Annotated in this window: 74 protein-coding genes; 58 read left to right on the forward strand and 16 right to left on the reverse strand. The window is 64.1% G+C overall.

The window, feature by feature from the left end; all coding sequences use genetic code 11:
* The first annotated feature begins 18 nt into the window (after positions 1-18).
* The 14 genes from gyrA to BM154_RS14225 all read left to right on the forward strand — a co-directional run bounded on the left by gyrA (position 19) and on the right by BM154_RS14225 (position 19,148).
* A complete protein-coding gene (gene gyrA, locus BM154_RS14160; protein ID WP_074884988.1) occupies positions 19-2,826 on the forward strand; it encodes a DNA gyrase subunit A in 2,808 nt (935 codons plus the stop codon).
* A 94-nt stretch (positions 2,827-2,920) separates the two neighbouring features.
* On the forward strand, positions 2,921-4,006 hold the full coding sequence (gene serC / locus BM154_RS14165) for a 3-phosphoserine/phosphohydroxythreonine transaminase (RefSeq protein WP_074884991.1): 1,086 nt from the start codon (positions 2,921-2,923) through the stop codon (positions 4,004-4,006).
* The gene (gene pheA, locus BM154_RS14170; RefSeq protein WP_074884994.1) at positions 4,006-5,115 is read left to right on the forward strand and encodes a prephenate dehydratase; all 1,110 of its coding nucleotides are present in this window, start codon (positions 4,006-4,008) and stop codon (positions 5,113-5,115) included. The genes serC and pheA overlap by 1 nt, the downstream gene beginning before the upstream one ends.
* 85 nt (positions 5,116-5,200) lie before the next feature.
* Entirely contained in the window at positions 5,201-6,310 is a 1,110-nt protein-coding gene (hisC, locus tag BM154_RS14175; protein ID WP_074884997.1) for a histidinol-phosphate transaminase, read from the forward strand.
* Entirely contained in the window at positions 6,307-8,547 is a 2,241-nt protein-coding gene (locus BM154_RS14180; protein WP_074885000.1) for a bifunctional prephenate dehydrogenase/3-phosphoshikimate 1-carboxyvinyltransferase, read from the forward strand. Before hisC ends, BM154_RS14180 begins: the two co-directional genes overlap by 4 nt.
* On the forward strand, positions 8,544-9,233 hold the full coding sequence (gene cmk, locus BM154_RS14185; RefSeq protein WP_074885003.1) for a (d)CMP kinase: 690 nt from the start codon (positions 8,544-8,546) through the stop codon (positions 9,231-9,233). The genes BM154_RS14180 and cmk overlap by 4 nt, the downstream gene beginning before the upstream one ends.
* Before the next feature lie 139 nt (positions 9,234-9,372).
* Complete coding sequence (gene rpsA, locus BM154_RS14190) at positions 9,373-11,052, forward strand: 30S ribosomal protein S1 (protein ID WP_013791124.1); 1,680 nt, start codon at positions 9,373-9,375, stop codon at positions 11,050-11,052.
* 281 nt (positions 11,053-11,333) lie between these two features.
* Entirely contained in the window at positions 11,334-12,710 is a 1,377-nt protein-coding gene (locus BM154_RS14195) for a Rieske 2Fe-2S domain-containing protein (protein WP_074885006.1), read from the forward strand.
* Positions 12,707-13,195 (forward strand): benzoate 1,2-dioxygenase small subunit, encoded by a 489-nt coding sequence (benB, locus tag BM154_RS14200; RefSeq protein ID WP_074885009.1) that lies wholly within the window; start codon positions 12,707-12,709, stop codon positions 13,193-13,195. Before BM154_RS14195 ends, benB begins: the two co-directional genes overlap by 4 nt.
* 54 nt (positions 13,196-13,249) lie before the next feature.
* Positions 13,250-14,293: a benzoate 1,2-dioxygenase electron transfer component BenC gene (gene benC, locus BM154_RS14205; protein WP_074885012.1), complete on the forward strand. Its 1,044-nt coding sequence runs from the start codon at positions 13,250-13,252 to the stop codon at positions 14,291-14,293.
* Between the two features lie 10 nt (positions 14,294-14,303).
* Entirely contained in the window at positions 14,304-15,080 is a 777-nt protein-coding gene (locus BM154_RS14210) for a 1,6-dihydroxycyclohexa-2,4-diene-1-carboxylate dehydrogenase (RefSeq protein WP_074885015.1), read from the forward strand.
* A 75-nt stretch (positions 15,081-15,155) separates the two neighbouring features.
* Complete coding sequence (locus BM154_RS14215) at positions 15,156-16,490, forward strand: MFS transporter (protein ID WP_074885018.1); 1,335 nt, start codon at positions 15,156-15,158, stop codon at positions 16,488-16,490.
* A gap of 91 nt (positions 16,491-16,581) precedes the next feature.
* On the forward strand, positions 16,582-17,799 hold the full coding sequence (locus tag BM154_RS14220) for a benzoate/H(+) symporter BenE family transporter (RefSeq protein WP_074885021.1): 1,218 nt from the start codon (positions 16,582-16,584) through the stop codon (positions 17,797-17,799).
* 86 nt (positions 17,800-17,885) lie between these two features.
* Positions 17,886-19,148 (forward strand): OprD family porin, encoded by a 1,263-nt coding sequence (locus BM154_RS14225; RefSeq protein ID WP_074885023.1) that lies wholly within the window; start codon positions 17,886-17,888, stop codon positions 19,146-19,148.
* Positions 19,149-19,515: 367 nt separating this feature from the next.
* On the opposite strand, the gene BM154_RS14230 is transcribed toward BM154_RS14225, so the two are convergent.
* Positions 19,516-20,391 carry a LysR family transcriptional regulator gene (locus BM154_RS14230; protein ID WP_074885024.1) on the reverse strand — a complete coding sequence of 292 codons (876 nt, stop codon included), beginning with the start codon at positions 20,389-20,391 and terminating at the stop codon, positions 19,516-19,518.
* 224 nt (positions 20,392-20,615) lie between these two features.
* On the opposite strand from BM154_RS14230, the gene BM154_RS14235 reads away from it, so the two are divergent.
* The 12 genes from BM154_RS14235 to BM154_RS14290 all read left to right on the forward strand — a co-directional run bounded on the left by BM154_RS14235 (position 20,616) and on the right by BM154_RS14290 (position 33,401).
* Positions 20,616-21,737, forward strand: coding sequence for a muconate cycloisomerase family protein (locus tag BM154_RS14235; protein ID WP_074885028.1), 1,122 nt, complete (start codon positions 20,616-20,618; stop codon positions 21,735-21,737).
* 24 nt (positions 21,738-21,761) lie between these two features.
* Complete coding sequence (gene catC, locus BM154_RS14240) at positions 21,762-22,052, forward strand: muconolactone Delta-isomerase (RefSeq protein ID WP_074885032.1); 291 nt, start codon at positions 21,762-21,764, stop codon at positions 22,050-22,052.
* Positions 22,053-22,110: 58 nt separating this feature from the next.
* Positions 22,111-23,040: a catechol 1,2-dioxygenase gene (gene catA, locus BM154_RS14245; RefSeq protein WP_074885035.1), complete on the forward strand. Its 930-nt coding sequence runs from the start codon at positions 22,111-22,113 to the stop codon at positions 23,038-23,040.
* 234 nt (positions 23,041-23,274) lie between these two features.
* Positions 23,275-24,231 (forward strand): AraC family transcriptional regulator, encoded by a 957-nt coding sequence (locus BM154_RS14250; protein WP_083414584.1) that lies wholly within the window; start codon positions 23,275-23,277, stop codon positions 24,229-24,231.
* Between the two features lie 158 nt (positions 24,232-24,389).
* Complete coding sequence (locus BM154_RS14255) at positions 24,390-25,241, forward strand: CoA transferase subunit A (protein ID WP_074885041.1); 852 nt, start codon at positions 24,390-24,392, stop codon at positions 25,239-25,241.
* On the forward strand, positions 25,241-26,023 hold the full coding sequence (locus tag BM154_RS14260) for a CoA-transferase subunit beta (RefSeq protein WP_074885046.1): 783 nt from the start codon (positions 25,241-25,243) through the stop codon (positions 26,021-26,023). The genes BM154_RS14255 and BM154_RS14260 overlap by 1 nt, the downstream gene beginning before the upstream one ends.
* Positions 26,020-27,225: a 3-oxoadipyl-CoA thiolase gene (gene pcaF / locus BM154_RS14265; RefSeq protein WP_074885049.1), complete on the forward strand. Its 1,206-nt coding sequence runs from the start codon at positions 26,020-26,022 to the stop codon at positions 27,223-27,225. The genes BM154_RS14260 and pcaF overlap by 4 nt, the downstream gene beginning before the upstream one ends.
* Positions 27,226-27,538: 313 nt before the next feature.
* Positions 27,539-28,852 (forward strand): MFS family transporter, encoded by a 1,314-nt coding sequence (locus BM154_RS14270; protein ID WP_139225461.1) that lies wholly within the window; start codon positions 27,539-27,541, stop codon positions 28,850-28,852.
* Positions 28,853-28,870: 18 nt separating this feature from the next.
* Complete coding sequence (locus BM154_RS14275) at positions 28,871-30,235, forward strand: 3-carboxy-cis,cis-muconate cycloisomerase (RefSeq protein ID WP_074885054.1); 1,365 nt, start codon at positions 28,871-28,873, stop codon at positions 30,233-30,235.
* 18 nt (positions 30,236-30,253) lie between these two features.
* A complete protein-coding gene (gene pcaD / locus BM154_RS14280) occupies positions 30,254-31,045 on the forward strand; it encodes a 3-oxoadipate enol-lactonase (protein ID WP_074885057.1) in 792 nt (263 codons plus the stop codon).
* Positions 31,046-31,102: 57 nt separating this feature from the next.
* On the forward strand, positions 31,103-31,501 hold the full coding sequence (gene pcaC / locus BM154_RS14285; RefSeq protein ID WP_074885058.1) for a 4-carboxymuconolactone decarboxylase: 399 nt from the start codon (positions 31,103-31,105) through the stop codon (positions 31,499-31,501).
* Between the two features lie 133 nt (positions 31,502-31,634).
* On the forward strand, positions 31,635-33,401 hold the full coding sequence (locus BM154_RS14290) for an ABC transporter transmembrane domain-containing protein (protein WP_074885061.1): 1,767 nt from the start codon (positions 31,635-31,637) through the stop codon (positions 33,399-33,401).
* A gap of 136 nt (positions 33,402-33,537) precedes the next feature.
* On the opposite strand, the gene folE is transcribed toward BM154_RS14290, so the two are convergent.
* Both folE and gap read right to left on the reverse strand, forming a co-directional pair.
* A complete protein-coding gene (gene folE / locus BM154_RS14295) occupies positions 33,538-34,101 on the reverse strand; it encodes a GTP cyclohydrolase I FolE (protein ID WP_074885063.1) in 564 nt (187 codons plus the stop codon).
* A gap of 164 nt (positions 34,102-34,265) precedes the next feature.
* Positions 34,266-35,267 carry a type I glyceraldehyde-3-phosphate dehydrogenase gene (gene gap / locus BM154_RS14300; RefSeq protein WP_074885066.1) on the reverse strand — a complete coding sequence of 334 codons (1,002 nt, stop codon included), beginning with the start codon at positions 35,265-35,267 and terminating at the stop codon, positions 34,266-34,268.
* A gap of 131 nt (positions 35,268-35,398) precedes the next feature.
* On the opposite strand from gap, the gene edd reads away from it, so the two are divergent.
* The 10 genes from edd (at position 35,399) to BM154_RS14350 (ending at position 47,662) form a co-directional block, all read left to right on the forward strand.
* A complete protein-coding gene (gene edd / locus BM154_RS14305) occupies positions 35,399-37,228 on the forward strand; it encodes a phosphogluconate dehydratase (RefSeq protein ID WP_074885069.1) in 1,830 nt (609 codons plus the stop codon).
* Positions 37,225-38,190 carry a glucokinase gene (locus BM154_RS14310; RefSeq protein ID WP_074885072.1) on the forward strand — a complete coding sequence of 322 codons (966 nt, stop codon included), beginning with the start codon at positions 37,225-37,227 and terminating at the stop codon, positions 38,188-38,190. The genes edd and BM154_RS14310 overlap by 4 nt, the downstream gene beginning before the upstream one ends.
* Before the next feature lie 52 nt (positions 38,191-38,242).
* On the forward strand, positions 38,243-38,977 hold the full coding sequence (locus BM154_RS14315; RefSeq protein ID WP_074885075.1) for a response regulator: 735 nt from the start codon (positions 38,243-38,245) through the stop codon (positions 38,975-38,977).
* Positions 38,967-40,424, forward strand: a complete 1,458-nt coding sequence (locus BM154_RS14320) for an ATP-binding protein (protein ID WP_074885078.1) — start codon at positions 38,967-38,969, stop codon at positions 40,422-40,424. The genes BM154_RS14315 and BM154_RS14320 overlap by 11 nt, the downstream gene beginning before the upstream one ends.
* Positions 40,425-40,696: 272 nt before the next feature.
* Positions 40,697-41,929: a D-mannose isomerase gene (locus BM154_RS14325; RefSeq protein WP_074885082.1), complete on the forward strand. Its 1,233-nt coding sequence runs from the start codon at positions 40,697-40,699 to the stop codon at positions 41,927-41,929.
* Positions 41,930-42,042: 113 nt separating this feature from the next.
* Entirely contained in the window at positions 42,043-43,311 is a 1,269-nt protein-coding gene (locus BM154_RS14330) for an ABC transporter substrate-binding protein (protein WP_074885085.1), read from the forward strand.
* A gap of 116 nt (positions 43,312-43,427) precedes the next feature.
* Positions 43,428-44,336, forward strand: coding sequence for a carbohydrate ABC transporter permease (locus tag BM154_RS14335; RefSeq protein WP_074885088.1), 909 nt, complete (start codon positions 43,428-43,430; stop codon positions 44,334-44,336).
* Positions 44,329-45,159, forward strand: coding sequence for a carbohydrate ABC transporter permease (locus BM154_RS14340; RefSeq protein ID WP_074885091.1), 831 nt, complete (start codon positions 44,329-44,331; stop codon positions 45,157-45,159). The genes BM154_RS14335 and BM154_RS14340 overlap by 8 nt, the downstream gene beginning before the upstream one ends.
* A gap of 47 nt (positions 45,160-45,206) precedes the next feature.
* Positions 45,207-46,355 carry an ABC transporter ATP-binding protein gene (locus BM154_RS14345; RefSeq protein WP_074885093.1) on the forward strand — a complete coding sequence of 383 codons (1,149 nt, stop codon included), beginning with the start codon at positions 45,207-45,209 and terminating at the stop codon, positions 46,353-46,355.
* A gap of 74 nt (positions 46,356-46,429) precedes the next feature.
* Positions 46,430-47,662 carry a maltoporin gene (locus BM154_RS14350; protein ID WP_074885096.1) on the forward strand — a complete coding sequence of 411 codons (1,233 nt, stop codon included), beginning with the start codon at positions 46,430-46,432 and terminating at the stop codon, positions 47,660-47,662.
* 201 nt (positions 47,663-47,863) lie between these two features.
* On the opposite strand, the gene BM154_RS14355 is transcribed toward BM154_RS14350, so the two are convergent.
* Positions 47,864-48,733: a MurR/RpiR family transcriptional regulator gene (locus BM154_RS14355; protein WP_074885101.1), complete on the reverse strand. Its 870-nt coding sequence runs from the start codon at positions 48,731-48,733 to the stop codon at positions 47,864-47,866.
* Between the two features lie 168 nt (positions 48,734-48,901).
* On the opposite strand from BM154_RS14355, the gene zwf reads away from it, so the two are divergent.
* The 10 genes from zwf (at position 48,902) to BM154_RS14405 (ending at position 61,421) form a co-directional block, all read left to right on the forward strand.
* On the forward strand, positions 48,902-50,371 hold the full coding sequence (zwf, locus tag BM154_RS14360) for a glucose-6-phosphate dehydrogenase (RefSeq protein WP_074885103.1): 1,470 nt from the start codon (positions 48,902-48,904) through the stop codon (positions 50,369-50,371).
* Positions 50,358-51,071 (forward strand): 6-phosphogluconolactonase, encoded by a 714-nt coding sequence (gene pgl / locus BM154_RS14365; RefSeq protein WP_074885106.1) that lies wholly within the window; start codon positions 50,358-50,360, stop codon positions 51,069-51,071. The genes zwf and pgl overlap by 14 nt, the downstream gene beginning before the upstream one ends.
* A 17-nt stretch (positions 51,072-51,088) precedes the next feature.
* Complete coding sequence (locus BM154_RS14370; protein ID WP_074885109.1) at positions 51,089-51,748, forward strand: bifunctional 4-hydroxy-2-oxoglutarate aldolase/2-dehydro-3-deoxy-phosphogluconate aldolase; 660 nt, start codon at positions 51,089-51,091, stop codon at positions 51,746-51,748.
* 102 nt (positions 51,749-51,850) lie between these two features.
* The gene (locus BM154_RS14375; RefSeq protein ID WP_074885113.1) at positions 51,851-52,672 is read left to right on the forward strand and encodes a shikimate 5-dehydrogenase; all 822 of its coding nucleotides are present in this window, start codon (positions 51,851-51,853) and stop codon (positions 52,670-52,672) included.
* A 301-nt stretch (positions 52,673-52,973) separates the two neighbouring features.
* Positions 52,974-53,132, forward strand: coding sequence for a DUF3309 family protein (locus tag BM154_RS14380; RefSeq protein WP_004373322.1), 159 nt, complete (start codon positions 52,974-52,976; stop codon positions 53,130-53,132).
* Positions 53,133-53,249: 117 nt separating this feature from the next.
* Positions 53,250-54,263, forward strand: coding sequence for a ligase-associated DNA damage response exonuclease (locus BM154_RS14385; protein WP_074885116.1), 1,014 nt, complete (start codon positions 53,250-53,252; stop codon positions 54,261-54,263).
* On the forward strand, positions 54,260-55,999 hold the full coding sequence (locus BM154_RS14390; protein ID WP_074885119.1) for an ATP-dependent DNA ligase: 1,740 nt from the start codon (positions 54,260-54,262) through the stop codon (positions 55,997-55,999). Before BM154_RS14385 ends, BM154_RS14390 begins: the two co-directional genes overlap by 4 nt.
* Entirely contained in the window at positions 55,996-58,575 is a 2,580-nt protein-coding gene (locus tag BM154_RS14395; protein ID WP_074885122.1) for a ligase-associated DNA damage response DEXH box helicase, read from the forward strand. Before BM154_RS14390 ends, BM154_RS14395 begins: the two co-directional genes overlap by 4 nt.
* Complete coding sequence (gene pdeM / locus BM154_RS14400; protein ID WP_074885125.1) at positions 58,572-59,231, forward strand: ligase-associated DNA damage response endonuclease PdeM; 660 nt, start codon at positions 58,572-58,574, stop codon at positions 59,229-59,231. Before BM154_RS14395 ends, pdeM begins: the two co-directional genes overlap by 4 nt.
* A gap of 267 nt (positions 59,232-59,498) precedes the next feature.
* Positions 59,499-61,421: a methyl-accepting chemotaxis protein gene (locus tag BM154_RS14405; RefSeq protein ID WP_074885127.1), complete on the forward strand. Its 1,923-nt coding sequence runs from the start codon at positions 59,499-59,501 to the stop codon at positions 61,419-61,421.
* Between the two features lie 934 nt (positions 61,422-62,355).
* Here BM154_RS14405 and BM154_RS14410 read toward each other — a convergent pair.
* Both BM154_RS14410 and BM154_RS14415 read right to left on the reverse strand, forming a co-directional pair.
* Positions 62,356-63,138, reverse strand: a complete 783-nt coding sequence (locus tag BM154_RS14410; protein WP_074885130.1) for a hypothetical protein — start codon at positions 63,136-63,138, stop codon at positions 62,356-62,358.
* A gap of 100 nt (positions 63,139-63,238) precedes the next feature.
* Positions 63,239-64,219 (reverse strand): alpha/beta hydrolase family protein, encoded by a 981-nt coding sequence (locus BM154_RS14415; protein ID WP_074885133.1) that lies wholly within the window; start codon positions 64,217-64,219, stop codon positions 63,239-63,241.
* 164 nt (positions 64,220-64,383) lie between these two features.
* On the opposite strand from BM154_RS14415, the gene aroC reads away from it, so the two are divergent.
* Genes aroC through BM154_RS14435 form a run of 4 tightly spaced genes read left to right on the forward strand, consistent with a single transcriptional unit; the run spans position 64,384 to position 67,850 of the window.
* Complete coding sequence (gene aroC / locus BM154_RS14420; RefSeq protein ID WP_074885136.1) at positions 64,384-65,475, forward strand: chorismate synthase; 1,092 nt, start codon at positions 64,384-64,386, stop codon at positions 65,473-65,475.
* A 34-nt stretch (positions 65,476-65,509) separates the two neighbouring features.
* Positions 65,510-66,112, forward strand: coding sequence for a hypothetical protein (locus BM154_RS24310; RefSeq protein WP_208609439.1), 603 nt, complete (start codon positions 65,510-65,512; stop codon positions 66,110-66,112).
* Positions 66,109-67,257 carry an MFS transporter gene (locus tag BM154_RS14430; RefSeq protein ID WP_074885139.1) on the forward strand — a complete coding sequence of 383 codons (1,149 nt, stop codon included), beginning with the start codon at positions 66,109-66,111 and terminating at the stop codon, positions 67,255-67,257. Before BM154_RS24310 ends, BM154_RS14430 begins: the two co-directional genes overlap by 4 nt.
* A gap of 47 nt (positions 67,258-67,304) precedes the next feature.
* Complete coding sequence (locus BM154_RS14435) at positions 67,305-67,850, forward strand: hypothetical protein (protein WP_074885142.1); 546 nt, start codon at positions 67,305-67,307, stop codon at positions 67,848-67,850.
* Between the two features lie 6 nt (positions 67,851-67,856).
* Here BM154_RS14435 and BM154_RS14440 read toward each other — a convergent pair whose 3' ends face one another.
* Together BM154_RS14440 and BM154_RS14445 are read right to left on the reverse strand one after the other, a co-directional pair.
* A complete protein-coding gene (locus BM154_RS14440) occupies positions 67,857-68,354 on the reverse strand; it encodes a methylated-DNA--[protein]-cysteine S-methyltransferase (protein ID WP_074885145.1) in 498 nt (165 codons plus the stop codon).
* A 2-nt stretch (positions 68,355-68,356) separates the two neighbouring features.
* Entirely contained in the window at positions 68,357-69,235 is an 879-nt protein-coding gene (locus BM154_RS14445) for a DNA-3-methyladenine glycosylase family protein (RefSeq protein ID WP_074885148.1), read from the reverse strand.
* Between the two features lie 178 nt (positions 69,236-69,413).
* Here BM154_RS14445 and BM154_RS14450 point away from each other — a divergent pair, with 178 nt between their 5' ends.
* Positions 69,414-71,492 (forward strand): LTA synthase family protein, encoded by a 2,079-nt coding sequence (locus tag BM154_RS14450; RefSeq protein WP_074885151.1) that lies wholly within the window; start codon positions 69,414-69,416, stop codon positions 71,490-71,492.
* 49 nt (positions 71,493-71,541) lie between these two features.
* On the opposite strand, the gene BM154_RS14455 is transcribed toward BM154_RS14450, so the two are convergent.
* Entirely contained in the window at positions 71,542-72,129 is a 588-nt protein-coding gene (locus BM154_RS14455; protein ID WP_074885153.1) for a hypothetical protein, read from the reverse strand.
* Positions 72,130-72,274: 145 nt separating this feature from the next.
* A complete protein-coding gene (locus tag BM154_RS14460) occupies positions 72,275-72,553 on the reverse strand; it encodes a hypothetical protein (RefSeq protein ID WP_074885156.1) in 279 nt (92 codons plus the stop codon).
* 326 nt (positions 72,554-72,879) lie between these two features.
* On the opposite strand from BM154_RS14460, the gene BM154_RS14465 reads away from it, so the two are divergent.
* On the forward strand, positions 72,880-73,227 hold the full coding sequence (locus BM154_RS14465; RefSeq protein WP_074885159.1) for a ribonuclease E inhibitor RraB: 348 nt from the start codon (positions 72,880-72,882) through the stop codon (positions 73,225-73,227).
* A gap of 12 nt (positions 73,228-73,239) precedes the next feature.
* Here the strand turns inward: BM154_RS14465 and BM154_RS14470 are convergent, their stop codons facing one another.
* Together BM154_RS14470 and BM154_RS14475 are read right to left on the reverse strand one after the other, a co-directional pair.
* Entirely contained in the window at positions 73,240-73,560 is a 321-nt protein-coding gene (locus tag BM154_RS14470) for a protealysin inhibitor emfourin (RefSeq protein WP_074885162.1), read from the reverse strand.
* Positions 73,557-74,600 carry a M4 family metallopeptidase gene (locus BM154_RS14475; RefSeq protein ID WP_074885165.1) on the reverse strand — a complete coding sequence of 348 codons (1,044 nt, stop codon included), beginning with the start codon at positions 74,598-74,600 and terminating at the stop codon, positions 73,557-73,559. Before BM154_RS14475 ends, BM154_RS14470 begins: the two co-directional genes overlap by 4 nt.
* A gap of 366 nt (positions 74,601-74,966) precedes the next feature.
* On the opposite strand from BM154_RS14475, the gene BM154_RS14480 reads away from it, so the two are divergent.
* The 4 genes from BM154_RS14480 (at position 74,967) to BM154_RS14495 (ending at position 79,126) form a co-directional block, all read left to right on the forward strand.
* Positions 74,967-76,376: a circularly permuted type 2 ATP-grasp protein gene (locus tag BM154_RS14480; RefSeq protein ID WP_074885168.1), complete on the forward strand. Its 1,410-nt coding sequence runs from the start codon at positions 74,967-74,969 to the stop codon at positions 76,374-76,376.
* Positions 76,377-76,378: 2 nt separating this feature from the next.
* Entirely contained in the window at positions 76,379-77,329 is a 951-nt protein-coding gene (locus BM154_RS14485) for an alpha-E domain-containing protein (protein ID WP_074885171.1), read from the forward strand.
* A complete protein-coding gene (locus BM154_RS14490) occupies positions 77,326-78,123 on the forward strand; it encodes a transglutaminase family protein (RefSeq protein ID WP_074885174.1) in 798 nt (265 codons plus the stop codon). The genes BM154_RS14485 and BM154_RS14490 overlap by 4 nt, the downstream gene beginning before the upstream one ends.
* 115 nt (positions 78,124-78,238) lie before the next feature.
* Entirely contained in the window at positions 78,239-79,126 is an 888-nt protein-coding gene (locus tag BM154_RS14495; RefSeq protein WP_074885177.1) for an AEC family transporter, read from the forward strand.
* Between the two features lie 419 nt (positions 79,127-79,545).
* Here BM154_RS14495 and BM154_RS14500 read toward each other — a convergent pair whose 3' ends face one another.
* Both BM154_RS14500 and BM154_RS23925 read right to left on the reverse strand, forming a co-directional pair.
* Positions 79,546-79,812: a PepSY domain-containing protein gene (locus BM154_RS14500; RefSeq protein WP_074885180.1), complete on the reverse strand. Its 267-nt coding sequence runs from the start codon at positions 79,810-79,812 to the stop codon at positions 79,546-79,548.
* An 83-nt stretch (positions 79,813-79,895) separates the two neighbouring features.
* Positions 79,896-80,285, reverse strand: coding sequence for a hypothetical protein (locus BM154_RS23925; protein WP_139225451.1), 390 nt, complete (start codon positions 80,283-80,285; stop codon positions 79,896-79,898).
* On the opposite strand from BM154_RS23925, the gene BM154_RS14510 reads away from it, so the two are divergent.
* Positions 80,266-80,994 (forward strand): amidotransferase, encoded by a 729-nt coding sequence (locus tag BM154_RS14510; RefSeq protein ID WP_074885185.1) that lies wholly within the window; start codon positions 80,266-80,268, stop codon positions 80,992-80,994. The two genes, BM154_RS23925 and BM154_RS14510, sit on opposite strands and share 20 nt — an antisense overlap.
* A 93-nt stretch (positions 80,995-81,087) precedes the next feature.
* Here BM154_RS14510 and BM154_RS14515 read toward each other — a convergent pair whose 3' ends face one another.
* The gene (locus tag BM154_RS14515) at positions 81,088-82,707 is read right to left on the reverse strand and encodes a malate:quinone oxidoreductase (protein ID WP_074885187.1); all 1,620 of its coding nucleotides are present in this window, start codon (positions 82,705-82,707) and stop codon (positions 81,088-81,090) included.
* 330 nt (positions 82,708-83,037) lie between these two features.
* Positions 83,038-83,454: a hypothetical protein gene (locus tag BM154_RS23930; RefSeq protein ID WP_139225452.1), complete on the reverse strand. Its 417-nt coding sequence runs from the start codon at positions 83,452-83,454 to the stop codon at positions 83,038-83,040.
* Positions 83,455-83,728: 274 nt separating this feature from the next.
* Here BM154_RS23930 and BM154_RS14520 point away from each other — a divergent pair.
* Positions 83,729-84,066 (forward strand): aldehyde dehydrogenase family protein (locus tag BM154_RS14520; protein ID WP_139225453.1); only part of this gene is annotated, 338 nt, incomplete at its 3' end.

Genomic DNA, 84,066 nt, shown 5'->3' on the forward strand with positions numbered 1-84,066 from the left:
AAAGGAATCAGGCTACTCATGGGCGAACTGGCCAAAGAAATCCTCCCGGTCAACATCGAAGATGAACTGAAACAGTCGTACCTCGACTACGCGATGAGCGTGATCGTCGGGCGTGCTTTGCCGGATGCGCGCGACGGCCTGAAGCCCGTGCATCGCCGGGTGCTGTTCGCCATGAGCGAGCTGGGCAACGACTGGAACAAGCCCTACAAGAAATCCGCCCGTGTGGTCGGTGACGTCATTGGTAAATACCACCCCCACGGTGATACCGCCGTTTACGACACCATCGTGCGGATGGCGCAGCCGTTCTCGCTGCGCTACCTGCTGGTCGACGGCCAGGGCAACTTCGGTTCGGTGGACGGCGACAACGCCGCGGCCATGCGATACACCGAAGTGCGCATGACCAAACTGGCCCACGAACTGCTGGCCGACCTGCACAAGGAAACCGTCGACTGGGTGCCCAACTACGACGGCACCGAGCAGATCCCGGCGGTCATGCCGACCAAGATCCCCAACCTGCTGGTCAACGGTTCCAGCGGTATCGCCGTGGGCATGGCGACCAACATTCCGCCGCACAACCTGGGCGAAGTGATCGACGGCTGCCTGGCGCTGATCGACAGCCCGGAACTGACCGTCGATGAGCTGATGCAGTACATCCCCGGCCCGGATTTCCCCACCGCAGGGATCATCAACGGCCGCGCCGGTATCGTCGAAGCGTACCGCACCGGCCGCGGGCGCATTTACATCCGTGCCCGCGCCGAAGTCGAAGACATCGACAAGGTCGGCGGTCGCCAGCAGATCGTCGTCACCGAGCTGCCGTACCAGCTGAACAAGGCCCGTCTGATCGAGAAGATCGCCGAGCTGGTCAAGGAGAAGAAGCTCGAGGGCATCACCGAGCTGCGTGACGAGTCCGACAAGGACGGCATGCGCGTGGTCATCGAGCTGCGCCGCGGCGAAGTGCCCGAGGTGATCCTCAACAACCTCTACGCCCAGACCCAGATGCAGAGCGTGTTCGGCATCAACGTGGTGGCACTGATCGACGGCCAGCCGAAGATCCTCAACCTCAAGGACATGCTCGAGGCTTTCATCCTGCACCGCCGCGAGGTGGTCACCCGGCGTACCGTGTTCGAGCTGCGCAAGGCCCGTGAGCGTGGTCACATCCTCGAAGGCCAGGCGGTCGCGCTGTCCAACATCGACCCGGTGATCGCCCTGATCAAGGCCTCGCCGACACCATCGGAAGCCAAGGAGGCGCTGATTTCCACCGCCTGGGAATCCACCGCCGTGGAAGCCATGGTCGAGCGCGCCGGTGCCGACTCCTGCCGCCCGGAAGGTCTCGATCCGCAATACGGCCTGCGTGACGGCAAGTACTACCTGTCGCCGGAACAGGCCCAGGCGATCCTCGACCTGCGCCTGCACCGCCTGACCGGTCTGGAGCACGAGAAGCTGCTGGCCGAGTACCAGGAGATCCTCAACCAGATCGGCGAGCTGATCCGCATCCTGACCAGCGCCGAGCGCCTGATGGAAGTGATTCGCGAGGAGCTGGAAGCGGTCAAGGCCGAGTTCGGCGACAAGCGCCGTACCGAGATCCTCGATTCGCGTCTGGACCTGACCCTGGGTGACATGATCCCGCAAGAAGAGCGCGTGGTGACCATCTCCTACGGCGGTTATGCCAAGACTCAGCCACTGACCGCCTACCAGGCCCAGCGCCGTGGCGGCAAGGGCAAGTCGGCCACCGGCATCAAGGACGAGGACTACATCGCTCACCTGCTGGTCGCCAACAGCCACGCCACGCTGCTGCTGTTCTCCAGCAAGGGCAAGGTGTACTGGCTCAAGACCTACGAAATTCCCGAAGCATCCCGTGCCGCCCGCGGCCGTCCGCTGGTCAACCTGCTGCCGCTGGAAGAGGGTGAATACATCACCACCATGCTGCAGATCGACCTCGAGGCCCTGCAGCAGCAGGCCGGCGCCGATGACGTGGACGACAGCGACGACGCCGTGCTCGAAGGCGAGATCGTCGAAGCCGAAGAAGTGGCCGAAGTCGCCGAGGTCGAAGAAGTCGAAGGTGAGACCGCCGAGCTGGTGGCCGAGCCGACTGGCGCCTACATCTTCATGGCCACCGCCTCCGGCACCGTGAAGAAGACCCCGCTGGTGCAGTTCAGCCGTCCGCGCTCCAACGGCCTGATCGCCCTGAAACTGAAGGAAGGCGACACCCTGATTGCCGCTGCCATCACCGACGGTTCCAAGGAAGTGATGCTGTTCTCCAGCGCCGGCAAGGTGATTCGTTTCGCCGAGAGCGTGGTGCGTGTCATGGGCCGTGGTGCCCGTGGTATCCGCGGCATGCGTATCGGCAAGGATCAGCGCCTGATCTCCATGCTGATCCCGGAATCCGGTGCGCAGATCCTCACCGCCTCCGAGCGTGGCTTTGGCAAGCGCACCGCGCTGTCCAAGTTCCCGCGTCGCGGCCGTGGCGGCCAGGGCGTGATCGGCATGATCACCAAGGAGCGTAATGGCCCACTGATCGGCGCCATCCAGGTGCAGGACGGCGAGGAAATCATGCTGATTTCCGACCAGGGCACCCTGGTGCGTACTCGTGTCGATGAAGTTTCCAGTTCCGGCCGTAACACCCAGGGCGTAACCCTGATCAAGCTGGCCAAGGACGAGAAACTGGTCGGCCTGGAGCGCGTGCAGGAGCCTTCCGGGGAAGACCTCGAAGAGGTTCTGGACGAAGAGGGCAATCCGGTGGTCGTCGCCGAAACCGATGAAGCCATCCCAGGCGAAGAGCCGGCAGCAGAGGGCGACGAGCCAGCAGAAGAAGATCGCGACGCCTAAACGCGCCGCTCTGCCTGCAGTGTCACGGCATTGCAGGCAGCATTTCGCCAGGTAGTTGTAGTGCTGTAACCAGACAGTCAAGCGAGAGTGAATTGTGAGCAAGCGAGCCTTTAATTTCTGCGCCGGCCCTGCCGCGCTTCCCGAAGCCGTTCTGCAGCGTGCCCAGGCCGAGTTGCTCGACTGGCAGGGGAAGGGCCTTTCCGTCATGGAAATGAGCCACCGCAGCGACGAGTACGTGGCCATCGCCGAAAAGGCCGAGCAGGATCTGCGCGACCTGCTGACCATTCCCTCCGACTACAAGGTGCTGTTCCTGCAGGGTGGCGCCAGTCAGCAGTTCGCGGAAATCCCGCTCAATCTGCTGCCTGAAGACGGCACCGCGGATTACATCGATACCGGCATCTGGTCGAAGAAGAGCATCGACGAGGCGCGTCGCTACGGCAACGTCAACGTCGCCGCCAGCGCCAAGCCCTACGATTACTTCGCCATTCCTGGCCAGAACGAGTGGCAACTGTCCAAGAACGCCGCCTACCTGCACTACGCCAGCAACGAAACCATTGGCGGCCTGCAGTTCGACTGGATTCCCGAGGCGGGCGACGTTCCGCTGGTGGTCGACATGTCCTCGGACATCCTGTCCCGTGAAGTGGATATCTCCAAGTTCGGCCTGATCTACGCTGGCGCCCAGAAGAACATCGGCCCCAGCGGCCTGGTGGTGGCGATCATCCGCGAAGACCTGCTCGGTCGCGCGCGCAGCAGTTGCCCGACCATGCTCAATTACAAGATCGCCGCCGATAACGGCTCGATGTACAACACTCCGGCGACCTTCAGCTGGTACCTGTCCGGCCTGGTCTTCGAGTGGCTCAAGGAGCAGGGCGGGGTTGCCGCCATGGAGCAGCGCAACAAGGCCAAGAAGGACCTGCTGTACAAGGTCATCGATTCCAGCGAGTTCTACAGCAACCCGATCGCCAAGAATGCCCGCTCGTGGATGAACGTGCCGTTCCGCCTGGCTGACGAACGCCTCGACAAGCCGTTCCTGGCTGGCGCCGATGCCCGCGGCCTGCTCAATCTCAAGGGCCACCGTTCGGTTGGCGGCATGCGCGCCTCCATCTATAACGCCGTGGGCCTGGATGCGGTCGAGGCGCTGGTCGCCTATATGGCGGAGTTCGAGAAGGAGCACGGCTGATGAGCAACGACGCCAATACTGACCAGGCCCTGCAGGCCCTGCGCCTGCGCATCGACAGCCTGGACGAGAAGATCCTCGAGCTGATCAGTGACCGTGCGCGCTGCGCCGAGGAAGTGGCTCGGGTGAAAATGGCGACTTTGGCCGAAGGCGAGGTGCCGGTGTTCTACCGCCCCGAGCGTGAGGCGCAGGTGCTCAAGCGGGTGATGGAGCGCAACCGCGGCCCGCTCGGCAACGAAGACATGGCGCGGCTGTTCCGCGAGATCATGTCCTCCTGCCTTGCCCTGGAGAATCCGTTGAAGGTCGCCTACCTGGGGCCGGAAGGCACCTTCTCCCAGGCGGCGGCGATGAAGCATTTCGGCCACGCGGTGATCAGCCAGCCGATGGCGGCGATCGACGAAGTGTTCCGCGAAGTGGTGGCCGGCGCCGTCAACTTCGGCGTGGTGCCGGTGGAAAACTCCACCGAGGGCGCGGTCAACCACACCCTCGACAGCTTCCTCGAGCACGATCTGGTGATCTGCGGCGAGGTGGAGCTGCGCATCCACCATCACCTGCTGGTGGGCGATGCCACCAAGACCGACCGCATCACCCGCATCTACTCTCATGCCCAGTCTCTGGCCCAGTGCCGCAAGTGGCTGGATGCCCATTACCCGAACGTCGAGCGCGTGGCCGTTTCCAGCAACGCCGATGCGGCGCGCCGGGTGAAGAGCGAGTGGAATTCGGCGGCGATTGCCGGTGACATGGCGGCCAACCTGTACGGCCTGACCCGTCTGGCGGAAAAGATCGAGGATCGCCCGGACAACTCCACGCGCTTTCTGATCATCGGCAACCAGGAAGTGCCGCCCACCGGCGACGACAAGACCTCGGTGATCGTTTCGATGCGCAACAAGCCCGGTGCCCTGCACGAGCTGCTGGTGCCTTTCCATCAGAACGGCATCGACCTGACCCGCATCGAAACCCGCCCGTCGCGCAGCGGCAAGTGGACCTACGCCTTCTTCATCGATTTCGTCGGTCACCACCGCGACCCGCTGATCAAGGACGTACTGGAAAAAATCAATCAGGAAGCCGTGGCACTCAAGGTGCTGGGTTCCTATCCCAAGGCAGTACTTTAACTGCGGCTCCAGGCCGCGGGTTGCGGGCGACAGGCAAAATCAGGCTTGTGCTCGTCACCCGAGACCTGCGGCCTGAGGCCTGTTTATGAGTTGTGATTTCATTGCCCTGGCCCAGCCAGGCGTGCAGAAACTGTCCCCCTACGTGCCTGGCAAGCCGGTCGATGAGTTGGCCCGCGAGCTGAACATGGACCCGGCGAGCATCGTCAAGCTGGCCAGCAACGAAAACCCGCTCGGCCCGAGCCCCAAGGCGCTGGCGGCGATTCGCGCCGAACTCGATGAGCTGACCCGCTACCCGGACGGCAACGGCTTCAGCCTCAAGACCTTGCTGGCCGAGCGCTGCGGCGTGACCACCGCCCAGGTGACCCTGGGCAATGGCTCCAACGACATTCTCGAGCTGGTCGCCCGTGCCTACCTGGCGCCCGGCCTGAATGCGGTGTTCAGCGAGCACGCGTTCGCGGTCTACCCGATTGCCACCCAGGCGGTCGGTGCCCAGGCCAAGGTCGTTCCGGCGGTGAATTTCGGTCACGACCTGCCGGCCATGCTGGCGGCCATCGATGCCAACACCCGCGTGGTGTTCATCGCCAACCCCAACAACCCCACCGGCACCTGGTTCGGCAAGCAGGCCCTGCGCGACTTCCTCGCCGCTGTGCCGGAAAACGTGCTGGTGGTGCTGGACGAGGCCTATATCGAATACGCCGATGGCGACGAGTTGCCGAACGGCATCGATTACCTCGCCGACCACGCCAATCTGCTGGTGTCGCGCACCTTCTCCAAGGCCTACGGCCTGGCGTCGCTGCGTGTCGGCTACGGCTTGAGCCGGCCCGAAGTGGCGGACGTGCTGAACCGGGTTCGCCAACCGTTCAACGTCAACAGCTTCGCCCTGGCCGCCGCCTGTGCGGCGTTCGACGATGCCGAGTACCTGGCGCGCAGCCGTGAGGTGAATACCGCCGGCATGCTGCAACTGCAAGAAGGCTGCCGCGAGCTGGGCCTGGGCTGGATTCCGTCCAAGGCCAACTTCCTGGCCATCGACTTTGGCCGCGATACCTCAGCGATCAACCAGGGGCTGCTGCGTGAAGGCGTGATCGTGCGCCCGGTGGCCGGCTACGGCATGCCTAATCACCTGCGTGTTTCCATTGGTTTGCCGGCCGAGAACGCCCGCTTCCTGGAAGCGCTGCGCAAGGTGCTGAACGCGTGACTGAACGCACTGCACCCTTGAAACCGCTGGTCGAGCGCCTGGTCGTCGTTGGTCTGGGGCTGATCGGCGGCTCCTTTGCCAAGGGCCTGCGTGCCCGTGGCGTGTGCCGTGAGGTGGTGGGCGTCGATCTGGACGCCCAGTCGCGGCGCCTGGCCGTCGAACTCGGCGTGGTCGACCGCTGCGAAGAGCAGTTGGCTGCCGCGTGCGTAGGCGCCGATGTGATCATGCTGGCGGTGCCTATCCTGGCCATGGAGCGGGTACTTGCTGAGTTGGCGAAGCTGGATCTGGGCGATGCCATCCTTACCGATGCAGGCAGCGCCAAAGGCAATGTGGTGCGTGCTGCCGAGGCGATGTTTGGCGGCGTGCCGGCGCGTTTCGTGCCGGGCCACCCGATAGCCGGCTCCGAGCAGAGCGGGGTGGAGGCAGCCAATGGCGAGCTGTTCAAGCGCCACAAGGTGATCCTCACACCGCTGGCGCAGACCGATGCGGTTGCGCTGCAGCGCGTCGATCAGCTGTGGCGCGAGCTGGGCGCCGATGTCGAGCATATGCAGGTCGAACACCACGACCAGGTACTCGCTGCCACCAGCCACCTGCCGCACCTGCTGGCCTTCGGGCTGGTCGACTCGCTGGCCAAACGCAACGAAAATCTGGAAATCTTCCGCTACGCCGCCGGCGGCTTCCGCGATTTCACGAGAATCGCCGGCAGCGATCCGGTCATGTGGCACGACATCTTTCTCGCTAACCGCGAAGCTGTGCTGCGCACCTTGGATGTATTTCGCGACGACCTCGACGCCTTGCGCGACGCGGTCGACGCAGGGGACGGGCATCACCTGTTGGGCGTGTTCACCCGCGCCCGGGTGGCCCGCGAACATTTCAGCAAAATACTGGCCCGCCGGGCCTATGTGGACGCTATGCACTCGAACGATTTGGTTTTTCTGGCAAATCCTGGCGGCAAGGTCGTCGGCCGCATCCGCGTACCGGGCGACAAGTCCATTTCGCACCGCTCGATCATGCTCGGCTCGCTGGCCGAGGGCACGACCGAGGTTGAAGGTTTCCTAGAGGGCGAAGATGCTCTGGCGACCCTGCAGGCCTTTCGCGACATGGGCGTGGTCATCGAAGGGCCGCACCACGGCCGCGTGACCATCCACGGCGTTGGCTTGCATGGCTTGAAGCCGCCACCCGGCCCGATCTATGTCGGCAACTCCGGCACTTCGATGCGCCTGCTTTCCGGCCTGCTGGCTGGCCAGCCGTTCGACGTGACCATGACCGGCGACGCCTCGCTGTCCAAGCGCCCGATGAACCGCGTGGCCAATCCGCTGCGGGAAATGGGCGCAGTGGTCGAGACCGGCCCGGACGGTCGCCCGCCGCTGACCATCCGTGGCGGCAGCAAGCTCAAGGCGCTGACCTACACCTTGCCGATGGCCAGTGCCCAGGTTAAGTCCTGCCTGCTGCTGGCCGGCCTGTACGCCGAAGGCGTGACCACCGTGACCGAGCCGGCGCCGACCCGCGACCACACCGAGCGCATGCTGCGCGGCTTCGGTTATGCCGTCGAGTCCAACGGCCCGGTTGCCTCCCTGCAGGCTGGCGGTAAGCTGACTGCCACCCGTATCGAAGTGCCAGCGGACATTTCCTCGGCGGCGTTCTTTCTGGTGGCGGCGTCCATCGCCGAAGGTTCTGACCTGCTGCTCGAGCACGTCGGCATCAACCCGACCCGTATCGGCGTGATCGAGATCCTGCGCCTGATGGGCGGCGACATCGGCCTGGAAAACCAGCGTGAAGTCGGCGGCGAGCCAGTGGCCGACCTGCGCGTGCGCGGCGCCAAACTCAAGGGCATCGAGATTCCCGAGGATCTGGTGCCGCTGGCCATCGACGAATTCCCGGTGCTGTTCGTCGCCGCCGTCTGCGCCGAAGGGCGCACCGTGCTGCGCGGCGCCGAGGAGCTGCGAGTGAAGGAGTCCGACCGTATTCAAGTGATGGCCGACGGGCTCACCAGCCTGGGCGTCAAGGTCGAACCGACGGCGGATGGCATCATCATCGACGGTGGCCAGACCATCGGCGGCGGTGAAGTTCACAGCCACGGCGACCACCGCATCGCCATGGCCTTCAGCGTTGCCTCGCTGCGTGCCAGTGCGCCGATCCGTATCCACGACGCTGCCAACGTCGCTACCTCGTTCCCCAACTTCCTCGCATTGGCCGAGCAGGTTGGCATGCGTGTGGCCGTGGAGGGGCAGCAATGAGCGTCAACGCACCGGTCATCACCATCGACGGGCCGAGCGGCTCGGGCAAGGGCACGGTTGCCGGCCTGCTGGCCAAGCAATTGGGCTGGAACCTGCTGGACTCCGGCGCGCTGTACCGCCTGCTGGCGTTCTGCGCGCGCAACCACGGCGTCGACCTGAGCAACGAAGCGTCGCTCAAGCTGCTGGCCGCTCATCTGGACGTGCAGTTCCTCGCTGCCGCTGACGGCAAGCCGCAGCGCATCATTCTCGAAGGCGAGGAGGTCACCGATGCCATTCGCAACGAGACCGTCGGTGCCGGCGCATCCCAGGTCGCCGCACTGCCCGCGGTACGTGACGCGCTGTTGCAGCGCCAGCGCGCCTTTCGCGAAGCGCCTGGGCTCATCGCCGATGGCCGGGATATGGGCACGGTGGTTTTCGAGGACGCGCCGTTGAAGGTTTTCCTGACCGCCAGCGCCGAGGAACGTGCCAACCGACGTTACCTGCAGTTGAAGGCGAAGGGCGATGATGTTAATCTCGCGAGTCTTCTCGATGAGATTCGGGCGCGCGATGAGCGTGATACCCAGCGTGCGGTGGCGCCGCTCAAGCCGGCAGCCGACGCAATCCAGCTGGATTCCACCCAGTTGTCCATCGAGCAGGTGCTGGAAAGAATCCTGAGCGAAGTCGCCAATCGCGACCTCGCCGGTTGAAAAGAGCCAGTTTCGGCTCGCAAGGGAGGCATACGGGGATACCAGTCCCAGTCCCGTAGGCCTCTTTTTATATGAATAAACCCGCATTGTCTGGAATGCGGAGCAGGGCGAATCCCCGCCCGACCCTACAGGAATCAACATGAGCGAAAGCTTTGCAGAACTTTTTGAAGAAAGCCTGAAGTCCCTCGACATGCAGCCGGGTGCCATCATCACCGGCATCGTGGTCGACATCGACGGCGACTGGGTTACCGTTCACGCTGGCCTGAAGTCCGAGGGCGTCATCCCTCTGGAGCAGTTCTTCAACGAACAAGGCGAGCTGACCATCAAGGTCGGTGACGAAGTACACGTAGCGCTGGACGCGGTCGAAGACGGCTTCGGTGAAACCAAGCTGTCCCGCGAAAAAGCCAAGCGCGCCGAGTGCTGGATCGTTCTGGAAGCAGCTTTCGCCGCTGAGGAAGTGGTCAAGGGCGTTATCAACGGTAAGGTTAAAGGCGGCTTCACTGTCGACGTTAACGGCATCCGTGCGTTCCTGCCAGGTTCCTTGGTCGATGTCCGTCCGGTGCGTGATACCACCCACCTGGAAGGCAAAGAGCTGGAATTCAAGGTCATCAAGCTCGACCAGAAGCGCAACAACGTTGTCGTTTCCCGTCGTAGCGTCCTGGAAGCCGAAAACAGTGCCGAGCGCGAAGCGCTGCTGGAATCGCTGCAGGAAGGCCAACAGGTCAAGGGTATCGTCAAGAACCTCACCGACTACGGCGCATTCGTGGATCTGGGTGGCGTCGACGGCCTGCTGCACATCACCGACATGGCCTGGAAGCGTATCAAGCACCCGTCCGAGATCGTCAACGTTGGCGACGAGATCGACGTCAAGGTTCTGAAGTACGATCGCGAGCGTAACCGTGTTTCCCTGGGCCTGAAGCAACTGGGCGAAGACCCATGGGTTGCCATCAAGGCTCGTTACCCGGAAAGCACCCGCGTCATGGCGCGCGTGACCAACCTGACCGACTACGGCTGCTTCGCAGAGCTGGAAGAAGGCGTGGAAGGCCTGGTACACGTTTCCGAAATGGACTGGACCAACAAGAACATCCACCCGTCGAAAGTCGTTCAGGTTGGCGACGAAGTGGAAGTCATGGTTCTGGACATCGACGAAGAGCGTCGTCGTATCTCCCTGGGTATCAAGCAATGCAAGACCAACCCATGGGAAGACTTCTCCGGTCAGTTCAACAAGGGTGACAAGATCTCCGGCACCATCAAGTCGATCACCGATTTCGGTATCTTCATTGGTCTGGACGGCGGCATCGACGGCCTGGTTCACCTGTCCGACATCTCCTGGAACGAAGTCGGCGAAGAAGCCGTACGTCGCTTCAAGAAGGGCGACGAGCTGGAAACCGTCATCCTGTCGGTCGACCCAGAGCGCGAGCGCATCTCCCTGGGCATCAAGCAACTGGAAGAAGATCCGTTCTCCGACTACGTTGCTGTCAACGACAAGGGCACCATCGTTCGCGGTACCGTGAAGGAAGTTGACGCCAAGGGCGCCATCATCACTCTGGCCGACGGCATCGAAGCCACTCTGAAAGCCTCCGAAATCAGCCGTGACCGCGTTGAAGACGCGCGCAACGTTCTGAAAGAAGGCGAAGAAGTAGAGGCCAAGATCATCAGCGTCGATCGCAAGAGCCGCGTGATCAGCCTGTCCGTCAAGTCGAAAGACGTTGAAGACGAAAAAGAAGCCATCAAGGAAATGCGCAAGCAGGAAGTTGAAACTTCCGGTCCGACCACCATCGGTGATCTGATTCGTGCGCAAATGGAAAACCAGAACTAAGTTCGGGTGATCCACAAAAAGGGCGACTTCGGTCGCCCTTTTTTATGCCTGTCATTTGGGAAAACGCCCCCGCAAGCCGGATTCAATGACCGACTCTGGCGGTTTTCCGTGCTCGCCGAAACGCACTCAGCCTCGAACCTGCCCGCCGAACGAGCCGTGCAGAATCTGGATAGCGATCTGCAGTAAACGGCTATTGCCCTTTCGTACCCGCTCTTAATCTGGCCCTGCCTGATACGCCCCCTGTGGCGTTGCCTGATAAGAACAACGGAGGGTACGACCCCATGACCGGCACACTCGATCGCCTTGCCCGGCAGCTAACCGATTCCGTCCAGGAGGATCCTGCCAAGGGCATATTCCGCTGCCGCCGCGACGTCTTTACCGACCCGGATCTGTTTGAACTGGAGATGAAGCACATCTTCGAAGGCGGCTGGGTGTATCTCGCCCACGAGAGCCAGATCCCCGAGATCAACGATTACTTCACCACCCATATCGGCCGCCAGCCCGTGGTCATCACTCGTGACAAGGCGGGTGAGCTGCATGGCTTGATCAACGCCTGTGCGCACCGCGGCGCCGTGCTGTGCCGTCGCAAACAGGGCAACAAGGGCTCGTTCACCTGCCCATTCCATGGCTGGACCTTCAGCAACGCCGGCAAGCTGCTCAAGGTGAAGGACGCCAGGACCGGCGGCTATCCCGAGAGCTTCGACTGCGAAGGCTCCCATGACCTCACGCACCTGGCGCGTTTCCAGAGTTACCGCGGTTTTCTGTTCGGCAGCCTCAGCGAGACGGTGCCGGCGCTGCAAGACTATCTGGGCGAAACCCGGGTGATCATCGACCAGATCGTCGATCAGGCACCGGATGGCATCGAAGTGCTGCGCGGCAACTCGTCGTATTTCTACGATGGCAACTGGAAGCTGCAGGTCGAGAATGGCGCCGATGGCTACCACGTCAGCTCCGTGCACTGGAATTACTCGGCGACCATGCAGCGCCGCAACTACGAAGCCGATGGAACCCGCACCGTGGATGCCAACGGCTGGTCGAAGAGCGTCGGCGGTTTCTATGCCTACGAGTACGGCCACATCCTGTTGTGGACGCGGCTGATCAACCCGGACGTGCGCCCGGTGTTCGAACACCGTGACGCGCTGGCTGCCAAGTTCGGCGATACCCGCGCCGACATCATCGTCGGCCAGACCCGCAACCTGTGCCTGTACCCCAACGTGTATCTGATGGACCAGTTCTCCACGCAGATCCGTGTGGTGCGGCCCATCGCCGTCGACAAGACCGAAGTGACCATCTACTGCTTCGCACCGAAGGGCGAGAGCGATCAGGCCCGTGCGCTGCGTATCCGCCAGTACGAAGATTTCTTCAACGTCACCGGCATGGGCACACCCGACGATCTGGAAGAGTTTCGCGCCTGCCAGAGTGGTTACGCCGGCCAGGCTGCGCAGTGGAACGACCTCAGCCGTGGTGCCAGTCACTGGATCGAAGGCGCCGATGACAATGCCAAGGCCATGGGCATGCAGCCCTTGCTCAGTGGCGTGAAGTCCGAAGACGAAGGGCTGTTCGTGCGCCAGCACGCCTACTGGGCGCAAGCCATGCAGAAGGCCATCGGCAGTGAGCGCGCGAAGCTGATCGCCACTGACGCGGAGGACGTAGCATGAGTGCCAATCGCCAGCTGATCCTCGATTTCATCTACCGCGAAGCGCGCCTGCTCGACGATCGTCAGTGGGATGAATGGCTGGAGTGCTATTCGAGCAAGGCGGTGTTCTGGATGCCGGCCTGGGATGATGACGACGGGTTGACCGAAGACCCGCACCGGGAGATCTCGCTGATCTACTACCCCAACCGCGAAGGGTTGGAGGACCGGGTCTTTCGCATCAAGACCGAGCGCTCCAGTGCCAGTACGCCGGAGCCACGCACCGCGCACTTCATCGCCAACCTGGAGGTGCTCGAGGAGAGCGCCGAGCAGGTCGAGGTGCGCTTCAACTGGCAGACCCTGAGCCATCGCTACAAGAGCACCGATGTCTACTTCGGCACCTCGTTCTACCACCTGGACATGCGTGGCGATCAGCCGTTGATCACCCGCAAGAAGGTGGTGCTCAAGAACGATTACGTGCACCAGGTTCTCGACATCTACCACATCTGAGTCGATGCGCTGCCGCCTAGCTTCTGTGCCCGTTGGCAGCGCCGAGGTATTGCCATGACGTACACCATCGCCCTGAATTTCGAAGACGGGGTCACCCGCTTCATCGACTGCAAGGCCAATGAAAAGGTGCTGGATGCGGCCTATCGCAACCGCATCAACCTGCCCATGGACTGCTCCGACGGCGTGTGCGGCACCTGCAAGTGCCGCTGCGAAGACGGCGAGTACGACCAGGGCGAGGACTATATCGAGGACGCCCTCAGCGAAGACGAGGCCGCCCGGGGCCTGGTGCTGACCTGCCAGATGGTGCCGGCCTCGGACTGCGTGGTGGCCGTCCCTATGCCGTCCACCGCCTGCAAGACCGGTACGGGCAGCTTCGAAGGCGAGCTGGTGTCGATCACGCCCCACGCCGATGCGGCGCTGGAAGTGACTTTCGACATCGCCGGTGGCGCTGCGGCGCCGGGTTTTCTGCCGGGCCAGTACGTGAACATCGGCGTGCCGGGCGCCGGCCAGACCCGCGCCTACTCGTTCAGCAGCAAGCCGGGCGAGTCGCGCTTCGGCTTTCTGATCAAGCGTGTGCCAGGTGGGTTGATGAGCGCCTACCTGGACCAGGCGCAGCTGGGCGAGCGCCTGCAGTTCACCGGGCCATTGGGCACCTTCTACCTGCGCGAAGTACGTCGCCCGCTGCTGTTGCTGGCTGGCGGCACCGGCCTGGCGCCATTTCTGTCGATGCTCGAAGTGCTGGCCGAACGTGGTTGCGAGCAGCCGATCAGCCTGATCTACGGGGTCACCCGGGATCTCGATCTGGTGCTGGTCGAGCGCCTGCAGGCCCTGGCCGAGCGTTTGCCGACCCTGGTGTTTATCACCTGCGTGGCCGAGCCGCAGTCCGTGCACCCACGCAAGGGCTACGTCACTCAGCATATGAGCGCGGCGATGCTCAATGACGGTGACGTCGACGTTTACCTGTGCGGGCCGCCGCCGATGGTCGATGCCGTGCGCGCCCATTTCAGCGAGCAGGGCGTCACGCCAGCGAGTTTCCATTATGAGAAGTTCACCCCGACCCAGGTGGTCAGCACCGATCGGCAAGCCCTGACGGCCTGAGGAGAACAGCATGCACAAGCGATTCGACAACAAGGTGGCACTGGTTACCGGGGCGGCGCAGGGCATCGGTCGACGGGTCGTCGAGCGCCTGGCTGCCGAGGGTGCGCGCATCGTCGCGGTGGACCGTGCCGAGCTGGTTCATGAGCTCAACGGCGAGTTGGGGCAGGGCGCCGAGCTGCTGACCCTGACCGCTGACCTGGAGCGCTATGGCGACTGCCAGCAGGTGGTCAAGCAGGCCGTCGAGCGATTCGGCCGCCTGGACATCCTGATCAACAACGTCGGCGGCACCATCTGGGCGAAACCCTTCGAGCATTACCGCGAAGAGGAAATCGAAGCCGAGGTGCGCCGCTCGCTGTTCCCGACCCTGTGGTGCTGCCACGCCGCCTTGCCGGTGATGCTGGAGCAGGGCGCTGGCGCCATCGTCAACGTCTCGTCCATTGCCACGCGCAGCCTCAATCGCGTGCCCTACGGCGCGGCCAAGGGTGGCGTCAATGCGCTGACCGCCTGCCTGGCCTTCGAGAACGCCCAGCGGGGTATTCGCGTCAACGCCACCGCGCCGGGTGGCACCGAGGCGCCGCCACGGCGCATCCCGCGCAATGCCGCCGAACAGAGCGAACAGGAAAAGGGCTGGTATCAGCAGATCGTCGACCAGACCCTCGACAGCAGCCTGATGAAACGCTACGGCACGCTCGACGAGCAGGTCGGCGCGATCCTGTTTCTGGCCTCCGACGAGGCCTCCTACATCACCGGCGTGACCCTGCCGGTCGGCGGTGGAGATCTGGGCTAACCGCTTCACGCGGACGATTTCAACAGGACGGCAACGCCGGCCACGGCTTCACAACAACAATAAGAGACCCATGCCATGCGTAACCTCGACGTCAACGACGTGATCGACAATGCTCGCTTCAATTCCTTCCACTGGCTGGTGATGTGCCTGTGCGCCTTGCTGCTGATCTTCGACGGCTACGACCTGTTCATCTACGGCGTGGTACTGCCGGTGATCATGAAGGAGTGGGGACTCACGCCTCTGCAGGCCGGCGCACTGGGCAGCTACGCGCTGTTCGGCATGATGTTCGGCGCACTGATGTTCGGCAGCCTGGCCGACAAGATCGGCCGCAAGAAGGGCATCGCCATCTGCTTCGCGTTGTTCAGCGTGGCGACCATCGTCAACGGCTTTGCCGGTAACCCGACCGAGTTCGGCATCTGTCGCTTTATCGCCGGGCTTGGTTGCGGCGGCCTGATGCCCAATGCCGTGGCGCTGATGAACGAATACGCGCCGAAGAAAATGCGCAGCACCCTGGTCGCGGTGATGTTCAGTGGCTATTCGCTCGGCGGCATGCTGTCGGCTGGCGTGGGCATCTTCATGCTGCCGCGTTTCGGCTGGGAGTCGATGTTCTTCGCCGCCGCGCTACCGTTGCTGCTGTTGCCGGTGATTCTCTACTACCTGCCCGAATCGATTGGCTTTCTGGTGCGCCGGGGCGAGCATGACAAGGCCCGCGCCTTGCTCAATCGCCTTGATCCCGCCCAGGCGCTGGGCGCCGATGTGCAACTGACCATCAATGAGCGCAAGGGCGCTGGCGTCTCGGTGCTGGAGTTGTTTCGCAATGGCCTGGCGGTGCGCACCCTGTCGATCTGGGTGGCGTTCTTCTGCTGCCTGCTGATGGTCTACGCCCTGAGCTCCTGGTTGCCGAAACTGATGGCCAACGCCGGTTACAGCCTGGGGTCGAGCCTGTCGTTCCTGCTGGCGCTGAACTTCGGCGGCATGGCTGGAGCGATTCTTGGCGGCTGGCTGGGCGACCGTTTCAACCTGACCAAGGTCAAGGTAGGCTTCTTCATCGCCGCTGCCGTGTCGATCAGCCTGCTCGGCTTCAAGAGCCCGACGCTGATGCTCTACCTGCTGATCTTCGTCGCCGGCGCCACCACCATCGGCACGCAGATCCTGCTGTACGCCGGCACCGCCCAGCTCTACGGCCTGTCGATCCGCTCCACCGGGCTCGGCTGGGCGTCGGGCATCGGCCGTAATGGCGCCATCGTCGGCCCGCTGCTCGGTGGTGCGCTGATGGGCATCGAGCTGCCGCTGCAACTCAACTTCATGGCCTTCGCCATCCCTGGCGCCATCGCGGCCCTGGCCATGCTGGTGTTTGCCCTGAACAGCGTCCGCTCCGAAAGACTCAGCTTGCAACCCAGCAAAGCCTGACTGCCACCTCCATCCGTACCCCGATCTATCTCCGCTCACCTCGTCGGTGGACGGGGAGCGGCTGCGGCCGCCCGCTTGACGGAGCGAAGCAATGACGCTGTTCAAGGACATGTCGCTGTCGGCGCTGGTCGCCGGCTTTATCGCCACGGTGATTTCCTATGCCGGGCCGCTGGTGATCATCTTCCAGGCGGCGCGCACGGCGGGTTTGCCGGCCGAGGTGCTGTCGTCGTGGATCTGGGCGATCAGCATCGGCAGTGGCGTGCTGGGCATCGTGCTCAGCTTGCGCTACCGGGCGCCGGTGGTGATCGCCTGGTCGGCGCCGGGCTCGGCGCTGCTGGTCAGCCTGTTGCCGCAGGTTAGCCTCGGCGAGGCGGTGGGCGCCTACCTGGTCGCCAACCTGATCGTGCTGGTGGTGGGCCTCAGTGGTGCCTTCGACAAACTGGTCGCCCGGCTGCCGCTGTCGGTGTGCGCGGCGATGCTGGCGGGCATTCTGTTCAGCTTCGGCAGTGCGCTGTTCACCTCGCTGCAGGAGCAGCCCCTGCTGGTGCTGGCGATGTTCGCGACCTATCTGCTGTGCAAGCGTGTGTCGCCGCGCTATGCGGTGCTGGCGGTGTTGCTGGTCGGTGTCGGCCTGGTGATCGGCCGTGGCGAGCTCAGCGCCGATGCCTGGGTGATCGGCCTGGCCACGCCGGTGTGGATCAGCCCGGAGTTTTCGCCCATGGCGATACTCAATATCGGCGTACCGCTGGCCGTGGTGGCGCTGACCGGGCAGTTCATACCCGGCATGGCCGTGCTGCGCAGCAGCGGTTACGGCCAGGTGGCGGCACGGCCGTTGTTGGCGGGCTGCGGCCTGGGCAGCTTGCTGCTGGCGCCCTTTGCCTGCCATGGCCTGGCGCTGGGGGCGATTACCGCGGCGATCTGTACCGGCCCTGAGGCCCATGAGCGCCCCGAGCGGCGCTACGTGGCCGGGGTGGTCGGCGGCATTTTCTACCTGCTGTTCGGCCTGTTCGGTGCCACGCTGGTCAGCCTGTTCACCGCTTTCCCCCAGGCATTGGTGGCGGCACTCGCAGGGCTTGCGCTGTTCGGCGCCATCGCGGCCTCCCTGGCCGGCGCCATGGCCGTGCCGCAAGAGCGCGAAGCGGCATTGGTCGCCTTTCTGGTTACCGCCTCGGGCATGTCCTTTCTCGGGCTGTCGGCGGCGTTCTGGGGGCTGATCTTCGGGCTGTTCGCCCACTGGTTGCTGACCCATAAAAGCGCGCCTGGCGCCAAGCAGGCTGTGCGCTCCAGACCCGCCCAAGAGACTCGCTGACCCCTGATTTTCCTGATCCGGCTCTCCACGCTGTCTGCTGTGGGGCGCCGCTGTACCCATGCAATAACAACAAGAGCAGAGCAACCATGAGTAAATGTCCAACCACCTTGTGCGTATTTTCCCTGGGCGTGCTGAGCCTGCCGGTTGCCGTGCAGGCTGCCAACGAGGGCTTCGTCGAGGGGGCCAGCGCAACCCTGCAGGCGCGTAACTATTACTTCAGTCGGGATTTCTCCGATATCGTCGGCGCCAACCGCCAGTCCAAGGCCGAGGAGTGGGCCCAGGGTTTCATCCTCGACTTCAAGTCCGGCTACACGCCGGGCGTGGTCGGCTTTGGCCTGGACGCCCAGGGGCTGCTCGGTATCAAGCTCGACAGCAGTCGCGACCGGGTCAATACCGGGTTGCTGCCGGTGCGCGACAACGGTGAGGCCGCCGACGAATACAGCCGCCTCGGCGTGGCGCTGAAAACGCGGCTCTCGCAGACCGAACTGCGCCTCGGTGAGCTGCAGCCCAATTTGCCGGTACTGACCTTCAGTGATATCCGCCTGCTGCCACCGAGCTACCAGGGCGCCTCGCTTGTGTCCCGGGAGTTCGACGGCCTGACCCTGCAGGGCGGCCACCTGCGCTCCACCAGCCTGCGCAACGAGGCCGGCGACGACAAGCTGCAGGCCATGCTCGGCCATGTGCCGCAGCGCCAGGTCAGCAGCGACGCCTTCAACTACCTGGGCGCCGACTATGCCTTCAACGACAAACGCACCACCGCCAGCCTCTGGTACGCACAGCTCGAGGACATCTACAACCAGCGCTTCGTCGGTCTCAAACACAGCGAGCCGCTGGGCGCCTGGACCCTGGGCGCCAATCTCGGCTACTTCGACAGCCAGGAAGATGGCGACAAGCTGCTCGGCACTATCGACAACCAGGCCTTCTACTCGCTGATTTCGGCCAAGCATGGTGGCCATACCTTCTATGTCGGCTACCAGGCGATGTTCGGCGACAACCCGTTCCCGCGGGTGTTCGCCAACGTCACGCCGCTGGGCAACGAGGTGCCGACCTACGAGTTCGCCTACACCGACGAGCGCTCCTGGCAGGCGCGCTACGACTACGACTTCGCCGCCCTCGGCTTGCCCGGCCTGACCAGCACGGTGCGCTATATCCGCGGCAACAACGTCGATACCGGTCGTGGCTTCGAGGGCAAGGATCGCGAGCGCGATCTGGATATCGGTTACGTGGTGCAGAGCGGGGCGCTCAAGGGACTGGGCGTGCGCGTGCGCAATGTCGAGGCGCGCTCCAACTACCGCAGTGATATCGACGAGAACCGGCTGATTTTTTCGTACACCTGGACGTTGCTGTGAGGCGCTGGCTGTAGTCCTTTAGGGGGCTCGTGTTGATTGCGTAATCCGCCGTCTTGCAGTCCTCCTGTGGGAGTGGGGCGGGGACGCCCAGTTCACGCCCGCGATTTTTCGCGCGCATGGCGCGCTCCCACAGGGATCGTGGATGGCCGTGGCTCATCTTGCTGATCGGCGATGGCTAATGGTTGCGCCGTAGGATGGGTGAAACCCATTGCAATTATTGATGGGTTCCACCCATCCTGCGGGCCTGACTCAGTCGTAGGGTGGACGACGCTTCATCCGTCCACCGCACTGCAAGCGTAATGGTGGATGAAAAGAGCGTCATCCACCCTACGCCTTGGAGGTTCGTCACCGCGACTCAATAGGGTGATCACTCGAGGTCCAGATTCTTCACCAGTTTCAGGCAGCGCTTGAGCAGCGGCGAGTCATCATCCTTGCGGTAGCTGATCACGATGGGTGACGTGGCGCTGGCGTCGAGCAGTGGCGTGTAGCCGATGTCATCGCGGTGCAGGCGCTGCACGGAGGCGGGCACCAGGCTGATGCCGATGCCGGCGGCAACCAGGCCGATGGCCGTCTGCAGTTCGTTGGTCATCTGCGCCACGCGAATCTTCAGGTCGTTACGGGCGAACAGGGCTAGTACGTGGTCGGCGTAGCTGGGCCGCGGCGACGCCGGGTAGAGCACGAACGGCTCGCGTGCCAATTCCGCCAGGGAAGCCGGGGCGGCCAGCAGCCGGTGGCCGGCGGGCAGGGCGGCCACCAGGGGGTCCTGGCGGATCACTTCCTGAACGATGGCCGGATCCTCGATATGGATACGGCCGAAGCCGATATCGATACGACCACGTTTGAGGGCTTCCACCTGGGGCAGGGTGGTCAACTCGGACAGGCCCAGTTCGATGGCGGCCTCGGCGCGCAGCTGGCGGATCAGCTCCGGCAGTGCGCCATACAGGGTCGAGGGGGCGAAGCCGATACCGAACCAGCGCCGCTGCCCTTCGGCGATGCGCCGGGTGTCATCGCTGACGCGGCCCAACTGCTCGAGCAACTGCACGGAATGTTCATAGAAGAACCGCCCAGCCTCGGTCAGGCGCAGCGGCCGGCCGCGCTCGATCAAGGCCACGCCCAACTCGTCTTCCAGTTGCTGGATCTGCCGGCTCAGCGGCGGCTGGGCGATATGCAGGCGTTCGGCTGCGCGGGTGAAATTCAGGGTTTCCGCGAGCACGCGGAAGTAACGCAAATGGCGCAGCTCCATGATACCTCCAGGGTATCAAACCAGACCGATTCAATATTGGACTGCCTGATTTGCTGAGGTCAATCTGTGCCCAGACAAAAATAAAACCTGAAGGATATGCTCGTGCTCTCTCGCATCCTTTGTTCTTCTGCTCCTCTGCTGCTGGCCGGCCTGGTGAACGAGGCGCCCCAGCGCGTCGTTTCGCTGATGCCTGCCCGTTGCCCCTTGCACACGGATCACCGCCCATGACCCTCCCGCTGATCGAAAGTCTCGAGACCCTGATCGTCGACCTGCCGACCATTCGCCCACACAAGCTGGCCATGCACACCATGCAGCACCAGACTCTGGTGATCCTGCGCCTGCGCTGCAGCGACGGTATCGAAGGCGTCGGTGAAGCCACCACCATCGGTGGCCTGGCCTATGCCGGGGAAAGCCCGGAAAGCATCAAGACCAATATCGATACCTACTTCGCACCGCTGCTGGTCGGCCAGCCGGCCGGCAATATCAACGCGGCCATGCTGCGCATCGACCGCAGCGTGCGCGCCAATACCTTTGCCCGCTCGGCGGTGGAAACCGCGTTGCTCGACGCCCAGGGCAAGGGCCTTGGCCTGCCGGTCGCCGAGCTGCTCGGTGGCCGTGTACGTGATGGCCTGGAAGTGGCGTGGACGCTGGCCAGTGGCGATACCGGCAAGGACATCGACGAAGCCGAGCGCATGCTCGACCTGCGTCGCCACCGGATTTTCAAGCTGAAGATCGGCAGCCGCGATGCTGCGCTGGATATCGCCCACGTGGCGGCGATCAAGCGCGCATTGGGCGACCGTGCCAGCGTACGGGTCGACGTCAACCAGGCGTGGAGCGAAGCGGTGGCCATTCGTGCCTGCCAGGCGCTCGGTGATGCCGGCGTCGACCTGATCGAGCAACCGATTCCCCGCCAGGACGTGCAGGCCCAGGCGCGCGTCAGCGCCCGCAGCCCGACGCCGATCATGGCCGACGAAGCCATCGAGAGCGTGGAAGACAGCTTCAACCTGGCCCGTGGCGGCGCCGCACCGGTGTTCGCCCTGAAGATCGCCAAGAACGGCGGCCCGCGTGCCGTGCTGCGCAGTGCCTATATCGCCGAAGCGGCAGGCATCGCCCTGTACGGTGGCACCATGCTCGAAGGCAGCGTCGGCACCCTGGCGTCGGCCCATGCCTTCGCCACCCTGAGCAAGCTGGAATGGCACACCGAGCTGTTCGGCCCGCTGCTGCTGACCGAGGACATCCTGGTCAACGTGCCGGTGTACCGCGATTTCGAACTGAAGATTCCGACCACCCCCGGCCTTGGCGTGGAGCTTGACGAAGAGCGCCTGCAGCGTTTCTGCCGCCGCTGAACCCGAATCCCAAAGGAGCTAGCCATGCTGTTTCACGTACGCATGACCGTAAAACTGCCGACCGACATGCCCGCCGAGCAGGCCGCGCGCCTCAAGGCTGACGAGAAGGAGCTGGCCCAGCGCCTGCAGCGCGAAGGCACCTGGCGTCACCTCTGGCGCATCGCCGGGCTTTACGCCAATGTCAGCATTTTCGACGTGGCCGATGCCCAGGCTTTGCATGACACGCTGATGCAATTGCCGCTGTATCCGTACATGGACATCGAGGTCATGGCGCTGTGTCGCCACCCGTCCTCGATCCACGATGACGATCGCTGATCGGCGCCATTCGCTCGCCTGAGCCGATCCAGACAACAACAAGATGAGGAAACAAGCCATGACCGTTCGTATTGCCCAGACCGTTGAAGTGCAGAAGTTCTTCGAAGACGCCGCCGGCTTCACCAATGACGGCGGCAACGCCCGGATGAAAACGGTGATCCACCGTGTGCTCAACGACACGGCGAAGATCATCGAAGACCTGCAGATCACCCCGGAAGAGTTCTGGAAGGCCGTGAACTACCTCAACGAGCTCGGCGCTCGCCAGGAAGCGGGTCTGGTCGTCGCGGGGCTGGGTATCGAGCATTACCTCGACATGCTGATGGACGCCGAAGACGAAGAGGCCGGTCGCACCGGCGGCACCCCACGCACCATCGAAGGCCCGCTGTACGTGGCTGGCGCGCCGCTGAGCAAGGGCGAAGCGCGCCTGGACGACGGTCAGGACGCCGGTACGCCGCTGTTCATGCAGGGCCGGGTGTTCGACACCGATGGCAAGCCGCTGGCTGGCGCCATCGTCGACGTATGGCACGCCAACACCGCTGGCACCTACTCGTACTTCGACCCAGCGCAATCGGAATTCAACCTGCGCCGCCGCATCGAGACCGACGCCGAAGGCCGTTATCGCTTCCGCAGCATCGTACCGTCCGGCTACGGCTGCCCGCCGGATGGCCCGACCCAGCAACTGCTCGATCAGCTCGGCCGCCATGGCCAGCGTCCGGCCCACGTGCACTTCTTCATCTCGGCACCGGGTCACCGCCATCTGACTACCCAGATCAACCTGGATGGCGACAAATACCTGCACGACGACTTCGCCTACGCCACCCGCGACGAGCTGATCGCCAGGATCGACTTTTTCGACGATGCCGAGCGCGCCAAAACCCATGGCGTGCAGGGGCGCTTCGCGGAAATCGAGTTCGATTTCACCCTGCAGTCCACCGCCGAAGCGAAGGCCCAGCAGCGCCACGAGCGGGTTCGCGCGCTGGAGGCGTAAGCTCAACGCCTATAGGTAGCGCTCGCCGTGCTGCTTCTCGTCTGCCATCAGTGCAGGCCAGGGGCCGCGCGGCGCCTTGCATTGAGCGCCTGTTTTTCGCATGCCTGGGAGAGATGTAACCCTTTGTCACGCTGACGTATCGCGTTACCAGGGGAGGGTTAGAATCGCCGGACGATTAGCGGATTGCCGGCTAGCGGTGATTCAGCCTTATAAGAAAAACAACGAGGCCTGATGATGAGCAATGTCTTGCTGAGCGCGCGCAGCAGTGTGTTCGAGCGCGCCGATCCTTACGCGGTGTCCGAGTACGTCAATCAGCACGTCGGTGCTCACTGCATTCGCCTGCCCACCAGCGGTTTTCCCGAGGCGAGCCTCAATCACCGCAAGTTCGCCAGCCTCGATCTGTGCCGCATCAGCTACGGCGGCAGCGTGCGGGTCACCTCGCCGGCGCTGGAAACCATCTACCACCTGCAGGTATTGCTCAAGGGGCACTGCCGCTCGCAGTGCCGCGGCCAGGAACACTTCTATGTGCCGGGCGAGCTGCTGCTGATCAACCCGGACGACCCGGTGGACCTGACCTATTCGGCCGATTGCGAGAAATTCATCGTCAAGCTGCCGGTCAGCCTGTTCGAGAACACCTGCCTGGAAAACCGCTGGATGCTGCCGCAAAGCGGTATCCGTTTCAGCGCCGCACGTCACGACATGGGTGAGCTGGAAGGGTTTTCCAACCTGTTGATGCTTATCTGCCAGGAAGCCGAAGCCGCGTCCAGCATGCCTCAGGTGCAGGAGCACTACGTACGTATCATCGCCAGCAAGCTGCTGGGCCTGTTGGGCAACAACGTGCAGCGCGTGCAGCCGCAGTCCCAGGGCGGCTCCTTCGAGCAGGTCGTCGATTACATCGAGCAGCACCTGACCCAGGACATCGGCATCGAGCAGTTGGTAACGGTTGCCCGGGTCAGCGAACGGTCGCTGTATGCCCTGTTCGAGCGCCATGCCGGCATCAGCCCCAAGGATTACATCCGCCAGCGCAAGCTCGAACGCATCCATGCCCAGTTGCTCGACCCCGCCTGCAAGGTGCGCAGCGTTACCGAGATCGCCCTGGATCATGGCTTCCTGCACCTGGGCCGTTTCGCCGAAGCCTACCGCCGGCGCTTTGGCGAGCTGCCGTCGGAGACCTACAAGCGCAACCGCTGAGCCGGTGCGGGCGAGGAGAGTGATAAGCCCATAAGTCTTGTTCGATTATCGAACGGATAGTCGATTATCGGATTGTTAGCCGCCTACTGGATGAGTACCTTGTGACCATACGGCTAATCGCCGCCCACGGTATCCAGAGCAACAAGACGAGAACGACCATGGCTGAGATTCTCTCCCTGCGCGAAGCGGTCGAACGCTTCGTTCACGACGGCGACACCGTTGCCCTCGAAGGCTTCACCCACCTGATTCCGACCGCCGCGTCCCATGAGCTGATCCGCCAGAACAAGAAGGATCTGACCCTGGTGCGCATGACCCCCGATCTGGTCTACGACCTGCTGATCGGGGCCGGTTGCGCCAAGCGGCTGATCTTCTCCTGGGGCGGCAACCCGGGCGTCGGTTCGCTGCATCGCCTGCGTGACGCCGTCGAGAAGCACTGGCCGCACAAGCTGGAAATCAGCGAGCACAGCCACGCCGCCATGGCCAACGCCTATGTCGCCGGCGCCTCCAACCTGCCGTTCGCGGTGTTGCGTGGCTACCAGGGCTCGGATCTGGTCAAGGTCAACCCGGATATCAAGTTCATCGAATGCCCGTACACCGGCGAGAGCCTGGCCACCGTGCCAAGCGTGCGCCCGGACGTGACGGTGATCCACGCGCAGAAGGCCGACCGCAAGGGCAACGTGCTGATCCAGGGCATCCTTGGCGTGCAGAAGGAGGCCGCACTGGCGGCCAGGCGTTGCATCGTCACAGTCGAGGAAATCGTCGACGACCTGCAGGCGCCGATGAATGCCTGCGTGCTGCCGACCTGGGCCTTGACCGCGGTCTGCGTGGTGCCCGGCGGCGCCCATCCGTCCTATGCCCACGGCTACTACGAGCGCGACAACCGCTTCTACCAGGCCTGGGACCCGATTGCCCGTGACCGTGAAACCTTCACCGCGTGGATCGACGAATACATCCGCGGCACCGAGGATTTTGCGCAGTACCAGGCGAAGGTTAACGGGGAGGCCAAATGATGAGCGACTTCAACACCAATGAAATGATGACCGTGGCCGCCGCGCGCCGCCTCGGTAACGGCAGCGTGTGCTTCGTCGGCATCGGCCTGCCATCCAAGGCCGCCAACCTGGCGCGGCTGACCCATGCGCCGGAAGTGGTACTGATCTATGAGTCCGGCCCGATCGGCGCCAAGCCAAGCGTGCTGCCGCTGTCCATCGGTGACGGCGAGCTGGCCGAGACCGCGGACACCGTGGTGCCGACTGGCGAGATCTTCCGCTACTGGCTGCAGGGCGGGCGCATCGATGTCGGCTTCCTCGGCGCCGCCCAGGTCGACAAGTTCGGCAACATCAACACCACCGTGATCGGCGACTACCATGCGCCGAAAGTGCGCCTGCCAGGCGCTGGCGGCGCACCGGAAATTGCCGGCAGCGCCAAGAAAGTGCTGATCATCCTCAAGCAGGGCCATCGCACCTTCGTCGACAAACTGGCGTTCATCACCTCGGTCGGCCATGGTGAAGGCGGTGATCATCGCAAGCGCCTGGGCCTGCCAGGCGAAGGCCCGGTGGCGATCATCACCGACCTGTGCATCATGGAGCCGGAAGCCGGCAGCAACGAGTTCATCGTCACCTCGATGCACCCAGGCGTGACCCGCGAGCAGGTGATCGAGAACACCGGCTGGCAGATCCGCTTTGCCGATAACGTGAGCACCACCGAGGCGCCGAAAGCCGAGGAACTGGCTGCCCTGCGTGACCTCGAAGCGCGTACCGCCGCTGCCCATGGGCAGAAGGGCGGTGACGAATGAGCCGCGAAGTATTTATCTGCGACGCTATTCGTACGCCGATTGGCCGTCTCAATGGCGCGCTCTCCGCAGTGCGCGCCGACGACCTGGCGGCGATCCCGCTCAGGGCGTTGGTCGAGCGGAATCCGCAGGTCGACTGGTCAGCGGTCGACGAAGTGTTTATGGGCTGCGCCAACCAGTCCGGCGAAGACAACCGCAACGTCGCCCGTATGGCGCTGCTGCTCGCCGGCCTGCCGGAAACGGTGCCGGGCGTGACCCTCAATCGCCTCTGTGCCTCGGGTATGGAAGCGGTCGGCGCCGCCTTCCGCGCCATCGCCTCGGGCGAAATGGAGCTGGCCATTGCCGCTGGCGTCGAGTCGATGACCCGCGCGCCCTATGTGATGGGCAAGGCCGATAGCGCCTTTGGCCGCGGCCAGAAACTGGAAGACACCACCCTGGGCTGGCGCTTCGTCAACCCGGCGATGAAGGAGCAGTATGGCGTCGACCCGATGCCGGTCACCGGTGACAACGTCGCCGAGGACTACGGCGTCAGCCGCGCCGACCAGGACGCCTTCGGCCTGCGTAGCCAGCAGCGCGCTGCTGCGGCCCAGCAGAGCGGTTACTACGCCGAGGAGATCGTCCCGGTGGTGATCAGGACCAGGAAAGGCGAAGTGATCGTCGACACCGACGAGCACCCGCGCGCCGACACCACCGCCGAAGGCCTGGCCAAGCTCAAGCCGGTCAACGGCCCGGACAAGACCGTGACCGCCGGCAACGCTTCGGGCCTCAACGATGGCGCCTCGGCGATGATCCTGGCCTCCGCCGCAGCCGTGAAGCAATACGGCCTTAAGCCACGCGCCAGGGTGCTGGGCATGGCCAGCGGTGGCGTGGCGCCGCGCATCATGGGCGTCGGCCCGCTGCCGGCGGTACGCAAGCTGCTGGCGCGCCTGAACCTGAGCATCGAGCAGTTCGACGTGATCGAGCTGAACGAAGCCTTCGCTGCCCAGGGCCTGGCCGTCACCCGCGACCTCGGTCTGCCGGACGACAGCCCCAAGGTCAACCCGAACGGCGGCGCCATCGCCCTCGGCCACCCGCTGGGCATGAGCGGCAACCGCCTGGTGCTGACCGCGGTGCACCATCTGGAAAAGACCGGCGGCAAGCTCGGCCTGGCGACCATGTGCGTTGGCGTGGGGCAGGGGCTGGCATTGGCTATCGAGCGGGTTTAGGGCCTGGTTGCTAGCTGGCAGGAGCGGCCGATGAATATGTGGCTTTTGTAGGAGGGGCTTCAGCCCCGAGCTCTTTGTTTGCCTTGATAAAAAGCTCGCGGCTAAAGCGGATCGCCGCCCGGCCCCTCCTACCAGATCGCTAAGTGTCCGCTTCTGCTCTCTAACAACCGCTCAACGTCTCGTTTGTCCTTGCCAGGACAAGGTCCACGACACCCTGTTCTGGCGAGGATGGGCGACTGAAAATGACGAATCATTTGGTTACATGTGGGGTCCGAGTAGGGACGGTTCCGTTTCCTACCAGTGAGTATCCATGATGAGTACTGAAGCCAGCGCGGCGTACCAAGCCCCCAACTACAGCCCCGAAGAGCGCCGCAAGCGGATCTTCGCTATCGTCGGCGCCTCCTCGGGCAACCTGGTCGAGTGGTTCGATTTCTACGTGTATGCCTTCTGCGCGATCTACTTCGCGCCGGCTTTCTTCCCCTCCGATGACCCTACCGTGCAGCTGCTCAATACCGCTGGCGTATTCGCCGCCGGCTTTCTGATGCGGCCAATTGGCGGCTGGGTGTTTGGCCGCGTGGCGGACAGATACGGCCGCAAGGTCTCGATGATGATCTCGGTGCTGATGATGTGCCTCGGCTCGCTGGCCATCGCCTGCATGCCGACCTACAGCAGCATCGGCACCCTGGCGCCGGCCTTGCTGTTGCTGGCGCGCTTGTTCCAGGGTCTCTCGGTAGGCGGCGAATACGGCACCACCGCCACCTACATGAGCGAGGTGGCGCTCAAGGGCCAGCGTGGCTTCTTCGCCTCTTTCCAGTACGTCACCTTGATTGGCGGGCAACTGCTCGCGGTGCTGGTGGTGGTGATTCTGCAGCAGACGCTGAGCGAGGATGAACTGCGGGCCTGGGGCTGGCGTATTCCGTTCGTGATCGGCGCCATGGCGGCCGTGGTGGCGTTCTACCTGCGTCGCTCGCTGGACGAAACCGCCAAGCAGGATCAGATCGGCAACAAGGAATCGGGCAGCATCGGTTACCTGTTCAAACACCACAAAGCCGCGTTCTTCACCGTGCTGGGCTACACCGCCGGCGGCTCGCTGATCTTCTATACCTTCACCACCTATATGCAGAAGTACCTGGTCAACTCGGCCGGCATGAGCGCCAAGACCGCCAGCGGCATCATGACCGGTGCGCTGTTCCTGTTCATGATCATGCAACCGCTGTTCGGCGCGTTGTCCGACCGCATCGGCCGGCGCACCTCGATGCTCTGGTTCGGCGCCCTCGGCGCTATCTTCACCTGGCCGATCCTGGCCTTGCTGCACACCGTGCAAAGCCCGGTGGTGGCCTTCTTGCTGATCATCGCGGCGCTGGCCATCGTCAGCCTGTACACCTCGATCAGCGGCCTGGTGAAGGCCGAGATGTTCCCGCCGGAAGTCCGCGCCCTCGGCGTCGGTCTGGCCTACGCGGTGGCCAACGCGCTGTTCGGCGGTTCGGCGGAATACGTCGCCCTGGGGCTGAAATCCATCGGTATGGAACAGACCTTCTACTGGTACGTATCAGGCATGATGGTGCTGGCCTTTCTGGTCAGCCTGCGCCTGCCGCGGCAGGCCAGTTACCTGCACCACGATCATTGACCACGGAGTGTTCGCTGTATGAGTTCAAGGCCCGCTAGCCAGCTGTTCGATGCCTACTTCACCAGTGCGCCGATGCGCCAGGTGTTCAGCGACCAGGGGCGCGTGCAGGGCATGCTCGACTTCGAGGCGGGGCTGGCGCGGGCCGAGGCCGCGGCCGGGGTAATTCCCCGTGCGCTGGTGGCCGATATCGAGGCCGCCTGCCGGGCTGAACTCTACGACTTCGATGCCCTGGCTATCGCCATCGGCAGCGCTGGCAACTCGGCAATTCCGCTGGTCAAGGCGCTGGGCAAGCGCATCGCGGCGAGCAATGCCGAGGCCGAGCGCTACGTGCATATGGGCGCCACCAGCCAGGACGCCATGGACAGCGGCCTGGTGCTGCAATTGCGCGCGGCCATCGACCTGCTGGAGCGCGACCTCGATACCTTGAGCCGGCAGTTGGCCGCCCAGGCCCAGCGTCATGCCGCCACGCCGATGGCCGGGCGCACCTGGCTGCAGCACGCTACGCCGGTCACCCTGGGCATGAAGGTCGCCGGCTGGCTGGGCGCCATCGACCGCCATCGCCAGCGCCTCGACGAAATCAAGCCGCGCCTGCTGTGCCTGCAATTTGGCGGCGCATCCGGCAGCCTGGCGGCATTGGGCGACAAGGCCTGGTCGGTGGCGGGCGCCCTGGCGGCCGAGCTGGATCTGCAACTGCCGGAGCAACCCTGGCACACCCAGCGTGATCGCCTGGTCGAGTTCGCCAGCCTGCTCGGCCTGATCGCCGGCAGCCTGGGCAAAATGGGTCGTGATATCAGCCTGCTGATGCAAACCGAAGCCGGTGAACTGTTCGAACCCTCGGCGCCGGGCAAGGGCGGTTCCTCGACCATGCCGCACAAGCGCAACCCGGTGGGCGCGGCGGTATTGATCGGCGCCGCCACCCGCGCGCCGGGGCTGGTCGCCACCATGTTCTCCGCCATGCCCCAGGAACACGAGCGCAGCCTCGGCCTGTGGCACGCCGAGTGGGAGACGCTGCCCGAGCTGTGCTGCCTGGTATCCGGTGCCCTGCAGCAGGCTCTGATCATGGTGCCCGACCTGGAAGTGGATGCCGAGCGCATTGCCGCCAACCTCGAGTTGACCCGCGGCCTGGTGCTCGCCGAGGCGGTGAGCATCGCCCTGGCGCAGCGCATTGGCCGCGACGCCGCCCATCATCTGGTCGAGCAATGCTGCAAGCAGGCGGTGAAGGAAGGCGCCCATCTGCGCGACGTGCTGGGCGCTAATGCCGAGGTCTCCGCGCAACTCTCTGCCGAAGAGCTGGATCGTTTGCTCGATCCCGCCCATTACCTGGGCCAGGCGCAGCGCTGGGTCGAGCGCGCGGTGGCGCAGAGCCGTGAACTGAATTCATAGATTATCTAGGAGACTGTTATGCCTGTCGTATCCCTCGCTGATGGCGACCTGAACTACCTGCTCGAAGGCCCGGCCGCCGCGCCAGTGCTGGTGCTTTCCAACTCTCTGGGCACCAACCTGCACATGTGGGATGCGCAGATCCCGGCGTTCACCGAACATTTCCGGGTGCTGCGTTACGACACCCGCGGCCATGGCCAGTCGATGGTCACGCCCGGCTTCTACAGCATCGAGCAGAGTGGCCGCGACGTGCTGGCGCTGCTCGATGCGCTGAATATCGACAAGGCACATTTCTGCGGCCTGTCCATGGGCGGGCTGATCGGCCAGTGGCTGGCGATCAACGCGCCTTCGCGCCTGGATCGTCTGGTGCTGTGCAACACCGGCGCCAAGATCGGCACCGACGAGGTGTGGAATACCCGCATCGACACCGTCCTCAAGGGCGGCGAGAAGGCCATGCGCGACCTGCGCGATGCGTCCATCGAACGCTGGTTCACCGCGCCGTTCGCCAAGGAGCGGCCAGAAAAGGTCGAGCCCATCGTCACCATGCTGGCGCAGACCTCGCCCCAGGGCTATGCCGGTAACTGCGCGGCGGTGCGCGATGCCGATTTCCGCGAGCAGATCTCCAGCATCACCGCACCGACGCTGATCGTCTGCGGCACTGGTGATGCGGTGACCACCCCCGAGCATGGCCGCTTTATGCAGGAACGTATTCCGGGCGCCGAGCTGGTCGAATTCGATGCCGCGCACCTGTCCAACGTGCAGGCCGGTGAGCTGTTCACCGGGCGGGTACTGAGCTTTCTGCAAACCAATTGAGCTGCAGTGCGTGGGCGTCGTCGCACGCCCGCGCCGTGAAGAGAAATGGAGCCACCGATGGACGAGAAACAACGCTATGACGCCGGCATGCAGGTACGCCGCGCCGTACTGGGCGATACCCATGTCGACCGCAGCCTGGAAAAACTGACGCCGTTCAACGAAGAATTCCAGGAAATGATCACCCGCCATGCCTGGGGCGATATATGGACGCGCCCGGGCCTGCCGCGCCATACCCGCAGCCTGATCACCATCGCCATGCTGATCGGCATGAACCGCGAAGGCGAGTTGAAGCTGCACCTCAAGGCCGCCAGGAACAACGGCGTGACCCGCGAGGAGATCAAGGAAGTGATCATGCAGAGCGCCATCTACTGCGGCATTCCCGCTGCCAACGCCACCTTCCACCTGGCCGAGGAGCTGTGGGACGAAGTAGGTGTCGAGTCGCTGAACAAGTCCTGAGAGCTCGCTGTTCCAGAAAGCCCCGCATCAGCGGGGCTTTTATTGTCCGGTGATTTTTTGCAGTGCTTGATGTTTGCCGTGGCGCACCCCATCTGATTGACAGGTTCTTCCTCCTCTTGCCTTCGAGTGCGCCATGCCATCGCTTTTATCCGTTCGCCAGCGCGAAGCCTTGCGCACCTCATGGGCCTTTATCGCTCCCTATCGCGGGCGTGTGGCCGGGGCGCTGCTGGCGCTGATGTTTACCGCCGCCATTACCTTGTCCATGGGGCAGGGCATCAAGCTGCTGGTCGACCAGGGCCTGGCTACCCAATCGCCGCAAGCGCTGCGCCATTCGATCCTGCTGTTCTTCGTGCTGGTACTGGCCCTGGCGGTCGGCACCTACACGCGCTTCTACCTGGTTTCCTGGCTCGGTGAGCGGGTGGTGGCGGATATCCGCAAGCGGGTGTTCGATCATCTGGTTGGGCTGCATCCCGGCTTCTATGCCCACAACCGCGCCTCGGAGATCCAGTCGCGGCTGACTGCCGACACCACCCTGCTGCAGTCGGTGATCGGCTCGTCGTTGTCGATGGCGCTGCGCAACCTGATCATGCTGGTTGGCGGCATGATCCTGCTGGTGGTCACCAATCCCAAGCTCAGCGCCATCGTGCTGGCCGCGTTGCCGCTGGTGGTGGCGCCGATCCTGCTGTTCGGCCGCCGCGTGCGCGAGCTGTCGCGGCAGAGCCAGGACCGCATCGCCGATGTCGGCAGCTACGTCAGCGAAGTGCTCGGGCAGATCAAGACGGTGCAGGCCTACAACCACCAGGCCGAGGATCGCCGGCGTTTCGGCTTGTCCGCCGAGGCGGCGTTCGACACGGCGCGCAAACGCGTCGCCCAGCGCGCCTGGCTGATCACCGTGGTAATCGTGCTGGTGCTCGGCGCCGTGGGCGTGATGCTCTGGGTTGGCGGCATGGACGTGATCGCCGGACGCATCAGCGGCGGTGAACTGGCAGCCTTCGTGTTCTACAGCCTGATCGTCGGCTCGTCGTTTGGCACTCTCAGCGAGGTGATCGGTGAACTGCAGCGTGCAGCCGGCGCTGCCGAGCGGATCAGCGAACTGCTCGCCGCCCGCAACGAGATCCACGCGCCGCTCGAGGGCGCCCTGGTCCCCGCGCAGCCCGTGCAGGGGCGGATCGAGGTGCAGGGGCTGTCCTTCGCCTATCCGAGCCGTCCGGAAAGCCCTGCCTTGCAGGGCATCGATCTGACTGTGGTACCTGGCGAAACCTTGGCCATCGTCGGCCCGTCCGGAGCAGGCAAGTCGACCCTGTTCGACCTGTTGCTGCGTTTCTATGACCCGCTGCAGGGACGCATCCTGATCGACGGCCTGCCGATCGAGCAACTCGATCCGCACGCCTTGCGCGAGAATTTCGCCCTGGTCTCCCAGCACCCGGCACTGTTCTTCGGCAGCGTGGAAGACAACATCCGCTATGGCCGGCTGGATGCCAGCAGCGCCGAAGTGGAGGCCGCTGCACGTGCAGCTCACGCTCACGAATTCATCGAGCGTTTGCCCCAGGGCTACCAGACTCACCTGGGCGACGCCGGGCTGGGCCTGTCGGGGGGGCAACGGCAGCGCCTGGCGATTGCCCGTGCCCTGCTGGTGGATGCGCCGATCCTGCTGCTCGACGAAGCCACCAGCGCTCTGGATGCCGAGAGCGAACACCTGATCCAGCAGGCGCTACCCGAGCTGATGCGCGGGCGCACCACCCTGGTGATCGCCCACCGCCTGGCCACGGTGAAGAGCGCCGACCGCATCGCAGTCTTCGACCAGGGGCAGTTGGTGGCACTGGGCAAACATGCGGAACTGGTCGCCAACAATCCGCTGTATGCGCGGCTGGCCGAGCTGCAGTTCGTGGAGAAGAGCTAAGAGTAGGGCGCCGGTATCGGCGTTGGCTGTGTGGTGGGTCGGTGAAGCGTGACCCACGATCAGATCCATATTTGTGGGAGCGGGCCATGCCCGCGAATCAGTCGCGCGCATGGCGCGCTCCCACAAGGTGCCGGCTTCAGCCGTTGACCAGGCTCAGGAACTCGCTACGGGTCGCGGCGTTTTCGCGGAATTCGCCGAGCATCACCGAGGTGACCATGGAGGAGTTCTGCTTCTCCACGCCGCGCATCATCATGCACATGTGCTTGGCTTCGATAACCACCGCCACACCCAGCGCACCGGTGACCTGCTGAACCGCTTCGGCGATCTGCCGGCTGAGGCTTTCCTGGATCTGCAGGCGGCGGGCGTACATGTCGACGATGCGCGCGACCTTGGACAGGCCCAGCACCTTGCCATTGGGAATGTAGGCGACATGGGCCTTGCCGATGAAAGGCAGCAGGTGGTGCTCGCACAGCGAGTACAGCTCGATATTCTTGACCACCACCATCTCGCTGGCGTCGGAGCTGAACAGCGCGCCGTTGGTGACTTCTTCCAGGGTCTTCTGGTAGCCATTACACAGGTACTGCATGGCCTTGGCGGCGCGCTTGGGCGTGTCGAGCAGGCCTTCGCGGGAAACGTCTTCGCCGAGCTGGCCGAGAATTTCGGTGTACTGCTGTTCGAGGGTGTTGCGGCTAGAGTCCATGCGGCTTCCAGTGATTTGCGGATATCGATTAGCGGCTGCCTGCGCCAGATGCTGGCGCGCTGGGCGCGACATCGGGTCGAAGCGGCCGGCAATTGTAATCCGCTCGCAGCGATTTACCGAGCCTTTATGCCACTCGGTGCATCGCTGCGTCTGTCAGCGCAGGCCTATTTGGCGGCGTGAGCGGCCAGGCAGGTATCGAGCATGCGGTTGGAGAAGCCCCATTCATTGTCGTACCAGGCCAGTACCTTGACCAGGCGACCATTCACCTTGGTGTGGTTGGCATCGAAGATCGACGACAGTGGATTGTGGTTGAAGTCGCACGACACCAGCGGCAGCGTGTTGTAGCCCAGCACCGGGGATTGCTCGGCAGCCGCCTTGAGCAGGGCGTTGATTTCATCGACGCTGGTATCGCGCTGTACCTGAATGGTCAGATCGACCAGCGATACGTTGATCACCGGCACGCGCACCGCCATGCCGGTCAGGCGTCCGGCCAGTTCCGGCAGCACCAGGCCGACCGCTTCGGCAGCACCGGTCTTGGTGGGGATCATCGACTGGGTGGCCGAGCGCGCGCGGAAGGGGTCGCTGTGGTAGACGTCGGAGAGGTTCTGGTCGTTGGTGTAGGCGTGGATGGTGGTCATCAACCCGCTTTCGATGCCCAGCTCGCGCTGCAGCACCTGGGCGACCGGCGCCAGGCAGTTGGTGGTGCAGGAGGCGTTGGAGATGATCTGTTGGTCAGCACGCAGGCTGCCTTCGTTGACGCCGTAGACGATGGTCGCATCGGCGCCTTTGGCCGGTGCCGAGATGATCACCTTGCGCGCGCCGGCGCTCAGGTGAGCCGCTGCCTTGTCACGTTCGGTAAACAGGCCGGTACATTCGAACACCACGTCGACGTTCAAATCCTTCCATGGCAGTTCGGCAGGATTACGGATCGCGCTGACCGCAATGCGGTCACCATTGATAAGCAGGTTCTGGCCGTCCACCTCGACGTCGGCGTCGAAAATGCCGTGTACGCTGTCGTACTTGAGCAGGTGGGCATTGATGGCGCTGTCGCCCAGGTCATTGATGGCGACGACCTGCAGTTTTTCGCGGTAGCTCTGGGTATAGAGTGCCCGGAGCACGTTACGGCCGATACGGCCGAAACCATTGATGGCAATTCGCAATGTCATGAGCGTCGATCCCTATATGTTGTTTTAAAAACAAGATTATTCTCATGAAAGTAGAAATCAAGCGTTTTAGCTGTCAATATTTTGATAAAAATACAATTCGAAGTGCTACCTGTTAGCCCGGAGTCGACACCATGCATCCCCGCATCCTCGAGGTAACCGACCGCCTGATCGCCCGCAGCCGCGCCACCCGCGAGCGCTACCTGGCGCAAATGGCCGCCGCCGACAGCCAGGGCCCGCACCGCGGCGCACTGCAATGTGCCAACTTCGCCCACGGTGTAGCTGGTTGTGGTTCTGCCGAAGATAAGCAGCGTCTGCGCCTGATGAACGAAGCCAACGTCGGCATCGTCACTGCCTACAACGACATGCTTTCCGCGCACCAGCCTTATGAACATTACCCAGAACTGATCAAGCAGGCGTTGCGCCAGGTCGGCTCGGTGGGCCAGGTAGCGGGCGGCGTGCCGGCGATGTGCGATGGCGTCACCCAGGGTGAGCCCGGTATGGAGCTTAGCCTGGCCAGCCGGGAGGTGATCGCCATGTCCACGGCCGTGGCGCTGTCGCACAACATGTTCGATGCGGCGATGCTGCTGGGCATCTGCGACAAGATCGTGCCGGGGCTGATGATCGGCGCGCTGCGCTTTGGCCATCTGCCGATGATCTTCGTGCCGGGCGGGCCGATGCCCTCGGGCATTCCCAACAAGGAAAAGGCCGAGGTTCGCCAGCTCTACGCCGAGGGCAAGGCGACCCGCGAGCAGCTGCTCGAATCGGAGATGAAGTCCTACCACAGCCCCGGCACCTGCACCTTCTACGGCACCGCCAACACCAACCAGGTGGTGATGGAAATCATGGGCCTGCACCTGCCGGGCTCGTCCTTCGTCAACCCGTACACGCCGTTGCGTGACGCGCTGACCGCCGAGGCCGCCCACCAGGTGGTGCGCCTGACCCGCCAGGGCGGCGAATACACGCCGCTGTGCCGGATCATCGACGAGAAGGCCATCGTCAACTCGGTGGTGGCCCTCAACGCCACCGGCGGCTCCACCAACCACACCCTGCACATTCCGGCCTTCGCCCGCGCCGCCGGCATCCAGCTGACCTGGCAGGACATGGCCGACATCTCCGCCGTGACGCCGACCCTGGCCAAGGTCTATCCCAATGGCCAGGCCGACGTGAACCACTTCCATGCCTGCGGCGGCGTGCCCTTCATGGTGCGCACCCTGCTCGAAGCCGGCCTGCTGCACGAGGACGTCTACACGGTCGCCGGCCAGGGCTTGTCGCGCTACACCCAGGAGCCGTTCCTCGATGGCGAGCGCCTGGTCTGGCGCCAGGGCTCTGAGCAGAGCCTGGATCGCAACATCCTGCGTAGCGTGCCGGAAGCCTTCTCGCCCGAAGGCGGGCTGCGGGTACTGACCGGCAACCTCGGCAATGGCGTGGCCAAGGTCTCGGCGGTGGCGCCGGAGCATCAGGTGGTCGAGGCGCCGGCGCGGGTGTTCGAGACCCAGGTCGACCTGGCCGAGGCCTTCAAGGCCGGCGAGCTGGAGCGCGACTTCGTCGCCGTGGTGCGTTTCCAGGGGCCCAAGGCCAATGGCATGCCGGAGCTGCACAAGCTCACGCCATACCTGGGCATCCTCCAGGATCGCGGCTTCAAGGTGGCGCTGGTTACCGACGGGCGCATGTCCGGCGCGTCGGGCAAGGTGCCGGCGGCCATTCACGTCAGCCCCGAAGCCTGGGATGGCGGGCCGCTGGCACGGGTGCGCGATGGCGACCTGATCCGCGTCGATGGCGTGACCGGCCACCTGCAGGTGCTGGTCGACGACATCGCCTGGAACGCCCGCCAGATCGCGCCACGCCCCCAAGGTACCGGCATCGGCTGTGGCCGTGAGCTGTTCGCCTTCATGCGCGCAGCTTTCAGCCCAGCGGAAGAGGGCGCCAGCGCCTTCACCGCCGAACTGGATTCGCTGCGATGAGCCTGGCGCTGGTCGGTGACATCGGTGGTACCAATGCGCGTTTCGCCCTGTGGCGCGATGGCAGCCTGAGCGCGGTAAGGGTGTCGGCGACCGCCGATCACGCTACCGTCGAACAGGCCATCGCCGCTTACCTGGCAGCCGAGGGCCTGGCGCTCGGCGAGGTGGATACCATCTGCCTGGCCTGTGCCGGGCCGGTGGAGGTCGACCCCTTTCGCTTCACCAATAACGCCTGGCGTATCCATCGCCAGGCGTTCTGCGCCGAGCTGCAGGTTCGCGAGCTGCTGCTGATCAACGATTTCTCGGCCATGGCGCTGGGCATGACCTGCCTGCAGGATGATGAGTACATCAGCGTCTGCCCCGGCGTGGCGCAGCCAGGGCGCCCTGCGGTGGTGATAGGTGCCGGCACCGGCCTGGGCGTCGGCACCTTGCTGTCGTTGCCCGATGGCAGCTGGCACGCCTTGCCGGGCGAGGGCGGCCACGTCGACCTGCCGGTGGGCAGCAATCGCGAGGCGCTGGTCTGGCAGGCGCTGCATCGCCAACTCGGGCATGTCAGCGCCGAAGCGGGTGCACTCAGTGGCAACGGGCTGCTGGCGCTGTACCGGGCTACCTGCGCGGTGGATGGTCAGCAGGCTTCGCTGCAGAGCGCGGCCCAGGTCACCCGTGCTGCGCTGGAGGGCGAGCCGCTGGCAGTCAATGTGCTGGAGCTGTTCTGCTGCCTGCTCGGCCGCGTGGCCGGCAACAACGTGCTGACCCTGGGGGCTCGTGGTGGCGTGTTCATCGCCGGTGGCATGGTGCCGCGCTTCGCCGACTTCTTCATGGCCAGCGGTTTTTCCCGTTGCCTGCGCGACAAGGGTTGCATGAGCGATTACTTCGATGGCCTGCCGGTATGGCTGGTCACCGCGCCTTACCCGGGCCTGGTCGGCGCGGGAGTGGCAGTGGAGCAGCACCTGCGAAGGAACTAGCAACTCGACGCTCTGTCTAGCATCGCCGATAACAACAACAAGGATTATCGATGTGAGCCCAACTGGAAAATCCATCCTGCTGGTCGATGACGACCAGGATATTCGTGAACTGCTGCAAACCTACCTGGGCCGCGCCGGCCTGCAGGTGCGCACGGTGGCCGACGGTGCGGGATTTCGCGAGGCGCTCTGCGAAGGCGGCGCGGATCTGGTGATTCTCGATGTCATGCTGCCCGACGAGGACGGCTTCAGCCTGTGCCGCTGGACGCGCGAGCACCAGCGTTTCGCCCAGGTGCCGATCATCATGCTGACCGCGAGCTCCGACGAGGCCGACCGGGTCATCGGCCTGGAACTTGGCGCCGACGATTATATCGGCAAGCCGTTCAGCCCCCGAGAATTGCTGGCGCGCATCAAGGCGCTGCTGCGCCGGGTGAATTTCGCCCAGGAGCGCGGGGCCGAGGTGCTGACCTTCGATGACTGGCGCCTGGATATGGTCAGCCACCGGCTGTTCCACCTCGACGGCGAGGAGGTGCTGCTGTCCGGTGCCGACTTTGCCTTGCTCAAGCTGTTTCTCGATCATCCCCAGCAGATTCTCGACCGCGACACCATCGGCAACGCCACCCGTGGGCGCGAGGTGATGCCCCTGGAGCGCATCGTCGACATGGCGGTGAGCCGCCTGCGCCAGCGTTTACGCGACACCGGCAAGCCGCCGCGGCTGATCCGCACGGTGCGTGGCAGCGGCTATCAGCTCGCTGCCGCTGTCAGTGCACAGGCTGGCAATGCGCGCTGACTGGCGTCGGCTGGTGCCGATTCCTCGTTCATTGCTGGGCCGCATGCTGCTGCTGACACTGCTCTCGGTACTGGCTGCGCAAACCCTGTCCAGCGCCATCTGGCTGTCGCAGCTACGCGCCACCCAGCTCGAAGGGCTGGTGACGTCCGCGCGCAGTCTGGCCCATTCGATGTCCGCCAGCGTGCGTTACTTCCGCTCGCTGCCGGTCGCCTACCGACCGATGGTGCTCGATCAGCTGCGCAGCATGGGTGGCACCCGTTTCGTGGTCAGCCTCAACGACCGCCCGCTGGCCATGCAGTTGTTGCCCACCACGCCGCGCAAGCTGGCGGTTACCGAGGCGGTGGGCGACGTGTTACGTGCGTCTCTGGGCCAGAAGGCGGATATTTCGGTGACCTTCGTCAGCCCCGACGATCTGCGCATCTTCAATGGCGGCGTAAAGCTCGACGAGCTGCCGCGCTCCTGGGCCCATTACGCATTGACCCTGGAGCCGGTCAACCCGCCGGTACTGGTTACCCAGATTCAGCTGGCGCCTGGCGAGTGGCTGTATATCGCCTCATTGCTGCCCGAGCCCTACACCAGCCTGGAGGAGCCGGTGCTACCCGCCCAGCAGCTGTGGTTCATCCTGCTCAGCAGCGGCTTTCTGCTGCTGTTCATCGGCATTCTGGTGCGTTGGCAAAGCCGCCCGCTCAAGCGCCTGGCGCGCGCTGCGCGGCATATGTCACTGGGCGCCGATATCGAGCCGGTGGTGGAGGGCGGTGGGCGCGAGGTGGTCGAGGTGGCGCGTGCCTTCAATGCCATGCGCGAGCGCATCAGCCGCTACCTGACCGAACGCGCCCAGCTGTTCAGCGCCATCTCCCATGACCTGCGCACGCCCATCACCCGCCTGCGCCTGCGCGTCGAACTGCTCGACGACGAAACCCTGCAAACCAAGTTCGGCCGCGACCTCGATGAGCTGGAGCTGCTGGTCAAGGGCGCCCTGCAGTGCGTCAAGGATACCGACATCCACGAGAACATCGAACCGGTGGACCTCAACCAGCTGGTGCATTGCCTGGTCGAGCCGTGCCTGGCGCCGGCCGGTAATGGTCGCGTGACCCTGCATGGCGAGGCGCGGGCGGCCTACCTCGGCAAGCCCCTGGCGTTGCGGCGCTGCATCGGCAACCTGGTCGACAACGCCCTCAAGTACGGCCACCGTGCCCATCTGCATGTCGAGGATGACGACGAGGCCTACGTGCTGCACGTCGACGACGAGGGGCCGGGGGTGCCCGAGCAGCGCCTGGAACAGGTGTTCGAGCCGCATTTTCGCCTTGCCGGGCAGCAGCAGGGCTACGGCCTGGGGCTGGGCATCGCGCGCAATATCGCCCACAGCCACGGCGGTGAGGTGAGCCTGCAGAACCTGCGTGAGGGTGGCCTGCGGGTAACCCTGCAATTGCCGCGATCGGCCGAGTGAATGTCACCAACTGGTGACCAAGACGCCGGCCTTCGTTACGCGTGGGACCTGCAGCCACCGCTAGACTCTGGCCCTTGGTTCCTCGGGGGTAATGGGCGGATGAATGCCCTCCCAGGTGCCGGTAAAGGTTTTGGTAGCCCGGGCCAAGCGAACGCGTATCCCGGTGTTTGCAGCTGGCGGCCTCGCTGCGCTGGGCCTGGGCTGGCGGTAGACGGGCAAGGCGGTGTCCGCTGGCGGGTCTTGGCCCTAATCCCCTGCATGGAATAACAACAATGAAAACACCTGCATTGCCCTGCGACAGCTGGCTGGTCAAGCCGGCCCATCTTGCCTGGTTGAATGCCGAAGGCATGCGCTTGCTGCCGTTCGCCAGCACCTCGGGGGTCGCCCAGGGCTTCGCCGCCCTCGACAGCCAGGGGCGACTGCCGGTGGGTGCCAGCGCCGAGCTGATCCACACCACCCGCATGACCCACTGTTTCGCCCTGGCTCATATTCAGGGGGTTCCCGGTTACGCCCACCTGGTCGATCACGGCATCGCCACGCTGCAGGGCGCCTTGCGTGACGAGCAGGCAGGTGGCTGGTTCGCCGACGCCAGTCGGCGGGGCGACAAGTCTGCCTACCTGCATGCTTTCGTGGCCCTGGCCGCCAGCTCCGCGCAGGCTGCTGCCAGGCCTGGAGCCGAGGCGCTGCTGGGCGAGGCGATCGGCATCATCGAGCGGCACTTCTGGTGCGAGGAGGAGGGCGCACTGCGTGAGAGCTTCAGCCGCGACTGGTCCCAGGAAGAAGCCTATCGCGGTGCCAACAGCAACATGCACGCCACCGAGGCATTTCTCGCCCTGGCTGATGTCACGGGTGACGCCCTTTGGCTACAGCGCGCGCTGCGCATCGTCGAGCGCCTGATCCACGAGCATGCCGCCTCCCGGGGGCATGTGGTGGTCGAGCATTTCGACAAGCACTGGCAGGCGTTGCCCGAGTACAACGCCGCCAACCCTGCCGACCCGTTCCGGCCCTATGGCAGCACGCCGGGGCACAGTTTCGAGTGGGCGCGTCTGCTGCTGCATCTGGAGGCCGCCCTGCAGCGCGCGGGGCTCGCTGCGCCAGGCTGGCTGCTTGAGGATGCTCGCGGCTTGTTCGCCAGCGCCTGCCGCGATGCCTGGCATGCCGATGGCGCACCCGGGCTGGTCTACAGCCTCGACTGGCAGGCACGGCCCGTGGTGCGCGCGCGTCTGCACTGGGTGCAGGCCGAGGCCAGCGCGGCGGCAGCGGCGCTGTTGCGGCGTACCGGCGAGCCAGTCTACGAGCAGTGGTACCGGCTCTTCTGGGAGTTCACAGCGAGCCATTTCATCGATCTGCAACGGGGCAGCTGGCACCACGAGCTCGATGCCGACAACCGGCCGGCCGCCAGCATCTGGCCCGGCAAGCCCGATCTGTATCACGCCTATCAGGCCGTGCTGTTGCCGCGCTTGCCGCTGGCACCGAGCCTGGCCACAGCGCTGGCGGCAATGTAACGACATGGTGACATTCATGCATCCCTTCGTTACCTGGCCCCGTGCCAACCCTGATTACACTCCCTGCAACGCAAGCGCCATGACTTGCCGCTAACAACAAGAAAGGTACTTCGATGAACGCGATCACCCGTCTCGCTACTGCCGTTTCTCTCGCCTCGCTGTTTCCCCTCACCGCCCTCGCAGCCGACTCCAAAGGCACCGTCGAAGTCGTGCACTGGTGGACTTCCGGTGGCGAAGCGGCAGCCGTGAAGGTTCTGCGTGAGCTGGTCGAAAAAGACGGCTACACCTGGAAGGACAGTGCCGTGGCCGGCGGTGCCGGCTCTGCCGCCATGACCGTACTCAAGACCCGCGTGGTCTCCGGCAACCCACCTGGTGCTGCGCAGATCAAGGGCCCGGACCTGCAGGAGTGGGGCGCGCTGGATCTGCTCGCCCCGTTGGATGACGTGGCCAAGGCCAACAACTGGGACGGCCTGCTCTCCAAGACCGTTTCCAACACCATGAAATACGACGGGCACTACGTGGCCGTGCCGGTGAACATCCACCGCGTCAACTGGCTGTGGATCAACCCGGCGGTCTTCAAGAAGGCCGGAATCGACAAGGCGCCAACCACCCTCGACGAACTGTATGCCGCTGGCGACAAGCTCAAGGCTGCCGGCTTCGTGCCGCTGGCCCACGGTGGCCAGCCGTGGCAGGACAGCACCGTGTTCGAGGGGCTGGTGCTGGGCATCATGGGCGCCGAGGGCTACCACAAGGCGTTCGTCGAGAACGACGAAGCGACCCTTACCAGCCCGCAGATGACCGAGGTGTTCACTGCGCTGAAAAAGCTCTCCACCTACATGGACGACAACCGTGCCGGGCGTGACTGGAACCTGGCCACCGCCGAAGTCATCGACGGCAAGGCCGGTATGCAGATCATGGGCGACTGGGCCAAGAGCGAATGGACGGCCGCCGGCAAGGTAGCCGGCAAGGACTACCAGTGTGTACCGATGCCGGGTACCGCCGGTAGTTACACCTACAACATCGATTCGCTGGCCATGTTCAAGCTCAAGAACGAAGGCGACGTCGCTGCTCAGCATGCCCTTGCGCGTATCGCCCTGGAGCCCGAGTTCCAGTACGTGTTCAACGAGAACAAGGGCTCGATCCCGGTGCGTTCGGACCTGGACATGAGCAAGTTCGACAGCTGCGCCCAGGCCTCCATGAAGGATTTCCAGGAAGCCGACAAGGGCGGCAAGCTGGAGCCGAGCATGGCCCACAGCATGGCCACCAACCTGGCGGTGCAGGGGGCGATCTTCGACGTGGTCACCAACTTCATGAGCGACAAGAACGCCGACCCGAGCAAGGCCGGCGCGCAGATCGCCGCGGCCATCAAGTCCGCGCAGTAGCGTGAAACGGGCCGCCGTCCGGTGGTCCACGCGCTCTTACCAGCCGTTCGTGCGACAGGCGCTGTGCCTGTCGCCGGCGGAGTTCGTCCCGACTTTCTCTACACACGGTAGGCCCGATGAGTGTCACGACGGTAATCGGCAAGGCTTCACCCTTCGATGCGCTGCAGCGCTGGCTGCCCAAGCTGGTGCTGGCGCCCACCATGTTGGTGGTGCTGGTGGGGTTCTACGGCTACATCCTTTGGACGGCGGTACTGTCGTTCACCAATTCCAGCTTCATGCCCAGCTACAAGTGGGTGGGCCTGCAGCAATACGTGCGCTTGCTGGACAACGACCGCTGGTGGGTGGCGAGCAAGAACCTGATGGTGTTCGGCGGCATGTTCATCGCCATCAGCCTGGTCATCGGCGTGCTCTTGGCGGTGCTGCTCGACCAGCGTATCCGCCGCGAGGGCGTCATCCGCACCATTTACCTGTACCCCATGGCACTGTCGATGATCGTTACCGGCACCGCCTGGAAATGGCTGCTCAATCCGGGCCTGGGCCTGGACAAGCTGCTGCGCGACTGGGGCTGGGAAGGCTTCCGCCTGGACTGGCTGGTGGACCCCGATCGGGTCGTCTACTGCCTGGTGATCGCTGCCGTGTGGCAGGCCTCGGGCTTCGTCATGGCGCTGTTCCTGGCCGGGCTGCGCAGCGTCGACCAGTCGATCATTCGCGCCGCCCAGGTGGACGGCGCCAGCCTGCCGACCATCTACCTGCGCATCGTGCTGCCGAGCCTGCGCCCGGTGTTCTTCAGTGCGGTGATGATCCTCGCCCATATCGCCATCAAGAGCTTCGACCTGGTGGCGGCGATGACCGCCGGCGGGCCTGGCTACGCCTCCGATCTGCCGGCGATGTTCATGTACAACTTCACCTTCAGCCGCGGCCAGATGGGCATCGGCTCGGCCAGCGCGATGCTCATGCTCGGCGCGATCCTGGCGATTCTGGTGCCGTACCTCTACTCGGAATTGCGAGGCAAGCGCCATGACTAAAGCCTTCAGCCCAAGCCGCCTGGCGATTCACGCCACCCTGTTGTTCGCCGCCGCGCTGTATCTGGTGCCGCTGGTGGTGATGCTGCTGACCAGCTTCAAGACCCCCGAGGACGTGCGCGCCGGCAATCTGCTGTCGCTGCCCGATGCCTTCACCCTGATCGGCTGGGTCAAGGCCTGGGACGTGGTCGGCGGGCACTTCTGGAACTCGGCGAAAATGGCCATTCCGGCGGTGCTGATCTCCACGGCGATCGGCGCGCTGAACGGCTACGTGCTGTCGATGTGGCGCTTCCGCGGCTCGCAGCTGTTCTTCGGCCTGCTGCTGTTCGGTTGCTTCCTGCCGTTCCAGACCATCCTGCTGCCGGCCTCGTTCACCCTTGGCAAGTTCGGCCTGGCCAACACCACCCCCGGCCTGGTGCTGGTGCACGTGGTCTACGGCATCGCCTTCACCACGCTGTTCTTCCGCAACTTCTACGTCAGTGTGCCGGATGCCCTGGTCAAGGCGGCGCGCCTGGATGGCGCCGGGTTCTTCACCATCTTCGGGCGCATCCTGCTGCCCATGTCGGTGCCGATCATCATGGTCTGCCTGATCTGGCAGTTCACCCAGATCTGGAACGATTTCCTCTTCGGCGTGGTGTTCGCCAGTGGCGACGCTCAGCCGATAACCGTGGCCCTCAACAACCTGGTGAATACCAGTACCGGGGCCAAGGAATACAACGTGGACATGGCCGCGGCGATGATCGCCGGGCTGCCGACCCTGCTGGTGTACATCCTGGCGGGCAAGTATTTCCTGCGCGGCCTCACGGCTGGCGCGGTCAAGGGTTGAAAAGCTGCTGCGCTCGCTCGCGGCACTTTCGAAGTGGAGAGAAGTAGATGGCAACGCTTGAACTGCGCAACGTCAACAAGTCCTATGGCAGCGGCCTGACGGACACCCTGAAAAGCATCGATCTGAAGATCGACGATGGCGAATTCCTGATCCTGGTCGGCCCCTCGGGCTGCGGTAAATCCACCCTGATGAACTGCATCGCCGGGCTGGAGAGCATCAGCAATGGTGCCATCCTGGTCGATGATGCCGATATCAGCGGCATGAGCCCCAAGGATCGCGACATCGCCATGGTGTTCCAGTCCTATGCGCTGTACCCGACCATGAACGTGCGCGACAACATCGCCTTTGGCCTGAAGATGCGCAAGATGGCGCCGGCGGCCATCGACGAGGAAGTGGCGCGGGTCGCCAAGTTGCTGCAGATCGAGCACCTGTTGGCGCGCAAGCCCGGCCAGCTGTCCGGTGGCCAGCAACAGCGCGTGGCCATGGGGCGGGCCCTGGCACGACGGCCGAAGATCTACCTGTTCGATGAGCCGCTGTCCAACCTCGATGCCAAGCTGCGGGTGGAGATGCGCACCGAGATCAAGCTGATGCACCAGCGCCTGAAGACCACCACGGTGTACGTCACCCACGACCAGATCGAGGCCATGACCCTGGGCGACAAGGTGGCGGTGATGAAGGAGGGGGTGATCCAGCAGTTCGGCACACCCCAGCAGATCTACAACGACCCGTCGAACCTGTTCGTGGCCAGCTTTATCGGCTCGCCGCCAATGAACTTCGTGCCGGTTCAGCTGCAACGTCGGGCCGGCCAGGTATCGGCCATCCTCGCTTCCGCCGAGGGGCGTTGCGAGCTGCCCCTGGGCGAGCTGCCCGAAGGCGCCGAAAGGCGCGAGCTGCTGCTCGGCGTGCGGCCCGAGCAGGTGCAGCTGGCCACTGGCGCCGGGCAGGACAATGCTCTAGCTGCGCGGGTAGAAGTCACCGAGCCCACCGGGCCGGACACCCTGGTTTTCGTGACCGTCAATGACAGCAAGCTATGTTGTCGCCTGGCGCCCGATCAGGCGCCACCGGTGGGTCAGCGTCTGGAGCTGCAGATAGATGCCTCGCGGGCCCTGCTGTTCGATGCCAAGAGTGGCGAGCGCGTGCGGCCCCTGGCCAGCACCGTGCAGCCGAGCAACGTCACCTCGCTAACGAATCGTTGAGAAGGAGCCGGCGTCGCAGTCCTGATGCCGGCATTGCAAAGCGGTAACAACAATAAAAAACTGCAGGAGAGGATATGAAACGATCAGCAGGTATCGGTCTGGCCATAGCGCTGGGCTCCCTGACACTGCCGGTTACCGGCATGGCGCTGGAGTTCAGCGGTTACCTGCGCAGCGGCGCCGGTACCGCCGATGGCAACGGGCGGCAGTCATGCTTCCAGTTGCCGGGCGCGCGTTCCAAGTACCGCTTGGGTAACGAGTGCGAGCATTACGCCGAGTTTGATCTGCGTCAGGATCTGTTCACGCTCGACGATGGCTCGGTACTGAGCATCGAGGGCATGGCGCAGCTGTTCAACGAGTACGGCCACACGCCGAAGTTCACCGGTGACCACGGCACCGCGCGGATGAACCAGATGTACGCCGAGTGGAGCAACATGCCGGCGCTCAACGGCGGTTCGCTGTGGGCCGGGCGGCGGTTCTACAAACGTAACGACATCCATATCAGCGACTTCTACTACTGGAACCAGAGCGCCACCGGTTTCGGTATCGACGAGATGAAGATCGGTGATTACAAATACAGCTACGTGTTCTCGCGCAAGGACAGCTACGACCAGAAGGAATACATCAACCGCCACGACTTCAACGTCGGCGGCTTCGTCACCAACCCGGGTGGCGAGATTGAGGTGGGCGTCAGCTATATCGACAAACCATCGTCCGTCGAGGATTCGAACAGCGGCTGGGCGGTGACCGGCCAGCACGTGCAGAAGAACTTCCTCGGCCTGGGTGGCGACAACAAGCTGGCCCTGCAGTACGGCGAAGGCCCGGGCACCGGCCTTGGCTACACCGGCGACCCGACCCTGGATCGCGGCGCCAAGAGCTGGCGGGTGGTCGAGTTCTTCGACTTCCAGCTGACCCCGCGCCTGGGCGGCCAAGTGCAGGCGGTGTACCAGAAGGACAAGCGTGAAGACGGCGGCGACCAGGACTGGTGGTCGGTGGGCGGGCGTACCAGCTATGCCTTCACCCAGCAGTTCAAGCTGGTCGGTGAGATCGGTCACGACCAGGTGGACGCGTCCGGCGGTACCCGCAAGCTGAGCAAGTTCACCGTGGCGCCAACCTGGTCGCCGAACGGCCCGGGCTTCTTCGAGCGCCCGGAAATTCGCCTGTATTACACCTACGCCACCTGGAACAAGGCGGCGCAGCAAGCGGCGAATCTGCTGGCCGAGGGCTCGGCCCTGTCGGATACCGGTGCTTTCGGTAGCGCGCGCAACGGCTCCAACTTCGGTGTGCAGGTGGAGTACTGGTGGAAGTAGGGCGCTGAAGCCTTGCGTTTGCGTGACCCCTTTGGTGGGTTACGCGGCGCGCCGGGATCGTGTTGAGTCACCGTAAGCGTTCGGGCGCCGCTCCACCCACCCTACGGTCCCCATCCCGTAGGGTGGGTGGCGGTGTCGGTCGCTATCGCAGGCTTGGCTCGGTCTCTGGGCGCCGTAACCCACATAACCGCATGGCCGGGGTCAGCCTTGCTCTTCGCCGGCCGGATAACGGCTGGCGTTGAGGCTTTCCTTGATCTTGCGCAGGTGCGGCTGGAAGTCCGCACCGCGGCGCAGGGTCATACCGGTTGCCAGCACGTCGAGCACGGTGAGCTGGATGATCCGTGAGGTCATCGGCATGTAGATGTCGGTGTCTTCGGGCAGCGGAATGTGCACGCTCAGGCTGCAGGCCTGATCCAGCGGCGAGCCGGCAGCGGTCAGGCCAAGCACCGAGGCGCCGTTTTCCCGGGCCAGGCGTGCCACCTCGACCAGTTCGCGGGTGCGCCCGGTGTAGGAAATGATCACGAACAGATCACCCGTATGCGCCACCGAGGCGAGCATGCGTTGCATCAGCACGTCCGCATGGGCCGATACCGCGAGGTTGAAGCGGAAGAATTTGTGTTGGGCATCCAGGGCCACCGGTGCCGAGGCGCCGAGGCCGAAGAAGTGGATCTGCCGGGCCTGGATCAGCAGGTCGACGGCGCGGCTGATCAGGTTGGCATCGAGGCTTTGCCAGGCGCTGTCCAGGGAGGCGATGGCGCTGCCGAAGATCTTGCGGGTATAGGCCTCGGGGCCGTCGTCGGCCTCCACTGCGCGGCTCACGTAGGCCGCGCCACTGGCCAGGCTCTGCGCCAGCTGCATCTTCAGTTCCGGGTAGCCGTTGACGCCGAACGAGCGGCAGAAACGGTTGACCGTCGGCTCGCTGACCTGGGCCGCCTGGGCGAGGGCAGCGATGCTCAGGCGGGTGGCCTGTTGCGGATTGAGCAGTATCACTTCGGCGACCTTGCGTTCGGCCTTGTTGAGGCTGTCGAGGCGGCCCTGGATCTGTTCGAGAAGGTTGCGCACGCGATCCATTATTGTCCTTGTCCGATGAAATGCCGGGTTTATCCTAAGCGGGGGCTGGTCTACTGGCTAGCGACTCTGGTTACTCTACGAATATGTTGTGTTTATTACTACATTTTTGGTTGCGCGATGGCGGGTTACCCGCTATCAATAGGGCAACTTGATAGAAGAACAAAGATCATGTCGATGATTCCCGTTGAGCCTTGTACCCTCGCTCTGTTCGGCGCCCTGGGCGACCTGGCATTGCGCAAGCTGTTTCCCGCCCTCTACCAACTCGACCGTGCCGGGCTGTTGCACGAGGATACCCAGTTGCTCGCGTTGGCGCGCGACGGGGGCGATCCCGACAAGCACCTGAGCACCATTGATGCCCATCTGCGCCGCTACTTGCCGCCCGCCGAGCTGGACGAGGCAGCGATGCAGCGTTTCCAGGCACGCCTGCGCTACCTGAGCATGGAATTTTTGCCGCCGGACAATTACCCGCAACTGGCCGAAGCGGTTGGCAGTGGTCGCCAGTTGATTGCCTATTTCGCCACCCCAGCCTCGGTCTATGGTGGTATCTGCGCCAACCTGGCGGCAGTGGGCCTGGCCGAGAATACCCGGGTGGTGCTGGAGAAACCCATCGGTCACGACCTGCACTCGTCGCGCGCGGTCAACGATGCGGTGGCCGCCTATTTCCCGGAAACCCAGGTCTATCGAATCGACCATTACCTGGGCAAGGAAACGGTGCAGAACCTGATTGCCCTGCGTTTCGCCAACAGCCTGTTCGAGACCCAGTGGAACCAGAACCACATCACCCACGTGGAAATCACCGTGGCGGAGAAGGTCGGCATCGAAGGCCGCTGGGGCTACTTCGACAAGGCCGGCCAGCTGCGCGACATGATCCAGAACCACCTCTTGCAACTGCTTTGCCTGATCGCCATGGACCCGCCCGGCGACCTGTCGGCCGACGCCATCCGTGACGAGAAGGTCAAGGTGCTCAAGGCGCTCGAGCCGATGACCGCGGAGCAGCTGTCGCGCCATGTGGTGCGCGGCCAGTACGTGGCCGGCACCAGCGATGGCAAGCCGGTGCCCGGTTATCTGGAGGAAGAGAATTCCAACGCCCAGAGCGACACTGAAACCTTCGTCGCCCTGCGCGCTGACATCCGCAACTGGCGCTGGGCAGGCGTGCCGTTCTACCTGCGCACCGGCAAGCGCATGGCGCAGAAGCTGTCGCAGATCGTCATACATTTCAAGGAGCCGCCGCACTACATCTTCGCGCCGGAGCAGCGCCAGTTGATCGGCAACAAGCTGATCATTCGCCTGCAACCGGACGAGAGCATTTCCCTGCAGGTGATGACCAAGGATCAAGGCCTGGACAAGGGCATGCAGCTGCGCAGCGGCCCGCTGCAGCTGAACTTCTCCACCACCTACAAGAGCGCGCGGATTCCCGATGCCTACGAGCGGTTGCTGCTGGAAGTGATGCGCGGCAACCAGAACCTGTTCGTGCGCAAGGACGAAATCGAGCACGCCTGGCAGTGGTGCGATCAGTTGATCGACGGCTGGAAAAAACTCGGCGACCCACCCAAACCCTATGTCGCCGGCACCTGGGGGCCGATGAGTTCCATCGCCCTGATCACTCGTGACGGGAGGGCCTGGTATGGCGATCTCTGACCTCGATTTTCCCGTGGGCGTGGTCGCTCGCAGCCACAGCGATTCCGCGCAGCTGGCCCAGGCGCTGGCCGAGAACGTCGCCGCTGCGCTGCGCGATGCCATCGACAGCCATGGCCATGCAACGCTGGTGGTGTCCGGCGGGCGCAGCCCGATCGCCTTTTTCAAGGCGCTGTCACAGCAAACACTGCCATGGGCCAAGGTGCTGGTGAGCCTGGCCGACGAGCGCTGGGTGCCGGTCAGCCACGACGACAGCAATGAAGCGCTGGTGCGCCGCCACCTGCTGCAGGGGCCGGCTGCCGAGGCACAGTTGCTGGGGCTGTACCACAGCGCCGGTAGCCTCGAGGAGGCTGCCAAGCTGACCGAGCAGGCGCTGGCTGATTTACCGAGCATCGACGTGCTGATCCTCGGCATGGGAACCGACGGTCATACCGCCTCGTTGTTTCCCAATAGTCCCAATCTTGATGAAGCCATGGACCGCGACGGTTCCCGGCGCTGCCTGCCGATGCTGGCGCCGAGCGTGCCCCATCAGCGTTTGACCCTGACCCTGCCAGTGCTCAAGGCCGCGCGCCTGCAGATTCTGTCGATCGAAGGGCAGCGCAAGCTCGAGGTGCTGGCGCAGGCGATGCAGCAGCCAGATCAACGAAACATGCCGATCAGCGCGTTTATCGAGGCGCCGCTGGAAATTTACTGGTGCCCGTAGGCCATAGGAATAGCAACATGACACAAGCCATCAGCCGCCCAACCCTGACCATGGCGGAAAAGATCGACAGCATTGACGCGCTTTGCGCCCGTGCGCGGATCATGCCGGTGATCACCATCGCCCGTGAGGAAGACATCCTGCCAATGGCCGATGCCCTGGATGCCGGAGGCCTGCAGGTACTGGAGATCACCTTGCGCTCGCCCCACGGCCTGACCGCCATTCGCCGTCTGCGCGAAGAACGCCCGCACCTTTGCGTGGGCGCTGGCACGGTGCTCGATCGCCATATGCTCGACGCGGTGGAAGAGGCCGGCGCCCAGTTCATCGTCAGCCCCGGCTCCACCGACGACCTATTGCGTGCCGCGTTGGAAAGCCCGGTGCCGATGCTGCCGGGCGTTGCCAGCGCCTCGGAGATCATGGTCGGCTACGCCCTGGGTTATCGTCGCTTCAAGCTGTTCCCGGCGGAAGTCTGTGGCGGCACCGCTGCGCTCAAGGCGCTGGGTGGGCCATTCGGCGATATCCGTTTCTGCCCGACCGGTGGCGTCGGCCCGGCCAACCTGCAACGCTACATGGCACTGCCCAATGTGATGTGCGTGGGTGGTAGCTGGATGCTCGACAGCAGCAACGGCTGGGACGCCGTACGTCAGGCCAGCGCCGACGCGCTCGCCCTGCTAGATTGAGTGGTGGCCCGCACCGCACCCCGGTGCGGGCCCGCCCTGAACACTCCTGTCGCCGGCTCGATGCCTCTGTCGAACCGGCGTCGTCATTTCCGAGGTTCGCCAATGACCTTGCGCATCAGCAAAGACACCCGCCTGTGCATGTCGCTGTCCGGGCGGCCGGGTAATTTCGGCACGCGCTTTCAGAACTACCTGTACCGCGAGCTGGAGCTGGATTACCTGTACAAGGCCTTCACCACCAGCGACCTGCCGGCTGCCATCGGTGGCATCCGCGCCCTCGGCATTCGCGGCTGTGCCGTGTCGATGCCGTTCAAGGAAGCCTGCATCGAGCACCTAGACGCCTTGCATGACTCCGCGGCAACCCTACAATCGGTCAATACCATCGTCGCCGATGAGGGCCGCCTGACCGGCTTCAACACCGACTACAGCGCGGTGGTGAATTTGCTGCGCAAGCATGGCGTGCCCAGCGATACGCGCTATGCCCTGCGTGGCAGCGGCGGCATGGCCAAGGCGGTAGCCTGCGCGCTGCGTGACAGCGGCTTTGCCAACGGCTGCATCGTCGCCCGTAACGAGGCGGCGGGCAGGGCTCTGGCCGCGCAGTGCTCGGTGCCATGGCAAGCCGCGCTCGGCGCCGAGCCGGCGGGGTTGCTGGTCAATGTCACGCCGCTCGGCATGCGCGGTGCCGAGGCCGATCAGCTGGCGTTCGATGAACAGGCGGTCGCTGCGGCGCAATGGGTATTCGATGTGGTCGCCGTGCCGGTGGAAACCCCGTTGATTCGCCTGGCCCGCGCCTTGGGCAAGCCGGTGATTACCGGCGGTGAGGTGATCGTGTTGCAGGCGGTCGAGCAGTTTGTGTTGTACACCGGCGTGCGCCCGGATGACGAGCTGATCCAACGCGCGGCGCGCTTCGCCCTGGCCGACGCCTGAGTTCTGCCGGCCCGAAGCACGCGCGATCATGGCTTGGCGATGACCATGGGTGCCAGGCGCGGCTCCCGCCGATCACGCGCAAGCCAAGGCGGGCCCGGGGTTCGCCGATTTAAAGTTTGCACTTTCCGTTTCCCTGCCAAGTCGTAACAGGTGTAGGGCATGGCGCTGCGTCGGGCGCTCTGCCAGACGCTGGCTTCGCCGCAGCGCCATGCCCTGCATTCGAACGAAAGCCTTACCCAGGCTTTCGATGCCAGGCGCGCCGCTAACCGGCGGCAGCCGACAGATAAGCAAGGAGATAGCCATGGGCTTGGGAACCATACTGCTGATCATTCTGATCCTGATGCTGATTGGTGCCATCCCGGCGTGGCCGCACAGCCGCAGCTGGGGCTATGGGCCCACCGGTGGTCTTGGACTGGTGCTGGTCATCGTGCTGGTGCTGCTGCTACTGGGCTACATATGAGCCAGCGCCTGCATCGCTGATGCAGGCGACGCCGTCGGCGGCTCAAGCCGCTGACGGTGGCTCGGTTCCTGAAAGACCCGCTACACCCCCTCATTTCCACTTCCGGAGGTCGCCTGCTTGGATCTGGTGATTGCACGGCCCGAAGGCCTGTACTGTCCTCCCGGAGATTTCTATATCGACCCCTGGCGTCCCGTCGAGCGCGCCGTCATCACTCACGGCCACGGCGACCACGCCCGCACTGGCAGCGCCCATTACCTGGCCGCGGCGCCGGGCGAGGGCATCCTGCGTACCCGCCTGGGGCACGACATCAACCTGCAGACCCTGGCCTATGGTGAGACCATTGATCACCACGGCGTCACCCTGAGCTTTCATCCCGCCGGCCATGTGCTGGGTTCGGCCCAGGTGCGACTCGAATATCGCGGCGAAGTGTGGGTCGCCTCGGGCGATTACAAGGTCGAACCCGATGGCACCTGCGATCCCTTCGAGCCGGTGTGTTGCCATACCTTCATAACCGAATCGACCTTTGGCCTGCCGATCTACCGCTGGCAGCCCCAGGCGCAGATATTCGCCGGCATCAACGACTGGTGGCGGCAGAACCAGCAGGCCGGTCGCGCCAGCGTGCTGTTCTGCTACGCCTTCGGCAAGGCACAGCGCATCCTCCATGGCATCGACGAAGGCATCGGGCCGATTCTCGGCCATGGTTCCATGGAGCCACTGCACCAGGTGTACCGCGATGCCGGCGTCTACCTGCCGCCGACGCGCTACACCGGCGATGTGCCCAAGGGCGACCCGCTGTTGCGGCAGGCGCTGGTGCTGGCGCCGCCTTCGGCAGGTGGCAGCAGCTGGATCAAGCGCTTCGGCGACTACAGCGATGCCTTCGCCAGCGGCTGGATGCTGTTGCGCGGTACCCGTCGGCGCCGCGGCGTGGATCGCGGCTTCGTGCTTTCCGACCATGCCGACTGGCCGGGCCTGTTGTGGGCCATCGAGCAGACCGGTGCCGAGCGGGTCATGGTTACCCATGGTTCGGTAAATATTCTGGTGCGCCACCTGCGCGAACAGGGCCTGGATGCCCAGGCCTTCGCCACCGAATACGGCGAGGAAGACGACGCAGCCATGGAGCCCAGTTCATGATCGCCTTCGCGCAGCTGTATGCGCGCCTCGATGCCACCACCTCGAGCAATGCCAAGCTGGCCGCCCTGCAAGACTACCTGCGCGATGCCGAGCCCGCCGACGCCGCCTGGGCCGTGTACTTTCTCGCTGGCGGCCGGCCGCGCCAGCTGGTGCCTTCCCGGCAGCTGCGCGAGCTGGCGATGCAACGCGCGGGCCTGTCCGACTGGCTGTTCGAGGAAAGCTATTCGGCGGTGGGTGACCTGGCGGAAACCATCGCCCTGTTGTTGCCCGAAGCCACCTCCACCTCCCCGGACGGCTTGGCCGTATGGGTCGAGGAGAAGTTGCTGCCGCTGCGCGGACTACCGCCCGATGAACTGGCGATGCGCCTCGATGCCCTGTGGGCACAGCTCGACCGGCCATCGCTGATGGTCAGCATCAAACTGATCACCGGGGCGTTCCGGGTCGGGGTATCCAAGCTGCTGGTCACACGCGCCCTGGCCGCAGTTGCCGAGGTGGATGCCAAGCGCGTCGCCCAGCGCCTGGTCGGTTACACCGATCTGTCGCACCGACCCACGGCGGCCTCCTACCAGAAGTTGATCGCCGCCGAGTCCGAGGACGAGCATGCCCAGCGTGGCGGCCAGCCCTATCCGTTCTTTCTCGCCCATGCCCTGCAGCGCCCGCTGGAGGAGTTCGACGCCAGCCTGGGCTCGCCCGCCGACTGGCTGATCGAATGGAAGTGGGACGGTATCCGTGCGCAGCTGGTCAAGCGCGACGGCCAGCTGTGGGTCTGGTCGCGCGGCGAGGAGCTGATCAGCGAGCGCTTTCCCGAATTGCAGGAATTGGCGCCGCTGTTGCCGGACGGCACGGTGATCGACGGCGAACTGGTGGTCTGGCGTCACGCACCAGAGGCTACTGCCCGCCAGGGCGAGTTGATGGCCCAGGCTGCCGACGAGCCGGCCGAGCGCCTCAACGATCAGGTCGAGGCGCAGCTCGAGCAGTTCGGTATCCAGCCCTTTGCCTTGCTGCAGCAACGTATCGGCCGCAAGACCCTGAGCCGCAAGTTGCTCGAGGAAGTGCCGGTGGCGGTGCTCGCCTATGACCTGCTGGAGTGGCAAGGCGAGGACTGGCGCAGCCGCCCGCAACACCAACGCCGCGCGCAAATGGAGCAGGTGGTGGCCAGCTGCGCCAGCCCGCGGCTGATGCCGTCGCCGTTGCTGCACGGCGATACCTGGCAAGCCCTGGCGCAGCAGCGCGAGGCCTCACGCTCGCTGGGGGTCGAAGGCATGATGCTCAAGGCCCGGGAGTCCGCCTACGGAGTGGGGCGCAGCAAGGACGTCGGCGTCTGGTGGAAGTGGAAGATCGACCCGTTGAGCGTCGACGCCGTGCTGATCTACGCCCAGCGCGGCCACGGCCGCCGTGCCAGCCTGTACAGCGATTACACCTTCGCCGTCTGGGACGGTGCGCCGGGCGACCCCGAGCGACGCCTGGTGCCATTCGCCAAGGCGTATTCGGGGCTGACCGACGAGGAAATGCGCAAGGTGGACGCCATCGTGCGCAAGACCACCGTGGAAAAATTCGGCCCGGTGCGCAGCGTCACGCCGAGCCTCGTGTTCGAACTGGGCTTCGAAGGTATCGCCCGCTCGCCAAGGCACAAGAGCGGCATTGCCGTGCGCTTTCCACGCATGTTGCGCTGGCGCCACGACAAGACCGTGGAGGAGGCCGATACCCTGGAGCTGCTGCAGGAGTTGCTGCAATGAGCCTGGCGAGTGCCTGGCTGCGCCGCAATGGCTGGAAGGCTTTCGATTTTCAGAAGGAGGTCTGGCAGGCGGTGGCCGATGGGCACAGCGGCCTGCTGCACGCCTCGACCGGCGCCGGGAAAACCTACGCGGTGTGGCTGGCTGCGCTCAATCGATTCGCTGCCAAGGCCACCGCCAAAACAGCCACGCGCAGCAAGCGGGCGCCGTCAGCCGCGCCGCTGACCGTTTTGTGGATCACCCCGATGCGCGCCCTGGCTGCCGACACGCAGCGCGCCCTGCAGGCGCCGGTCGACGGCCTCGAGCTGCCCTGGACGGTGGGCATGCGCACCGGCGATACCGGCAGTGCCGAGCGCCAGCGTCAGTCGCGACGGCTGCCCACGGCGCTGGTGACCACGCCCGAAAGCCTGACTCTGCTGCTTACCGGCGCGGACGCGAAGAGCCAGTTCGCCCACGTCGGCATGCTGGTGGTGGACGAGTGGCACGAATTGCTCGGCAACAAGCGTGGGGTGCAGTTGCAGCTGGCCCTGGCGCGGCTGCGTCAGTGGAACCCAGGGCTGATCGTCTGGGGCCTGTCGGCAACCCTGGGTAACCAGCCCCATGCCCTGGAGGTGTTGCTGCCCGATGGCAGCGGACGCCTGGTGCAGGGCAAACAGGGTGGCAAACCGCAGATCGACACCCTGTTGCCGCCCGCTATGGAGCGCTTTCCCTGGGCGGGGCACCTGGGCTTGCGGCTGCTGCCCCAGGTTGTCGAGGAATTGGAAAGCAGCAGTGTCAGCCTGGTGTTCACCAATACCCGTTCGCAGTCCGAACTCTGGTATCAGGCATTGCTCGGTGCACGGCCGGACTGGGCCGGGCTGATAGCGCTGCATCACGGCTCCTTGGCCCGCGAGGTACGCGACTGGGTTGAGGGCGGGCTCAAGCAGGGCAAGCTCAAGGCGGTGGTGTGCACCTCCAGCCTGGATCTGGGGGTCGATTTTCTGCCGGTCGAGCGGGTCCTGCAGATCGGTTCGGCCAAGGGCGTTGCGCGCCTGCTGCAACGGGCCGGTCGCTCCGGCCACGCGCCCGGGCGCACCTCGCGGATCACCTTGGTACCGACCCATGCCCTGGAGCTTATCGAGGCCGCGGCGGTGCAGGACGCGGTGGCGGCCGGTCGCATCGAAGCACGGGAGTCGCCGCACCAGCCGCTGGATGTATTGGTTCAGCACCTGGTCAGTATGGCCCTGGGCGGCGGCTTTCGGCCTGCCGACCTGCTGCAGGAAATACGCAGCACCTGGGCTTACCGCCTTCTCGATGACGCGCAATGGCGCTGGGCACTGGCTTTCGTGCGCCAGGGTGGCGAGTCGCTCAGTGCCTATCCGGATTATCAGCGTGCGGAACCGGACGAAGAGGGCGTCTGGCGGGTGCCCAGCCCACGCCTGGCGCGGCGCCACCGGATGAGTGTGGGGACCATCGTCAGCGATGCCAGTGTGACGGTGAAATGGTGGAGCAAAGGTGGCGGTGGCGGTTCGCTGGGCAGTGTCGAGGAGGGCTTTATCGCCCGCCTGCGACCCGGCGATACGTTCCTGTTCGGCGGCCGACCGCTGGAGCTGGTGCGGGTCGAGAACATGACCGCCTACGTCAAGCGCAGCAGTGCCAGCAAGGGCAGCGTGCCGCGCTGGAACGGCGGGCGCATGCCACTTTCCAGTGCGCTGGCCGAGGCGGTAGTGGCGCGTTTCGGCGAGGCGGCGCAGGGCCGTTTCGAGGGGCCGGAGATGTGCCTGTTACAGCCGCTGCTCGAGGTCCAGGCTGGCTGGTCGGCATTGCCGGCGCCGGGCACCTTGCTCGCCGAAACCCTGCATTCGCGCGAAGGCTGGCACCTGTACCTGTACCCCTTCGCGGGTCGCAACGTGCACCTGGGCCTGGCCAGTCTGCTGGCCTGGCGGCTGGGCCAGCGACAGCCGCTGAGTTTCTCCATTGCCGTCAACGATTACGGCCTGGAACTGTTGTGCGCCAGCGAGGTGGACTGGGCGCAGTTGCTCGGCGACGATCTGTTCAGCGATCACGATCTGCTGCATGACGTGCTCGCCAGCCTGAATGCCGGCGAACTGGCGCAGCGCCGCTTCCGCGAGATCGCCCGCATCGCCGGCCTGGTATTCGCCGGTTACCCCGGCGCGGGCAAGAGCCTGCGCCAGGTGCAGGCTTCCAGTGGGCTGTTCTTCGATGTGTTCCGTCAGTATGACCCGGGCAATCTGCTGCTGACCCAGGCCCATGACGAAGTGCTCAGCCAGGAGCTGGATGTGCAGCTGCTGCGCCACACCTTGGCCGATATGCGCGCTGCACGTTTGAACCTTCACCCATTGCGCCGCGCCACGCCGCTGGCCTTTCCGCTGATGGTCGAGCGCTTTCGCGAACGGCTCAGCTCGGAAAAGCTTGCCGACCGCATCGCCCGCATGCTCGGCGAACTGGAGCGCGCCGCTGGGCCCGGGCCACAGTTGCCGGACGCACCACTGGTGGAGGTCGAGCCACCGATCCGTCGTGGCGAGCGCAAGCGCAAGGATGGGCGACCAAGACCGAAAACCAGGGCCGGGTCTGCATGAGTGCACCTCATCTGGCGGTGGAACTGGCCGGGGAAACCTTGTGGCTGCTGGCCGACAAGGCGCTTTACTGGCCGGCCCAGCAGGCCCTGCTGATCGCCGATGCGCATTTCGGCAAGGCCGCCACCTACCGGGTGCTGGGCCAGCCGGTTCCCCGCGGTACCACTACACGCAATCTGCAGCGTATCGACCGGTTGCTGCTCCATTATCCAACCCGCCAGTTGATCTTTCTCGGTGACTTTCTGCATGCCAGGCCCGCACGCAGTGGCGGCACCCTGGCGGCGCTGCAGGCCTGGCGAGACGCCCACCCCGAGCTGCAGATCCTGCTGGTGCGCGGCAATCATGACCGCAGCGCTGGCGATCCACCCGCCGAGCTCGGCATCGAGGTGGTGGGCGAGCCCTGGCCGATGGGGCCATTCGCGCTTTGTCACGAGCTGATGGCTCACCCGGACCGCCACGTGCTGGCCGGACACCTGCATCCGGTATTCGTGTTGCGAGGGCGCGGACGGGACCGGCTGCGCATGCCATGTTTCAGCATTGAGCCGGCGGTGACCCTGTTGCCGGCCTTTGGCGAATTTACCGGTGGCATGGCCATCGAAGCCACGATCGAGCGGGCCATCTATGGCGCACTGGATGGCGCGGTGTGGCGACTGGCCTGAATCATATGCGACAGATCGCCACGTCCCAGGTAGCCGGAATACTGGCGGATCGCTTTTTACCCACGCTATAGCGTTGAACAATGGTGATTTGTCCGCCACCGCGGGCGTCAACTTTTCGCCCGCGTCGCCTATCGTCAGCTGAAACGATTCATCTTCCTCTAGTTATTTATCGGTCTGCCGATAGAATGCGTGCCGCTCAAAAAACAGCTCGGTCCAATAATAATTTTCCAGCTGCCTGAACTCGGTTACAAATCGGAGAATTATTATATGAACAGCTGGTTTTCGAACATCAGCGTCACCTTGAAACTCGCCTTGGGCTTCGGCCTCGTGCTCGCCCTTACCTGTGTACTCGCACTGACCGGCTGGACCAGCCTGGGCAGCCTCATTCAGCGCAGCGACTGGACCGCCGACATCGCTCGCCTGAACGACAGCCTGACCGATCTGCGCATCACCCGTCTGCAATACATGCTGGCCAACGGCGACGAGCAAATTGCCGAGACCGTGCAGAAATCCCTCGACGGCTTCAAGGCCCAGCATGGCCAGGTTTTGTCGCAATTCAAGAGCCCCGAGAACGTGCGTCTGCTACAGGCGCAGGGGGCGCAGATCGATGCCTATCAGCTGTCGCTGAACAAGATGCGCGGCGGTTACCGCGTCAGCAACGACGCACGCCAGGAAATGACCCGCAATGCGGTGACCGCGGGCGAGGCGATCGACGAGATCAACGCCGCGGTGATGAACCTGCCGCTGTACGATGACAGCCGTACTGCACAGTTCCAGGCCATCACCAAGGCCAAGGAAGACTGGCAGCTGGTGCGTTATCAGGTGCGCGGTTACACCGGCAGCCCGAACGCCGAGGCCGAGCGCACGGCTATCACGCAGATCGATACCACCATCAAGGAGCTGGAGTCCTTCCGCCAGGCATTCGCTGCCGAGCACCCGCAGCGGGTCAACCAGGTCACCACTGCACTGGACAACTACCGCAACGCGGTCATGGCCTTCAAGGCCGCCACCGAGACCATCGCCGTGGCGCGCAAGGAACTGACCGAGGAAGGTTACGAGATCGTGCGTATCAGCAACGAACTCACCGCTATCCAGATGGAGCGTCGCAACAGCGAAACGGCCTCGGCGCGAACGCTGCAGCTGAGCACCACGGTGATCGCGCTGCTGGTCGGCATTCTGGCCGCTTGGGTGATCACCCGCCAGATCACCCGTCCGCTGCAGGAAACCCTGGTAGCCGTCGAGCGCATCGCCGGTGGTGACCTGAGCCAGACCCTGCAGGTGACACGCCGCGACGAGATGGGCGTGCTGCAACAGGGTATTCAGCGCATGGGCAGCACCTTACGTGAGCTGATTGGCGGCATCCGCGATGGCGTCACCCAGATCGCCAGCGCCGCCGAGGAGTTGTCGGCCGTTACCGAGCAGACCAGTGCCGGGGTCAACAGCCAGAAGGTGGAGACCGATCAGGTGGCCACCGCCATGCACGAGATGTCCGCCACCGTGCAGGAAGTCGCGCGCAATGCCGCTGACGCTTCGCGCGCCGCCTCCGACGCCGACCGCGAAGCCAACGACGGCGATCGCGTAGTGGGCGAGGCCATTGCACAGATCGAGCGCCTGGCTGCCGAAGTGACCCGTTCTACCGAAGCGATGAGCCATCTGCAGCAGGAAAGCAACAAGATCGGCAGCGTCATGGACGTGATCAAGGCGGTGGCCGAGCAGACCAACCTGCTGGCCCTCAACGCGGCCATCGAAGCGGCCCGTGCCGGTGAGGCCGGCCGAGGCTTCGCGGTGGTTGCCGACGAGGTTCGCGGTCTGGCGCAGCGTACGCAGAAGTCCACCGAGGAGATCGAGGAACTGGTCGCCGGCCTGCAGCACGGCACCCAGCAGGTGGCCAACATCATGCACGGCAGCCGCGAGCTGACCGACAGCAGCGTGCAGCTGACCCGCAAGGCCGGTGATTCGCTGGAGAGCATCACCCGTACGGTGTCGAACATCCAGTCCATGAATCAGCAGATCGCCGCCGCTGCCGAGCAGCAGAGCGCGGTGGCCGAGGAGATCAGCCGCAGCGTGATCAACGTGCGTGACATCTCCGAGCAGACCGCGGCGGCCAGCGAGGAAACCGCGGCGTCCAGCGTCGAACTGGCGCGCCTGGGCAGCCAGTTGCAGCAGATGGTCAGCCACTTCCGCGTCTGATCGCGAAGGTGCGCTGAAACGCAAAAGCCGTTGCTCAGAGAGCAACGGCTTTTTTATGGTTCTTCGCATTTTGGCGGGGAGGGTAGGCCTGACACCGGACTGGCAATTAAGTGTTAGCTGCCGATGACTTGGCACTCTCCATTGGCCCGCCGCCTGGACTAGTGGGTTTCGCCCCTTACGGGCGAGTCACTTGATTCGCTGCGCTCACCCTTCAGGCCAGCCTGCGGCTGTTACTTCGCTGCGCTGCGTAGCTCTTGCTTGCCCAAGAGAAAGTAACCAAAGAGAAGGGTACCCCACCATCCGGGCTAGGCGCCCCCGCCCTGCTGCGCCGGGGCTCCCTCGCTCCATCACCACTCCAGGGGCACGCTGCGAAGTGCCATCCCTGCCTAGGCGGCCCCGGCCATCGCAGCTCTCGCGACATCCATGTCGCTCATGGCTACCCGCCCGGCCCCTTACATGGCGATTCCACTCGGCCTCCTGAAGGGGATTTAGGCGTCGTCTGTGAGATCGGGCTTCAAGAGCAAAAGCCAAACGCTACCGACTTTGATCTTGCAGATGTCGCAAGCTCGCGACATGGTCCCCCTTCAGGAGGCCGAGTGGAGGTGTTGCGTAGGGGAGCGAGCCGCATGGATGCGGCGAGAGGCTTAATGGGCCAGGGAAGGCCCATGTAAGCCGGCCCCCAGAGCGGCGCCGGAGCGAGGGAAGTTTCGCGTAGCGAAACCCGGATGTCGGGGTGCCCTTCTTTGGCACACCTTTCTTGGGCAAGCAAGAAAGGTGTGGCGCCCGTAAGGGGCGCAACATAAGGGGTCAGCAGACGCGGTAATGGATAGTGCCAAGCCAATGAGTGATACGCACAAAAACTTGCCAGTCCGGTGTCAACCCGCACCGTCCCCAAGCTATACGAAAACCTTTTTTTATCGCCTATGGAAAACCGTCAATGCGTGGCGATCCAGATCAGCAGGCCGGCCTGGAACAGGCTGAAGGTCACCAGGCAGGCGATGGTGAAGCGCAGGCTGCCATCTTCGCGCTTGAGCCGTTCCAGGCGCTCGTGCTGCTTGCGCAATTGCGCGTCCTGCTCCTGCAGGTTGTGATCGGCCTGTTGCAGCATGGCGGCGGCATCCAGCTGCTCGATGAACTGCACCTTCTCGCCGTTCCAGTCACTGTGCAGGACGCTGAGCCGCGAGGCGCTGTACTGCGCCTTGAGTTGGTTCTCCTGATAGTCGACGTTGAACCCCTGGGCCTTGAGGCAGTGGTCACGGCGGGCGCGAGCTTCGTCGTTGAGCGCATCGCGGCTGGGCAGTGGGCCGCTTTCGAGGCTGTAGTGGGCGCAGTGCTGCTTGGCCCAGGCGACCGCCTGGGCCAGCAGGAAGCGCCCCAGCCCGCGGTTCTGCGGTTCCAGGCTGAGGCCGCTGTCGGGACCGAAGCGGGCTTCCTTGGCGCGGTGATCGAGCCACAGCTCCAGCACGTTCTGCTCCTTGCGCAGTTTTTGCCCAGGTAACTGCAGGCTCAGGCGCAGCAGGCTGTGGTCCTTGCTGTGCCGCTCGAGGCGACCGAGCTGTACGAAGCGCAGCGTGCGCGGGCCGGTGTGACGATCGGCGGGCAGGGGGGCCAAGCGCAGCAGGCGAAACTGCTCCGGGCCAAGGTTGGCCCAGGGATGGGACGGCGCGGGCTGTTCGCCTTCTTGCGCGACGACGGCGCTCGTTTCGCTGTCGGTCATCTGGCGTTCCTCGAAGAGCCGCCCTGCAGCCGCAGGACGTCAAAAAGAATTCATGACGCCGTAGCGGGAACGAGGAGTCGCTGCGCCGCGGGTCATGGTTTCATGAGTTATCGGCAGCCTTGGCCGTCTCTGCAGGCGGCAACGCTTTGATGAAACTGGCCAGGCGCGTGGTAAGGCCGCGTGCCAGGGGCAGGTCCGGGTTGTCATAGGACGCCAGTTGGGCCTCCATGTCCATCGGCACGATGCGCAGCACGTGGTTCATGCCGGTGACGATCTGCAACTCGGCCCGCGGGTTGGCAGCCTGCAGCTCCTCGGCGTCCTGCACGCTGACCTGGATATCGTGATCGCCCTGGAGGATCAGCGCTGGGGCTTTCACCTGAGCAAAGGCCGCCGCCGGATCCTGGCGGAACAGGGAAATCAGGTAGGGCTGTACGCTGGTGCGAAACAGCACGGTCAGTTCATCCGACACCTGCGCCACCTGGCGGCCTTCATGCAGGGCTTCGAGCAGCGCCTCGGCCTCGCCACGCAGGCGCGGCGGCAGGCGGTTGCGCAGTTGTTCGCGCAGCAGTTGGTCGATAGGCCGTGCACTGCCGGCGATCGACACAAGAGCATCCGCGTCTGCCTGATTGGCCGCCAGGGTGGCGATCAGTGCGCCTTCGCTGTGGCCGACCAGAATGACCTGGCTGAAGCGCTTGTCCCCGCGCAATTGCTGCACCCAGGCCACCACGTCGGCCACGTAGCGCTCCACGCTCAGGTCGCGCTCGTGAGGCGTGGCGGCAAAGCTGGCGGCGATGCCGCGCTTGTCGTAGCGCACGCTGGCGATGCCTTGCTGGGCCAGTGCCTGGGCCAGTTTGCGGTGGGCGTCGTTATGGCCGCCGCCCGGGTTGTTGCCGTTCCGGTCGGTCGGCCCGGACCCAGCCACCAGCAGCACCACCGGGACCGGCTCCTTGCGCTGGGGCAATACCAGCGAGCCTTGCAGCACACCCTGGCCGGTATCCAGGCTGACCGGTTCACGCAGGATGGGGGCAGCCTGAACCAGGCCAGTGAAGAGAGAGAGGGTCAAAAGCAAGGCTCGCAGCATGATGGTGACGGGTCTGTGATGGGCTCTGTTGGACGCTGGCAATTGGCCAAAGGTTCGCGCGCGGGTGATCTCGGCGGTTGGCTGGGAGTATACTCAGCGGCTTTCTCTATGGGCCTGCCTTTTCGCCGCAGGCTGCAGATCGAACGTCTCTGGAGTCTCGCGCAATGTCCGGCAATACCTTCGGCAAGCTGTTCACCGTCACCACGGCAGGCGAGAGCCATGGCCCGGCGCTGGTCGCCATCGTCGACGGCTGCCCGCCCGGCCTGGATATTTCCCTGGAAGACCTGCAGCGCGACCTGGATCGCCGCAAGCCCGGTACCAGCCGTCACACCACCCAGCGCCAGGAAGCCGACGAGGTGGAAATCCTCTCCGGGGTGTTCGAGGGCAAGACCACCGGTTGCGCCATTGGCCTGCTGATCCGCAATACCGACCAGAAGTCCAAGGATTACTCGGCGATCAAGGATCTGTTCCGCCCGGCCCACGCCGACTACACCTACCACCACAAGTATGGCGTACGCGACTACCGCGGCGGCGGCCGCAGCTCGGCCCGCGAGACCGCCATGCGCGTGGCGGCCGGCGCCATCGCCAAGAAGTACCTGGCCAGCCAGGGCATCGTCATTCGTGGCTACATGAGCCAGCTGGGCCCCATTGAAATCCCCTTCAAGACCTGGGATTCGGTAGAGCAGAACGCCTTCTTCAGTCCCGATCCTGCCAAGGTGCCGGAGCTGGAAGCCTACATGGATCAGCTGCGTCGTGATCAGGACTCGGTCGGTGCGAAGATCACCGTGGTCGCCGAAGGGGTGATGCCGGGCCTCGGCGAGCCGATCTTCGACCGCCTGGACGCCGAGCTGGCCCATGCGCTGATGAGCATCAACGCGGTCAAGGGCGTGGAAATCGGCGATGGCTTCGCCTCGGTAGCCCAGCGCGGCACCGAGCACCGTGACGAGCTGACGCCTGCCGGCTTCGTGTCCAACCATGCCGGCGGCATTCTCGGCGGCATTTCCAGCGGCCAGCCGATCGTCGCTCACCTGGCGCTCAAGCCGACCTCCAGCATCACCACGCCTGGGCGCTCCATCGATGTCGATGGCAATCCGGCGGACGTGATCACCAAGGGCCGTCACGACCCCTGCGTGGGCATCCGCGCCACGCCGATCGCCGAAGCGATGATGGCCATGGTGCTGATGGATCACCTGCTGCGCCACCGTGGGCAGAATGCCGATGTACGCGTGACTACGCCGGTACTGCCGCAGCTGTGATCGAGCGTCCCGGAAGTATGCAGGCGAGGGTGGCATGAGCGAGTTTCCCGAGGTGCTACGCAGCGTTACAGGCAAACGCCTCTCGGACGTTCGCGATGCGTTGTTCGCGCTGAAGCCGGCCCAGGTCGACGAAAGAGCCGCGGGGTACCTCGTTGCGCTCTACACCGCCAGCAAGCAGCTCGATGTGCGCAGGCAGGTACTCAGGCTGCTGTATGACTGCGACTTTCAGGCGCTCGATGAGTTTTTCACCCAGGCCTATCGAAAGGAGCGCTACCTGGACATGAAGGTCTATGCCCTCCGAGGCCTGGCGCGCCGTTCTGAAGAGAAGCAACTGCAGCGATTGCTCGAAGGCTTTCGCCAGACCTTGGCGAAGAGGCAGCAGTCCACGCCCTACAACTATCAGGAGTACGAGCTGCTCAGAGGGCGCAATGCGTTGCCGTATCTGGTCGAGCGTTATGGCTACGCCTGCCTGCGCGAGACCCTCGAGCAGGTCAACCGGCAGTACGACGCCATGCCGGAGGCCTTCAAGGGGCATTTCACCGTGGATGACAAGGGGACGTTGGTCACCTTGCGTGAGCCGGGTGCAAGCAGTGCGCTGATTCGGCAATTCTTCGCCAGCCAAGGGGGTCAGGATTGACGCCGGCCGTCCCGTACTGGCGTCTGTCCGGTTTCTACCTGTTCTACTTCGCGCTGCTCGGTGCCACCGCGCCGTTCCTGGGCCTGTACTTCGCCCATCTGGGTTTTTCGCCGGCGCGTATCGGCGAGCTGGTGGCCATTCCCATGCTGATGCGCTGCGTGGCGCCGAACCTGTGGGGCTGGCTGGGCGACTACAGCGGCAGGCGCCTGCTGATAGTGCGCCTGGGCGCGCTGTGCACGCTGCTCAGCCTGAGCCTGATCTTCGTCAGCCAGAGCTACGCCTGGCTGGCCATGGTGATGGCCTTGCACGCCTTCTTCTGGCATGCGGTGTTGCCGCAGTTCGAGGTCATCACCCTGGCCCATCTGCGCGAGCAATCGGCCCGCTATGCGCAGCTGCGCCTGTGGGGCTCGATCGGTTTCATCCTGGCCGTCGTGGGCCTGGGCAAGGCGTTCGATCTGCTCAGCCTGGACGTCTATCCCTGGGCGCTGCTGCTGATCATCAGCGGCATCGCCCTGAGCAGCTTCTGGGTACCCGATGCGCAGCCGCTTACCTCGTCGCAGTCGCCGAGCCAGGGCGGTTTCCTGCAACAGGTAAAGCGGCCCGGGGTGCTGGCCTTCTACCTGTGCGTGGCGCTGATGCAGCTGTCCCACGGGCCGTACTACACCTTTCTGAGCATTCACCTGGAGCAGCTTGGCTACAGCCGTGGGCTGATCGGCATGCTCTGGGCGCTGGGGGTGCTTGCCGAAGTGCTGATGTTCATGGCCATGGCGCGGTTGCTCAGGCAATTCAGCCTGCGCCGGGTGCTGGTCGCAAGCTTCGCCATCGCCGCGTTGCGTTGGCTATTGATGGGTTTTTTCGCCGACCATCTGGCCGTGTTGCTGTTCGCCCAGGTGCTGCATGCCGCTACCTTCGCCAGTTTCCACGCGGCGGCCATCGCCTTCGTGCAGCGCAGCTTCGGTGCCCGCCAGCAGGGCCAGGGGCAGGCGCTATACGCTTCGCTGGCCGGTATTGGCGGCGCGCTGGGTGCCCTGTATGCCGGCTATAGCTGGCATGGCATCGGCCCGCAGTGGACATTCGCCCTGGCGGGGCTGGCCGCGCTGCTCGCAGCCGTTATCATGGCCCGACGCACGGCCGAGCCGACATGACCCACTCGGTTACCCCAAGGTAGCCAGCACCCGTACAGGAATACCCCATGAGTCGCCTGAGCGTTCATCACCAGTCCAGCCCGCAGATCCCCAACAAGGTGCTGGGCCACGCCGAAGACATCACCAGCACGCTGGCCGCCGCCGGCCTGATGTTCGGCGTGCTGCCGCTGGAGGTCAAGGTGCAGCCCGGTGCTCCGGCCGAGGAGATCCGCGCCGCGCTTGGCGAGCCCCTCGCGCAGCTTATGCACGACCACGACCTGAGCCAGGTCGAAGTGATCAGCGTTGACCGGCGTCACTGGCCGCAAGAGGGCGAAAAACCGCTCGAACCACCGCAGGAAGTGATTGCCGATGGCGCGCAGCTGTACCTGTTTCTGGCCGGACAGGGGTTGCTGAGTCTGCATGTCGACGATCACGTTTACGCGCTGTTTGGTGAGCGCAACGCGCTGATCAGCGTACCGGCTGGCACGCGCCACTGGTTCGACCTGGGTGAATTCCCGTACTGCGCGGCGATTCGCCTGTCTGCCGCGAACGGGGCGCAGCCCCGTCCCAGTGGCGATGCCATCGCCACCGCTTTTCCGCGCCTGGAGGACTGAGCGCGTTCAGTCGAACAGGCTGGCCTGTGGCCTGGGCACGGCGCCCTCGAGTTCCAGTAGCAGTTGCTTGCGGGGCAGGCCGCCGGCAAAGCCGGTCAGGCTGCCGTCGCGGCCGATCACCCGGTGGCAGGGGATGATGATGCAGATGGGGTTGGCGCCATTGGCCGCGCCCACCGCGCGTACCGCCGCGGGCCGCTCGATGCGCCGGGCCAGGGCGCTGTAACTGTCGATCTTGCCGAACGGGATCTGCTGCAGGGCCTGCCAGACCGCTTGCTGGAACGGCGTGCCCCGCGGGTTGAGGCGTAGCTCGAAGCGCTGTCGCCGGCCCTCGAAGTATTCGTCGAGTTGTCGGCTGGCGTCATCGAGCTGCGAGCCAGCCTCCTGCCAGTCATCACCGATCAGCCAGGGCGTGCGCTCCACCTCCATCAACAGCTGGCGCAGACCGTGCTCGTCGCCGACCATGAACAACCGGCCAATGGGGCTTTCCTGATAGCGGTAGTACATCCTCAGCCTCCCGAATAATTGTGCCAGAGGTGGGCCGCCGCATAGGCGCGCCACGGCCGCCAGGCTTCGGCATGCAATTGCAGCTGGCGGGCAGTGATGCCGGTGGCGCCCCAGATCGGCGCCTTGAGCAGCCCCAGGTCGCTGGCGGGAAAGGCGTCGGCATCGCCGAAGGCGCGCAAGGCGATGTATTCGGCTGTCCACGGGCCAATGCCGGGCAGGGCGCACAGGCGCTCGATCAGCTCGTCGGCGCCCTGGCTGATATCCAGGCGCAGGGCACCGCTGGCGACCTGGGCGGCGAAATGCTGCAGGGTCTGCACGCGCCTGCCGGGCATGCCGATGCCCTCGAGGTTGGCAGCGGCCAGTGCATCGGGTGTCGGAAACAGCCGGTCGATGCCAGCCGGGGCATCGACCAGCGCTTCGCCGAGCCGCGCCACCAGCCGGCCGGTGATGGTTACGGCTGCCTTGACCGTGACCTGCTGGCCGACGATGGCGCGTACCGCCTGCTCGAAGGCATCGAACGCGGTGGGCAGGCGTAGGCCAGGGTTGCGTGCGAGCATCGCCGCGAGATGCTGATCAGCTGCGAAATGTGCAGCAATGAGCGCCGGGTCGGCATCCAGGTCGAACATGCGACGTACCCGCTGTACCAGCTCTGGCAGGCGGGCGCTGGCCGAGCTGCTGTGCTCCAGCAGCAGGGCATCCTGGTCGGGCAGGGCGGTGACGCGAAACCAGCCGGTCACCTCGCCAAGACGAAAGCTGCGGCAATAGTCCCGCTCACCCAGGCATTCCTGCCCGGCGATGGCGCGCAGCCGGAAATGCCCGTGGAACTGCTGCCAATCCCAGGGGGCCTGGTACGGCAGGATGATGAGTTGGCTGTCTGTCATGCCTCGACGATAACCCCAGGGGGCTGCCTTGTCAGCGTGAAAGTGACTTTCAAACCGGCGCCACAGGCACTGAGAACTCTTCGCGACAAAATTTTCACATCCGAACCTACAGACTGCCGCGGCGCCGTTCGCCGAAGTAGGCGAGCTTGCGCTAAATGCCTCTTGCGGATGATCGAACATGACCCCTACAGCAGTTCAGGGCAGCCCTTTTACCCCCTCCAAGCCGTTACGCAGCCAGTTGCGCTTCACCCTGTTCAGCGGCCTGGCATTGCTGGTGATGTACACCCTGCTGCGCGTCGCCATGCTGGTCTACAACCGCGAGCTGATCGGCGATACGCCGGCCGCCGCATTCGTCGAGGCGTTTTACAACGGCCTGCGCTTCGACCTGCGCGTGGTGGTCTACGCCTGTGCGCCGCTGTTGATCGCCTTGCTCAGTACTCGCGCCATGTGCGCGCGTATTTGGCAACGTATCTGGCTGACCGGCTTCGCCAGCCTGACGCTGTTTCTCGGCCTGGCCGAACTGGATTTCTACAAGGAATTCCACCAGCGCCTGAACAGCCTGGTGTTTCAGTACCTGCAGGAAGACCAGGCCACGGTGATGAGCATGCTCTGGAACGGTTTTCCGGTGGCGCGTTACCTGGTCGCCTGGTTCGTCATCACCGGCCTGCTGTGGTGGATGTTCAGCCGCTTCGATCGTGCCAGCCGCGGCCAGGTGCCAGCCGGTGCCGGCGGCGCGCGGCCGGTGGTGGCCTGGTACTGGCGCGTGGCGGTGTTCTTCCTGTGTCTGCTGATCGCGGTGATCGCCGCCCGTGGCCACCTGCGCCAGGGCCCGCCGTTGCGCTGGGGCGATGCCTACACCACCGACTCGATGTTCGCCAATCAGCTGGGCCTCAATGGCACCCTGACCCTGTTCACCGCCGCCCAGGCGACCTTTGGCCCGCACCGTGACAACACCTGGCAATCGACCATGGAAGACGGGCAGGCCCGGCAGATCACCCGCGACATGCTGCTCACCGCGCAGGACCAACTGGTCGATGCCGACGGCGCCGCGGTCCGCCGCGTGTACACACCGCCGAGCGACAAGACCCTGCCGATCCGCAACGTGGTGGTCATCCTGATGGAAAGCTTCGCCGGGCACTCGGTGGGCGCCCTCGGCGCGCCGGGCAACATCACCCCGTATTTCGACAAGCTGAGCCGGGAAGGGCTGTTGTTCGACCGCTTCTTCTCCAACGGCACCCACACCCACCAAGGCATGTTCGCCACCATGGCGTGCTTTCCCAACCTGCCGGGCTTCGAGTACCTGATGCGTACGCCGGAAGGCGCCCACAAGTTTTCCGGCTTGCCACAGCTGCTCGGCGCCCGGGGCTACGACAACCTGTATGTCTACAACGGCAATTTCCAGTGGGACAACCAGTCAGGTTTCTTCAGCAACCAGGGCATGACCCGCTTCATCGGCCGCGAGGATTTCGTCGACCCGGTGTTCATGGACCCGACCTGGGGCGTATCCGACCAGGACATGTTCGACCGCGGTGCCCTGGAACTGAAGACCAACTACGGTGATAAACCCTTCTACGCGCTGCTGCAGACCCTCTCCAACCACACACCCTACGCACTGCCCAAGGACCTTCCAGTCGAGCCGGTGATGATCAACGGCAAGGAGGATCTGCACCGCACCGCCATGCGCTATTCGGACTGGGCGCTGGGGCAGTTTTTCGAAAAGGCGCGCAAGGAGCCGTATTTCAACCAGACCCTGTTCGTGGTGGTGGGCGACCATGGCTTTGGCGGTTTCGACCAAGTCACCGAGATGGATCTGCAGCGCTTCAACGTGCCGCTGCTGCTGATCGCGCCGGGCATTCAGGAGAAATTCGGCAAGGTCAGCCATACCGTCGGCACCCAGGTGGATATCGTGCCGACCATCATGGGCCGCTTGGGGGGCGACGTACGTCATCAGTGCTGGGGGCGCGATCTGCTCAACCTGCCTGAAGGCGATGGTGGCGTGGGGGTGATCAAGCCGTCAGGCGGCGACCAAACCGTGGCGATCGTCACCGCCGAGCAGGTGCTGGTGCAGCCCAAGGGTTTCGAGCCACGGCTATACCGCTATCAATTGGGGGCGAAGCCGACTGCCACGCGTATAGAGGGGCCCGTGGACGAGACATTGAAGAAACGCATGGAAGGCTTCCTGCAAACGGCTACCAAGAGTTTGCTGGACAACACCGCAGGCGTGGTGGATGGCGTGCCGGATAAACCGCAGCCCTGAAACATATAAAAAAACCGGCGCCTGGCGCCGGTTTCTTTTTTAGAACGATTTAGCTGCAGCCTTCGACGTAGAACACCGCCGGCGGCACGCCAATGCGCCAGCGCGTCACCACGCCGTCGGGATCGGTTTCGAAGACCATTCGCGCTTCGCTATCGATATAGGGCGTGACGATGAAATCCGTCGCGCCTTCTACATACTTGTTGGGCTGCTCTTCGTAACGGCCCGGGTAGGTGGCGCGAATCTGCTGGGCGCTACTGCCCACCTGCAGGCCGCGAGGCGCCTTGCGTTCGCGGCTGTCGATGTCGTAACGCACGAACTGGCCGTTCTCGAGCATGAACGAGGTGCCGAAGCCCTTGGCCGGGCGCGGGTCCTGGAACAGCTGACGGCAGCTGTCCGAGCCACCGCCGTCACGCAGCGAGCCCTTCCAGGCCGCGCGCACGGCCGTTTCGTCGCTGCCGAAGCGGGCGCTGGCAAAGCCGGCGAAGGGACTGAGATCCTCCTTTTCCTGCAGCTTGGGCGGGCTGCTCTGGGCGGCGGAGGCGGTTTTGGCGGGGGTATTGCTGGCGTCGCTGCAGGCGCTCAGCGCCAGAATACTGGTGATCACAACAGCGGAAATTGAAAGCGTACGGTTCGCCATGAAAATCCAACCTTCCTCTCGAATGGGAACGGCCGCACGAATGTACGGCCGGATCTGTCAGGGCATGAGACCGGTTGACTCGAGGCATTTGCATGCCGGGTGTGTGGTGCCGACCCGCTGCGGATGCGGGTCTAGCGTCGCGGCCTCATGCTGCGTGGCATTTGGCCACATTTTCCGGAAAAAGATCCCGGCTTTTATTCAGATGCTGATCGACCAGCCACTTGCCATGGGCAATGGAGGCCCGCTGGGCCTTGGTCAGGTCATCGAGAAAGGCAAGGTTGAGTGGCAGCGGCAGGCGCCGCGTGGTGCGCCCGTCAGGGGCAGTGACGCGGCAGCCACCGGCCCAGGGTGTGGGAATGCCCGGGTGCTCCATGACTTCGGCACTGATGTGATGATCGCGGTAGGTGCATTGCAGGGTACTCATGGCCAATACCTCGTGTGTCTGGCCCGCAGAGGCAGCACGAAGATCCTGCCGCCGCCAGCGGGCGTGGCTTCACCCTTGGATATAGCACGGCAGCACTGGCTGGCGCGGCAGGCCGACGAGCTGTAGGTGAAGATTAGTGGGATGACCCGCAGCGCGCCGCGGTCTATGCTTTGAGGGCGTGCTGCGCAAACCGCATGCGCGTCTTCAGACCCAGCTCGTACCAGGGGCCCAGGCCCGCGTGTCATCACGGTGCGCCGTGTGTTGCATGTTGAGACAGATCGCCGGTTCCACGGCGTATCAATTTCCTCGTCCGATGGAGATCAACTATGAGCACGATTCTGCACGAAGATGTTGGTAGCGGCATTTTGCGTCGAATGAAGGAAGGCGGGTTCGATTTCGCCAGCGTTCACCCCATCGAGTTCTACGCGATTTTCCCCGATCGGGCTCGCGCCCTGAAAGCCACCCATAACTTTCGCGGCGAAAGCCTGCATGCCCAGGTTACCGAGCGTGATGAAGGTGACTGGTATCTGCAGGTCAGCAAGGTCATGCATGTGACCCCGGCGGGTATTGGCGATTTTTCGCAGGATCTTGAGTCGGTGGTGATCCCCTTGGGCGGCGAGCTCGACGGCTGGGGCGTTACCCAGCAGCTGAGCCGCGCCAGCCGCCAGGATTAGCGGCAATCGGGGTTACAGGCCTTTTTCCCAGAGCGTCACCAGATCCCGAGGAGCCTGCTCCTCGGGAACGTGCAAGACCAGTTCCTGTTCCTGCGCACGCCGTGCGCAAGCCTGCAGCTCGATGCGATAGAAACGCTGGTCCCCGCGACCGGCCTGGTTGCTGGCAACCGGCAGGCAGGCTTCGAGCAGCGAGCAGACGTGCCCTCGCTGATCCGCATCGCATTGGGCAAAGTCGATCTCCCGTGGCCGGCTCAGCGCGGCAATTGCCGCAAAGCCACCCTGGCGGGAGATGCGCACTCGCGCGGCGTCGCTCAAGGGGGGCAGCTTGTTCATGGTTGGCCACTCTGCACGCCCACGTCACTCCAGGCAGTGGCCACGGCCATGGCTTGCGCAGACCCCTGGCCGAAGCGCTGTTGCGCGTGGTCCACGCACAGGCGCGCGAAGTCTGTGAAATCGGCATCATTGGCCAGACGCTCGTCACACAGGGTGTCATACCATACCGGCCCGGCTTGTTCCCAGGCATGGCCGCCCAGGGCCTTGGCAGCGAGATAGAAGGCGCGATTGGCAATGCCCGAGTTGATATGTACACCGCCGTTGTCCTCGCGGGTGTGCACGAATTCGCGCATATGGGCCGGTTGTGGGTCCTTGCCCAGTAACGGATCGTCGTAGGCGCTGCCGGGCGCCGCCATGGAGCGCAGGCCCTTGCCATTGATCGACTCGGTCAGCAGGCCGGCGCCGATGATCCAATCCGACTGCTCGACACTCTGCTGCAGCGCGTACTGTTTGGTGAGAATGCCGAATACATCGGAGAGCGACTCGTTGAGGGCGCCGGACTGGTTGGCATAGACCAGCGCCGCCTCACTGTCGATGACGCCGTGGGTGAGTTCATGAGCGACCACGTCCAGGGCAATGGTGAAACGGTTGAATATCTCGCCGTCACCGTCGCCGAAGACCATCTGCTCGCCATTCCAGAATGCGTTTTCATAGCGCTGGCCGTAATGCACGGTACCGATCAGCGGGATGCCCTGACCGTCGATGGAGTGACGGCCGAGCACTTCCCAGAAGAACCGGTAGGTGGCGCCCAGGGCCTCGTAGGCTTCATCAACAGATGGGTCTCCAGAGGCCGGTTGCCCCTCGGCGCGGACCAGCTGGCCGGGCAACTGGGTCTGTTGCCCGGCATCATGGATGCTGCGCTCAGGCTGCCCGGCAAGCATGGCCTGGCGAGCCTGCAAGGTGCTCAAGCGCGGCTTGCCATTGTTGTGCCGCAGCGCGCTGACGTGCTGCAGGGTGTTGCGTGCGCAGTCGCGCTGGCGCTCGGAGCCGTGGCCGATGATGCGGTCGAGGATGTAGGGCGGTATCAGGCAGCTGTTCATCGTGCATTCCTTGTCCAGGTGTGAGTGTCGGCCAGGTCAACAGAGGGCCTCTCCAGTTGGGAACGCTAAGCACTGGCAATGTTTCTCCAACCCGGAAATTTCTGGACAAAAGGGCCTGACAGAAAAGTGCAATGCTTTGCCGCCTCGTCTGTCTGAACATCCATAGGGGCAGATGGCCACGTGTCGCCTCCCTCGACGGCGGCATGCCAGCAGATCGCGCAGGCCGCCGTCTCCGCCGCTCCATCGTGCTTCAATCTGGTGCTTTGTTGTTCAGGTTGCAAAGTAAGAAATTGATTTTAAAGGAATAATTTCGCTGGCTCGACGCTTGCAGCGTGCGGGTTGAACTGGGCTTGCAAGGAGTACGGCATGACCCGCACCTTTTACGATGAAATGCATCTGCCGGACGGCACCTGCCGCACGCACTACCAGGCCTTTGCTCGCTGGCTGCACGACACCCCTAAGGATCTGCTGGATCAGCGTCGCCGCGAAGCGGATCTGCTGTTTCATCGCGCGGGCATCACCTTCACGCTTTACGGTGACGCACAAGGCACCGAGCGGCTGATCCCCTTCGACATCATCCCGCGCAGCATCCCGGCCAGCGAGTGGCGCATCGTCGAGCGTGGCTGCATCCAGCGAGTACAGGCGCTGAACATGTTCCTGGCCGATCTCTATCATGACCAGCGCATCATCAAGGCCGGGCTGATTCCGGCCGAGCAGGTGCTGGCCAACGAGGCTTATCAACTGGCCATGCAGGGCCTCGATCTGCACCGTGACCTGTACGCACAGATTGCCGGTGTCGATCTGGTACGTGATGGCGACGGCACCTATTACGTGCTCGAGGACAACCTACGCACCCCCAGCGGTGTGAGCTATATGCTCGAAGACCGCAAGATGATGATGCGCCTGTTCCCCGAACTGTTCGCCAACCAGCGTATCGCGCCCATCGATCATTACCCCAGCCTGCTGCTCGACACCCTGAAAAGCTCAAGCCCGCTCGACAACCCCACCGTGGTGGTGCTGACGCCGGGACGCTTCAACAGTGCCTACTTCGAGCATGCCTTCCTGGCTCGGGAAATGGGCGTCGAACTGGTCGAGGGCGCCGACCTGTTCGTGCGCGACGACAAGCTGTTCATGCGCACCACGGCAGGCGCCAGGCAGGTCGATGTGGTGTACCGACGCCTGGACGACGGCTTTCTTGATCCGCTGGCCTTCAACCCGGAGTCGATGCTCGGCGTGCCCGGGCTGTTGTCGACCTATCGCTCGGGCAACGTGGTGCTGGCCAATGCCATCGGCACGGGGGTGGCGGACGACAAGTCGATCTACCCCTATGTCGGCGAGATGATCCGCTTCTATTTGGATGAAGAGCCGATCCTCAAGAACGTACCGACCTGGCAATGCCGCAAACCCAGCGAGCTGTCCCACGTGCTGGCCAACCTCAAGGACCTGGTGGTCAAGGAGACCCAAGGCTCGGGCGGCTACGGCATGCTGGTTGGGCCGGCGGCCAGCAATGCGGAGATCGAAGCATTCCGCCTGCGCCTGATCGCCAGGCCGGACGCCTATATCGCCCAGCCGACCCTGTGCCTGTCTACCTGCCCGACATTCGTCGAAAACGGCATCGCGCCGCGGCATATCGACCTGCGCCCATTCGTGCTGACCGGCAAGGAAACGCGCATCGTACCCGGCGGCCTGACCCGGGTGGCGCTGCGCGAAGGCTCACTGGTGGTCAACTCGTCCCAGGGCGGCGGTACCAAGGACACCTGGGTGGTGGAGGACTGAGTATGTTATCGAGAACCGCCTCCGATCTGTACTGGATGTCCCGCTACCTGGAGCGGGCGGAAAACCTGGCGCGCATGCTGGACGTCAGCTATTCGCTGTCGCTGATGCCCCAGGACGGACGCCGCGACGGCCTTGACGAGCTGACGATGCCGCTGCTGATCACCGGCACCCTGGAGGATTACCAGCAGCGCCACGGCGAGCTGCATGCCGAGCGCATGCTGCACTTCTTCGCCCTCGATGCACAGAACCCGGCAAGCATCTACAGCTGCCTGGGCGCTGCACGCAGCAATGCGCATGCGGTGCGCGGGCGCATCACTGCGGACATGTGGGAGAACATCAACGCCACCTGGCTGGAGATCCGTGGCATCGCCGAGCAGGGGCTGGGGCGCTACGGCATCAGCCGCTTCTGCGAGTGGGTCAAGGAGCGCTCCCACCTGTTCCGCGGCGCCACCTTCGGCACCATCGTGCGCGGCGAGGCCTATCGCTTCATTCGCCTGGGGACCTTCATCGAGCGCGCCGACAATACCCTGCGCCTGCTCGACGCGCGCTACGAGCTGCTCGGTGAAGACGTCGACGATGTCGATGGCCGGCCCGCCCACAGCTATTACCAGTGGAGCGCCCTGTTGCGCGCACTGTCCTCGTTCGAAGCCTTCGCCGAGGTCTATCGGGGCTCGCCAGGCGCGCGCAAGGTGTCGGAATTGTTGCTGCTGCGCCGCGAGGTGCCGCGCTCCTTGAGCGCCTGCATGGACGAGCTTTACCAGATGCTTGCCGGGTTGCCCGGCGACAACGGTCGCCCGGCACAGCGCCTGGCGGCCGAACTCAATGCGCGGTTGCGCTACACCAGCATCGATGAGGTGCTGGAGGAGGGGCTGCACGCCTGGCTGACCGAATTCATCGAGCAGATTCATGAGCTCGGCAGCGCCATCCACACGTCCTACCTGGAGGTCGCATGAGACTGTCCATTCGCCACAAGACCAGCTATCACTACGAGGACCAGGTACGAGCCAGCATCCAGTATCTGCGTCTCACCCCCCACGACAGCAACCGCCAGCAGATACTCGAGTGGCAGCTCGACCTGCCGCGTCCTGTTCGTGCGCAGCGTGATCCCTACGGCAACATCCTCCACGTGCTGACGCTGGACGAGCCCCATGAGTCGATCGTCATCGCCGCCCAGGGCCTGGTCGAGATCGACGAGTCGAGCGACGCCGAGCACGAGGGCCAGTCGGCACTGCCGTTCTTGCGCGTTACCCGGCTGACCGAAGCGGATGCGGCCCTGCGCGACTTTGCCTGGAAGCAGTGCGCTCAGCGTCGCGATCGCACTGCGCTGATCGACCTGATGCACGGCCTCAGCGAACATATCCGCTACCAACCCGGTGTCACTGCCGTGCAGACCAGCGCAGCGGAGGCCTTCGCGGGGCGTCAGGGCGTGTGCCAGGACCACGCCCACGCCTTTATCGCCTGCGCGCGCAGCCTGGGCATACCGGCGCGGTACGTCTCCGGGTATCTGGTCGCCGATAACCAGGATCACCTGGCCAGCCACGCCTGGGCCGAGGCCTGGCTGGATGGTGCCTGGTACAGCTTCGACGTGACCAATTGCCTGGCCAGGCCGGAGCGTCACCTCAAGCTGGCGATCGGTCTGGACTACCTGGATGCCTGTCCGGTACGCGGCATGCGCCGCGGCGGTGGCAGCGAGCGGATGATGGCGCGGGTCGACGTCGAGCCATTGTTGAGCGTGCAAGCGCAGTGACCGGGGCAGGGTGGTGGGCCGTCTTCACCTGCCCGTGCGTCCATTCATGCCGGTACGGCTTGCGATCTGATGACGATCGCTTCTAGCATGGCCGCTTTGCCCGAAGGAACAGGCCATGCTGGCCGAGTTGTTTGCTGTACTGGCGCCAGTGATCATCGTCGCCGGCATTGGTTATGCCTGGGCCCGTAGCGGCCAGCACTATCCCACCGAATTCATTGCCCGTCTGGTACTGACCATCGGTACGCCGAGCCTGGTGCTGGCGACCCTGAGCCGTACCGATCTGGATCCCAAGGCCTTCACCAGCATGGCGCTGGGCTGCTTGCTGGTCACCGGCTGCATGGGGCTTTTTGGGGTGCTGTTCAGCCGCCTGTTCCGCCAGCAGTGGAAGGTGTTGGTGCCGGCATTCCTGTTTCCCAACACCGGCAACATGGGCCTGCCCATCAGTCTGTACGCATTCGGCGAGCACGGCCTGGCGCTGGCCGTGGCGTTCTTCCTGACCTTGTCGATCATGCAGTTCAGTGTCGGCATTGCGCTGTCCGGCAATGCGGCGTCGTTCAGGGACCTGCTGCGCAACCCCATCTTGATCAGCCTGCTCCTAGCCCTGCCGATGATCTTCCTGGATCTGCAACTGCCGCGCTGGCTGGCCAATACCGTCGGCCTGGTGGGAGGCATGACCATCCCATTGATGCTGCTGACCTTAGGCGTTTCGCTGGCCAGTATCCGCCTGCATCACCTGGGCGCTGGGCTGGTGCTGGGGGCACTGCGTATCGTGCTGGGGGCTGCCGTTGGCTGGGGTATTGGCGCGGCAATGAACCTCGAGCCGCTGACCCACGCCGTACTGGTGGTGCAGTCGGCCATGCCGGTGGCTGTGTTCAATTACTTGTTCGCGGTGCGCGCCAATCGCTCTCCCGAACAGGTCGCGAGCCTGGTGATGTGCTCCACGCTGCTGGCGATTGGCTGGTTGCCGTTGATCCTGGCGTGGTGGATGCCGCGCGTCACCTGAGCGGCCTCAGCCGATCATCCGGCTCAGGTTTGGGAGAATCAGCAACACGGCAGTGGCAAAGAGAATCAGCCCCGCCTGGCGGAATTTCGGTTTGTTGATCATGGCCGTTCGCCTTTTCTGATTGTTGTGGTGCGGGCCGTGATGACCGCCTCGTCCCCCGGTCCCCGGTGCCTCGGCAAAACCCGATGGCCTACGTATTGACTGTAGAGCGAGCGGTTCATTTTTTTAGATCGGTTTGTTTTTAAAAGGGTGGATCGACCAGCGCCATAGCTATGGAACCCTTTTTGACTTTCGTACAACCGCGGCGCCAGACGCCGTCACGCATATGGCCATCACCGCGGCGCCCGCTGCCGTTCGTCAGGAGTTTCAGGCGGCCATAAAAAAACCGGCCCGCAGGCCGGTTTTCAATACTGGCTCAGTCAGTTGTCCAGCTGTTCGCGGATAAGCTTGCCGCTCTTGCCGTCGACACGGAATTCATAGAGGCGGTTGTCCTGCTTGGTGCCTTCACCTTCCCAGTAGCCGGCATCGTCTGCCTCGATCTTGTGGATCTGGGTGAAGCCCGCCTGCTTGGCGCTGCTCAGAGCTTGCTCGATGCTGATCCAGTCGGCGCCCGGGCGGTCGGCCATGGCGAAGCCGGCGCTCATGGCGGCAGCGGCGGTGAGGGCAGTCAGGGTCTTCTTGAGCATCGTGGAACTCCTTCACTGATTAGGAATAGCGCGCCTGCTAGGGGCAGGCACTGCTGTTTGGAGTCCGGCGCTTCGCTTCGGGTTCAGGAAAAACTGTCCTGGCCCGCGTCCACTGGCGCGACGAGCGCGTGCTCGAGCGGTGCCTGCAGCGTCGAGGGGGACGGAGCTTGCATGCTGGCGGCCAGCAAGGGCAGGGCGATCATCAGGTAGAAGCCAATGGCGCCCAGAGCGCCGTTGCGTGCATAGCGGATGGTTTGGCGGTGCATGGGGCTTCGCTCGTCTATGGCCCGCGGGCCGATGGCACAATCATCGGCCGCGCAGCGCCGGCGCAGAAGTAAATACCGCTTATGACGGCTATCGAATCCGCTGATGGCCGGATAACGCCGCGCCTCTTGCCTTGATGCATCGGCACAGGCAGGCTTTGACTGCTTCGTCACTTTTTCAGGTATCGCCATGTCGCTGCAGATCTGCATTCTGGAAACCGACATCCTGCGCCCCGAGCTGGTCGACCAGTATCAGGGCTACGGCAGGATGTTCGAACGTCTTTTCGCTGACCAGGCCATCACGGCCAGCTTCCAGGTATTCAACGTGATGAAGGGCGACTATCCGCCCGCCGAGGCGCGCTTCGATGCCTACCTGGTCACCGGCAGCAAGGCGGACTCGTTCGCCAGTGACCCGTGGATCGAAACGCTCAAGGCCTACCTGCTCGAACGCTATCAGGCGGGCGACAAGCTGCTGGGCATCTGCTTTGGCCACCAACTGCTGGCGCTGCTGCTCGGCGGCAAGGCCGAGCGGGCGAGCGGCGGCTGGGGCGTGGGCATTCATCGTTATCGGCTGACCGAGCAGCCCGACTGGATGAAGCCCGCGCTGGACGAGCTGACCCTACTGATCAGCCACCAGGATCAGGTCACCCGATTGCCGGAAAATGCCACATTGCTGGCTACCAGCCCGTTCTGTGCCCATGCGGCCTACCGCATTGGCGATCAGGTGCTGTGCTTCCAGGGCCATCCGGAGTTCGTGCCCGAATATTCCCGCGCACTGCTGGACATCCGCCAGCAGCACATCGGTGAGAGCACCTACCGGGCGGCGGTCGACAGCCTGCATGAGGATCACCAGGGGCGCACCGTTGGTGAGTGGATGTTGCGCTTCGTGGCCAATGGCAAATCGGCCCAGCCGGCCTGACCGCCATGTAGTCAAGGCAATAAAAAAACGGCCCGCAAGGGCCGTTTTTCGTTTTGCCAGGGCGCCTTGCGTGGAGGCGCCTGTGGTAACCGGCTACAGGGCCGGGGCTGCAGCTTCTGCCTGCGGGGCCTGCTCGCTCTGCGGTTGCTCCGGCTTGACCTCGACGAAGGTCAGCTGCAGACGCTCGCTGCTCCAGGCACGGGTCTTGTTGGTCAGCTCCAGGTCGTTGTTCAGGGTCTTGCCGTAGGAGGGGATGATCTCCTTCAGCTTGTCCTGCCACTCTGGGGTCTTGATCTTGTCCTTGAAGGTACGCTCCATCAGGTGCAGCATGATCGGCGCAGCGGTGGATGCACCAGGCGAGGCGCCCAGCAGGGCGGCGATGGAGCCGTCTTCGGAACTGACCACTTCGGTGCCGAACTGCAGGATGCCGCCTTTCTCGGGATCTTTCTTGATGATCTGCACGCGCTGGCCGGCCTGGATCAGTTCCCAGTCCTTGTCCTGCGCTTCGGGGAAGTATTCACGCAGCGAGTGCATGCGGTCTTCCTGGCTGAGCATCAGCTGACCGATCAGGTAGGTGCTGAGCGAGAAGTTGTCGATACCGGCGTTGACCATCGGCGAGATGTTGTGGGTGGTGATGGTGCCGAACATGTCCAGCAGCGAACCGTTTTTCAGGTACTTGGTGGAGAAGGTGGCGAATGGCCCGAACAGAATGACTTTTTCGCCATCGATCATGCGGGTATCCAGGTGCGGAACCGACATTGGTGGCGAGCCGACGGAGGCCATGCCATAGACCTTGGCTTGATGCCTGGCGGCGACTTCCGGGTTACGGGTAACCAGGAACGAGCCGCCGACCGGGAAGCCTGCGTAGCCTTCTGCTTCCGGAATGCCGGACTTCTGCAGCAGCTTGAGCGCGCCGCCACCAGCACCGATGAACACGAACTTGGCGTTGACGGTGCTCAGCTTCTCGCCATTGGCCAGGTCGGCCACGACGACGTTCCAGGATCCGTCGTCGGCGCGGGTGATGTCGCGTACTTCGTGCTGCACATGAACGTTGAAGACGTCCTTTTTCTGCGACAGATTGTTCAGTAGCTGCTTGGTGATTTCACCGAAGTTGACATCGGTGCCTGTCTGTACGCGGGTGGCGGCAATCTTTTCACCGGGCTCGCGGCCTTCCATTACCAGCGGCACCCATTCCTTGATCTGCGCCGGGTCGTTGGAGAACTCCATGTTGCGGAACAGCGAGCTGTGCTGCAGGGCGTCATAACGCTTCTTGAGGAATTCGGTGTTCTTGTCACCCCATACGAAGCTCATGTGCGGGGTGTTGTTGATGAACGACTTGGGGTTCTTCAGAACACCTTGCTCGACCTGGTAGGCCCAGAACTGCTTGGAAATCTCGAACGACTCGTTGATCGCCACCGCCTTGCTGATGTCGATGCTGCCGTCAGCCTTTTCCGGGGTGTAGTTCAGCTCAGCCAGTGCCGAGTGGCCGGTACCGGCGTTGTTCCAGGGGTTGGAACTCTCGCTGGCAACCTCGGGCAGGCGCTCGTACAAGTCGATTTTCCAGGTCGGCTCCAGCTCGTTGAGGTAGGTGCCGAGGCTCGCACTCATGATGCCCCCGCCGATCAGCAGGACGTCCACGGATTTTTCCGGTTCGGGCTGCTTGGCGCAGCCGAGCGCGCTCAAGCATAGTAGGGACAGCAGGAGTTTTTTCATTAGACAGACCATTTCATTAATGTGGTTGCATGGCGGCAAGACCGACGTTGTTACAGCCCCGGGTGGTGGAGCTGCATCGCCTGTTGCATGCCGCCAGGTTTCGTTCTGCGAAACCGATCAGTCCCGGTGGATTTTTGAAACGCCGGGCATTCACCTTCGTATGCGCGCTTTCGTCGCAGGCTGGCGCAGAAAGCAATGTCCATGCCGATATGTCTGCTCAGCACTGAACTAGTGATCTGTATCAATTTGTATGTGCCATTAATGTGATGCAGGTGGCGAATTCTCGCCTCCTGATCGGCTAAAAAAGGCTGGTTTTGGCGGTTTCTCGCCTCAGTTGCCCATGGCACCGCCGCTGCTTGTGCCCTGGCTGTCGCCTGTGCCCTCGGTGGCCCGTGCCGGCGTGCCACCCGATGCGCCGCTTGGCGGAGTGGAACCGTTGCCTGTTCCGGTGCCTGGCGTTGTGGTGGCCGGTTGCCGCTGAGGGGCAGCCGGCTGCGTGGCATCGTTCTGCCTGGCAGGGGAGTTGAGCGTGCTGCGTGGTGCCTGTTGGTCAGCGGGTTGTTGCGGTTGCGTTGTCGACTGACCCGTTGCGCTGTCACTTGCCGGTGGAGAGCCGGTGCGCTCACGAACCATTTCGTCGCCGATCCTGTCACGTTGCTGCTGCAAGGTCTGGCCATCGCCATCTGCCTGTGCGCCGGCGCTGAACAGCGCCGCAAGCAGCAGCGCCGATCCCATCAATCTGTTCATCTGCAATCTCCCGATTCACGTGCCTGGTCAGCTGACTGCCCAGGCGTGCGCAATGTTCAGGCAATCCGCCCGGAGGCCCCCCGGGGCCCTTGGCAAGGGGCCTTGCAGCGAAAATCGAGGAAGCCGTCTACCCTGATAGCAGCTCGACAGCCGCGCGCTCTGCCACGCCACCTGGCGGCGACTCAGGGCGCGCATGTGGTTACATGCAGAATCGAACCATGGCCTGTCGTTCGCCTCATAGGACAGGCCCCTGACAACAAAAGAGGTCCTTCACATGATCTATGCCAAACCCGGTACCGCAGGCGCCGTCGTCACCCTCAAGCCACGCTACGGCAACTACATTGGCGGCGAGTTCGTCGCGCCGGTGGGTGGCCAGTACTTCACCAACACCAGCCCGGTGGATGCCTCGACCATCGGTGAATTCCCGCGCTCGGACGCCAAGGACATCGACAAGGCCCTGGACGCCGCCCACGCCGCCGCCGATGCCTGGGGCAAAACCTCGGTACAGGATCGCGCGCTGGTGCTGCTGAAGATCGCCGACCGCATCGAGGCCAACCTCGAACTGCTGGCCGTGGCCGAAACCTGGGACAACGGCAAGGCCGTGCGCGAGAC

This window comes from Phytopseudomonas argentinensis (assembly GCF_900113905.1).
Taxonomy (GTDB): domain Bacteria; phylum Pseudomonadota; class Gammaproteobacteria; order Pseudomonadales; family Pseudomonadaceae; genus Aquipseudomonas; species Aquipseudomonas argentinensis.

Bases quoted from the DNA above. Each gene is read 5' to 3' on its own strand.
- benB (WP_074885009.1), top strand. From the start codon at position 12,707: ATGAGTGCCAATCGCCAGCTGATCCTCGATTTCATCTACCGCGAAGCG.
- BM154_RS14235 (WP_074885028.1), top strand. From the start codon at position 20,616: ATGACCCTCCCGCTGATCGAAAGTCTCGAGACCCTGATCGTCGACCTG.
- BM154_RS14415 (WP_074885133.1), bottom strand. From the start codon at position 64,219: ATGCTGCGAGCCTTGCTTTTGACCCTCTCTCTCTTCACTGGCCTGGTT.
- BM154_RS14195 (WP_074885006.1), top strand. From the start codon at position 11,334: ATGACCGGCACACTCGATCGCCTTGCCCGGCAGCTAACCGATTCCGTC.
- BM154_RS14465 (WP_074885159.1), top strand. From the start codon at position 72,880: ATGAGCACGATTCTGCACGAAGATGTTGGTAGCGGCATTTTGCGTCGA.
- BM154_RS14345 (WP_074885093.1), top strand. From the start codon at position 45,207: ATGGCAACGCTTGAACTGCGCAACGTCAACAAGTCCTATGGCAGCGGC.
- pheA (WP_074884994.1), top strand. From the start codon at position 4,006: ATGAGCAACGACGCCAATACTGACCAGGCCCTGCAGGCCCTGCGCCTG.
- BM154_RS14475 (WP_074885165.1), bottom strand. From the start codon at position 74,600: ATGAACAGCTGCCTGATACCGCCCTACATCCTCGACCGCATCATCGGC.
- BM154_RS14260 (WP_074885046.1), top strand. From the start codon at position 25,241: ATGAGCGACTTCAACACCAATGAAATGATGACCGTGGCCGCCGCGCGC.
- zwf (WP_074885103.1), top strand. From the start codon at position 48,902: ATGTCGATGATTCCCGTTGAGCCTTGTACCCTCGCTCTGTTCGGCGCC.
- BM154_RS14335 (WP_074885088.1), top strand. From the start codon at position 43,428: ATGAGTGTCACGACGGTAATCGGCAAGGCTTCACCCTTCGATGCGCTG.
- BM154_RS23930 (WP_139225452.1), bottom strand. From the start codon at position 83,454: ATGAACAGATTGATGGGATCGGCGCTGCTGCTTGCGGCGCTGTTCAGC.
- BM154_RS14405 (WP_074885127.1), top strand. From the start codon at position 59,499: ATGAACAGCTGGTTTTCGAACATCAGCGTCACCTTGAAACTCGCCTTG.
- BM154_RS14435 (WP_074885142.1), top strand. From the start codon at position 67,305: ATGAGTCGCCTGAGCGTTCATCACCAGTCCAGCCCGCAGATCCCCAAC.
- BM154_RS14225 (WP_074885023.1), top strand. From the start codon at position 17,886: ATGAGTAAATGTCCAACCACCTTGTGCGTATTTTCCCTGGGCGTGCTG.
- BM154_RS14255 (WP_074885041.1), top strand. From the start codon at position 24,390: ATGGCTGAGATTCTCTCCCTGCGCGAAGCGGTCGAACGCTTCGTTCAC.
- edd (WP_074885069.1), top strand. From the start codon at position 35,399: ATGCATCCCCGCATCCTCGAGGTAACCGACCGCCTGATCGCCCGCAGC.
- BM154_RS14350 (WP_074885096.1), top strand. From the start codon at position 46,430: ATGAAACGATCAGCAGGTATCGGTCTGGCCATAGCGCTGGGCTCCCTG.
- BM154_RS14340 (WP_074885091.1), top strand. From the start codon at position 44,329: ATGACTAAAGCCTTCAGCCCAAGCCGCCTGGCGATTCACGCCACCCTG.
- BM154_RS14330 (WP_074885085.1), top strand. From the start codon at position 42,043: ATGAACGCGATCACCCGTCTCGCTACTGCCGTTTCTCTCGCCTCGCTG.
- BM154_RS14270 (WP_139225461.1), top strand. From the start codon at position 27,539: ATGAGTACTGAAGCCAGCGCGGCGTACCAAGCCCCCAACTACAGCCCC.
- BM154_RS14370 (WP_074885109.1), top strand. From the start codon at position 51,089: ATGACACAAGCCATCAGCCGCCCAACCCTGACCATGGCGGAAAAGATC.
- folE (WP_074885063.1), bottom strand. From the start codon at position 34,101: ATGGACTCTAGCCGCAACACCCTCGAACAGCAGTACACCGAAATTCTC.
- BM154_RS14290 (WP_074885061.1), top strand. From the start codon at position 31,635: ATGCCATCGCTTTTATCCGTTCGCCAGCGCGAAGCCTTGCGCACCTCA.
- BM154_RS14310 (WP_074885072.1), top strand. From the start codon at position 37,225: ATGAGCCTGGCGCTGGTCGGTGACATCGGTGGTACCAATGCGCGTTTC.
- BM154_RS14220 (WP_074885021.1), top strand. From the start codon at position 16,582: ATGACGCTGTTCAAGGACATGTCGCTGTCGGCGCTGGTCGCCGGCTTT.
- pcaF (WP_074885049.1), top strand. From the start codon at position 26,020: ATGAGCCGCGAAGTATTTATCTGCGACGCTATTCGTACGCCGATTGGC.
- BM154_RS14510 (WP_074885185.1), top strand. From the start codon at position 80,266: ATGTCGCTGCAGATCTGCATTCTGGAAACCGACATCCTGCGCCCCGAG.
- BM154_RS14450 (WP_074885151.1), top strand. From the start codon at position 69,414: ATGACCCCTACAGCAGTTCAGGGCAGCCCTTTTACCCCCTCCAAGCCG.
- BM154_RS14455 (WP_074885153.1), bottom strand. From the start codon at position 72,129: ATGGCGAACCGTACGCTTTCAATTTCCGCTGTTGTGATCACCAGTATT.
- BM154_RS14495 (WP_074885177.1), top strand. From the start codon at position 78,239: ATGCTGGCCGAGTTGTTTGCTGTACTGGCGCCAGTGATCATCGTCGCC.
- BM154_RS14410 (WP_074885130.1), bottom strand. From the start codon at position 63,138: ATGACCGACAGCGAAACGAGCGCCGTCGTCGCGCAAGAAGGCGAACAG.
- gyrA (WP_074884988.1), top strand. From the start codon at position 19: ATGGGCGAACTGGCCAAAGAAATCCTCCCGGTCAACATCGAAGATGAA.
- BM154_RS14230 (WP_074885024.1), bottom strand. From the start codon at position 20,391: ATGGAGCTGCGCCATTTGCGTTACTTCCGCGTGCTCGCGGAAACCCTG.
- BM154_RS14460 (WP_074885156.1), bottom strand. From the start codon at position 72,553: ATGAGTACCCTGCAATGCACCTACCGCGATCATCACATCAGTGCCGAA.
- BM154_RS23925 (WP_139225451.1), bottom strand. From the start codon at position 80,285: ATGCAGATCTGCAGCGACATGGCGATACCTGAAAAAGTGACGAAGCAG.
- aroC (WP_074885136.1), top strand. From the start codon at position 64,384: ATGTCCGGCAATACCTTCGGCAAGCTGTTCACCGTCACCACGGCAGGC.
- pdeM (WP_074885125.1), top strand. From the start codon at position 58,572: ATGAGTGCACCTCATCTGGCGGTGGAACTGGCCGGGGAAACCTTGTGG.
- pgl (WP_074885106.1), top strand. From the start codon at position 50,358: ATGGCGATCTCTGACCTCGATTTTCCCGTGGGCGTGGTCGCTCGCAGC.
- BM154_RS14210 (WP_074885015.1), top strand. From the start codon at position 14,304: ATGCACAAGCGATTCGACAACAAGGTGGCACTGGTTACCGGGGCGGCG.
- catC (WP_074885032.1), top strand. From the start codon at position 21,762: ATGCTGTTTCACGTACGCATGACCGTAAAACTGCCGACCGACATGCCC.
- BM154_RS14445 (WP_074885148.1), bottom strand. From the start codon at position 69,235: ATGACAGACAGCCAACTCATCATCCTGCCGTACCAGGCCCCCTGGGAT.
- pcaC (WP_074885058.1), top strand. From the start codon at position 31,103: ATGGACGAGAAACAACGCTATGACGCCGGCATGCAGGTACGCCGCGCC.
- cmk (WP_074885003.1), top strand. From the start codon at position 8,544: ATGAGCGTCAACGCACCGGTCATCACCATCGACGGGCCGAGCGGCTCG.
- BM154_RS14250 (WP_083414584.1), top strand. From the start codon at position 23,275: ATGAGCAATGTCTTGCTGAGCGCGCGCAGCAGTGTGTTCGAGCGCGCC.
- BM154_RS14275 (WP_074885054.1), top strand. From the start codon at position 28,871: ATGAGTTCAAGGCCCGCTAGCCAGCTGTTCGATGCCTACTTCACCAGT.
- pcaD (WP_074885057.1), top strand. From the start codon at position 30,254: ATGCCTGTCGTATCCCTCGCTGATGGCGACCTGAACTACCTGCTCGAA.
- catA (WP_074885035.1), top strand. From the start codon at position 22,111: ATGACCGTTCGTATTGCCCAGACCGTTGAAGTGCAGAAGTTCTTCGAA.
- benC (WP_074885012.1), top strand. From the start codon at position 13,250: ATGACGTACACCATCGCCCTGAATTTCGAAGACGGGGTCACCCGCTTC.
- BM154_RS24310 (WP_208609439.1), top strand. From the start codon at position 65,510: ATGAGCGAGTTTCCCGAGGTGCTACGCAGCGTTACAGGCAAACGCCTC.
- BM154_RS14375 (WP_074885113.1), top strand. From the start codon at position 51,851: ATGACCTTGCGCATCAGCAAAGACACCCGCCTGTGCATGTCGCTGTCC.
- BM154_RS14470 (WP_074885162.1), bottom strand. From the start codon at position 73,560: ATGAACAAGCTGCCCCCCTTGAGCGACGCCGCGCGAGTGCGCATCTCC.
- gap (WP_074885066.1), bottom strand. From the start codon at position 35,267: ATGACATTGCGAATTGCCATCAATGGTTTCGGCCGTATCGGCCGTAAC.
- BM154_RS14485 (WP_074885171.1), top strand. From the start codon at position 76,379: ATGTTATCGAGAACCGCCTCCGATCTGTACTGGATGTCCCGCTACCTG.
- BM154_RS14320 (WP_074885078.1), top strand. From the start codon at position 38,967: ATGCGCGCTGACTGGCGTCGGCTGGTGCCGATTCCTCGTTCATTGCTG.
- rpsA (WP_013791124.1), top strand. From the start codon at position 9,373: ATGAGCGAAAGCTTTGCAGAACTTTTTGAAGAAAGCCTGAAGTCCCTC.
- BM154_RS14490 (WP_074885174.1), top strand. From the start codon at position 77,326: ATGAGACTGTCCATTCGCCACAAGACCAGCTATCACTACGAGGACCAG.
- BM154_RS14355 (WP_074885101.1), bottom strand. From the start codon at position 48,733: ATGGATCGCGTGCGCAACCTTCTCGAACAGATCCAGGGCCGCCTCGAC.
- BM154_RS14215 (WP_074885018.1), top strand. From the start codon at position 15,156: ATGCGTAACCTCGACGTCAACGACGTGATCGACAATGCTCGCTTCAAT.
- BM154_RS14325 (WP_074885082.1), top strand. From the start codon at position 40,697: ATGAAAACACCTGCATTGCCCTGCGACAGCTGGCTGGTCAAGCCGGCC.
- BM154_RS14500 (WP_074885180.1), bottom strand. From the start codon at position 79,812: ATGCTCAAGAAGACCCTGACTGCCCTCACCGCCGCTGCCGCCATGAGC.
- BM154_RS14440 (WP_074885145.1), bottom strand. From the start codon at position 68,354: ATGTACTACCGCTATCAGGAAAGCCCCATTGGCCGGTTGTTCATGGTC.
- BM154_RS14380 (WP_004373322.1), top strand. From the start codon at position 52,974: ATGGGCTTGGGAACCATACTGCTGATCATTCTGATCCTGATGCTGATT.
- BM154_RS14515 (WP_074885187.1), bottom strand. From the start codon at position 82,707: ATGAAAAAACTCCTGCTGTCCCTACTATGCTTGAGCGCGCTCGGCTGC.
- BM154_RS14390 (WP_074885119.1), top strand. From the start codon at position 54,260: ATGATCGCCTTCGCGCAGCTGTATGCGCGCCTCGATGCCACCACCTCG.
- BM154_RS14480 (WP_074885168.1), top strand. From the start codon at position 74,967: ATGACCCGCACCTTTTACGATGAAATGCATCTGCCGGACGGCACCTGC.
- BM154_RS14395 (WP_074885122.1), top strand. From the start codon at position 55,996: ATGAGCCTGGCGAGTGCCTGGCTGCGCCGCAATGGCTGGAAGGCTTTC.
- hisC (WP_074884997.1), top strand. From the start codon at position 5,201: ATGAGTTGTGATTTCATTGCCCTGGCCCAGCCAGGCGTGCAGAAACTG.